At 60.3% G+C, this 92,780-nt stretch carries 96 protein-coding genes, 2 tRNA genes, 4 rRNA genes, 1 pseudogene and 1 riboswitch (2 of these 104 only partly in view); of the genes and pseudogenes, 77 read left to right on the forward strand and 26 right to left on the reverse strand.

What is annotated here, in order from left to right:
* From rpoC to O5O48_RS07020, 34 genes are all read left to right on the forward strand, one after another.
* Positions 1-2,079: the final stretch of a DNA-directed RNA polymerase subunit beta' gene (rpoC, locus tag O5O48_RS06855; RefSeq protein WP_088278032.1), read on the forward strand. Its footprint begins 2,121 nt before the window's first position; 2,079 of the gene's 4,200 nt are visible here — the last part of the coding sequence; its start codon lies off the left edge, out of view; its stop codon occupies positions 2,077-2,079.
* A 144-nt stretch (positions 2,080-2,223) separates the two neighbouring features.
* The gene (gene rpsL / locus O5O48_RS06860) at positions 2,224-2,595 is read left to right on the forward strand and encodes a 30S ribosomal protein S12 (RefSeq protein WP_080048726.1); all 372 of its coding nucleotides are present in this window, start codon (positions 2,224-2,226) and stop codon (positions 2,593-2,595) included.
* Positions 2,596-2,690: 95 nt separating this feature from the next.
* A complete protein-coding gene (rpsG, locus tag O5O48_RS06865) occupies positions 2,691-3,164 on the forward strand; it encodes a 30S ribosomal protein S7 (RefSeq protein WP_088278034.1) in 474 nt (157 codons plus the stop codon).
* Positions 3,165-3,182: 18 nt separating this feature from the next.
* Positions 3,183-5,285, forward strand: a complete 2,103-nt coding sequence (fusA, locus tag O5O48_RS06870; protein WP_088278036.1) for an elongation factor G — start codon at positions 3,183-3,185, stop codon at positions 5,283-5,285.
* A gap of 34 nt (positions 5,286-5,319) precedes the next feature.
* Positions 5,320-6,513, forward strand: a complete 1,194-nt coding sequence (tuf, locus tag O5O48_RS06875; RefSeq protein ID WP_228247484.1) for an elongation factor Tu — start codon at positions 5,320-5,322, stop codon at positions 6,511-6,513.
* 153 nt (positions 6,514-6,666) lie between these two features.
* The gene (gene rpsJ / locus O5O48_RS06880; protein ID WP_044501102.1) at positions 6,667-6,978 is read left to right on the forward strand and encodes a 30S ribosomal protein S10; all 312 of its coding nucleotides are present in this window, start codon (positions 6,667-6,669) and stop codon (positions 6,976-6,978) included.
* Between the two features lie 91 nt (positions 6,979-7,069).
* Positions 7,070-7,708, forward strand: coding sequence for a 50S ribosomal protein L3 (gene rplC / locus O5O48_RS06885; protein WP_228247488.1), 639 nt, complete (start codon positions 7,070-7,072; stop codon positions 7,706-7,708).
* A gap of 12 nt (positions 7,709-7,720) precedes the next feature.
* Complete coding sequence (rplD, locus tag O5O48_RS06890) at positions 7,721-8,323, forward strand: 50S ribosomal protein L4 (RefSeq protein WP_088277337.1); 603 nt, start codon at positions 7,721-7,723, stop codon at positions 8,321-8,323.
* Positions 8,320-8,616 carry a 50S ribosomal protein L23 gene (gene rplW / locus O5O48_RS06895; protein WP_088277339.1) on the forward strand — a complete coding sequence of 99 codons (297 nt, stop codon included), beginning with the start codon at positions 8,320-8,322 and terminating at the stop codon, positions 8,614-8,616. The genes rplD and rplW overlap by 4 nt, the downstream gene beginning before the upstream one ends.
* A gap of 14 nt (positions 8,617-8,630) precedes the next feature.
* Positions 8,631-9,455, forward strand: a complete 825-nt coding sequence (gene rplB, locus O5O48_RS06900) for a 50S ribosomal protein L2 (RefSeq protein ID WP_088277341.1) — start codon at positions 8,631-8,633, stop codon at positions 9,453-9,455.
* A gap of 17 nt (positions 9,456-9,472) precedes the next feature.
* Positions 9,473-9,748, forward strand: coding sequence for a 30S ribosomal protein S19 (gene rpsS, locus O5O48_RS06905; protein ID WP_088277343.1), 276 nt, complete (start codon positions 9,473-9,475; stop codon positions 9,746-9,748).
* Positions 9,749-9,759: 11 nt separating this feature from the next.
* Complete coding sequence (gene rplV / locus O5O48_RS06910; RefSeq protein WP_088277345.1) at positions 9,760-10,092, forward strand: 50S ribosomal protein L22; 333 nt, start codon at positions 9,760-9,762, stop codon at positions 10,090-10,092.
* 11 nt (positions 10,093-10,103) lie between these two features.
* Positions 10,104-10,784: a 30S ribosomal protein S3 gene (gene rpsC / locus O5O48_RS06915; RefSeq protein WP_088277347.1), complete on the forward strand. Its 681-nt coding sequence runs from the start codon at positions 10,104-10,106 to the stop codon at positions 10,782-10,784.
* An 11-nt stretch (positions 10,785-10,795) separates the two neighbouring features.
* Positions 10,796-11,209: a 50S ribosomal protein L16 gene (gene rplP / locus O5O48_RS06920; RefSeq protein ID WP_088277349.1), complete on the forward strand. Its 414-nt coding sequence runs from the start codon at positions 10,796-10,798 to the stop codon at positions 11,207-11,209.
* On the forward strand, positions 11,209-11,400 hold the full coding sequence (gene rpmC, locus O5O48_RS06925) for a 50S ribosomal protein L29 (protein ID WP_083728635.1): 192 nt from the start codon (positions 11,209-11,211) through the stop codon (positions 11,398-11,400). The genes rplP and rpmC overlap by 1 nt, the downstream gene beginning before the upstream one ends.
* Positions 11,401-11,402: 2 nt before the next feature.
* Complete coding sequence (gene rpsQ / locus O5O48_RS06930; RefSeq protein ID WP_104739447.1) at positions 11,403-11,666, forward strand: 30S ribosomal protein S17; 264 nt, start codon at positions 11,403-11,405, stop codon at positions 11,664-11,666.
* Between the two features lie 42 nt (positions 11,667-11,708).
* Positions 11,709-12,077, forward strand: a complete 369-nt coding sequence (gene rplN, locus O5O48_RS06935) for a 50S ribosomal protein L14 (protein WP_088277353.1) — start codon at positions 11,709-11,711, stop codon at positions 12,075-12,077.
* 11 nt (positions 12,078-12,088) lie between these two features.
* The gene (gene rplX / locus O5O48_RS06940) at positions 12,089-12,403 is read left to right on the forward strand and encodes a 50S ribosomal protein L24 (RefSeq protein ID WP_088277355.1); all 315 of its coding nucleotides are present in this window, start codon (positions 12,089-12,091) and stop codon (positions 12,401-12,403) included.
* Between the two features lie 17 nt (positions 12,404-12,420).
* Positions 12,421-12,957 carry a 50S ribosomal protein L5 gene (rplE, locus tag O5O48_RS06945; RefSeq protein ID WP_088277357.1) on the forward strand — a complete coding sequence of 179 codons (537 nt, stop codon included), beginning with the start codon at positions 12,421-12,423 and terminating at the stop codon, positions 12,955-12,957.
* Between the two features lie 11 nt (positions 12,958-12,968).
* The gene (rpsN, locus tag O5O48_RS06950) at positions 12,969-13,274 is read left to right on the forward strand and encodes a 30S ribosomal protein S14 (protein WP_088277359.1); all 306 of its coding nucleotides are present in this window, start codon (positions 12,969-12,971) and stop codon (positions 13,272-13,274) included.
* Between the two features lie 39 nt (positions 13,275-13,313).
* On the forward strand, positions 13,314-13,706 hold the full coding sequence (gene rpsH / locus O5O48_RS06955; RefSeq protein ID WP_228247489.1) for a 30S ribosomal protein S8: 393 nt from the start codon (positions 13,314-13,316) through the stop codon (positions 13,704-13,706).
* Between the two features lie 12 nt (positions 13,707-13,718).
* The gene (gene rplF / locus O5O48_RS06960) at positions 13,719-14,249 is read left to right on the forward strand and encodes a 50S ribosomal protein L6 (RefSeq protein ID WP_088277363.1); all 531 of its coding nucleotides are present in this window, start codon (positions 13,719-13,721) and stop codon (positions 14,247-14,249) included.
* A 10-nt stretch (positions 14,250-14,259) separates the two neighbouring features.
* Positions 14,260-14,610, forward strand: a complete 351-nt coding sequence (gene rplR, locus O5O48_RS06965) for a 50S ribosomal protein L18 (protein WP_088277365.1) — start codon at positions 14,260-14,262, stop codon at positions 14,608-14,610.
* A 10-nt stretch (positions 14,611-14,620) separates the two neighbouring features.
* Positions 14,621-15,124 carry a 30S ribosomal protein S5 gene (rpsE, locus tag O5O48_RS06970; protein WP_083728626.1) on the forward strand — a complete coding sequence of 168 codons (504 nt, stop codon included), beginning with the start codon at positions 14,621-14,623 and terminating at the stop codon, positions 15,122-15,124.
* 6 nt (positions 15,125-15,130) lie between these two features.
* The gene (rpmD, locus tag O5O48_RS06975) at positions 15,131-15,313 is read left to right on the forward strand and encodes a 50S ribosomal protein L30 (protein WP_088277367.1); all 183 of its coding nucleotides are present in this window, start codon (positions 15,131-15,133) and stop codon (positions 15,311-15,313) included.
* Between the two features lie 3 nt (positions 15,314-15,316).
* Entirely contained in the window at positions 15,317-15,751 is a 435-nt protein-coding gene (rplO, locus tag O5O48_RS06980; RefSeq protein ID WP_088277369.1) for a 50S ribosomal protein L15, read from the forward strand.
* On the forward strand, positions 15,752-17,080 hold the full coding sequence (secY, locus tag O5O48_RS06985; protein ID WP_088277371.1) for a preprotein translocase subunit SecY: 1,329 nt from the start codon (positions 15,752-15,754) through the stop codon (positions 17,078-17,080).
* 24 nt (positions 17,081-17,104) lie between these two features.
* A complete protein-coding gene (rpmJ, locus tag O5O48_RS06990; protein WP_088277373.1) occupies positions 17,105-17,221 on the forward strand; it encodes a 50S ribosomal protein L36 in 117 nt (38 codons plus the stop codon).
* Positions 17,222-17,381: 160 nt separating this feature from the next.
* Positions 17,382-17,738, forward strand: coding sequence for a 30S ribosomal protein S13 (gene rpsM, locus O5O48_RS06995; RefSeq protein ID WP_088277375.1), 357 nt, complete (start codon positions 17,382-17,384; stop codon positions 17,736-17,738).
* Positions 17,739-17,758: 20 nt separating this feature from the next.
* A complete protein-coding gene (rpsK, locus tag O5O48_RS07000; RefSeq protein WP_083728622.1) occupies positions 17,759-18,148 on the forward strand; it encodes a 30S ribosomal protein S11 in 390 nt (129 codons plus the stop codon).
* Between the two features lie 15 nt (positions 18,149-18,163).
* The gene (gene rpsD, locus O5O48_RS07005; RefSeq protein WP_088277377.1) at positions 18,164-18,784 is read left to right on the forward strand and encodes a 30S ribosomal protein S4; all 621 of its coding nucleotides are present in this window, start codon (positions 18,164-18,166) and stop codon (positions 18,782-18,784) included.
* Positions 18,785-18,811: 27 nt separating this feature from the next.
* Entirely contained in the window at positions 18,812-19,813 is a 1,002-nt protein-coding gene (locus tag O5O48_RS07010) for a DNA-directed RNA polymerase subunit alpha (RefSeq protein WP_269688492.1), read from the forward strand.
* Positions 19,814-19,839: 26 nt separating this feature from the next.
* Positions 19,840-20,220, forward strand: a complete 381-nt coding sequence (rplQ, locus tag O5O48_RS07015) for a 50S ribosomal protein L17 (RefSeq protein WP_088277381.1) — start codon at positions 19,840-19,842, stop codon at positions 20,218-20,220.
* 229 nt (positions 20,221-20,449) lie between these two features.
* Positions 20,450-22,396, forward strand: a complete 1,947-nt coding sequence (locus O5O48_RS07020) for a methyl-accepting chemotaxis protein (protein ID WP_269688493.1) — start codon at positions 20,450-20,452, stop codon at positions 22,394-22,396.
* Between the two features lie 2 nt (positions 22,397-22,398).
* Here O5O48_RS07020 and uvrA read toward each other — a convergent pair whose 3' ends face one another.
* A complete protein-coding gene (gene uvrA / locus O5O48_RS07025; protein WP_228246401.1) occupies positions 22,399-25,230 on the reverse strand; it encodes an excinuclease ABC subunit UvrA in 2,832 nt (943 codons plus the stop codon).
* 151 nt (positions 25,231-25,381) lie between these two features.
* Between uvrA and O5O48_RS07030 the strand changes: the two genes are divergently transcribed.
* From O5O48_RS07030 to O5O48_RS07045, 4 genes are all read left to right on the forward strand, one after another.
* Entirely contained in the window at positions 25,382-26,752 is a 1,371-nt protein-coding gene (locus O5O48_RS07030) for an MFS transporter (protein ID WP_269688494.1), read from the forward strand.
* A 26-nt stretch (positions 26,753-26,778) separates the two neighbouring features.
* Positions 26,779-27,264, forward strand: a complete 486-nt coding sequence (gene ssb / locus O5O48_RS07035; RefSeq protein WP_269688495.1) for a single-stranded DNA-binding protein — start codon at positions 26,779-26,781, stop codon at positions 27,262-27,264.
* A 144-nt stretch (positions 27,265-27,408) separates the two neighbouring features.
* Positions 27,409-28,086: a histidine phosphatase family protein gene (locus O5O48_RS07040; RefSeq protein WP_228246404.1), complete on the forward strand. Its 678-nt coding sequence runs from the start codon at positions 27,409-27,411 to the stop codon at positions 28,084-28,086.
* A gap of 80 nt (positions 28,087-28,166) precedes the next feature.
* Positions 28,167-29,048, forward strand: coding sequence for a sugar nucleotide-binding protein (locus tag O5O48_RS07045; protein ID WP_228246405.1), 882 nt, complete (start codon positions 28,167-28,169; stop codon positions 29,046-29,048).
* Between the two features lie 50 nt (positions 29,049-29,098).
* On the opposite strand, the gene O5O48_RS07050 is transcribed toward O5O48_RS07045, so the two are convergent.
* Positions 29,099-29,767, reverse strand: a complete 669-nt coding sequence (locus O5O48_RS07050; RefSeq protein ID WP_088277395.1) for an OmpW/AlkL family protein — start codon at positions 29,765-29,767, stop codon at positions 29,099-29,101.
* Positions 29,768-29,973: 206 nt separating this feature from the next.
* Between O5O48_RS07050 and O5O48_RS07055 the strand changes: the two genes are divergently transcribed.
* The 6 genes from O5O48_RS07055 to O5O48_RS07080 are packed head-to-tail and all read left to right on the forward strand — an operon-like array spanning position 29,974 to position 34,758.
* Complete coding sequence (locus O5O48_RS07055) at positions 29,974-30,738, forward strand: DUF3450 domain-containing protein (protein WP_269688496.1); 765 nt, start codon at positions 29,974-29,976, stop codon at positions 30,736-30,738.
* Positions 30,735-32,075: a MotA/TolQ/ExbB proton channel family protein gene (locus O5O48_RS07060; protein WP_269688497.1), complete on the forward strand. Its 1,341-nt coding sequence runs from the start codon at positions 30,735-30,737 to the stop codon at positions 32,073-32,075. Before O5O48_RS07055 ends, O5O48_RS07060 begins: the two co-directional genes overlap by 4 nt.
* Positions 32,068-32,583 (forward strand): MotA/TolQ/ExbB proton channel family protein, encoded by a 516-nt coding sequence (locus O5O48_RS07065; protein ID WP_269688498.1) that lies wholly within the window; start codon positions 32,068-32,070, stop codon positions 32,581-32,583. The genes O5O48_RS07060 and O5O48_RS07065 overlap by 8 nt, the downstream gene beginning before the upstream one ends.
* A gap of 11 nt (positions 32,584-32,594) precedes the next feature.
* Positions 32,595-33,005 carry an ExbD/TolR family protein gene (locus O5O48_RS07070; protein ID WP_088277401.1) on the forward strand — a complete coding sequence of 137 codons (411 nt, stop codon included), beginning with the start codon at positions 32,595-32,597 and terminating at the stop codon, positions 33,003-33,005.
* The gene (locus tag O5O48_RS07075) at positions 33,005-33,691 is read left to right on the forward strand and encodes an energy transducer TonB (RefSeq protein WP_269688499.1); all 687 of its coding nucleotides are present in this window, start codon (positions 33,005-33,007) and stop codon (positions 33,689-33,691) included. Before O5O48_RS07070 ends, O5O48_RS07075 begins: the two co-directional genes overlap by 1 nt.
* Positions 33,691-34,758: a hypothetical protein gene (locus O5O48_RS07080; protein WP_228246410.1), complete on the forward strand. Its 1,068-nt coding sequence runs from the start codon at positions 33,691-33,693 to the stop codon at positions 34,756-34,758. Before O5O48_RS07075 ends, O5O48_RS07080 begins: the two co-directional genes overlap by 1 nt.
* On the opposite strand, the gene O5O48_RS07085 is transcribed toward O5O48_RS07080, so the two are convergent.
* The 7 genes from O5O48_RS07085 to O5O48_RS07115 all read right to left on the reverse strand — a co-directional run bounded on the left by O5O48_RS07085 (position 34,752) and on the right by O5O48_RS07115 (position 40,522).
* On the reverse strand, positions 34,752-35,255 hold the full coding sequence (locus O5O48_RS07085; protein WP_269688500.1) for a DUF3299 domain-containing protein: 504 nt from the start codon (positions 35,253-35,255) through the stop codon (positions 34,752-34,754). The two genes, O5O48_RS07080 and O5O48_RS07085, sit on opposite strands and share 7 nt — an antisense overlap.
* 17 nt (positions 35,256-35,272) lie before the next feature.
* A complete protein-coding gene (locus O5O48_RS07090; RefSeq protein ID WP_269688501.1) occupies positions 35,273-36,535 on the reverse strand; it encodes an ABC transporter permease in 1,263 nt (420 codons plus the stop codon).
* Positions 36,535-37,245: an ABC transporter ATP-binding protein gene (locus O5O48_RS07095; protein WP_269688502.1), complete on the reverse strand. Its 711-nt coding sequence runs from the start codon at positions 37,243-37,245 to the stop codon at positions 36,535-36,537. The genes O5O48_RS07090 and O5O48_RS07095 overlap by 1 nt, the downstream gene beginning before the upstream one ends.
* Positions 37,246-37,252: 7 nt before the next feature.
* Positions 37,253-37,855, reverse strand: a complete 603-nt coding sequence (locus O5O48_RS07100; protein ID WP_269688503.1) for a DUF2796 domain-containing protein — start codon at positions 37,853-37,855, stop codon at positions 37,253-37,255.
* A 112-nt stretch (positions 37,856-37,967) separates the two neighbouring features.
* The gene (trxA, locus tag O5O48_RS07105) at positions 37,968-38,846 is read right to left on the reverse strand and encodes a thioredoxin (protein ID WP_228246415.1); all 879 of its coding nucleotides are present in this window, start codon (positions 38,844-38,846) and stop codon (positions 37,968-37,970) included.
* 58 nt (positions 38,847-38,904) lie between these two features.
* Positions 38,905-39,558 (reverse strand): class I SAM-dependent methyltransferase, encoded by a 654-nt coding sequence (locus O5O48_RS07110; protein WP_269688504.1) that lies wholly within the window; start codon positions 39,556-39,558, stop codon positions 38,905-38,907.
* A 16-nt stretch (positions 39,559-39,574) separates the two neighbouring features.
* Complete coding sequence (locus O5O48_RS07115; RefSeq protein ID WP_228246417.1) at positions 39,575-40,522, reverse strand: LysR family transcriptional regulator; 948 nt, start codon at positions 40,520-40,522, stop codon at positions 39,575-39,577.
* Between the two features lie 103 nt (positions 40,523-40,625).
* On the opposite strand from O5O48_RS07115, the gene O5O48_RS07120 reads away from it, so the two are divergent.
* The 16 genes from O5O48_RS07120 (at position 40,626) to O5O48_RS07195 (ending at position 53,889) form a co-directional block, all read left to right on the forward strand.
* Positions 40,626-41,615 carry an NAD(P)H-dependent flavin oxidoreductase gene (locus O5O48_RS07120; RefSeq protein WP_228246418.1) on the forward strand — a complete coding sequence of 330 codons (990 nt, stop codon included), beginning with the start codon at positions 40,626-40,628 and terminating at the stop codon, positions 41,613-41,615.
* Positions 41,612-43,096: an AMP-binding protein gene (locus O5O48_RS07125; protein ID WP_269688505.1), complete on the forward strand. Its 1,485-nt coding sequence runs from the start codon at positions 41,612-41,614 to the stop codon at positions 43,094-43,096. The genes O5O48_RS07120 and O5O48_RS07125 overlap by 4 nt, the downstream gene beginning before the upstream one ends.
* A gap of 102 nt (positions 43,097-43,198) precedes the next feature.
* Positions 43,199-43,672 (forward strand): transcriptional regulator NrdR, encoded by a 474-nt coding sequence (gene nrdR, locus O5O48_RS07130; RefSeq protein WP_088277424.1) that lies wholly within the window; start codon positions 43,199-43,201, stop codon positions 43,670-43,672.
* The gene (gene ribD / locus O5O48_RS07135) at positions 43,665-44,795 is read left to right on the forward strand and encodes a bifunctional diaminohydroxyphosphoribosylaminopyrimidine deaminase/5-amino-6-(5-phosphoribosylamino)uracil reductase RibD (protein ID WP_269688506.1); all 1,131 of its coding nucleotides are present in this window, start codon (positions 43,665-43,667) and stop codon (positions 44,793-44,795) included. Before nrdR ends, ribD begins: the two co-directional genes overlap by 8 nt.
* A gap of 12 nt (positions 44,796-44,807) precedes the next feature.
* Positions 44,808-46,064 (forward strand): sodium:proton antiporter NhaD, encoded by a 1,257-nt coding sequence (nhaD, locus tag O5O48_RS07140; protein WP_228246421.1) that lies wholly within the window; start codon positions 44,808-44,810, stop codon positions 46,062-46,064.
* A 27-nt stretch (positions 46,065-46,091) separates the two neighbouring features.
* Complete coding sequence (locus tag O5O48_RS07145; protein ID WP_088277429.1) at positions 46,092-46,754, forward strand: riboflavin synthase; 663 nt, start codon at positions 46,092-46,094, stop codon at positions 46,752-46,754.
* A 24-nt stretch (positions 46,755-46,778) separates the two neighbouring features.
* Positions 46,779-47,873 carry a bifunctional 3,4-dihydroxy-2-butanone-4-phosphate synthase/GTP cyclohydrolase II gene (ribBA, locus tag O5O48_RS07150; protein ID WP_228246423.1) on the forward strand — a complete coding sequence of 365 codons (1,095 nt, stop codon included), beginning with the start codon at positions 46,779-46,781 and terminating at the stop codon, positions 47,871-47,873.
* A gap of 94 nt (positions 47,874-47,967) precedes the next feature.
* On the forward strand, positions 47,968-48,444 hold the full coding sequence (ribH, locus tag O5O48_RS07155) for a 6,7-dimethyl-8-ribityllumazine synthase (RefSeq protein WP_104739478.1): 477 nt from the start codon (positions 47,968-47,970) through the stop codon (positions 48,442-48,444).
* Positions 48,444-48,920, forward strand: coding sequence for a transcription antitermination factor NusB (gene nusB / locus O5O48_RS07160; RefSeq protein ID WP_088277435.1), 477 nt, complete (start codon positions 48,444-48,446; stop codon positions 48,918-48,920). Before ribH ends, nusB begins: the two co-directional genes overlap by 1 nt.
* Before the next feature lie 16 nt (positions 48,921-48,936).
* The gene (gene thiL / locus O5O48_RS07165) at positions 48,937-49,926 is read left to right on the forward strand and encodes a thiamine-phosphate kinase (protein ID WP_434006961.1); all 990 of its coding nucleotides are present in this window, start codon (positions 48,937-48,939) and stop codon (positions 49,924-49,926) included.
* On the forward strand, positions 49,919-50,413 hold the full coding sequence (locus O5O48_RS07170; protein ID WP_228246426.1) for a phosphatidylglycerophosphatase A family protein: 495 nt from the start codon (positions 49,919-49,921) through the stop codon (positions 50,411-50,413). The genes thiL and O5O48_RS07170 overlap by 8 nt, the downstream gene beginning before the upstream one ends.
* A gap of 33 nt (positions 50,414-50,446) precedes the next feature.
* The gene (locus O5O48_RS07175; protein ID WP_228246427.1) at positions 50,447-51,103 is read left to right on the forward strand and encodes a retropepsin-like aspartic protease family protein; all 657 of its coding nucleotides are present in this window, start codon (positions 50,447-50,449) and stop codon (positions 51,101-51,103) included.
* Between the two features lie 122 nt (positions 51,104-51,225).
* Positions 51,226-51,855 (forward strand): GTP cyclohydrolase II, encoded by a 630-nt coding sequence (gene ribA, locus O5O48_RS07180; RefSeq protein ID WP_269688508.1) that lies wholly within the window; start codon positions 51,226-51,228, stop codon positions 51,853-51,855.
* Entirely contained in the window at positions 51,845-52,273 is a 429-nt protein-coding gene (locus O5O48_RS07185; RefSeq protein WP_269688509.1) for an MFS transporter, read from the forward strand. Before ribA ends, O5O48_RS07185 begins: the two co-directional genes overlap by 11 nt.
* Positions 52,274-53,086: a cobalamin-binding protein gene (locus tag O5O48_RS07190; RefSeq protein ID WP_269688510.1), complete on the forward strand. Its 813-nt coding sequence runs from the start codon at positions 52,274-52,276 to the stop codon at positions 53,084-53,086. It begins immediately after the preceding gene.
* 65 nt (positions 53,087-53,151) lie between these two features.
* Positions 53,152-53,889: an NYN domain-containing protein gene (locus O5O48_RS07195; protein ID WP_269688511.1), complete on the forward strand. Its 738-nt coding sequence runs from the start codon at positions 53,152-53,154 to the stop codon at positions 53,887-53,889.
* A 9-nt stretch (positions 53,890-53,898) separates the two neighbouring features.
* On the opposite strand, the gene O5O48_RS07200 is transcribed toward O5O48_RS07195, so the two are convergent.
* The 9 genes from O5O48_RS07200 to O5O48_RS07240 form a co-directional block, all read right to left on the reverse strand.
* A complete protein-coding gene (locus O5O48_RS07200) occupies positions 53,899-54,573 on the reverse strand; it encodes a DUF2931 family protein (RefSeq protein ID WP_269688512.1) in 675 nt (224 codons plus the stop codon).
* Positions 54,570-56,456, reverse strand: coding sequence for a PAAR domain-containing protein (locus O5O48_RS07205; protein ID WP_269688513.1), 1,887 nt, complete (start codon positions 56,454-56,456; stop codon positions 54,570-54,572). The genes O5O48_RS07200 and O5O48_RS07205 overlap by 4 nt, the downstream gene beginning before the upstream one ends.
* A 145-nt stretch (positions 56,457-56,601) precedes the next feature.
* Positions 56,602-60,237 (reverse strand): ATP-binding protein, encoded by a 3,636-nt coding sequence (locus O5O48_RS07210; protein WP_269688514.1) that lies wholly within the window; start codon positions 60,235-60,237, stop codon positions 56,602-56,604.
* Positions 60,237-60,911, reverse strand: coding sequence for a DUF4194 domain-containing protein (locus tag O5O48_RS07215; RefSeq protein WP_217350125.1), 675 nt, complete (start codon positions 60,909-60,911; stop codon positions 60,237-60,239). The genes O5O48_RS07210 and O5O48_RS07215 overlap by 1 nt, the downstream gene beginning before the upstream one ends.
* Positions 60,895-62,334 carry a Wadjet anti-phage system protein JetA family protein gene (locus tag O5O48_RS07220; RefSeq protein WP_269688515.1) on the reverse strand — a complete coding sequence of 480 codons (1,440 nt, stop codon included), beginning with the start codon at positions 62,332-62,334 and terminating at the stop codon, positions 60,895-60,897. The genes O5O48_RS07215 and O5O48_RS07220 overlap by 17 nt, the downstream gene beginning before the upstream one ends.
* A gap of 176 nt (positions 62,335-62,510) precedes the next feature.
* Positions 62,511-64,364, reverse strand: coding sequence for a TonB-dependent receptor domain-containing protein (locus O5O48_RS07225; protein ID WP_269688516.1), 1,854 nt, complete (start codon positions 64,362-64,364; stop codon positions 62,511-62,513).
* A 126-nt stretch (positions 64,365-64,490) separates the two neighbouring features.
* Positions 64,491-64,694: riboswitch (cobalamin riboswitch) on the reverse strand.
* Between the two features lie 53 nt (positions 64,695-64,747).
* Positions 64,748-66,628 carry a 1-deoxy-D-xylulose-5-phosphate synthase gene (gene dxs / locus O5O48_RS07230; RefSeq protein WP_269688517.1) on the reverse strand — a complete coding sequence of 627 codons (1,881 nt, stop codon included), beginning with the start codon at positions 66,626-66,628 and terminating at the stop codon, positions 64,748-64,750.
* A 94-nt stretch (positions 66,629-66,722) separates the two neighbouring features.
* Positions 66,723-67,610, reverse strand: coding sequence for a polyprenyl synthetase family protein (locus O5O48_RS07235; RefSeq protein ID WP_228246436.1), 888 nt, complete (start codon positions 67,608-67,610; stop codon positions 66,723-66,725).
* Positions 67,607-67,846, reverse strand: a complete 240-nt coding sequence (locus O5O48_RS07240) for an exodeoxyribonuclease VII small subunit (RefSeq protein ID WP_088277467.1) — start codon at positions 67,844-67,846, stop codon at positions 67,607-67,609. The genes O5O48_RS07235 and O5O48_RS07240 overlap by 4 nt, the downstream gene beginning before the upstream one ends.
* Before the next feature lie 201 nt (positions 67,847-68,047).
* On the opposite strand from O5O48_RS07240, the gene O5O48_RS07245 reads away from it, so the two are divergent.
* From O5O48_RS07245 to O5O48_RS07255, 3 genes and pseudogenes are all read left to right on the forward strand, one after another.
* Positions 68,048-68,353, forward strand: coding sequence for a hypothetical protein (locus O5O48_RS07245; protein ID WP_233048464.1), 306 nt, complete (start codon positions 68,048-68,050; stop codon positions 68,351-68,353).
* Between the two features lie 192 nt (positions 68,354-68,545).
* Complete coding sequence (locus O5O48_RS07250) at positions 68,546-70,732, forward strand: EAL domain-containing protein (protein ID WP_233048463.1); 2,187 nt, start codon at positions 68,546-68,548, stop codon at positions 70,730-70,732.
* Between the two features lie 27 nt (positions 70,733-70,759).
* Positions 70,760-72,157: pseudogene (locus O5O48_RS07255) on the forward strand (methyl-accepting chemotaxis protein); the annotation flags it as partial.
* A 186-nt stretch (positions 72,158-72,343) separates the two neighbouring features.
* Here O5O48_RS07255 and O5O48_RS07260 read toward each other — a convergent pair.
* From O5O48_RS07260 to crp, 3 genes are all read right to left on the reverse strand, one after another.
* The gene (locus O5O48_RS07260) at positions 72,344-73,066 is read right to left on the reverse strand and encodes a 16S rRNA (uracil(1498)-N(3))-methyltransferase (protein WP_228246440.1); all 723 of its coding nucleotides are present in this window, start codon (positions 73,064-73,066) and stop codon (positions 72,344-72,346) included.
* A 4-nt stretch (positions 73,067-73,070) separates the two neighbouring features.
* Positions 73,071-74,423 carry an adenosylmethionine--8-amino-7-oxononanoate transaminase gene (locus O5O48_RS07265; RefSeq protein ID WP_269688518.1) on the reverse strand — a complete coding sequence of 451 codons (1,353 nt, stop codon included), beginning with the start codon at positions 74,421-74,423 and terminating at the stop codon, positions 73,071-73,073.
* Positions 74,424-74,547: 124 nt separating this feature from the next.
* Entirely contained in the window at positions 74,548-75,192 is a 645-nt protein-coding gene (gene crp, locus O5O48_RS07270; RefSeq protein ID WP_088277477.1) for a cAMP-activated global transcriptional regulator CRP, read from the reverse strand.
* A 180-nt stretch (positions 75,193-75,372) separates the two neighbouring features.
* On the opposite strand from crp, the gene O5O48_RS07275 reads away from it, so the two are divergent.
* Both O5O48_RS07275 and O5O48_RS07280 read left to right on the forward strand, forming a co-directional pair.
* Positions 75,373-75,795: an OsmC family protein gene (locus O5O48_RS07275; RefSeq protein ID WP_083728081.1), complete on the forward strand. Its 423-nt coding sequence runs from the start codon at positions 75,373-75,375 to the stop codon at positions 75,793-75,795.
* 146 nt (positions 75,796-75,941) lie between these two features.
* The gene (locus tag O5O48_RS07280) at positions 75,942-76,217 is read left to right on the forward strand and encodes a DUF1145 domain-containing protein (protein ID WP_233048461.1); all 276 of its coding nucleotides are present in this window, start codon (positions 75,942-75,944) and stop codon (positions 76,215-76,217) included.
* On the opposite strand, the gene coq7 is transcribed toward O5O48_RS07280, so the two are convergent.
* Together coq7 and O5O48_RS07290 are read right to left on the reverse strand one after the other, a co-directional pair.
* Positions 76,205-76,852: a 2-polyprenyl-3-methyl-6-methoxy-1,4-benzoquinone monooxygenase gene (gene coq7 / locus O5O48_RS07285; RefSeq protein ID WP_088277481.1), complete on the reverse strand. Its 648-nt coding sequence runs from the start codon at positions 76,850-76,852 to the stop codon at positions 76,205-76,207. The two genes, O5O48_RS07280 and coq7, sit on opposite strands and share 13 nt — an antisense overlap.
* Positions 76,853-76,874: 22 nt before the next feature.
* Positions 76,875-77,213 carry a histidine triad nucleotide-binding protein gene (locus tag O5O48_RS07290; protein ID WP_233048460.1) on the reverse strand — a complete coding sequence of 113 codons (339 nt, stop codon included), beginning with the start codon at positions 77,211-77,213 and terminating at the stop codon, positions 76,875-76,877.
* 126 nt (positions 77,214-77,339) lie between these two features.
* Here O5O48_RS07290 and O5O48_RS07295 point away from each other — a divergent pair, with 126 nt between their 5' ends.
* Positions 77,340-78,821, forward strand: a complete 1,482-nt coding sequence (locus tag O5O48_RS07295) for an AAA family ATPase (protein ID WP_269688519.1) — start codon at positions 77,340-77,342, stop codon at positions 78,819-78,821.
* On the opposite strand, the gene hemJ is transcribed toward O5O48_RS07295, so the two are convergent.
* Positions 78,818-79,210 (reverse strand): protoporphyrinogen oxidase HemJ, encoded by a 393-nt coding sequence (gene hemJ, locus O5O48_RS07300; protein WP_269688678.1) that lies wholly within the window; start codon positions 79,208-79,210, stop codon positions 78,818-78,820. The genes O5O48_RS07295 and hemJ overlap by 4 nt on opposite strands.
* Before the next feature lie 174 nt (positions 79,211-79,384).
* Between hemJ and argC the strand changes: the two genes are divergently transcribed.
* The 4 genes from argC to erpA all read left to right on the forward strand — a co-directional run bounded on the left by argC (position 79,385) and on the right by erpA (position 82,029).
* A complete protein-coding gene (gene argC, locus O5O48_RS07305; RefSeq protein WP_269688520.1) occupies positions 79,385-80,419 on the forward strand; it encodes an N-acetyl-gamma-glutamyl-phosphate reductase in 1,035 nt (344 codons plus the stop codon).
* A gap of 47 nt (positions 80,420-80,466) precedes the next feature.
* Positions 80,467-81,189: a DUF6776 family protein gene (locus O5O48_RS07310; protein WP_269688521.1), complete on the forward strand. Its 723-nt coding sequence runs from the start codon at positions 80,467-80,469 to the stop codon at positions 81,187-81,189.
* Complete coding sequence (locus O5O48_RS07315; protein WP_228246448.1) at positions 81,189-81,611, forward strand: bactofilin family protein; 423 nt, start codon at positions 81,189-81,191, stop codon at positions 81,609-81,611. The genes O5O48_RS07310 and O5O48_RS07315 overlap by 1 nt, the downstream gene beginning before the upstream one ends.
* 67 nt (positions 81,612-81,678) lie before the next feature.
* Positions 81,679-82,029, forward strand: a complete 351-nt coding sequence (gene erpA, locus O5O48_RS07320) for an iron-sulfur cluster insertion protein ErpA (protein ID WP_228246449.1) — start codon at positions 81,679-81,681, stop codon at positions 82,027-82,029.
* A gap of 1 nt (position 82,030) precedes the next feature.
* Here the strand turns inward: erpA and O5O48_RS07325 are convergent, their stop codons facing one another.
* Positions 82,031-83,131: an anhydro-N-acetylmuramic acid kinase gene (locus O5O48_RS07325; RefSeq protein ID WP_269688522.1), complete on the reverse strand. Its 1,101-nt coding sequence runs from the start codon at positions 83,129-83,131 to the stop codon at positions 82,031-82,033.
* Positions 83,131-84,555 (reverse strand): peptidoglycan DD-metalloendopeptidase family protein, encoded by a 1,425-nt coding sequence (locus O5O48_RS07330; RefSeq protein WP_228246451.1) that lies wholly within the window; start codon positions 84,553-84,555, stop codon positions 83,131-83,133. The genes O5O48_RS07325 and O5O48_RS07330 overlap by 1 nt, the downstream gene beginning before the upstream one ends.
* Positions 84,556-84,797: 242 nt before the next feature.
* On the opposite strand from O5O48_RS07330, the gene tyrS reads away from it, so the two are divergent.
* From tyrS to O5O48_RS07365, 7 genes are all read left to right on the forward strand, one after another.
* Positions 84,798-85,997 (forward strand): tyrosine--tRNA ligase, encoded by a 1,200-nt coding sequence (gene tyrS / locus O5O48_RS07335; RefSeq protein ID WP_228246452.1) that lies wholly within the window; start codon positions 84,798-84,800, stop codon positions 85,995-85,997.
* 532 nt (positions 85,998-86,529) lie between these two features.
* Positions 86,530-88,066 (forward strand): 16S ribosomal RNA (locus O5O48_RS07340).
* A 66-nt stretch (positions 88,067-88,132) separates the two neighbouring features.
* Positions 88,133-88,209, forward strand: a tRNA-Ile gene (locus O5O48_RS07345).
* A 24-nt stretch (positions 88,210-88,233) separates the two neighbouring features.
* Positions 88,234-88,309 (forward strand) — tRNA-Ala (locus tag O5O48_RS07350).
* 278 nt (positions 88,310-88,587) lie between these two features.
* A 23S ribosomal RNA gene (locus O5O48_RS07355) occupies positions 88,588-91,476 on the forward strand.
* Between the two features lie 138 nt (positions 91,477-91,614).
* Positions 91,615-91,730, forward strand: a 5S ribosomal RNA gene (gene rrf / locus O5O48_RS07360).
* Positions 91,731-92,102: 372 nt separating this feature from the next.
* Positions 92,103-92,780, forward strand: a 16S ribosomal RNA gene (locus O5O48_RS07365) (it continues 859 nt past the right edge of the window).
* Together the 16S, 23S and 5S rRNA genes with 2 tRNA genes alongside form the textbook arrangement of a ribosomal RNA operon.

Consider the following 92,780-nt stretch of genomic DNA (forward strand, 5'->3'; position numbering starts at 1 on the left):
GATCGCGAGGGCAAAGAGGTTGATCAGGAGTCCTTCAACTCCATGTACATGATGGCTGACTCCGGTGCGCGGGGTTCTGCTGCCCAGATTCGTCAGCTGGCCGGTATGCGTGGTCTGATGGCCAAGCCGGACGGCTCCATCATCGAAACGCCAATCACCGCGAACTTCCGTGAAGGTCTGAACGTACTGCAGTACTTCATCTCGACCCACGGTGCTCGTAAGGGTCTGGCCGATACCGCACTGAAAACGGCGAACTCCGGTTACCTGACCCGTCGTCTGGTCGACGTGGCGCAGGATCTGGTTATCACCGAGACCGACTGCGGCACCGACAAGGGTCTGCTGATGTCGCCGCACATTGAAGGTGGCGATATCGTAGAGCCGCTGGGTGAGCGCGTGCTGGGTCGAGTTGTTGCCCGTGACGTCCTCAAGCCGGGCAGTGACGAGACCATCGTGGCCGCTGGCACGCTGATCGATGAGCAGTGGGTTGAGTTCCTCGAGAAGAACAGTGTCGACGAGGTCATCGTTCGTTCGCCGATCACCTGCGACACCCACTACGGTGTGTGCGCGACCTGTTACGGTCGTGATCTGGCGCGTGGCCACCTGATCAACATCGGTGAGGCCGTAGGTGTTATCGCAGCCCAGTCGATCGGTGAGCCGGGTACTCAGCTGACCATGCGTACGTTCCACATCGGTGGTGCGGCAAGCCGGACCTCGGCTGCTGACAGCGTTCAGGTCAAGAACGGTGGTACCGTCCGCCTGCACAACCTGAAGCATGTTGAACGTGCCGACGGTGCCCTGGTTGCGGTTTCCCGTTCCGGCGAGCTGGCTATCGCAGACGAATACGGCCGTGAGCGTGAGCGTTACAAGCTGCCTTACGGTGCGGTTATCTCGGTCAAGGAAGGTGACAAGGTCGACGCTGGCGCAATCGTTGCCAAGTGGGACCCGCACACCCACCCGATCGTTACCGAGATCAGCGGTACCGTTGCGTTCTTCGGTATGGATGAAGGCATCACCATCAAGCGTACCGCTGACGAGCTGACCGGTCTGACCAACATTGAGGTCATGGACCCGAAAGATCGCCCGGCTGCCGGCAAGGACATCCGTCCTGCGGTGAAGCTGGTAGACGAGAACGGCAAAGAGTTGCTGCTGCCAGGTACCGATGTGCCGGCTCAGTACTTCCTGCCGGCCAACGCGCTGGTCAACCTGTCCGATGGCGCCAAGGTGAACGTGGGTGACGTTGTTGCACGTATCCCGCAGGAAACCTCGAAGACCCGCGACATCACCGGTGGTCTGCCGCGTGTTGCCGACCTGTTCGAAGCGCGTCGTCCGAAGGAGCCGTCCATTCTGGCGGAGATCAGCGGCACCATTTCGTTCGGTAAGGAAACCAAGGGCAAGCGTCGCCTGGTGATTACGCCGAACGACGGCAGCGACCCGTACGAGGAGCTGATTCCGAAGTGGCGTCACCTGAACGTGTTCGAGGGTGAGCAGGTTACCAAGGGTGAAGTTATCTCCGACGGTCCGAGCAACCCGCACGATATCCTGCGTCTGCTGGGTGTCAGTGCGCTGGCCAAGTACATCGTCAACGAGATTCAGGACGTTTACCGTCTGCAGGGCGTAAAGATCAACGACAAGCACATCGAAGTGACCATTCGTCAGATGCTGCGCAAGGTCGAGATCACCGAGTCCGGCGACTCCAGCTTCATCAAGGGCGATCAGGTCGAGCTGACCCAGGTGCTGGAAGAGAACGCAGAACTGGTGGCGCAGGACAAGTTCCCGGCCAAGTACGACCGCGTGCTGCTGGGTATCACCAAGGCCTCGCTGTCGACCGAATCGTTCATCTCGGCGGCTTCTTTCCAGGAAACCACGCGGGTTCTGACCGAGGCTGCCGTTACCGGCAAGCGCGATCACCTGCGCGGCCTGAAAGAGAACGTCGTTGTAGGTCGTCTGATTCCGGCCGGTACCGGTCTGGCCTATCACGCCGAGCGCAAGCGTCAGCGTATGGCCGACAAGCCGGTCAAGGTCAGCGCGAGCGAAGTCGAGCAGGCGCTGTCTGACGCACTGAACTCGAGCGAAGGTTAAAGGAAGGCCCGCTCCCTCCGGGAGTGGGCGCCTTGACGACAGGGGGCGGGGTCTATAGAATTCCGTACCCCTAAAATTGGCGGGGCACTATGTCCTGCCATTTTTTATTAACTATGTCTTACCGACATCAGTGGAGTTTGCTAGATGGCAACAATCAACCAGCTGGTTCGCAAGCCGCGTAAGCGCGTTGCTGAAAAGAGCGACGTACCGGCCCTGCAGAACTGCCCGCAGCGTCGTGGTGTGTGCACTCGCGTGTATACCACTACGCCGAAGAAGCCGAACTCGGCTCTGCGTAAAGTCTGCCGTGTTCGTCTGACCAACGGCTACGAAGTTTCTTCCTACATCGGTGGTGAAGGTCACAACCTGCAAGAGCACAGCGTCGTTCTGATTCGCGGCGGCCGTGTAAAAGACTTGCCGGGTGTGCGTTACCACACTGTTCGCGGTTCTCTCGACACCTCTGGTGTTAAAGACCGTAAGCAGGGTCGTTCGAAGTACGGCGCCAAGCGTCCCAAGTAATTCTATTTCATTTATCAGAGTCGATAAGAGTAAGGTCGGACGTAACCAGGTCGTTACAGTTCCGGGCTAACCTGAAGACCGTTTGAGGGCTTATCATGCCAAGACGTCGTGTAGCGGCAAAACGTGAGATCCTGCCAGAACCTAAGTACGGCAGCCAGATTCTCGCGAAATTCATGAACCACGTAATGGAAAGCGGCAAGAAGTCCACTGCCGAGCGTATCGTTTACGGTGCACTGGACAAGCTGAAAGAGCGTACCAAGACCGAAGATCCGGTCGAGCTGTTCGAGAAAGCTCTCGACGCTATCGCTCCGCTCGTGGAAGTTAAATCTCGCCGTGTAGGTGGTGCCACCTATCAGGTTCCGGTTGAAGTGCGTCCCTCCCGTCGCAACGCTCTGGCGATGCGCTGGCTGGTTGATGCTGCCCGTAAGCGTGGCGAGAAGTCCATGGCCCTGCGTCTGGCTGGTGAGCTGGGTGATGCCGCTGAAGGCAAGGGTGCTGCTGTCAAGAAGCGTGAAGACGTCCATCGTATGGCTGAAGCCAACAAGGCGTTCTCTCACTACCGCTTCTAAACGGCCAAGGAGACTGTTGTGGCTCGTACAACCCCGATCAATCTGTATCGCAATATTGGTATCTGTGCGCACGTCGATGCGGGCAAGACCACGACTACAGAGCGGATTCTGTTCTATACCGGCGTAAACCACAAAATGGGCGAGGTGCATGATGGCGCCGCGACCATGGACTGGATGGCGCAGGAGCAGGAGCGGGGTATCACCATTACTTCGGCGGCTACCACTGCCTTCTGGCAGGGTTCCGAGAAGCAGTACGACAAGCATCGCGTCAACATCATCGACACCCCCGGCCACGTCGACTTCACGATTGAAGTCGAGCGGTCGCTGCGGGTGCTTGATGGTGCTGTCGTTGTGTTTTGTGGTACGTCTGGTGTCGAGCCTCAATCCGAGACCGTGTGGCGTCAAGCCAACAAGTACGGTGTTCCGCGAATCGTCTATGTAAACAAGATGGATCGCCAGGGCGCCGACTTCCTTCGTGTCGTTGAGCAGATCAAGAAGCGGCTGGGTCATACGCCCGTGCCTATTCAGTTGGCTATCGGTTCGGAGGAGAACTTCGCCGGTCAGGTTGACCTGATGCGGATGAAGGCGATTCGCTGGGATGAGTCGGATCAGGGTATGAGTTTCGTGGAGGAGGAAATCCCCGCGGAGCTGCGTGATCTGGCAGAAGAGTATCGCGAAAAGATGGTCGAGGCGGCCGCGGAGGCCAACGAAGACCTGATGAACAAGTATCTCGAGGAAGGCGAGCTTTCCGTCGAGGAAATCAAGGCGGGGTTGCGTCAGCGTACGCTGGCCTGCGAGATCGTTCCGGCAGTGTGTGGTTCCTCGTTCAAGAACAAGGGCGTACCGCTGGTGCTGGATGCGGTTATCGACTATCTGCCTGCGCCTGATCAGGTTGCTGCCATCAAGGGCGTGCACCCGGATGATGAGGAGCGCACTGACGAGCGTCATGCCGACGACGCCGAGCCTTTCTCGGCGCTGGCGTTCAAGATTGCGACCGATCCCTTTGTGGGGACGCTTACCTTTGCTCGGGTTTACTCCGGCGTGCTGTCTTCGGGCGACGCGGTGCTCAACTCGGTGAAGGGTAAGAAGGAGCGCGTCGGGCGCATGGTGCAGATGCATGCCAATGCCCGCGAAGAGATCAAGGAAGTGCGCGCCGGTGATATTGCGGCCTTGATCGGTATGAAGGATGTGACCACTGGCGATACGCTTTGCGCTATCGACAAGCCGATTGTCCTGGAGCGCATGGACTTTCCTGAGCCGGTTATTTCGGTTGCGGTTGAGCCACGCACCAAGGCCGATCAGGAGAAGATGGGTGTCGCTCTGGGCAAGCTGGCCCAGGAGGATCCTTCGTTCCGCGTGCGTACCGATGAAGAGTCTGGTCAGACGATCATCTCGGGTATGGGTGAGTTGCACCTCGACATTATCGTCGATCGGATGAAGCGTGAGTTCAGTGTTGAGGCCAATATCGGCAAGCCTCAAGTTGCCTATCGCGAGGCGATTCGCAACAAGTGTGAAGTCGAAGGCAAGTTTGTGCGTCAGTCCGGCGGTCGTGGTCAGTATGGTCATGTGTGGGTTCGCTTCGAGCCTGCCGAGGGCAATGACGAGAAGCTTGAATTCGTCAATGAAATTGTCGGTGGTGTGGTTCCGCGTGAATACATCCCGGCCATCCAGAAGGGTATCGAGGAGCAGATGCAGAACGGCGTTCTCGCCGGCTATCCGCTGCTTGGCCTGAAGGCAACCGTGTTTGACGGTTCCTACCATGATGTCGACTCAAACGAGATGGCGTTCAAGATCGCAGCTTCGATGGCCACCAAGCAGTTGGCCCAGAAGGGCGGTGCTGTCCTGCTTGAGCCGATGATGAAAGTCGAAGTAGTCACCCCTGAGGATTATATGGGTGACGTAATGGGCGACTTGAACCGTCGTCGCGGTCTGGTACAGGGTATGGAAGATACTCCTTCCGGTAAGGTGATCCGCGCTGAGGTTCCGCTTGGTGAAATGTTCGGTTACGCCACGGATGTTCGCTCCATGTCCCAGGGACGTGCGAGCTACTCCATGGAGTTTTCGAAGTACGCCGAGGCACCCATGAACATCGCCGAAGCGATCATCAAGAAGCAAGGCTAACTTGAACCTAGGCTAATTAAAGAGGTTATCAACCGTGGCAAAAGAAAAATTTGAACGTAGCAAACCGCACCTGAACGTAGGCACCATCGGTCACGTTGACCATGGCAAGACTACCCTGACTGCAGCTCTGACCCGCGTTTGTGCAGAGTCCTACGGCGGCGCTGCCCGTGCGTTCGACCAGATCGACAACGCGCCGGAAGAGAAGGCTCGCGGTATCACCATCAACACCTCGCACGTAGAGTACGATTCTCCGACTCGTCACTACGCGCACGTTGACTGCCCTGGCCACGCCGACTATGTGAAGAACATGATCACCGGTGCTGCTCAGATGGATGGCGCGATCCTGGTTTGTTCCGCAGCTGACGGCCCGATGCCGCAGACTCGCGAGCACATCCTGCTGTCCCGTCAGGTAGGCGTTCCCTACATTGTCGTGTTCCTGAACAAGGCCGACATGGTTGACGACGAAGAGCTGCTGGAGCTGGTCGAGATGGAAGTTCGCGACCTGCTGAGCGCGTACGACTTCCCGGGCGACGACACTCCGATCATCATCGGTTCTGCTCTGATGGCGCTGGAAGGCAAAGACGACAACGAAATCGGTACTACTGCCGTTCGCAAGCTGGTTGAGACTCTGGATGCCTACATTCCTGAGCCTGAGCGTGCGATCGACAAGCCGTTCCTGATGCCGATCGAAGATGTGTTCTCCATTTCCGGTCGCGGTACCGTAGTAACCGGTCGTGTTGAGCGCGGTATCGTCAAGGTTGGTGAAGAAGTCGAAATCGTTGGTATCAAGGCGACTACCAAGACCACCTGTACCGGCGTTGAAATGTTCCGCAAGCTGCTGGACGAAGGCCGTGCTGGTGAGAACGTTGGTGTTCTGCTGCGTGGTACCAAGCGTGAAGACGTTGAGCGTGGTCAGGTTCTGGCCAAGCCGGGCACCATCACTCCGCACACTCGCTTCGAAGCTGAAGTGTACGTGCTGGGTAAAGATGAAGGCGGTCGTCACACTCCGTTCTTCAAGGGCTACCGTCCGCAGTTCTACTTCCGTACTACTGACGTGACCGGTTCCTGCGAACTGCCGGAAGGCGTTGAAATGGTAATGCCGGGCGACAACGTCAAGCTGGACGTTACCCTGATCGCTCCGATCGCAATGGAAGACGGTCTGCGCTTCGCGATTCGCGAAGGTGGCCGTACCGTTGGCGCCGGTGTAGTAGCCAAGATCATCGAATAATGATCTGAGGTGAAAGGCAAAGCCCCCGCCTAGCGGGGGCTTTTGTCTTTTGGTTGACAGTGGGGGTGCGCATCAGTAGAATTGCGCCTCCCTTGGACAGGCGTACCTGCAGTTGGGTGTGCCTGAAAACAGTTACTTGGAGTTTCTGGTCAAATGCAGAACCAACAGATTCGTATTCGGTTGAAGGCTTTTGACCATCGCCTGATCGATCAGTCTACCCAGGAAATCGTGGATACCGCGAAACGTACTGGGGCTCAGGTGCGTGGTCCGATCCCTTTGCCGACGCGCAAAGAGCGTTTTACCGTACTGATTTCTCCGCACGTCAATAAAGACGCGCGCGATCAGTATGAAATCCGTACCCATAAACGGGTTCTGGATATCGTTCAGCCCACCGACAAGACTGTCGATGCGCTGATGAAGCTGGACCTTGCCGCTGGCGTTGAGGTTCAGATCAGCCTCGGCTGATAGCCCCAAAACGGGGGCTAAAGGTCGTGTAACGCCCTGTGTTGGGCGGCCATAGCGGGTAATAGCCCCGTGCACTCATGAGGTTTACAAAATGACTATTGGTTTAGTCGGCCGGAAATGCGGTATGACCCGCATTTTCACTGAAGATGGTGTTTCCATTCCGGTTACGGTTGTAGAAGTTGAACCGAACCGCGTCACTCAGGTTAAAACCCTGGAAACTGATGGCTATCAAGCTATTCAGGTCACTGTGGGTGAGCGTCGCGCCAGTCGCGTTACCAAGCCGATGGCTGGGCACTTTGCCAAAGCCAGCACTGCGGCTGGTCGTCAGGTCTGCGAATTCCGCATTGAAGACGGCTCCCAGTATGAAACTGGGGCAGAGCTCACTGTAGCCCTGTTCGAAGCCGGTCAGAAGGTGGATGTAACTGGTCAATCCAAGGGTAAAGGCTTCGCCGGTACCATCAAGCGCTGGAATTTCCGCGGCCAGGACGCTACTCACGGTAACTCGGTATCCCACCGTGTACCCGGTTCCATCGGTCAGTGTCAGACCCCGGGCCGTGTATTCAAGGGCAAGAAGATGTCTGGTCACATGGGTGCCGAACAGGTAACCGTCCAGACTCTCGAGGTCGTTCGCGTAGACGCTGAGCGCAATCTGCTGCTCATCAAGGGCTCCGTGCCTGGCGCTACCGGCAGCGACGTCGTTGTTCGCCCGGCGGTCAAGGCCAAGGGTTAAGGGGGAGTTACCATGAATCTGAATGTAGCTGGTGCAAATGCGATCGAAGTTTCCGATCTGACCTTTGCTACCGAGTTTAACGAGACCCTCGTTCACCAGGCCGTTGTTGCTTACATGGCTGGTGCTCGTCAGGGTACCAAGCAGCAGAAGAACCGTTCCGACGTTTCCGGTGGCGGCAAGAAGCCCTGGCGTCAGAAAGGCACCGGTCGCGCCCGTGCCGGTACTATCCGTAGCCCGATCTGGCGCTCCGGTGGTACTACCTTTGCTGCCCGTCCGCAAAATCACGAGCAGAAGCTGAACCGCAAGATGTATCGCGGTGCAATGCGCTCCATCCTGTCCGAGCTGGTACGCCTGGATCGTCTGGTTGTCGTCGAGAGCTTCTCTGTTGATGCACCGAAGACCAAGGCTCTGGCCGGCAAGCTGAAGGATCTCGATCTGCAGAATGTGCTGATCGTTACCGACGGCGTTGATGAGAACCTGTACCTGGCAGCGCGCAATCTGCCGCACGTCGACGTTCGCGACGTTCAGGGTTCTGACCCGGTTAGCCTGATCGCTTACGACAAGGTGCTGATTACCGTACCTGCTGTTAAGAAGTTCGAGGAGATGCTGGGATGAACCAAGAGCGCATTTTCAAAGTACTGCTTGGCCCGCATGTTTCCGAGAAGGCAACTGTGCTGGCTGACAGCCGCAACCAGTTCGTGTTCAAGGTAGACACTACTGCGACCAAGCTGGAAATCAAGAAAGCCGTTGAGCAACTGTTCAACGTCAAGGTCAAGGCTGTATCGACCTTGAATGTAAAAGGCAAGACCAAGCGAACCGTTCGCGGCCTGGGCAAGCGTAATGACTGGAAAAAGGCGTATGTCAGCCTGCAGCCCGGTCAAGACATCGACTTCGCCAGCGCTGAATAAGACAGGGGTACATCATGGCTATTGTTAAATGTAAACCTACTTCCGCTGGCCGCCGCTTCGTCGTCAAGGTCGTTAACGCTGACCTGCACAAAGGTGCTCCTTACGCGCCTCTGGTAGAGAAGCAAGGCAAGTCTGGTGGTCGTAACAACAACGGCCGCATCACCACGCGTCATCGTGGGGGCGGTCACAAGCAGCACTACCGCATCGTGGACTTCCGTCGTAACAAGGACGGTATCCCCGCTGTAGTAGAGCGCGTCGAGTACGATCCGAATCGTACCGCTCATATTGCTCTGCTGAAGTATGCCGACGGTGAGCGTCGCTACATCATCGCCCCGAAAGGCGTTGTTGCTGGCGATCAACTGGTCTCCGGTGCCGATGCACCGATCAAGGCCGGTAACACTCTGCCGCTGCGCAATATCCCGGTAGGTAGCACTATCCACGCGATCGAACTGAAGCCGGGTAAAGGCGCTCAGGTAGCTCGCAGTGCCGGTGCCGCTGTCCAGCTGGTTGCTCGCGAAGGTGCCTATGTCACCGTTCGTCTGCGCTCTGGCGAAATGCGCAAAGTCCTTGGCGAATGCCGTGCGACTCTGGGTGAAGTGTCCAACGGTGAGCACAGTCTGCGCTCGCTGGGTAAGGCTGGTGCCAAGCGCTGGCGCGGTGTTCGTCCGACCGTTCGTGGTGTTGCCATGAACCCGGTAGATCACCCGCATGGTGGTGGTGAAGGTCGTACCTCCGGTGGTCGTCATCCGGTTTCCCCGTGGGGCTTCCCGACCAAGGGTGCCAAGACTCGGTCCAACAAGCGCACTGACAAGATGATTGTCCGTCGCCGCAGCAAGTAATTAGAGGGGATACGACAGTGCCGCGTTCTCTGAAGAAAGGTCCTTTTATCGATCTTCACCTGTTGAAGAAGGTCGAAGTGGCAGTTGAAAAGAACGACCGTAAGCCGATCAAGACCTGGTCGCGCCGTTCGATGATTCTGCCGCAGATGGTCGGTCTGACCATCGCTGTACACAACGGTCGTCAGCATGTGCCGGTTATCGTTACCGAAGACATGGTCGGTCACAAGTTGGGCGAATTCTCTGCTACGCGTACCTACCGTGGTCACGCAGCAGACAAGAAAGCCAAGCGCTAAGGGGTTAGAAGATGGAAGTAGCCGCTACTCATAAGGGCGCCCGACTCTCTGCCCAGAAAGCGCGTTTGGTCGCCGACCAGATCCGCGGTAAGAAGGTGGATGAGGCCCTGAACCTGCTGGCATTCAGCAACAAGAAGGCCGCTGCCGTCATCAAGAAAGTGCTCGAGTCGGCGATCGCCAACGCAGAGCATAACGATGGCGCAGACGTGGATGACCTGAAGGTCTCCACCGTGTTTGTTAACGAAGGTCGCTCTCTGAAGCGCATCATGCCGCGTGCCAAAGGCCGCGCTGATCGCATCGTCAAGCGGTCTTGCCACATCACGGTCAAGGTTGCTGACAAGTAGGAGTCGATCAAATGGGTCAGAAAGTACATCCGGTAGGCATTCGCCTCGGTATCGTTAAAGAACACACTTCGGTGTGGTACGCAGACGGTCGCAACTACGCAGACTATCTGAACACTGACCTGAAGGTACGTGCGTACATTCAGGACAAACTGAAAAGTGCCTCTGTCAGCCGCGTTGATATTCAGCGTCCGGCTCAGACTGCCCGCATCACCATTCACACTGCTCGTCCGGGCATCGTGATTGGCAAGAAGGGTGAGGACGTTGAGAAGCTGCGTCAGGAACTGACCAGCCAGATGGGCGTGCCGGTGCACATCAACATCGAAGAGATCCGCAAGCCGGAACTCGACGGTGCTCTGGTTGCACAAAGCGTTGCTCAGCAGCTCGAGCGTCGTGTGATGTTCCGTCGCGCCATGAAGCGCGCCGTACAGAATGCCATGCGCATCGGTGCCAAGGGTATCAAGATCCAGGTTAGCGGCCGTCTTGGCGGCGCCGAGATCGCCCGTACCGAATGGTATCGCGAAGGTCGTGTGCCGCTGCACACCCTGCGTGCCGACATTGACTACGCGACGGCTGAAGCCCACACCACCTACGGTGTGATCGGTGTGAAGGTTTGGATCTTCAAAGGCGAGATCATTGGTGGTCTCCAGGAAGAAACCAAAGCCGTCGCGGCCAAGAAAAAAGCTGCTAAGTAAGGGGTACGCACATGTTACAACCTAAGCGTACGAAGTTCCGCAAGCAGATGACCGGCCACAACCGTGGTCTGGCGCATCGTGGTAGCAAGGTGAGCTTCGGTGAGTTCGCTCTCAAAGCCGTAAGTCGTGGTCGTCTGACTGCACGTCAGATCGAAGCGGCTCGTCGCGCCCTGACTCGTCACGTTAAGCGTGGCGGTAAAATCTGGATCCGGGTCTTCCCGGACAAGCCTATCTCCAAGAAGCCTCTTGAGGTGCGGATGGGTAAAGGTAAGGGTAACGTCGAGTACTGGGTAGCCCAGATTCGTCCGGGTAAGGTCCTTTACGAGATTGAAGGTGTTTCCGAAGAGCTGGCCCGCGAAGCATTCGCACTGGCCGCAGCCAAGCTGCCTCTCGCTACCACCTTTGTTAAGCGGACGGTGATGTAATGAAAGCGACAGAACTTCGTGAAAAATCTGCTGAGCAGCTGAATGAACAGCTGCTCACCCTGCTGCGCGATCAGTTCAACCTGCGCATGCAGAAAGCAACCGGTCAGCTCGGTCAAACGCATCTGCTGAACCAGGTAAAGCGCGACATCGCTCGCGTCAAGACCGTGCTCAATCAGAAAGGTGGTAACTGATCATGGCCGAGAACAAAACAGTTCGTACCGTTACTGGCCGTGTTGTCAGTGACAAGATGGATAAAACCATCACTGTGCTCATCGAGCGTCAGGAAAAGCACCCACTGTACGGCAAGTACGTGAAGCGCTCTACCAAGCTCAAGGCGCATGACGAGAACAACGAATGCCGCATCGGCGATCTGGTGACCATTCGTGAGACCCGCCCCTTGGCCAAAACCAAGAGCTGGGCCCTGGTTCAGATCGACGAGCGCGCGGCGCAAGTTTAAGCCCGCGCAACTTAGCGGATTATTTAAGGGTCGGAGAAAGTTATGATTCAGACTCAATCCATGCTGGATGTGGCTGACAACAGTGGTGCACGTCGCGTTATGTGTATCAAGGTTCTGGGCGGTTCTCACCGTCGCTACGCCGGCATTGGCGATATCATCAAAGTGACCGTGAAGGAAGCGATTCCGCGCGGCAAAGTAAAGAAAGGCCAGGTGCTCAACGCGGTCATCGTGCGTACCCGTCACGGCGTACGCCGTACAGACGGTTCGCTGATCCGTTTCGATGGCAACGCTGCCGTTCTGCTCAACAACAAGAATGAGCCGATCGGTACCCGCATCTTTGGGCCGGTGACTCGTGAGCTGCGTAACGAGCAGTTCATGAAGATCGTTTCCCTCGCGCCCGAAGTGCTGTAAGGAGCCCGGTCATGCAAAAGATCAAACGCGACGACGACGTAATCGTCATTGCCGGTAAAGACAAGGGCAAGCGCGGCAAAGTCCTGAAAGTTGGTGACGATGCCCGCCTGCTGGTTTCCGGTGTCAACATTATCAAGCGCCACACCAAGCCGAACCCGATGGCTGGTGCACAGGGCGGTATTGTTGAGAAGGAGGCGCCGATCCACGTCTCCAACGTGGCAATCTTCAACCCCGAGACCAACAAGGCCGATCGCGTCGGCTTCAAGGTCGAAGACGGTAAGAAGGTTCGTATTTTCAAGTCGACCCAAAAAGCTGTCGACGCTTGAGAATCTAGGTGCTTACCATGGCGAGATTGAAAGAAACCTATCGCACTACCATCGCTCCGAAACTCCAGGCTGAACTGGGTCTGAATGCGATGGAAGTGCCGAAAATCACCAAGATCACCCTGAACATGGGTCTTGGCGAAGCTGTTGGTGACAAGAAAGTCATCGAAAACGCACTGGCTGACCTCGAGAAGATCACCGGCCGTAAAGGCATCGTGACCTATGCTCGCAAATCCATTGCAGGCTTCAAGATTCGTGACGGCTGGCCGATCGGCGTAAAGGTTACCCTGCGCCGCGAGCAGATGTACGAATTCCTGGATCGTCTGCTGTCGATTTCCCTGCCGCGCGTTCGTGACTTCCGTGGCCTGAATGCCAAGTCCTTTGACGGTCGTGGCAACTACAGCATGGGCGTCAAGGAACAGATCATTTTCCCGGAAATCGATTACGACAAGATCGATGCCCTGCGTGGTCTGGACATCACCTTGACTACTACTGCGCGAACCGACGACGAAGGTCGTGCGCTGCTGCGCGCGTTCAACTTCCCGTTCCGTAACTAGGAGTCAGGACAATGGCAAAAGTCAGTATGAAGAACCGTGAAGCCAAGCGCGCCCGCCTGGTTGCCAAGTTTGCTGCAAAACGTGCAGCTCTCAAGGACACCATCGGTAACGTAAACGCTTCCGTTGAAGATCGCTGGGCAGCTCAAGTTGCCCTGCAGAAGCTGCCGCGCGACTCCAGCCCGGTCCGTCAGCGTAACCGCTGCCGCGTTACCGGTCGTCCGCACGGCGTATACCGCAAGTTTGGACTGAGCCGCATCAAGCTGCGTGAAGCAGCAATGCGCGGCGATGTGCCCGGCCTGGTCAAGGCCAGCTGGTAAACCAGACTTTTATTACTCAGTTTCAGGAGCACATAGCCCATGAGTATGCAGGACCCGTTGGCAGATATGCTGACCCGTATCCGTAATGCCCAGATGGCTGAGAAGTCCAGCGTCAGCATGCCCTCGGCAAAGCTGAAGGTGGCTGTCGCCAAGGTACTTAAGGAAGAAGGCTACGTTGCAGGCTACGAAGTAGTTGGCGACGTCAAGCCCACTCTGTCTATCGAACTCAAGTACTTCGAAGGCAAGCCGGTAATTGAAGAGCTCAAGCGCGTAAGCCGTCCTGGCCTGCGCCAGTACAAAGCCGTTGACCAGCTTCCGAAGGTCAAGGGTGGTCTGGGCGTTTCCATCGTCTCCACCAATAAAGGTGTGATGACTGATCGCGCTGCTCGCGCTGCCGGTATCGGCGGCGAAGTTCTCTGCACCGTATTCTGATAGGGGGTCACGATGTCTCGCGTCGCTAAGAACCCTGTCAAACTGCCGCAGGGTGTAGAAGCAAAACTGAACGGTCAGGAACTGTCGATCAAGGGTGCCAAGGGCGCTCTTAGTCTGAACCTGCACCCGACTGTTGAAGTTGTTCAGGAAGACGGTGAGCTGCGTTTCGCAGCGCGCGCCGGTAGCCTGAACATGGCCATGGCCGGTACCACCCGCGCCCTGGTCAACAATATGGTCATTGGCGTCAGCCAGGGCTTTGAGCGCAAGCTCCAGCTGGTTGGTGTTGGTTACAAGGCGCAGGCCAAGGGTCAGGTTCTGAACCTGGCACTGGGTTACTCGCACCCGATCGACTACCAGCTGCCTGAGGGTGTTTCTGTTGAAACCCCCAGCCAGACTGACATTATCATCAAAGGCATCGACAAGCAGCTGGTTGGTCAAGTAGCAGCGGAAATTCGTGATTTCCGTCGTCCGGAGCCCTATAAGGGCAAGGGTGTACGCTACTCCGATGAGGTAGTGCGTCGTAAAGAAGCCAAGAAGAAGTAGGGCATAGCAAATGAGCGATAAAAAAGTTATTCGTCTCCGTCGCGCTCGCCGTACGCGCCTGAAGTTGCGCGAACTGGAAGCCGTTCGTCTCTGCGTGTACCGCTCTTCGCAGCACATGTACGCACAGGTTATCTCGGCAGATGGCAGCCAAGTGCTGGCCAGCGCCTCCACTCTGGATGCTGAATTGCGTGCCGGTTCTACCGGTAACATTGAAGCGGCCAAGAAGGTAGGTCTGCTGGTTGCTGAGCGAGCCAAGGCCGCCGGTGTAACTCAGGTCGCCTTCGACCGTTCCGGCTTCAAGTACCATGGTCGCGTAAAAGCGCTGGCCGACGCCGCTCGTGAAGGCGGGCTGGAATTCTAAGGGTAGAGTTATGGCTAATTTCGATCAAAAGCGCGACGAAGGTTACATCGAGAAGCTGGTTCAGGTGAACCGCGTCGCCAAAGTAGTAAAAGGCGGCCGTATCTTCGCTTTCACAGCGCTGACTGTTGTCGGTGACGGCAAGGGTCGCGTTGGTTTCGGTCGCGGCAAGGCACGTGAAGTGCCTGCCGCCATCCAGAAGGCGATGGAAGCGGCACGTCGTAACATGATCCAGGTTGATCTGGACGGTACCACCCTGCAGTACCCCGTTCGTGCAGCTCACGGCGCCTCCAAGGTGTTCATGCAGCCGGCGTCCGAAGGTACCGGTGTTATCGCCGGTGGTGCAATGCGCGCCGTCTTGGAAGCGGCTGGTGTACACAACGTACTGGCCAAGTGTTACGGTTCCACCAACCCGGTTAACGTCGTTCAGGCTACCTACAAGGGTCTGAAGTCGATGCAGTCTCCCGAGTCTGTAGCGGCCAAGCGCGGCAAGACCGTCGAAGACATCACGGGGTAAGCGGACATGGCAAACGCAAAAATCAAGGTGACTCTGTTCAAGAGCGTCGCTGGTCGTCTGCCGAAGCACCAGGCCTGCGTTAAGGGTCTGGGTCTGCGCCGCATCGGCCACACCGTCGAAGTCGAAGACACTCCGTCGGTTCGTGGGATGATCAACAAGGTCTCCTACATGGTTCGGGTAGAGGAATAAGACATGAAACTGAATGATCTGCGTTCCGCGCCGGGTGCACGCCGTGAAAAGCTGCGCGTCGGTCGTGGTATCGGTAGCGGTCTGGGTAAGACCGCTGGCCGCGGTCACAAGGGTCTGACCTCGCGTTCCGGTGGCACCGTTGCCCCCGGTTTCGAGGGTGGTCAGCAGCCGCTGCACCGTCGTCTGCCGAAGTTTGGTTTTACTTCCAAACTGGCTATGGTCACTGCTGAAATTCGCACCAGCGAACTGAACGCAGTTGACGCTGAGGTCATTGACCTGCAGGCGCTGAAAGATGCCAACGTAATTGGCAACAAGTTTGTACGAGCCAAGATCGTCCTGTCCGGCGACGTAACCAAAGCGGTTACCGTCAAAGGTCTGGCCGTCACCAAAGGTGCTCGTGCAGCGATCGAAGCAGCTGGTGGCAAGATCGAGGACTAAATGGCTAAGCAAGGCGCTCTTTCTGGAATGAATCAAGGTGGCTTGAGTGAACTCTGGGGGCGCCTGCGCTTCCTGTTCCTCGCGATCATCGTTTACCGTATCGGGGCGCATATTCCGGTTCCCGGGATAAACCCTGATCGTCTGGCCGATCTGTTCAATCAGAATTCAGAGACGATCCTTAGCCTGTTCAACATGTTCTCCGGCGGTGCCCTGGAGCGAATGAGTATCTTCGCTCTGGGCATCATGCCGTACATCTCTGCATCCATCATCATGCAGCTGATGACGGCGGTTACCCCGTCGCTTGAGCAGTTGAAGAAGGAAGGGGAGTCCGGACGCCGGAAGATCAGTCAGTACACGCGTTATCTGACGCTGGTGCTGGCTTTTATACAAGCCATCGGTATGTCCGTTGGTCTGGCCAGTCAGGGTGTTGCGTTTGACACAGGGTTCAGCTTCTATTTTGTGGCTGTTACTACCTTTGTTGCTGGCGCAATGTTCATGATGTGGCTCGGTGAGCAGATCACCGAGCGAGGTATCGGTAACGGTATCTCGATGCTGATTTTCGCCGGCATTGTTGCCGGTTTGCCGGCAGCCATTGGACAGTCCTTCGAAGGTGCCCGTCTGGGTACCATCAACATATTTGCGCTGATTGGTGTTGGCCTGGTGGCTATTGCCATGATTGCGTTCGTCGTCTTCGTCGAGCGTGGCCAGCGCAGAATTACGGTCAACTACGCCAAGCGTCAGCAAGGTCGCAAGGTATTCGCCGCGCAGACCAGCCATTTGCCTCTCAAGGTCAACATGGCAGGTGTGATCCCGGCGATCTTTGCCAGCAGTATCCTGTTGTTCCCGGCCTCGCTGGGTACCTGGTTCGCCCAGGGTGACAACATGGAATGGCTGCAAACCCTGGCTCAGGCCATTGGACCGGGTAAGCCGCTGAATATCATTCTGTTTAGTGCAGGGATTATTTTCTTCTGCTTCTTCTACACAGCCTTGATGTTCAATCCGAAGGATGTTGCGGAAAACCTCAAGAAGTCCGGCGCGTTCATTCCGGGTATTCGTCCCGGTGAGCAGTCCGCTCGCTACATTGATAGCGTTCTGACTCGCCTCACCCTGTTCGGGGCCCTGTATATGACCGCTGTCTGCTTGTTGCCGCAGTTCCTGGTGGTGTCGGCGAATGTGCCCTTCTATCTGGGTGGGACATCGCTGCTGATCGTTGTTGTGGTTGTTATGGACTTCATGTCCCAAGTACAATCGCACCTCGTTTCTCAGCAGTACGAGTCTCTTTTGAAGAAATCTAACCTGAAAGGTTACGGCAGCGGCATGCTCCGCTGAGTCTTCGGGTTATAGGAGTCGGCTATGAAAGTTGCAGCATCAGTCAAGAAGCTTTGCCGTAACTGCAAGGTTATCCGTCGCAACGGTTGCGTACGTGTAATCTGCAGTGCTGAGCCCCGTCATAAGCAGCGCCAGGGTTAATTCCCGGTTCTGAATTAAGACTACGTCTCAGGATAACCGCCACCTGGCCAAATTTTGGTCAGGTGGTTGAATTTTATTTTTGTTAGCGCTACCCTACTGCACCCTTTTTCGAGCAACCTCTTTGGGTTGAGTCAGGTAGCTGTCAGACGGAGTAAATTGGATGGCCCGTATTGCAGGCGTCAACATCCCGGATAACAAGCACACTGTTATCTCTCTGACCTATATCTTTGGTATTGGTCAGACCAAGGCACAACAGATCTGTGCCGCCACTGGCATTGAGCCCAGTGTCAAAATCAAGGATCTGAGCGAAGAGCAGATTGATACCCTGCGCAATGAAGTCGCCAAGAGCAACACCGAAGGCGATCTGCGCCGCGCGATCAACATGAACGTCAAGCGCCTCATGGATCTCGGCTGCTATCGTGGCCTGCGTCACCGTCGTGGCCTGCCGGTCCGCGGTCAGCGCACCAAGACCAATGCCCGTACCCGTAAGGGTCCGCGCAAGCCGATCCGTAAGTAATTGCGAGGGAATCTACAGATATGGCTAAGCCAGCTGCTCGTGTACGTAAAAAAGTAAAAAAGACGGTCGTTGATGGGGTCGCCCACATCCACGCGTCTTTCAATAACACCATCATCACCATCACTGACCGTCAGGGTAACGCCCTGAGCTGGGCAACTTCCGGTGGCTCCGGCTTCCGTGGTTCCCGTAAGAGCACTCCGTTTGCTGCCCAGGTAGCTGCCGAGCGCGCCGGTCAGGCTGCTCTTGAGTATGGCCTGAAGAACCTCGACGTTTGCGTTAAAGGCCCCGGCCCGGGTCGTGAGTCGGCAGTTCGTGCACTGAATTCTTGTGGTTACAAGATCAGCAGCATCACCGATGTCACCCCTATTCCCCACAACGGCTGCCGCCCGCCCAAGAAGCGTCGCGTTTAATCAGGAGACGGTAAAATGGCTCGTTATATTGGTCCCAAGTGCAAGCTGTCTCGTCGCGAAGGTACTGACCTGTTCCTGAAAAGCGGCGTGCGCGCTCTCGACTCCAAGTGCAAACTGGAAACCCCTCCGGGTGTTCACGGTCAGCGCCGCGGTCGTCTTTCGGAATACGGTACTCAGCTGCGCGAGAAGCAGAAAGTCCGTCGTATGTATGGCGTTCTGGAGCGTCAGTTCCGCAACTATTACAAGGAAGCAGCCCGTCTGAAGGGCGCTACCGGTGAGAACCTGCTGCAACTGCTCGAGCGTCGTCTGGACAACGTCGTTTACCGCATGGGTTTCGGTGCCACTCGCGCTGAAGCACGTCAGCTGGTATCCCACAAGTCCATCAGTGTCAATGGCAAGACCGTCAATATCGCGTCTTACCTGGTTTCCCCGGGTGACGTAGTTGCTGTCCGTGAAAAGGCCAAGAACCAGCTGCGCATCAACAGCGCTCTGGAGCAGGCTGCTCAGCGCGGTGGTGCGGAGTGGGTTGAAGTAGACGCTGGCAAGAAAGAAGGCGTTTTCAAAGCCCTGCCTGCACGCAGCGACCTGTACGCCGACATCAACGAAAACCTGATCGTCGAGCTGTACTCCAAGTAAGCGACAGACAGCATAAAGGTGCCCCACATGCAGAGTTCGGTTACCGAGTTTCTAACACCGCGTCACATTGACGTTCAGGAAACTTCGCCCACGCGTGCCAAGATTACTCTTGAGCCGCTGGAGCGTGGTTTCGGTCACACCCTGGGCAATGCGCTTCGTCGCATTCTGCTCTCGTCCATGCCCGGCTGCGCCGTGGTAGAGGCCGAAATCGACGGCGTGTTGCACGAGTACAGCGCCATCGAAGGCGTTCAGGAAGACGTCATCGAGATCCTGCTCAACCTGAAAGGGTTGGCGATCACCATGCACGGTCGCGACCAGGTAACCCTGAACCTTTCCAAGAAAGGCCCGGGCGTTGTTACTGCCGCCGACATTCAGCTGGACCACGAAGTCGAGATCGTCAACCCGGATCACGTGATTGCCACGCTGTCCGACAACGGCGAACTGAACATGAAGCTCACTGTAGCTCGTGGTCGTGGTTACGAACCGGCCGATGCGCGTCAGTCCGATGAGGACGAGACCCGCTCTATCGGTCGTCTGCAGCTGGACGCCACCTACACTCCCGTACGCCGCGTTGCGTATGTGGTGGAGAGTGCGCGTGTCGAGCAGCGTACCAACCTGGACAAGCTGGTCATCGATCTCGAGACCAACGGCACTCTGGACCCGGAAGAGGCGATTCGTCGCGCTGCAACCATCCTCCAGCAGCAACTGGCTGCCTTCGTTGACCTGAAGGGTGACCAGGAGCCGGTGGTGGAGCAGCAGGAAGACGAGATTGACCCGATCCTGCTGCGCCCGGTGGACGATCTTGAGCTGACTGTCCGTTCGGCCAACTGCCTGAAGGCCGAAAATATCTATTACATTGGCGATCTGATCCAGCGTACCGAAGTAGAGCTGCTGAAGACCCCGAACCTGGGCAAGAAGTCTCTGACCGAGATCAAAGACGTTCTGGCCTCTCGTGGTCTGTCTCTGGGTATGCGTCTGGACAACTGGCCGCCTGCAAGCTTGAAGAAGGACGATAAGGTTTCGGCCTGATCGTCTCGACACCGAGGAATTGAGAGATGCGTCATCGTAAAAGTGGTCGTCACCTGAGTCGGACCAGCGCACACCGCAAGGCTATGTTCCAGAACATGGCTGTGTCGCTGTTCGAGAATGAACTGATCAAAACTACTCTGCCGAAAGCCAAGGAGCTGCGTCGCGTTGCCGAGCCGCTAATCACCCTGGCCAAGGAAGACACCGTTGCCAACCGTCGTCTGGCGTTTGACCGTACTCGCAGCAAGTCTGCAGTCGGCAAGCTGTTCAACGACCTGGGCAAGCGCTATGCAACCCGTCCGGGTGGCTACGTTCGTATCCTCAAGTGCGGTTTCCGCGCTGGTGATGCTGCCCCGATGGCTTACGTTGAGCTGGTTGACCGCCCAGAAGCGGTTGCAGCTGAAGAGTAAGTATCAGCGCTACAAAAAAACCGGCTCAGGCCGGTTTTTTTGTGCCTGCAGATCAGCCTGCTGCGCTATGAGCGGCCTCGAATGCACAGCGCTGGTGCTCTGCACAGGGCGGGGTCAACCATAGGCGCTTTCTCAGGCTGATGGTCGGCTATGTTTTACGCTGTGTAAATTAAGTTGCACGATTCTTGCTTGCCGTTCCGTGGAATTCATCTATGCGGAGCGGTGCCCCATGTCCTTGCGTTTCAAGTTGGCAATAACCTACCTGCTCGTTGGTCTGGTACCGGTGGCCGTAATGGCCGCTACCGTGTATTCGCAGGCGAGTAACGCGCTGCGAGACCAAACCCTCAACACGCTTCAGGCGGTTGCCAGCATCAAGCAGCGTCAGCTGCAGGATGGATGGGCGCAGCGGCGAAATCAGCTCGATACCCTGAGTCGTACGCTGAGCAACAGCTACCTTGGTCTGGATGCAGTCGCGCTGGTCAGCGCCAGCAGCTATGACAAGCCTACCTTTGAACATTTCATCGAAGCCTACGGGTATCGGGATCTGAAGATGGTCAGCCCCGATGGGCTGGTGTTCTTCAGTGTTAACCGCGGTCCTGCCTATCAGGCTTTACTGACTGATTCCGAGTGGGCAGATACACCGCTGGGTGGCGCCGTCGCGCAGGGGTTGTCAGATCCACGAATTCACATTGGCGACCTGGTTTCCGACCCCTTGAGTGCAGACTCGGTACAGTACCTGGTCGCGCCAATTGGAGCTGATGGGCTGTTACAGGCGCTGTTGGTACTTGAGTTGCCGATAGGTCCGCTCAATGAACTGATGCACGAACGCCAGGGTCTGGGTGACAAGGGTGAGACCTATCTGGTGGGCAATGATCGACGTTTGCGTTCCGATTCGGTGCGCTTTCCGGACCGGCGCGCCGGGGAGGGGCAGGCGCTTGGTGGCCTTGCGATCGAACAGGCCATGGCCGGGCAGAGCGGACGCCTGAGCGAATCCGGCCTTGATGGGGCTACGGCGTTAAAAGCCTTTGCGCCTGTCGAGTTCGACGGTCAGCGCTGGGCGCTGATCGCCGAAGTGGATTCCGAGCAGGCTTTCGCGCCGGTGCGTGCGCTGATGTGGCAGGTATTGTTGCTTGGGGTTTTTACCGTCGTTGCAGTATTGCTGGCGACGTTGCTGGTCAGTCGTAGTGTGATGCGCCCGCTCGGCGATGAGCCGCTGAACATGGTCAGCTTCGCAGAGAGCCTGGCGAGAGGTGAACTTCGCTCTGCGGGTAGGCAGGCGCACTCCGGAGGGCTGCTGCAGGCGTTACAGGAGATGGCGGCGGCCTGGCGCGGTGTGGTTCAGCAGTTGCGCGCTTCCAGCGAGGCGGTTGGTGGTGCCAGTGATGACATTCTTGATGCGGCGGGGCGTACCAGTGCCAGACTGGAGCAGCAGCAAGACGCCGTAGAAATGGTCGTCTCTGCTGTGGACGAGATGGCGGCAACCGTACAGGAAATCGCGAGCTCTGCATCCGCTAGTGCCGAGCGGACTGCCGGAGCGCGCAAGGCGTTTGGGGCGATGCAGAACACGCTGGAAGAGATGATCAGTCGTCAGGATCAGCTACTCGGCGGTCTGCGTAGCGCGGACACGGTGGTACAAACCCTTGCCGATGATAGTCGGCAGATTGGCGTTGTGCTGCAGGTGATCAACGGTATTGCGGAGCAGACCAACCTGCTCGCACTCAACGCAGCAATTGAGGCTGCCCGCGCCGGGGAGCAGGGGAGGGGATTTGCGGTGGTTGCCGATGAAGTGCGTCAGCTCGCGCTGCGTACCCGGACGGCTACTGAGGAGGTGGTCACTATAGTCGGCGCCCTGGATCAGTCCTCGTTGCAAGCGCTTGATCGCATGCAGGCCGCGTCATCGCAGGCACAGTCGCTCGAGCAGGAAACCCAGCTGGTGCTGGGCCGTCTCGGAGATCTGGACGGTGCGCTGCATGCGGTTCAGAGTCTGGCGTTTCAGATTGCCACCGCCGCGGAGCAGCAGGCCGCAACGACCGCGGACGTAAACCAGCATATGCACCGGTTGCAGGATATGACCGCTGAAAGTCGGGACACCGCAGTGCATACCCGCGATTGCGGCGAGCGGCTGCAGCGGCTGGCGGGCAGTCAGCTGCAGCTGGTCGCGCACTTTCAGCTGTAGGCTCAGGCGCGATCCCGTTCCAGTAGCGGGCCGAGGAAGCGGCCGGTATGGGATGCCGGTTCTGCTGCCACCTGTTCCGGGGTGCCGGTGGCAATGATCTGGCCTCCGCGTGAGCCGCCTTCCGGACCAAGGTCGACGATCCAGTCGGCGGTCTTGATCACATCCAGGTTGTGCTCGATAACCACCACGGTATTGCCGTGGTCACGCAGTCGGTGCAGCACGTCGAGCAATTGCTGGATATCGGCGAAGTGCAGGCCCGTGGTCGGCTCGTCGAGGATGTAGAGCGTCTTGCCGGTGTCGCGCTTGGACAGTTCGCGGGCCAGTTTGACCCGTTGCGCTTCACCACCTGACAGCGTGGTAGCGGACTGGCCAAGGCGGATATAGGACAGGCCTACATCAATCAGCGTTTGCAGCTTGCGGGCAATCGCCGGTACGGCATCGAAGAACTCGCGGGCTTCCTCGATGGTCATTTCCAGTACCTCGTGGATGCTTTTGCCCTTGTACTTGATCTCCAGGGTTTCGCGGTTATAGCGCTTGCTCTTGCACACGTCGCAGGGAACGTAGATGTCCGGCAGAAAGTGCATTTCGACCTTGATCAGGCCGTCGCCCTGGCAGGCCTCACAGCGTCCGCCCTTGACGTTGAAGGAGAACCGCCCTGCCTTGTAGCCGCGCGAGCGGGCTTCCTGGGTGCCGGCAAACAGGTCGCGAATCGGCGTAAACAGTCCGGTATAGGTTGCCGGGTTGGAGCGTGGCGTGCGGCCGATCGGGCTCTGGTCGATATCCACTACCTTGTCCAGGTGCTGCAGGCCGTCGAAGCTGTCGTAGGGTGCAGTCTCCAGCGTGGTCGCGCCGTTCAGTGCGGTCGCGGTAATCGGGAACAGGGTATTGTTGATCAGTGTCGATTTGCCCGAGCCGGATACCCCGGTCACGCAGGTCAGCAGGCCGACCGGGATCTCCAGGTTGACCTTCTGCAGGTTATTGCCGCACGCGCCCTTGAGGCGCAGCCAGTCCTTGCGCAGCGGGGTGCGTTCAGCCGGCACGGCAATCTTGACCTTGCCGGACAGGTATTTGCCGGTCAGCGAGGCGGGGTCGTCCATCACTTGCTGCGGCGTGCCTTTTGATACGACCTGACCTCCGTGTACACCGGCGCCGGGGCCGATGTCGACGACGTAGTCGGCCAGCCGAATGGCGTCTTCATCGTGCTCGACCACAATCACCGTGTTGCCCAGATCGCGCAGGTGCACCAGGGTGGCGAGCAGGCGCTCGTTGTCGCGCTGGTGCAGCCCGATCGAGGGCTCGTCGAGGATGTACATCACGCCGACCAGGCCGGCGCCAATCTGGCTGGCCAGACGGATACGCTGGGCCTCGCCGCCGGACAGGGTGTCGGCGCTGCGGTCGAGGGTCAGATAGTCGAGGCCGACGTTGACCAGAAACATCAGACGGGCACGGATTTCCTTGAGAATCTTTTCGGCAATTTCGCCGCGGCTGCCCTCCAGCGTCAGTTGCTCGAAGTATTCTGCGGCGCTGCCAACCGGCAGGGTGGTGACGCCCGGCAGGTTGCGGCCGTCGATCATCACGTGGCGGGCCTCGCGGCGCAGACGGGTGCCGTGGCAATCGGGGCAAGGCTGGGTGCTCAGGTACTTGGCCAGTTCCTCGCGCACGCTCTGGGACTCGGTCTCCCGGTAGCGGCGTTCCAGGTTCGGCAGGATGCCCTCGAACGGATGCTCGCGGCGCACCACGTCGCCACGATCGTTGAGGTAGCGGAACGGTACGTTGTCCTTGCCGGTGCCGCTGAGGATCAGCTTGCGGTGTGGCTCCTGCAGCTTTTCAAACGGCTGGTCGAGATCGATGCCGTAGTGCTCCGCCAGTGAGCTGAGCATCTGGAAGTAATAGACGTTGCGGCGGTCCCAGCCGCGGATGGCGCCCTCGGCCAGCGTCAGCTCGCCATTGACCAGGCGACGGGCGTCGAAGAACTGTTTCACGCCCAGACCGTCACAGCCAGGGCAGGCGCCGGCCGGGTTGTTGAAGGAGAACAGGCGCGGTTCGAGTTCGCTGATCGAGTGGCCGCATTCCGGGCAGGCAAAGCGTGCGCTGAAGGTAACTTCCTCGCCGTCCTCGCCCTCCATCGGGGCGATGATGGCAATGCCGTCGGCCAGGCTGATTGCCGTCTCGAATGACTCGGCCAGACGCTGCTGCAGGTCTGCGCGGACCTTGAAGCGGTCAACCACGACCTCAATGGTGTGCTTGCGCTTCTTGTCCAGCGCCGGCGCCTCATCCAGTTCGTGGATGCGGCCATCGATGCGGGCGCGGACGAAGCCCTGCGCACGCAGCTCTTCAATCAGGGCCAGGTGTTCGCCCTTGCGTTCACGCATGACTGGTGCCAGCAGCATCAATTTGCTGCCTTCCGGCATGGCCAGCACCTGATCGACCATCTGGCTGATGGTCTGGGCGGCCAGCGGCAGGTTGTGGTCCGGGCACATCGGGGTGCCGACGCGGGCAAACAGCAGGCGCAGGTAGTCGTAGATCTCGGTGATGGTGCCGACGGTGGAGCGCGGGTTGTGCGAGGTGGACTTCTGCTCGATCGAGATGGCTGGCGATAGGCCTTCGATGTGGTCGACGTCCGGCTTCTCCATCATCGACAGGAACTGCCGGGCATAGGCCGATAGAGACTCGACGTAACGGCGCTGGCCCTCGGCGTAGAGCGTATCAAAGGCCAGCGACGACTTGCCCGAGCCTGACAGGCCGGTAATCACGATCAGCTTGTCGCGTGGCAGATCAAGGTCGACGTTCTTCAGGTTGTGTGTGCGTGCACCCCGTATCTGGATCGTATCCACAGTACTCTCACCTCGCAGCCGACAAAGCGGAGAAGTATACGGCCTGCGCCGGTGTGGCGGCAAAGTTCGGCCGTCTTCATGCGTCCACTTGCATGGCCGTCCCGGTCACCGGAAAGGCATGATAAAATCCGCGCTTTTACCCGGAGCTGTCATGCATCAGGTTGACTCGATGAGTCCGCAGGAACGCCGCGCCTCGATCTCGCTGGCGCTGGTTTTTGCCTTTCGCATGCTGGGTCTGTTTATGGTGTTGCCGGTGCTGGCGACCTATGGCCAGCAACTTCAGGGGGCCACGCCGCTGCTGATTGGCATGGCTATCGGTGCCTACGGGCTGACCCAGGCTGTGCTGCAAATTCCCTTCGGCATGCTGTCCGATCGGATCGGGCGCAAACCGGTCATTATCTTCGGTCTCGTGCTGTTTGCGGCTGGGGGCCTGCTGGCGGCAGGGGCGGACAGCATTCAACAGGTTATAGCCGGGCGGATTCTGCAAGGGGCGGGTGCCATCGCAGCCGCCGTCATGGCGCTGGTTGCCGACTCGACCCGTGAACAGCACCGTACCAAGGCCATGGCGATGATCGGCATGAGTATCGGCCTGGCCTTTGCCGTCGCGATGGTGGCCGGGCCGGTCGTTGCCGGCATCGCCGGGCTGGGCGGCGTCTTTCTGTCGACCTCGATGTTGGCGATCGTTGGTATTGGCCTGGTGCTGCTGGTCGTGCCGACGCCGCAGCAGGTGCTTCACCACCGCGATGCCGGGATTGTGCGCGGTGCCCTGCGACCGGCGCTCGCCAATTCTGAACTGTTGCGGCTGAATTACGGCATCGCCTGCCTTCACGCCATTCTGATGGCGACCTTTCTGGCGATTCCGCTGGCGCTTCAGCAGCAGGCCGGCTTGCCAAAGGAAGAGCACTGGTGGGTCTATCTGGCGGCCTTGCTGCTGTCGTTCTTCGGTATGGTGCCGTTTATTATTTACGCCGAAAGGCAGCGTCAGATGAAGAGAGTGCTGCTGGGTGCGGTGGCCTTGCTGGTGTTGGTCCAGCCGCTGTTCTGGCTGACCCAGGCTTCGCTGCCCTGGCTGGTCGCCTGCATCATCCTGTTCTTTGTCGGTTTCAACCTGCTGGAGGCGACCTTGCCGTCGTTGCTCAGCAAGATTGCCCCGGCAGGCGGCAAGGGCACTGCTATGGGCGTGTATTCCACCAGTCAGTTTGCCGGGGCGGCACTGGGTGGCATGTTTGGCGGCTGGCTGTTCGCCCATTTTGGTCTGGGCGGGGTATTCGTCGGATGCGCGCTGCTGGCGCTGTCGTGGCTGGCTATTGGTGTTACCATGCGCGAACCGCCTTACGTAACCAGTTATCGGTTGGCCGTGTCCTCTGATCGCATCAGAGACGCAGGCCTGGCCGCCAGCCTGCTTGCTGTCGCAGGTGTGACCGACGTCGTGATTGTTGCCGACGAATCGGCTGCCTACTTGAAAGTCGATAGCAAACTGCTGGATCGTGAAGCGTTGGACCGGGTCGCAGCACCCGTTTGATCACCCAGGCATATCAGGAGAGTAGAATGGCCAGAGGCGTCAACAAGGTAATTTTGATCGGTAATGTCGGTGGTGATCCGGAAGTGCGCTACCTGCCCAATGGCAACGCAGTCGCCAACGTCACCCTGGCAACCACTGACAGCTGGAAGGACAAGCAGACTGGCCAGATGCAGGAACGTACCGAGTGGCACCGTGTGGTGTTCTTTGGCCGTATCGCCGAGGTGGTTGGCGAGTACGCGCGCAAGGGCTCCAAGCTCTACGTCGAAGGTCGTCTGCAGACCCGCGAGTGGGAGAAGGACGGCGTCAAGCGCTACACCACCGAGGTTGTGGTCGACATGGGCGGTCAGATGCAGCTGCTCGACAGCCGTCAGGGCGGTGGCGAACAGGGCATGGGCCAGTCCCGCCCGCAGCGTCCCGCGGCCCAGCCGCAGGCCGCCGCGCAGCCGCAGCAGGCCGCGCCGCAGCAGTCGGCACCGGATTACGACAGCTTTGATGATGACATTCCGTTCTAGAATGTAGCTGTCGCCGCAACCCGGCATGACCTAGGATCCTGTATCCCCGGTCTGCCGGGTTTTTTTATGGCTCGTGAAAGCTCCTGTGTCGCAGATGATGCCGGGCAGCGGGTTGCCCAATCACTCCAGCACAGAGAGAGCAACATGTCAGAGGTGTATTTCGTTCGTCACGGTCAGGCGTCGTTCGGCAGCGACAACTACGATCAGCTGTCACCAAAGGGGCATCAGCAGGCGCGGATGCTGGGCGAATACTTCGCGACCCAGCAGCTGCAGTTTGATCACATCCTGACGGGTGACATGGTGCGCCACCGCGAAACGGCCGAGGGCATCTGCGCCGGCATGGGGATTGAGGCCAGCGGCTTTCAGGTCTTTCCGGAGTTGAACGAGTTCGACTTTCACTCGATTCTGCACGCCTTTCTCGCTCAGCACCCCGAGCAGGCCTTGCCGGAAAAGCCGACCGTAGCCGATTTTTTCAAACGCCTGAAGCAGGGCATCGTGCTCTGGTCCGAAGGCGAATTGCAGGGGGAACTGCCGGAAACCTGGGCGAGCTTCGAGGATCGTATCCTTTCGGTGCGTGAGCACATCATGGCCAACTACAAGGGCAGCAAGGTGCTGGCTGTGAGCTCTGGCGGCGCTATTGCCATGCTGGTGCGACAACTGCTCGAGGCGCCCAGCCGGACCATGGTCGAGCTGAATCTGCAGACCCGCAACACCGCGATCATTCAGTGCGTATTCAATCAGCACAACATGCGCTTGAGCAGTTTCAACAGCGTTCCGCACCTGGATAACCTTCAGCACCGTGACCTGATTACCTATACCTGAGTTTCCACAGGTGACGTCGTTGGCCTGAGACTGCACAATACAGGCTGTCTCGGGTTATCAGGATCAAGGGTCAACAAAGCATGCGGATGCGGGTGTTGCTGCTGGGCAAGTCGTCACTCCTCGGGCGCGCACTGACGGTGCAGGCGGCAGCGGAAGACATTGAGTTTCTTACGCTGGACGAGGAGCCCGCCGATTGGCAACCGTCTGCTATCGCCGGGTGGCTGGATGCTTTGCAGCCGGATGCGGTTGTTGATCTGGCGTTCTACCACCAGCAGTTTCAGGTGCTGGCACCCACTGCCGAAGCGCTGGATCAGCATACGGCATTCGCCCGGCAACTGATTGCGGAATGCCGGCAGCGTGATCTGCTGTTGTGCATGCTCTCCAATACGCGTGTGTTTGACGGCAGCAAGGGGCAGCCCTACACCGAGAAGGATCCGTTGCAGCCAATTGGTCTGCACGGGGCACAGCAGGCTGCGCTGGACAGCTTGCTGGAGCAGTGCTGCTCCCGTCATCTGCTGCTGCGTTTCAGCTGGGTTCTGGATTCGTCCGAAGGCGGCCTGCTGCAGCGCCTTATCAGTCAGTTGTGCAGCGGTGAGACCGTCGTACTGGCCGAGGAGTGGCGGGGGAACCCGACTCCCGTGGCGGATATGGCGCGGGTAGTGTTGAGTGCGCTCAAGCAATTGGACTGCAACGCCCAGCTGTACGGGTGTTATCACTATGCAAGTGGAGAAATGGCCAGCTGGATCAGCTTCGCCCGGACATTGGCTCAGGAACTGGTTTCCTGCGGGCGAATCGAGCGCGAGCCGGGCATTGAGCCGGTTGCCTTCGAGACCCAGCCCGCCGCGGCAGTCGAACCGCGCAACGCGGTGCTCAGCGGTCGTCGCCTGCTGCATGTCTTTGGTATCAAGCCGCGCACCTGGCGCATCGGCCTGCCCGAATTGCTGGATAAAAAAATCCCCTGAGATCACAAGGATCCCAGGGGAAAGTGCAGCCGTGAGTGCGGGAGGAGGGCTTAGAACTTGTAGCCCAGGCTCACCATGTAGACCATCGGATCGATTTCGACGTCAACCTTGCCTTTATTGCCGTTCAGCTCGAAAGAGGCTTCGGTATCGATGTCGGCGTACCAGATGGCGCCGTTCAGAATCAGGCGTTCGCCAATCTGATAGTCAACGCCGGCTTCCAGGGCAAGACCGATAGAGTCATCCAGGTCCAGGTTGCTGAAACCGGCGGCCTTGTTGGCGCTGGTAAACTCTTCACTGAAGAAGGTGGTGTAGTTCAGACCGGCACCGACGTAAGGCTGCAGCTTGGAAGCACTGTGCATCGGGAAGTACTGCAAGGTGACGGTCGGTGGCAGGTGCTTGATGTCAGCCAGTTTGCCCACGCCGTTCAGGTTGATGCTGTGTTCGAACGGCGTAGCGCCCAGGATGCCGATGCCCACATGCTCGGTCAGCATGTATGTGCCGGTGATACCCAGCTGGACGTTACTGTCGACGCCGACATCGGTGCCGATATCAGCGCCATTGAGAGTCACGTTGCTGCTGTCTTCCTGCGGGTCAACGGCAACCGCGCCAACGCGAACGATGGCGTCGCCTGCCTGGTAGGCCTGAGCGGTTACCGAAACGGCCAGCAGTGCAGGGGCGAAAAGGGCTGCAAGGCCGAGGCGGGATGCGAAAGCTGACATGTTCTGTCTCCTAGTGTGTTGGACAGGTGCAACTGTACGAGCAAGCGCAGTAACGACTATTGATCTGGAGCAAGTTGCTGGCAGAGTTGAGTGCGGCAGGCTGCCGCAGGCTGTGACTGAGGTCACGGTTGCCCGCACTGCCAACAAAACTGACAATGGCTGTCTTTGGCCGTCTTCAGGTGGCCGGTGAGTTCGAGGAACGCTGGATGAAACCATTATGGCTGACGGTGGTGCTGCTGACATTGCCGTTGACGCTGCAGGCTCAGCAGTCTCTTGAGCAGGCGCAGCAGCAGAGTCAGGCGCTTGTTGATGATGCGGTCGCGGCGCAGCAGCGTATCAATGAGCTGGATCAGGCAACCCGCGCCGCGCTGGAGGCTTATCGCCACGCCGTGACCCAGGCCGATGCCCTGATCGATTACAGCGAGCGAATGCAACAGTTGGTCGCGAGCCAGGCAGACGAGATCGCCAGCCTGCAACAGCAGATCGACAGCGTCGCCGACACCCAGCGGGAAATGCTGCCGCTGATCCGGCGCATGATCGAATCGCTGGATGCCTTTATTGCTCTGGATCTGCCCTTCCTGCTGGACGAACGGGAGGAGCGGGTCGCCCGTTTGCAGGCCCTGCTGGTTGACCCCGATGTCAGCATCGCGGAGTTGTACCGTCGGGTGCTGGAGGCCTATCAGATCGAGAGTGAATACGGCCGCACGCTGGAGGCCTGGCGTGGCCCGCTCAATGATGGGGATCAGCAGCGGGTTGTCGCGTTTTTGCGGGTTGGTCGGCTGATGCTGTTCTTCCAGAGCCTGGATGGTCGGCAGCAGGGCTACTGGGACGCCGCCCATGGGCAATGGCAGGCGCTGCCGTCCAGCTATCGGCGTGCGCTGGACCAGGGGATGGCGATTGCCCGCAACGAGCAGACGCCGCAGATGTTGCGTCTGCCGATGCCGCAGGTCAGTGTGGAGGTGGCGCCATGAAGTGGCTTGCTTTCCTGTTTGTCTGTTTACTCGCGCCGCTGGTGCAGGCACAAACACTGGACAAGGACGCCCTGCTGCAAAGCATCCGTGATACCCGCAGCGCCGAGCAGGCAGCGATGCAGGCGCGGGAGCAGCAGTTTCTGCGCGAGCGTGATCAGCAGCAACAGCGGCTGGCGCAGGCGCGTGCGCGGCTGGCTCAGGCCCAGGCCCGGGCCGATCAGCTGGATGCGCAGTTCAAGGCCCAGGGTGAGCAGCTGGCTGCACTGAGAGAAGAGCTGACCCAGCGCAGCGGCAATCTCGGCGAGCTGTTCGGGGTTGTTCGCCAGAGCGCCGGGGATACCCTCGGGCAGTGGCAGGGCTCGCAGCTCAACAGCCGTTTTCCCGAACGGCGCGACGAGCTGGAGGCGCTGGCGCAAAGCAGCAGAATCCCCAGTGTCGAGGCGCTCGAGCAGTTCTGGTATCGGTTGCAGCAGGATATGACCGCCAGTGGCGAGGTCGCCCGGATCAGCGCATCGGTGGTTGATCGCCAGGGCCGCAGCGCGGCGACTCCGGTGGTGCTGGTCGGCCCGTTTGTTGCCCTCTCCGAACCGGGTTATCTGCTGTATCAGCCCGAGTCCAACAGCCTGCAGCTGGCCGCCCGTCAGCCGGGTGGCAGCGGGCTGGTTGCCGACTTTCTCGCGCCCCGTGAGGTGCCTGGCGATATTCTGATCGATCCTGCCCGAGGCCAGGTCATCGCCCAGCTGCAACGCACGCCGGACCTGCTGACGCGCGTGTCGCAGGGTGGCATCGTGGGGTATGTGATTGTGGCGCTGGGGGTGCTGGGCGTGCTGCTGGCGCTGGCGCGGCTGATCTGGCTGCAGCGGGTGCAGCGCGGCGTGGATCGGCAGATTGATGACCTGGACGCGCTGCGCAGTGACAATCCGCTGGGGCGGGTGTTGAGCGTGATCGGCAGCAAGCCGCGACTGGAGGAGCTGGACACCCTTGAGCTCAAGCTGGATGAGGCCATTCTGCGCGAGACGCCGGCGCTGGAACGCTGGCAGGGTCTGATCAAACTGCTCGCTGCGGTGGCACCGTTGCTGGGTCTGCTGGGTACCGTGACCGGTATGATCGCCACCTTCCAGGCTATTACCCAGTACGGCAGTGGCGACCCGAAACTCATGGCAGACGGCATTTCCCAGGCGCTGGTAACCACCGTTCTGGGCTTGCTGGCGGCCATTCCGCTGCTGTTTCTGCATACCCTGGTGGTGGCGCGCAGCAAAGCGCTGGTGCAGCTGCTGGAGCAGCAGAGTGCCGGTCTGATCGCGCTGCATCTGGGTGGTGGAGAGTCGCGTGACTGATCTGCTCTGGCGCCTGCTGGCGTTCCTCGACAGCGGTGGCTGGGTGCTGTGGACCATTTTGGTCGCCACCCTAATGCTGTGGACGCTGATGCTGGAGCGGCTGTGGTATCTGGCGCGGGTGTTTCCGCAGCAGGCGCGGGCGTTGCAGCAACGCTGGCTGGCGCGCGGTGAGCGGCGCAGCGCGGCGGCGCAGCATATTCGCACCGCCTGGCTGGCGCAGGCGCAGGCACAACTGACCCGGTTTCTGCCGCTGGTGCGGGTGCTGATCGCGTTGTGTCCGCTGCTCGGGCTGCTGGGCACGGTCAGCGGCATGATTCAGGTATTTGACGTGATGGCGCTCAGTGGCAATGGCAACCCCCGGGCGATGGCCGCCGGTGTGTCGCGTGCGACGGTGCCGACCATGGCCGGAATGGTGATCGCGATCAGCGGTCTGTTTTGTCTGGCACGGCTGGACCAGCAGTCGCGGCGTGCGCTGCAGCGTCTGTCCGACCGCCTGCAGCAGGATTAGGAGAGCAGCTGATGCGCATGCGCAGACATCACGCCGGTAGCGAAGACGAAGCGGGTATCGACCTGACGCCGATGCTCGATATTGTTTTTATCATGCTGATTTTTTTTATTGTCACCAGCTCCTTTGTGCGCGAAGCGGGCATTGACGTGTTGCGCCCGAGTGCAGACAGCGCGGTGAGCAAACCGCGCGCCAGCATCCTGGTCGCGGTGAGCGCCGATGGCGAGATCTGGATGGACGGCAAGCCGGTCGATATTCGTGCGGTGCGTGCCGGGGTTGAGCGCATGCGCGTCGATCAGCCGGACAGCACGGTGGTCGTTCAGGCTGATCGCGATGCCCGTACCGGCCTCGTGGTGCGGGTGATGGATCAGATCAGGCTGGCAGGCGTCAGTGACGTGGCGCTCGCCGCTACGGCAGGACAGTGATGCGGCTGATCGGCAGCTTTTTGCTGGCGCTGCTGGTCGCCCTGGCGCTGTTTGGCCTGATGCTGGCGCTGGTGACGCCACCTGAACGGGCGCAGATGCCGGAGCGCGAACTGGTGCGCATCGGCGTCACCCGCAGCGTTGCCGACAGCCGCAATGAGCATCACCCGCAGCAAGCGGTGCCGGAGCGCCCAACGCCACCCCAGCGTCCACCATTGCAGCCGCCTGCCGTTGAGGCGCTGCCATTGCCAGCCCCTGAACTGAAAATTGAAATTCCACAGTTGCAGGCGGACCTGCGCCTCAGCGCTGCCCCGGTGTTACCTCCGCTGGAGGCGGCTGCCGTCGGGCCCTCGGCTGCGGTCAGTGCACCAGCAGCGGCGGCGCCTGCCCATGGCGCTGTGGCGGGCAGTGCCGAGGAACTGGTGCCCCTCAGTGAAGTGCCTCCGGACTACCCGATGCGGGCGGCGGCGGCCGGAATCGAGGGTTCTGTGACCTTGCGGTTCACGGTCAATGCCGAAGGCCGGGTGGAGGATATCGAGGTGATCGCCTCGGAGCCGCCCGGTGTGTTTGATCGTGCGGCTCGGCGAGCAATCAGTCGCAGTCGCTTTGTACCCCGGCAGGAGAACGGCGTACCGGTCGCACGGGAGGCTACCAAGGTGTTCAACTTTGTCCTTGAGGGCAAGCACTGATGCGTGGCTGGCTGTTTGGCTGGTTGCTGCTGGCAACGCCACTGTCGGCTGCGCAGATTGATCCTGCCGTCTACAAGGCGCTGGACGACGCTCGGGCCGCTGAACAGCGCGGCGATACGACCGGCGCCCGGCTGCAGTTGCAGGCCGCTCTGCCGGCGAGCGCGGAGGGAAGTCTTGAGCGGGCGTTGCTGCAGCAGCGGCTGGCTTACCTGGCGATTGACGCTAACGACCCCGAGCACGCGATTCATTGGCTGAGCGAGACTCTCAAGCAGGATGCGCTGGGTGCCGAAGCGCAGGCGCAGGATCGTGCCAATCTGGCGCGGCTGTTGCTGCAGCAGGAGCGCTATCAGCAGGCGGCGGTTGAGCTGGCGCTGTTGCCACCGAGTGATGCTATCCGTCAGTTGCAGGTGCAGGCGTATCGCCAGCTTGGGCAGTTCGACAAGGCACTGCCGCTGGCAGAGCAGGTGGTACGCGAGCGCCCGGCGGCGGACGACAGCTGGTATCAGTTGCTGGTTGGCATGAATTACGAACTCAAGCGCTACGCAGCGGCGGCGCGCTGGCAACAGGTGCTCCTGCAGCGTGCCCCCGGAAACGCCGCCAGCTGGCGCCAACTGGCGAGTCTGCAGAGTCTGGCCGGTGAACAGGGCAAGGCGGCGGCGACCATGCGGCTCGCGCAGCTGGCCGGCGTCGGTCTGCAGGCGTCTGACATGGAGAGCCTGATTGCCCTGCACGCCCGTGCGGGCGCGCCATGGCAGGCAGCGCGATTACTCGAACAGCTACTCCGTGAGCGCCTGCTGCAAACGACGCTGGAGCGACAGCGCCAGTTGGCGCAGTTGTGGCAGGCAGCGCGGGATTACCCGCAGGCGCTGAAGGTCTGGCAACAGGTAGCTGGCGCCTCCGGGCAAACAGCGGATCGGCTGCAGGTGGCCTGGTTGCACTACCAGCAGGCGCAGTGGCAGGACGTGCTTGCTATGGTTCAGGGGATTCAGCCCGCCAGTGCCGCCCAGCGTCGTCAGCTTGCCAGCCTGAGGGCAGCGGCGCAGCAGGCGCTGGGTATGGATCAGTAGACAAACTCTTCGATCGCACTGGCCTCCAGCCGGTAACCGGCGCTGGCCAGTTCGCTTTCGCTCTGCTCAACCCGCAGCTTGCCGGTAATCCAGTACGGTACCCAGGTGGCGTCCAGCGCAATACCGATTTCGCTGTGGACCAGCACGATCTGGTTCGACGGCGGAGGCGGTACGTGGATGCAGGCACCGAAGTAAGGTACCAGCAGAAACTCGGTAACGCGCTGGCTGGGGTCTACATTCAATGGCACAACATAGCCCGGCAGCTTGACCTCCTGGCCGTCCAGCTCGGCGACGGTCGGTGCGTTCGCCATGCTTTGAGTCAGCGGATTGGCTGGAGCCTGATCTTCCGACTGCAAACCGTTGTGCTGTGCCGGCGGCATGCCGTACAGGTGGCCGGTACCGGCGGGTACCAGGTCATCCCAGCTGAGCTCTCGGGCGGCTTCGGCCGGCAGGATCAGCAGACTGAGGGTCAGGGCAAACAAGTGTGTCAGGCGCATCAGGCTTCCTGCAGAAATCAAAGACGAATGGACAGGCCATCGAGCAGTGCCTGACGGTAGGCGCGCCAGGCCGGAATGCAGCCCATCAGCACGCTGGCAGCGACGATGCAGGCCAGTAACGTCAGTTCGCTGCGGGTCGGCCAGCTCAGGGGCATAAACAGGCCGTATTGTTGTTCCAGCCAGGGGGCGGTAACGGCGATGCCAGCGTACAGCAGTCCCAGCCCGAGGGCGATGCCGGCAAGGGTAAGGCTCACCGCTTCCAGTAACAGTAGGCTGAAAATGTGCAGCGGTCTGGCACCGACCGAGCGCAGCACGGCCATCTCGCGTCGGCGCTCGTTCAGGCCGCTGAGGATGGCGGTGAGCATACCGACCAGCCCGGTCAGCACGACGAACACCGAGACCAGCAGCAGCGCCTTTTCGGCCACGCTGAGCAGGCTCCAGAGCTCCTGCAGGGCAACGCCCGGCAGAATAGCCAGCAGCGGTTCGCCGCTGAACTCGTTGATCTGGCGTTGCAGCGCAAAGGTGTCGATGCGGCGGTTGAGCCCGAGCATGAAGGCGGTGATGGCGTGTGGTGTCAGGTCCAGTTCACGCGCCTGCTCGGCACTGATCTGACCGGCTCCGCGGGCCGGCATGCCCTGCTGCCAGTCGACGTGCAGCGCCTCGATACCCTGCAGACTGACGTGGATGGTGCGGTCGACCGGTGTACCGGTTTTGGCCAGGATGCCGACGACCTTGAAGGGCTTGTCGGCATGGTTGACGAAGCTGACCGCACCGGCGCCGTGGGCCAGCACCATCTCGGTATCCAGCTGGTATCCCAGTTCGCGTGCCACATCCGCGCCGAGCACGGCGTCGTAGAGATCGGCAAATGGCTGCCCCTGACTGAAACTCAGGCTGCGGTCGCGACCAAACTGGTAGTGGTCGAAGTAAGCCTGGCTGGTGCCCAGCACGCGAAAGCCGCGGTGCGAGTCACCGAGCGACAGTGGGATCGCCCATTTGACCTGCGGCTGCTGGCTGATCTGCTGAAAGCTGTCCCAGCGGATATTGTTGGTGGCGTTGCCGATGCGAAATACCGAGTACAGCAGCAACTGCACCGAGCCCGAGCGGGCTCCAACGATCAGGTCTGTGCCGCTGACGGTGCTGGCAAAACTGCTGCGAGCCTCGGTGCGAACCCGCTCAACGGCCAGCAGCAGGGTGACGCTCAGGGCGATGGCAATGACGGTGAGCAGTGCAGAAAACCGGCGGTTGGCCAGACTCTGGATGGCAAGGCGCAGCAGATACATCAGAACGTCTCCGGCTGGCTGGCGCGGTTCAACTCGGCCAGTGACAGGGCGCGATCAAAGCGCGTGGCGAGGCTGGTGTCATGACTGACAAACAGCAGGCTGCTGCCCATCTGCGCGCATTCGTCGAACAGCAGCTTGAGAAAGGCGTCGCGGCTGTCGGCGTCCAGCGCCGAGGTCGGCTCGTCGGCGATCACCAGCTCGGGGCTGCCGATCAGGGCGCGGGCGGCGGCCACGCGCTGCTGCTGGCCGATCGACAGGGCATTGGCACTGCGTTGCTGCAGCGTGATGTCACTCAAGCCGAGCTCGCGTAACAGGTGCCCGGCAGCGGTATTCAAATCGGGTTGCTGACGCAGCGCGCGTTCACGGCGCAGGCTGGAGAAGCGACAGGGCAGGGTGACGTTGTCGAGTACCGAGAGATACGGCAGCAGGTTGAATTGCTGGAACAGGTAACCGGTGTGGTCCGCGCGAAAGCGGTCTCTGCGCAGGGCGGAGAGTTGACCCAGTGACTGGCCCAGCAGGTTGATCTCGCCCCTCTGCGGCTGGTGCACTCCGCCGAGCAGTCCGAGCAGCGTGGTCTTGCCGCTGCCGGACGGGCCCTTGAGAAACAGCCGCTCGCCGGCTTGCAGGCTGAACGCCGGGATATCCAGCAAGGTTGGCTGGCCCGGCCAGGCGAACTGCAGGTCAGTGACTTGCAGCAGAGGTTTGCTCATGGCGGCTTCAGTCCAGTGACAGCGTGGGTTGGTCGGCGGTCAGCACGGCGCCACGCTGGCCGCTGGTGGTGATGGCCTGCACCTGAATGCGCTGCATCGCCGGGAAGCTATTGAACAACGGCAGGGTCAGCGCTTCAAGTCGCTCGGGGGACGAGCAGTTGAAGTCAAAGCGGCCCTCGATATCGGCATGTGCGCTGTGTTCGTGGTCGTGATGATCGTCGTGGTCATCATGGTGCTCATGTTCGCCATGTGCGTGCTCGTCATGATGCTCGTGCTCGTCGGCGGCAAACAGCGGACTTTCCAGCTCGACCTGCTGCAGTGTGCAGCCGGCAGCCGGGGAGAAGCTGAACAGTGTGTCGGCCTGCTCGAGAGTCGCTTTGACGCGGGCGACGGTGGCGCGATCCTCGTCAGTGCCTGGCGCGTGCTCGAAGCCAACCAGATTGGCCGCGGGGCTGTCGAGCTCCAGACTCACCAGATTGCCATCCACCACCAGATTGAGACTGGCAACGCCGTGCTCGTGGGCGCCGAGGCTGGCGTGCTGGTGGTCTTCGGCAAAGGCGCCTTGGCTGGAAAACAGGGCGATGCTGAGGGCAAGCAGGGTGCGGCGCATGGTTGGACTCCGGCTTTAAATAAAACGTTATCTTATTTCATTTTTTCGCTAAGGCAACCCTGAATTGAGGCTCCCGGTCGCGCGGCTGCGCGGCGCGGGAGCCTGCGGTCGATCAGTACAGGGCCTGATAGAGCTTGCGGCGGTACTGCACGGTGAGCGGATGCTCGCCACCGAGCAGATCAAACACCTGCAACAGAGTCTTCTGCGCGGCGCCGTCGTTCCAGCTGCGGTCACGCTGCAGCAGCTCAAGCAGGGCCGACAGCGCGTTGTCGCTGTGGCCTGCGGTGAGATCGAGCAGGGCCAGCTGGTAGCGGGCTTCGCTGTCGGCGGCATCGGCGTCGAGGCGGGCCTGCAGCTCGGCGCGGGGCGCGAAGCCGGCGCTTTGACGGGCGAAGCTGAGCTGGGCCTTGAGCGCGCTCAGGGCTTGTTTGTGGCTGTCCTTGTTCTGGACGGCGTTGATCACCTTGTCGGCGTCATCCAGTTGGCCATCGGCCAGCAGCGCGCGGGCCAGGACCAGCAGCAGCGCATCGTCGGCTTCGGCCTGCAGCGCGGCTTGCAGCAGGGCAATGGCCTGTTGCGGCTGACCGGCGTCGATCAGCGCCTGTGCCTGAGCGGCCAGATCCTCTTCCGGCGCTTCGGCTGCGGCAGCGGGCTCGTTGACGTGCGGCGCGAGCAAGTCGCGAATCGCACCCTCGGGCTGCACACCGGCGAAGCCTTCGACCGGCTGACCGTCCTTGAACAGCACCACGGTCGGCAGGCTGCGAATGCCGAAGCGTTCGGTCAGGCCGGGCTCGGCATCGCAGTTGACCTTGGCCAGCAGCAGTTCCCCCTCGTAGCTGTCGACAATTTTCTCCAACACCGGAAACAGCGCCTTGCAGGGCGCACACCAGTCGGCCCAGAAGTCGACCAGCACGGGTTTATGGAAGGAGTTTTCGAGTACATAGCGATCGAAGGTATCGGTGGTGGCGTCGAACAGGTAAGGCGATGACATGGGCTATTCCGCTGCGGTGATGTCGAGTCTGGCTTATATGGTGGCGCTGGCGCCAAGGTCAAGGGTTGAGCTGATACAGGCTGACGTCGCGAAACTCCAGCGGCTCACCCAGGTCGGGACAGGTGCGGCCCGGCAGGATGGCGCTGCGCCGGTAACGCGGGTGGCTCAGGTTGCGTACCCGGGAGTCGGCGATCAGCACCTTGTCGGCACGCTCGGCGAAGTGGTCGAGCAGTGGCCGGTTGTCGACGTCGTAGAGCACGTCGGCGGCGATCAGCAGATCGATCTCGCCTTCGACGGCGAAGTAGTCATCGGACAGCACGATCTGCATGTCGTTGAGTCGGGCGTTGAGGGCGCAGGCCAGCAGTGCGGGCCGGTCCAGGTCACAGGCGATGGCCTGTTCGGCACCAGCCATGCGGCAGGCCAGCGCAACCACGCCGGAGCCGGCGCCGAAGTCCAGTATCCGCTTGCCGCGTACCTGTTCGGGGTTGTCCAGCACCCAGCGCGCCAGGGCCAGCCCGCTGCCCCAGCAGAAGCCCCAGTAGGGCGGATGCTCCAGCAGCCGGCGGGTTTCGTCAGTGGCGAAGGCGCGGTCCAGATTACTCGGATCGAGCAGCCACAACTCCAGTTCCGGCAGGCCGGGCAGGCGGCTCGGCACAAGCGCGGCGTCGGGCAGAACCTTGTGCAGTTCGGCGGTAAGGGCTTCGAGGGTCATGGTCGGCTTCCTGAAATCAGACGGGTATTGTAGCGACTTCACCCGCTGCCGGATGCTGCGGCGTCAGCGGAATGTCGGCCAGCCGGGTGCGCAGGAACTCGATCAGCGCCCGGGTGGCCAGGGTCGGATAGAGGTTGGGCGCGGTCAGCAGATACAGGTGATCGCCCCAGGCATCGACCCGGGCGCGGTAGTCGGGCAGCACGGCTGTCAGGCTACCGGCATTCAGCTCCTCGCGCACTGCGTAGTAGGGCAGCAGCGCGCAACCCAGCCCCTGCAGCGCGGCGCGGCGCAGGAACAGCATGTCTTCGGTCTGCAGGCGTGGACGCAGGGTCAGCTGCTGGCTGTGCCTGCCATCGGACAGCTCCAGCGGCAGGCGCAGATCCGGCACCTTGACGCTCACCACGTCACAGCGCAGCAGGTCTTCCGGGTTCTGTGGCCTGCCGACACGTTGCAGGTAGCCGGGGCTGGCGCACAGCACCCAGTCGATGGGACCCAGATCACGAGCCACCAGCGTATCCGGCGGGGTGTTGGTGACGCGAATGGCAACGTCAATTTCCTCGGCGACCAGATCGAAGATGCGGTTGCTGAAGGTCAGTTGCAGGGTTACATCCGGATAGGTGTCGGCGAATTCCAGCAGCAGCGGGCCGATGATCTGCTGGCCCAGCGCGGAGGGCACGCTCAGACGCAGGTGACCGCGCAGGTTGCGGCCGAGGTTGTCGACCGTTGATTGCAGGGCGCTCAGTTCCTGGCTGATGCGGGCGGCGTGCTCGTACAGTGCCCAGCCAATCTGGGTCGGCTCGACCCGCCGGGTGGTGCGGCGCAGCAACTGCACCTGCAGATCCTGCTCCAGTGCCTTCAGACGTCGGCTGATATGCGAGCGCGAGGTACCAAGCCGGCGGGCGGCACCGCTCATGCCGCCGGCTTCGACGATGGCACTGAAGTACTGCAGGGTTTTGATATCCATGATTGTTGCCGATTGGTAAACAGTTTGGGCATTGTGTGTGCGCATTGTAGATCAAAGTAGAGGCTTCTATAGTCGTCCAATCACAACTACAAGGAATCGAACCATGAGTCTGCCCACCGTGCTGCAAGGTAATCTGAGCCTGCCGGTCATCTGCTCGCCGCTGTTTATCATCTCCAACCCCGACCTGGTCATTGCCCAGTGCAAGGCCGGTGTTGTCGGCTCGTTTCCGGCCCTCAACGCGCGCCCGGCCGAAGTGCTGGACGAGTGGCTGCAGCGCATTACCAGCGAGCTGGCGGACTACAAGGCGGCGAACCCGGATGCGGTGGTAGCGCCCTTTGCGGTCAACCAGATCGTGCACGGCAGCAACGACCGCCTGCAGCACGACGTCGAGCTGTGCGTGAAGTACAAGGTGCCGATCATCATCACCAGCCTGCGCGCACCCAATGAAGTGGTTGGCCCGATTCACAGCTACGGCGGTCTGGTGTTCCACGATGTCATCAACGTCAAGCACGCCAAAAAGGCGATTGAAGCGGGTGTGGATGGTCTGATTCTGGTGTGTGCCGGCGCCGGTGGCCATGCCGGTCAGCTCAGCCCGTTCGCGCTGGTGTCGGAAATCCGAGCCTTCTACGATGGCCCGATCATTCTGTCCGGCTCGATTACCAAGGGTGAGCAGATTCTCGCGGCGCAGGCGATGGGCGCGGACCTGGCCTATATGGGCACCCGCTTTATCGCCACCCATGAAGCCAATGCCGATGCGGCCTACAAGCAGATGCTGGTCGATACCACGGCTGACGATATCGTTTACAGCAACCTGTTTACCGGCGTGCACGGCAACTATCTGAAGCCCAGTATCGTCAATGCCGGCATGGACCCGGACAATCTGCCTGAAGGTGACAAGAGCAGCATGAAGTTCGGTTCCGGTGGCAGCAGCAAGAGCAAGGCCTGGCGCGATATCTGGGGCGCAGGGCAGGGTGTTGGCAGCATTGCTGCAGTCACTTCGACAGCCGAGGCGGTCAGCCAGCTGGAGCGCGAGTATCACGATGCGCAGGCGCGCCTGGCGCGTATTACCCAGCCGTTTGGCAGCAAGGCATGACTGCTGCACTGGTTTGCGGCGAGCTGCGCCGCGACGGGGAGCAGGTTGCGCAGCGGGGGCTGCGGCTGGCCGGTGGGCTGGCCCGAATGGGTATCGAGGATGGCGATGTCATCGCCGTGATGCTGCGTAACGGCCCGGCGTTTATTGATGCGATCCTGAGCTGTCAGACCGCGGGCTGCTTCTACTGCCCGATCAACTGGCACTTCAAGGGCGATGAGGTGGCCTACCTGCTGAACGACTCGGCGGCCAAGGTGCTGATTGTCGAGGCTGATCTGCTGGCCACGCTGGATGGCGCGATTCCGGCGGGCGTGCAGGTGCTGGTGGTCGGTGCCGGCGCTGAGGATGCGCGTGACTACGAAGGCTGGCTGGCGCAGCAAGCGCCTTACGACGGTCCCGAGCGCACGCCGCGGGCGCACATGGCCTACACCTCGGGTACCACCGGGCGCCCAAAGGGGGTAGTACGGCTGGCGCCACCGCCGGAGGCGCGCGCTCAGATGGCCGAGCATATGCGTGAGCTGTGCCGGATTGCCTGGGGCATTACCCCCGGCACCCGCGCGCTGGTGACCGCGCCGCTGTATCACAGCGCGCCCACGTCCTATGCCCAGCAGGCGATCCAGCAGGCCGAAACACTGGTGGTCATGCCGCGCTTCGACGCCGAGCAGACGCTGGCGCTGATCGAGCAGTACCGGATCGAGACCGTCTATCTGGTGCCGATCATGTACGTCCGCCTGTTGCGTCTGCCGGCCGAGGTGCGCGCCAAGTACGATATTTCGTCCGTGCGCTTTGTTGCCTCGACCGGCGCGCCCTGCGCTCCGGACGTTAAACAGGCCATGCTTGACTGGTGGGGCGACGTGATTTTTGAAACCTACGCCTCCAGTGAGACCGGCATGATCACCCTGCAAGACCCGCAGTCGGCGCGGCGCAAGCCGGGCAGCGTCGGTCTGCCCATCGGTGACACGCGGATTCGCATCGTCAGCGAAGACGGTCGCGAGTGCGGCGTGGGTGAGCCCGGTGTGATCTATGTACGTCAGCCGATGGTGCCGGACTTCACCTATCTGAACAACGAAGCGGCTCGCGCCAAGGCCGGATTGGACGATCTGGCAACCGTGGGTGATATCGGCTACCTCGATGCCGACGGGTACCTGTATGTCTGCGACCGCCAGTCCGACATGGTGATCTCCGGTGGCGTGAACATCTATCCGGCGGAAATCGAGCATGTGCTGATCACCCTGCCCGGTGTGCGCGACTGTGCGGTATTCGGTATCCCGGACGCGGAGTACGGTGAGTCTCTGATGGCCGTGGTGGCTGTTTCTGACCCGGCGCTGAATGAAGCTGCCATTCAGGCGTTTATCCGCAGCAACATGGCCGGGTACAAGGTGCCCGGGCGGGTCGAGCTGGTCGATGTGCTGCCTCGGGATGACAACGGCAAGGTGGCCAAGCGCAGGCTGCGTGACAGTTACCTGACGGCTCCCGTGCCCTGACGGGTGCGACAATCTGGTAGTTGAAATGTAATGACACATTTCATCCGCGGCCTACAACGAGGTAAGATGTAGGCCGTTTTTTATCCACCTGGGAAAACCTGCATGCATTGTCCATTCTGTGGCGCCCATGACACCAAGGTGATCGACTCCCGCCTTGTGGCCGAGGGTGATCAGGTGCGCCGGCGACGCGAATGTCTGGCCTGTCAGGAGCGTTTTACCACCTTCGAGACCGCCGAGCTGGTGTTGCCGCGGGTCATCAAGCAGGACGGCCGGCGTCAGCCCTTCGACGAGGACAAGTTGCGCGCCGGTCTTCAGCGTGCGCTGGAGAAACGCCCGGTCAGCGTCGAGCAGATCGAAGCGGCCATTGGTCATATCAAGCACCGTTTGCGGGCGACCGGTGAGCGCGAGGTCAAGGCGCTGGCTGTCGGCGAGATGGTCATGCGCGAGCTGAAACAGCTCGACGAAGTCGCCTATATCCGCTTCGCGTCCGTTTATCGCCGTTTCCAGGACCTCAATCAGTTCCGTGAAGAGATCGAGCGTCTGGCTCGGCGCGATCAGGACGAATCCGATGCCTGAGTGGAGCGCGGCTGACCGGGAGTGGATGAGCCGGGCATTGATGCTCGCCGAGCGGGGTCTCTACACCACCGAACCCAACCCGCGGGTCGGCTGCGTGCTGGTTGCTGACGGCCGGATCGTCGGCGAAGGCTGGCATGTTCGGGCCGGTGAAGGCCATGCCGAAGTAAGCGCGCTGGCCCAGGCCGGCGACTTGGCGCGCGGCGCAACCGCCTACGTTACCCTTGAACCCTGCAGCCATTTCGGTCGCACGCCGCCGTGCGCCGATGCGCTGGTCAAGGCAGGCGTCAGCCGCGTGGTGGCTGCCATGCAGGACCCCAATCCGCAGGTTGCCGGCAATGGCCTGAACCGGCTGCGCGAAGCCGGTATCGAGGTCGATTGCGGGCTGCTGGAAGCGCAGGCGCAGGCGCTCAATCCCGGTTTTATCAAACGCATGCAGCAGGGGCTGCCCTGGGTGCGGGTCAAGCTGGCGATGAGCCTCGATGGCCGTACCGCGATGGCCAGCGGTGAAAGCAAATGGATTACCGGCCCGGCGGCGCGCGCCGATGTGCAGCGCCTGCGGGCGCGCAGCGGAGCAGTGGTCAGCGGTGCAGACAGCGTGTTGCTGGATGATTCTGCGCTGACCGTGCGGGCCGCTGAACTCGGCTTGCCGGCCGACGAGGCGGCGGCCGCCGCCGAGCGCCAGCCACTGCGCGTGCTGATCGACAGCCTGCGCCGGGTGCCGCTCGATCAGCGCTTTTTCCGTGAAACGGGGCCAACGCTGGTTATCAGTACCAGTGCCGAACAGGCTGCCGACGATTATCGAGCTGCTGGCAGCGAACTGCTGGCGGTCCCTGGTGCAGATGGCAAGGTCGATCTGCACGCAGTGCTGCAGACCCTCGCCGGGCGAGGCTGCAATGAGGTGCTGGTGGAAGCTGGCGCCGGCCTGTCCGGGGCCTTCTGGCGCGCCGGACTGGTGGATGAACTGATTGTGTACATGGCGCCGCGTCTGCTTGGAAGCCAGGCGCGGCCGTTGATGCAGTTGCCCTTCGAAAGCATGAGCGAGGCGATGGATGTCGCCATCGTCGACATGCGCGCAATTGGCCAGGATTGGCGCATCACGGCACGACCGATTTTCCCTTCCTGAGAGTGTAAGACAATGCAAAGTAGTGTGCAGATACTGCTGTGGATCATGGCGGTAGTGGCCTTTTTGGGGGTCGTGCTGGAAGAAGTTATCCACGTCAACAAGGCCAAGGTGGTGCTGCTGTTCGGGGCTCTGTCCTGGCTGGTGCTGTTTATCGCGGCGCCGAGCGATGCGGTTCGGGAGCATGTGCAGGAGGCACTCAACGAGAACATCACCGATATCGCCAGCCTCTGGCTGTTCCTGCTGGCCACCATGACCTTCGTCGCCTATCTCAACAAGAAGGGGCTGATCGAAAACGTCATCTATCGCATCCTCCCCGGACGCATTACCGAGCGCAAGCTGCTGTTTCTGACCGGCGCATTCTGTTTTGTCTTTTCCTCCATCGCCGACAATATCACTGCCACCCTGGTGTCGGTGGCGCTGGTGCTGAGTCTCAATCTGGAGCTGCGCAAGATGCTGCGCTTCGCCACGCTGGTGGTGTTCGCGGTGAACTCCGGCGGTGTCGCGATGATCACCGGCGACGTCACCACGCTGATGATCTTTATGGCCGACAAGGTCGAGATCACCAACCTGCTGCTGCTCAGTGCCCCGGCGCTGCTGGCCGTGCTGCTGCTGGCCGCTTTGCTGTCGATCGGCATGGGCAACGAGGTCGTTATCGAAAAGAGCCAGCTGCACGAACTGCGTGGCGTTGATCAGGTAATCGGTGCGCTGTTCCTGCTGACTATCCTCGCAACCATCCTGCTCAGCCTGTTCTTTGCGATCCCGCCAGTGCTGACGTTTCTGACCGGTCTGGCGCTGATGTTTTTGATTGCACGGTTTTTCAATGAAGACATTGATGCAGATCCGATTCTGGAGTACATCCGCGTTATCGAGTTCGAGACGCTGCTGTTCTTCCTCGGCGTGCTGCTGCTGGTTGGCATGCTCCAGTACATCGGTACGCTGCAGAACCTGACCGCCCTGTACGACGTTATGCCGACCCTGCTGGCCAACTTCCTGATGGGCATGCTCTCTGCTCTGATCGATAACGTGCCGCTGACCGCTGCACTGCTCAAAGCCGACCTGCAGATGAGCGTCGCCGAGTGGATGGGCCTGACCTACGCTGTCGGTGTAGGCGGTTCCCTGCTTATAATTGGCTCCGCTGCCGGCATCGTTGCCATGAGCAAGATGCCCGGCCTGACATTCATTACCTACCTGCGCAGCTTTGGATTGTTGCTGATGGCCTTTGCCTTCGGTTTCATTGCTGTCTACGGTCTGGGTCTGCTGGTCTCCTGACCGGCAACGGCGAAAGCGAGGCAATTCATGTTTACCGGCATTATCGAAGCGGTTGGTCAGATCCAGAGCATGCAGCCCAAGGGCGGCGATGTGCGTCTGTATGTGCGCACCGGCAAGCTGGATCTCGGGGACGTCAAATTGGGCGACAGCATCGCGGTCAACGGCGTTTGCCTGACTGCCGTTGAGTTGCCCGGTGATGGTTTCTGGGCTGATGTCAGCCAGGAAACCATCCGCCGTACCGCGCTCTCTACCCTGAAGCCGGGCAGCCGCGTCAACCTGGAAAAGGCGCTGACGCCGACCACACGTCTGGGCGGTCATCTGGTCAGTGGCCATGTTGACGGGGTGGGCAAGGTATTGTCCCTGCATCAAGACGCCCGCTCCTGGCATTTCCGGGTTGAGGCGCCGGCCGAGCTGGCCAAATATATTGCCCATAAAGGCTCTATTACCGTCGACGGCACCAGCCTGACCGTCAACGCGGTGGAAGGTGCGGTCTTCCACCTGAACATCGTTCCGCACACCCTGCAGGAAACCGTCATGGGCGATTACCAGCCCGGCACCATCGTCAACCTGGAAGTGGATCTGATCGCCCGTTATCTGGAACGTCTGCTACTGGGCGAAAAAGCCGCCGAGCCGACCTCCACCGGCATCAGCATGGCGTTTCTGGCCGAAAACGGTTTCCTCAAGTCCTGATATAACCTGCCCCCGGAGGGCCGGATGAAACTGAACAGCATCGAAGAACTGATCGAAGATATTCGCGCCGGCAAGATGGTCATCCTGATGGATGACGAAGACCGCGAGAACGAAGGCGACCTGATCATGGCCGCCGAGGCCTGCCAGGCCGAGCACATCAACTTCATGGCTCGCTACGGCCGTGGCCTGATCTGCATGCCGATGAGTCTGGAGCGCTGCGAGCGGTTGAAGCTACCGCTGATGGTGCAGCGCAACGGCTCCGGTTTTGGCACCAAGTTTACCGTCTCCATCGAGGCCGCCGTCGGCGTCAGCACCGGTATTTCCGCCGCTGACCGCGCGCGCACCGTGCAGGCTGCTGCCGCGCCGGATGCGACCGCCGATGACATCGTCAGCCCCGGCCACATCTTTCCACTGATGGCGCAGCCTGGCGGCGTGCTGGCGCGTGCCGGGCATACCGAGGCGTCCTGCGATCTGGCCCGCATGGCCGGATTTGGCGAGTCGGCGGTGATCTGCGAGATCATGAACGACGACGGCAGCATGTCGCGTCGCCCGGAGCTCGAAGAGTTTGCCAAGCAGCATGACATCAAGATCGGCACCATCGCCGACCTGATTCACTACCGTCTGCTCAACGAGCGCACGGTTGAACGTGTCGACGAGCAGGTGCTGAGCAGCGAGCTGGGCCAGTTCAACCTGGTCGCCTATCGTGATCGTACCGAAGACCTGGTGCACCTTGCGCTGACGCTCGGCACCATTGAGCCGGAAGAGCCGACGCTGGTTCGCGTGCACAACGTGGATCCGCTGCGCGATCTGTTCCTGGTACCCGAGGCCGGGCGCTGGAGCCTGCAGGAAGCGATGCGCCGGGTGGCGGCTGAAGGCCGTGGTGTGGTGCTGATGCTTGGCAATCAGGTCGATTCGGCTGCGCTGCTGGAGCACGTCAGCAACCTGGGGACCGGCAACGCGGCGGCACGCCGCCCCTCGACCTATAATACCGTTGGGGCCGGTTCGCAGATCCTGCGCGATCTGGGTGTGCGCAAGATGCGCCTGCTTTCCAGCCCGATGAAGTTCAACGCCATATCCGGCTTTGACCTGGAAGTAGTAGAATACCTGCCCTGCGACTGACCCATTGGCGAGAAGACGCAGGTAGGTTTCGTCACCCATTTGATTCACGGCAGCGCCTGGCGCCCTGCCGGTTCTTTATACAGAGAGATTGTTCATGACTGCTATCCGTACCATCGAAGGTGATTTTGTAACTGGCCAAGGCCGCTATGCACTGGTCGTTGGCCGGTTCAACAGCTTTGTGGTGGAAAGCCTGGTAGAGGGCGCGGTAGACGCGCTCAAACGCCACGGTGTCAAGGAGTCAGACATCACCATCGTGCGTGTTCCCGGCGCCTTTGAAATTCCGCTGATGGTCAAGAAAGTCGCTGACCTCAAGCAGTACGACGCCATTGTCACCCTGGGCGCCGTTATTCGTGGTGGTACCCCGCACTTCGAATACGTTGCCGGCGAGTGCGTCAAGGGCGTGGGTGCGGTATCTCTGGAGTACGGCATTCCGGTTGCCTTCGGCGTGCTGACAGTCGACAGCATCGAGCAGGCCATCGAGCGTTCCGGCACCAAGGCTGGTAACAAAGGCGCTGAAGCGGCCATGTCTGCGTATGAAATGGTCAGCGTCATCAAGCAGCTGGAGGCCTGATGGACGATCAGCAGAGTTCCCCCGCAGCAGGCCGACCCAAGGCGTCGGCCCGTCGCAAGGCGCGCAGTCTGGCGATGCAGGCGCTGTACTCCTGGCACATGGCTGATTTGCCGGTGTTTGATATCGAGGCGCAGTTTCGCACCGACAACGACTTCAGCAAGGTGGATAGTGCGTATTTCCACGAGCTGCTGACCGGTGTGCCGCGCAATCTCGGTGACATCGACGATGAGCTGAGTCGCGTGCTGGATCGGGACATCAAGGATGTTGATCCGGTTGAGCTGAGCGTACTGCGCATCGGCGTCTACGAGCTGCTCAAGCGCATCGATGTGCCGTATCGCGTGGTCATTAACGAAGCCATCGAGATGGCCAAGTCGTTCGGTGCTACCGACGGTCACAAGTACGTCAACGGCATCCTCGACAAGCTGGCTCCGCGCCTGCGCAAGGCCGAAGTCGGTGCCGCCCGCAAGGGACGCTGATCCACCGGCCATGGCGCTGGACGAGTTTGATCTGATCGCCCGTTACTTTCGCACTGAGCGTCTGGAACGGGCTGTCGATGCCAGCGCCACTGTCCTCGGCATCGGCGACGATGCCGCAGTGCTGCAGCCCGCTGCCGGGCAGCAACTGGTCATTTCTACCGACACCCTGGTTGAGGGTGTGCATTTCCCCAAAGACTGTCCCGCCGCCGAACTGGGCTATCGCGCCCTGGCGGTAGCGGTCAGTGACCTGGCGGCGATGGCCGCATCCCCCCTTGGGTTTACCCTCGCGCTGAGCCTGCCGCAGGCAACGCCCGGCTGGCTGCAGGCGTTTTCCAGTGGTCTGGCCGACGCCGCACGTGATGCGGGGATCAACCTGATCGGTGGTGATACCACCCGCGGCCCGCTCAATATTGGCGTCACCGTGCTCGGTCAGGTGCCTGCCGGGCAGGCGCTGACCCGCTCCGGCGCTCGTCCCGGTGACTTGCTCTGCGTCGGCGGCAGTCTGGGTGATGGCGCTGCCGGGCTGGAGGTTGTGCTTGGCAAGCCGCTGCCCGCGGGCTTGCCGATGGCAGCCCAGGATTACTTGCATCGCCGGTTCTGGCGGCCTCTGCCGCAGCTTGCGTTGGGGCAGTTGCTGCGCGGGGTCGCTTCTGCCGGTCTGGATATCTCCGATGGCCTGCTGGCCGATGCCGGGCATATCGCCAGTGCCAGTGGTGTGCGTTTGCTGATCAACGGTCCGCAACTGCCGATGTCCGACGCCCTGCGCAGCTGGTCCGAGCATCAGCAGCTCGACTGGATGCTGCGTGGTGGCGACGACTACGTGCTGCTGTTTACCCTGCCGCGTGCCGCCCGGTCGCAGCTGGAGCGCTGGCGTGCGGCGGGTCATGCGGTCTGCGTTATTGGCGAGGTACAGGGCGGGCAGGGAGTTCAGCTGGACCTCGGGCTGGGGCCGAAACCCATCGATGGCCCGGCCGGCTATCAACATTTCAGGAGCACGGATGACTGACGCGCACGAAACGACGCCAGCCTCGGTATGGCGCAACCCGATCCACTTTCTGGCCTTTGGCTTTGGCAGCGGTGCGATCCGCCCGGCGCCGGGGACCTGGGGCACGCTGGCGGCGCTGCCGTTTGTGCTGGTCTGGCAGCATCTGCCGGTTGCCGGCTACGGTCTGGTGATCGTGCTGTCGACCCTGCTCGGCATCTGGCTGTGTCACCGCACCGCTGCGGATCTGGGCGTGCACGATCACGGTGGCATCGTCTGGGACGAATTCGTCGGACTGTGGATTGCGCTCTGGCTGGCACCGACCGGCTGGCCCTGGTTGCTGGCCGGCTTCGCCCTGTTCCGGCTGTTCGATATCTGGAAGCCCTGGCCAATCCGCTGGGTTGATCGTCAGGTTGGCGGCGGCTTCGGCATCATGCTGGATGACATTATCGCCGGGTTCATGGCGCTGCTGGTGCTGTTGCTGGCCGAGACCCTGTTGGCTATGGTGTAAGCCTCGTCCGTCATCGCGCAAGGGAAACACCGCATGGCTCGTATCGCTTCTCTCTCTGCTCTGCTGCTCGGCGCCGGGCTGGCCGTGGCCTCGCTGGCTTCGGCAGCGACCGAGGTGCGTGTGGTTGGGCTGTTCGCCAATGCGGCGGTAGTCAATATCGACGGCCAGCGCCACATGCTGCGGGTTGGCAAGCCGCCAGTGAACGGAGTCGAGCTGATCGCCGCCGACAGCCAGACGGCAACCCTGAGAGTGGACGGCCAGACTCGGCAGTTTGGTCTGCAGCGTGAATACACCGAAGGCTTTGCCCAGTCTGAGCGCCAGCAGGTCAGTATTCCGCGGGGCGAAGGCGGTCATTTCCGGGTTGCCGGTTCAATCAATGGTCAGACCGTCAGTTTTATGGTCGATACCGGCGCAACCAGTGTCTCGATGAGTTCGGTGCAGGCGCGTCGTCTCGGTATCGATTACGCGCTCAGCGGCACACCGGTTCGCGCCGCCACAGCTTCCAGTGCCGTGGATGGTTACCAGGTGACGCTGGCGCGGGTAAAGGTTGGCGACATCGAGCTGTCCAACGTGCAGGCGCTGGTGCTGGAAGGCCGTTTTCCGCTCGAAGTGCTGCTCGGCATGAGCTGGCTTAGCCGGGTGCGGATGGACGAACAGGACAACCTGCTGCTGCTCGAGCGCAAGTACTGACCCTCTGCACCACAGGCCTGCGCATTCAGCAGACCTATCCAGGCGTCTTGCAGATCGCCCGAGCGTCCGTCACCTGCTAATATAAGCGCCCCTTTTTTGCAAAGGTCGTACAGGAGACCGGCGTGACAGTCACCTTTATTGCGTCATCCCAGCTGCCCACCAAGTGGGGCACATTCACTATGCACGGCTTCCTGGAAGAAGCGACCGGCAAGGAGCATGTGGTGCTGACGATGGGCGATGTGTCCGATGGCGCGCCCGTGCTCGGCCGCCTGCACTCCGAATGTCTGACCGGCGATGCCCTGTTCAGCCTGCGTTGCGACTGCGGCTTTCAGCTCGAAGCCGCGCTCAAGGCCATCGCTGAGGAAGGCCGCGGCGCACTGCTGTACCTGCGTCAGGAAGGTCGCGGCATTGGCCTCATGAACAAGATCCGCGCCTATCACCTGCAGGACGGCGGTGCCGATACCGTAGAAGCCAACGAACTGCTCGGCTTTGGCGCCGACCAGCGCGATTACGGCATCTGCAAGCCGATGCTCGATCATCTGGGCATCAAGAGCCTCAAGCTGCTGACCAACAACCCGCGCAAGGTAAAGGCCCTGCAAGGCTTCGGCGTGCTGGTAGCCGAGCGTCTGCCCCTGCAATTCGGTAAGAACCCGCACAACACCAAGTATCTGGAAACCAAGGCCGGCAAGCTGGGCCACATGCTGGGCCAGCTGCACCAGGCCGAAGCCGAGGCTGAGTCCGATGACCTTTGATCCCAAACCCCACTGGCGTGTATTGCGCAGCGTCTGGCGCATGCTCAGCCTGACTGTCCTGCTGTTGCCGATCCTGCTGGTGGTGGTGCTGGGTGACTGGACCGGCCTGTTCGATCAGGCCGCAGTGCCGCTGTTCACCGTCGGTATGGCCAGCCTGATGCTGACCCTCTGGCGCTTCCGGCTGTACAAGCGCGCGCTGATTCGCGCCGAAGGCCTGGGTGACAGCGCAGAAGCGGCCAGCGCCTGGGCCGTATTGCACCGTAATCAGAGTCTGGGGCTGGCCGCCGCCGCGCTGCCGGCGCTGATCGCACTGGTGCATTATTTCTGCGTGGGTGAAGCCATCCCGCTGGTGCTGCTGGTAATTGTCAGCCTCGGCGCCATGCTGCTCTACCGTCCGCCGGCCGCCTGGGTCAACTGAGTGCGTCAGCTGCTGGCGCTGCTGCTGGCGCTGTCACTTAACCTGCTTCCTGTTCAGGCTGCCGAGCGCATCGTCAGCCTGGCTCCCTTTCTGACCGACATGACCCTGCAACTGGGCGCGGGTGCCCGGCTGGTCGGCGTGCTGGACGACGGTCAACTGCCCGCCGAACTGAGCGATCGGCAAACCGTAGGCAGCTATCAGACCCTCTCTGCCGAACGGATCGTGTCCGTCCAGCCTGACCTGATCCTCGCCTGGACCTCCGGCAATCCCCGCGAACTGCTTGAGCGCCTGCGCGGCTGGGGTATTCGCGTCGAACAGTTTGACCCGCAACGGCTGGATGACATCGCCAGCATGACCCTGCAGCTCGGTGATCTGCTCGACCAGCCAGCCGAAGCGCAGGCGCTGGAGGCCGACTTCCGCGCCCAGCTCGAGCAACTCCGTGCGCCGCCGTCGTCAACCCGGCCCAAGGTCTTCCTGCAGCTCTGGGATAACCCGCTCTACACGGCCGCTGGCGATCAGTTGCTGTCCGATGCACTCAGTCTGTGCGGCGCTGACAACGTCTTCGCCGATCTTGCCGGCCTCGCTCCGCAAGTGGGCCGCGAGGGCGTGCTGGCCGCCAACCCCGAGATCATCATCGCGCTGGCCGATCAGGGTGTTACTGCAGAAGCTTGGCTGGACGACTGGCGCCGCTTCCCCAAACTGGCCGCCGTGCAGCACAACCGCCTCCATGTACTCGATAGTGACCTGCTGGTCCGCCCGACGCCCGCGATTATTGGTGGAGTAGAGCAGTTGTGCGGGTTGGTGCGTTTCTAGACGGGGTTGTTAGCCAGCCCCATTGCCTGCCAAGATGATCGCTATCTGCACAGGAGAGTGAGGCTATGGCAGCACAGATGGAGCCGACACGGTTGGCCGTTTTGATTGATGCCGACAACGCCAATCCGGCGATTGTTGAAGGGCTGCTGGCCGAGGTCGCCAAGTTGGGTGTGGCGAGCGTCAAGCGTATTTATGGCGACTGGACTACGCCGAGTCTGGGCAAGTGGAAAGCGTCGCTGCTGGAGCACTCGATTCAGCCGATTCAGCAGTTTGCCTACACCTCCGGCAAGAACGCGACCGACAGCGCGATGATTATCGACGCCATGGACTTGCTGTATTCGGCAGACCTTGGCGGTTTCTGCATAGTTTCCAGCGACAGTGATTTCACCCGTCTGGCCGCGCGGCTGCGTGAGTCGGGCAAGGTGGTGTATGGCTTTGGTGAGCAGAAAACGCCCAAGCCTTTTGTTGCTGCCTGCGACCGCTTTATCTACACCGAAATCTTTACCCAGCATCCGGAAAATGCCGAAACGGTCATTCAGCGCCGCTCTGCTCAGGAGCTGCGACAGGACACCAAGCTGTGCAGCCTGCTGCGTCAGGCCATCGAAGCCGCGTCGGACGATGACGGCTGGGCCAATCTCGGCCCGGTGGGCAGTCAGCTGGCCAAGCAGATGCCGGAGTTTGACCCGCGCAATTATGGCTACAGCAAGTTCAGTGGGCTGGTAGAAGGTATTGGCCTGTTCACCCTGCGACGGGAAAACAACCTGCTGCTGGTCAAGGATCAGCGTCCGGGCAAGAAGGGCTGACCCCAGCGGTTACCAACTGCCGAACGGGATGCCGTGGGTGTCGATATAGTGCTGGGCGTTGGGGCTGGGTGGGCGGTAGAACTCGCCGTTGGATGTGCCGTTGTAGGGGCCGACAGGGTTTACTTCGCCTTGGACTCGCCCGATTTCCATTGGATCGAGGCAAGAACCCATAAGCCAGAGTTTTGCGACGCCGCCCGGAGCGACGCCGATGGCGATGTACTTCCGGTATTGGTAGACATAGTCGTTATCGAACAGGCAAAAAACGCGCCTCTCAGTCCGCATCTCATCCCTAACCCACTGAGGTATGTCGATGGATGCCCGATAGGCTTCTGGCTCGGCGAGTGATTGCCAGCGTACGGTTATTTTTTCGGGCAGGTCGATCCCTAACATGGGAAAGCTGGAGCCGGCGCCGGGGCGTTCAGGCCAGCCGCGCGCCTCGCCTTTGTTATCTGCAGGCGTTCGTGTTGAAGCCACACCACCAAATACACGTTCGTACATTAAGTCGTTCACGTCTGTCAGGTCGACCCCGTCAACCCAAGACTCCATGTAGTCCGGTGCTTGCAGGCCAATGTACCAAGCGTGGTAGGGAAGGTTCGGCTTCGGTGGGAAGGGTTCAATTGGCTTGCTATTCTGGCAGCCGCTGAGGATTAGCGCTGTGAGTAGGGTCAGAGTGCGCGCAATCATGCGGGGTACCCGTTCTGAGGCTTATCTGGATAGATGGCGCGGATAAAATCATGGCGCGGTTTGTTGGCCATAAAGCCTTTTACCGGCACCCAGTTGGCGGAACTGTGGATATAGCGGCTGTGCAGAAAGCGTTTCTCCTGTTCACTTAGGATTGGGCTGCATCCCATCATGCAGGCGGAGTACACTTTTTCCGCAATGGGCGCGAGGTCTGGCGGGATAGTGAAGCGTTTGTCGGCCTCATTTATTGCGTCGAACGGCACCCCCGCAATCGCTGCTTTCGCATGCATGACCTTGAGGGGTATGCGGGACAGCTCACCCCGGACGCTGCGGATAACGGAAAGGGTCAGCAACACCCGCGCGTTGGGACTCTGATCGATCACTTCCTCATGTCGTTCGAAGCGGCCGTCTCCGGGTAGCCCTCGTGCTCGAAAGCGCTCTTCCTCCTGTTGCCTGACTAGCCAGGCACGTGAGCGGCTCAGCTGTTGGCGGGCAGGGCCGTCCAACGGATAGTGGTTGTTCAAGACGAACACTGGGCGGCCAATTACCAGACGCTCATAGGTTAGCGTTGGGTAGCCGCCGCCGAGGTTGGAATGGACGCCTGGTAGCACCAGTTCCTCATGTGCTTCGTCTACTCGGTTCAGGCTGAAGTTATGGCGGTGTTCATCGGCTGCGGTTAGATGTACGACCTTGCGAGCGCAGCCGGGTGGTAGGTACAGATTAACGCCGGGGTTATAGTCGTCTCCGACGCTCAGGTGGCCCTGAGCTGGGTCGCCAATTGCTGCCACGGTATCGAATACGCCAATAAAGTTAATGCTCAGGCTGTTCTCGTGAGAGAAGCTTGGAGAGAAGATCGGGTCTTTGGGGTCGAGTTTCGTGGCGACAACTCCAGCCTCCGCCTGTAATACTTCGTTGGCAAAGTGGCGGGCGGCGGCTGCCCCTCGACTAAACCCGAAGATATCGAACTCGACCTTCTCAACTACTATGCTCGGGTTGGCACTAACCAACATTTGGAGTCTCTCAGCTATTTCGGCCGGACTCTGCTTAACCCGCTCAACAACCCCGGTCTCGCCCTGCCCAAATGCCATGCCCATGGTGGCGTCGTCTTCGCCTGCTTTGCTACCAGCGCCTTCGATATACACCTTAATGCTGGCTTGCGTGGCCACCGGTTCTATACGCCGCTGCGAGTCATCCTTATAAAGCTCATACAACAACGCCACATTGCTCAACTCATTCCCGTAACTGTTGTCCGGTCTTTCGTCGAAGAAGCCGTCACTGTTGCTGTCGTTATAGCCGTGGGCTTCGCAGAAGCGGGTGACGGCTTCTAGGCCGTCGGGGCCGAGTTGGGCTAGGTCTTCGCGGCGGCATTGGGCGGTGAGGGTGGCGTTGGGCAGGTTGTTGAGGGTGCCGTCGAAGAACATGCCGACGCGCAGGGTAATGCGCTGTTTCTGCGGCAGGTCGGTTTCTTCTTCCTCCTCTTCTTCCTCGCGCTCCAGCGGTACGGCGTTGCTGGCGCCGGGTTTTACCGGAACGTCGAACAGGGCCTGCAGGGCGCGCACCAGGCCGGTGAGGATCATGGCCTGAGCCGCGTGGCTTTCAGCGCTGCCGGGCTGGTTGCCAATAAGAACGTTCGGCGAGCCGGCGGTGATGGAGTCGCCGTGGGCACCAACGCTGCCGAGCACCGCGGCGGGTCTGCTGTTGATCAGGACGTTGCTGACGAGCTGACTGCTGAGTGGGCTGCCGCAGCTGCTGGTATCGCCCAAGCGGGCAGCGGGCTTGCCGTTGATCAGTACGTCAGTGGCGCCGCTGACGAGGCGCTGGCTGCCGTGGCCGGTCTGCGGGCATTGTGTGGGGTCGCCGAGTCGGGCGGCGGGTTTGCCGGACATGCCAATTCCCTCTGGCTGCAGGTGTGCCTGCGTTGATCCTGCGGGGCGTTGGCGGGTCGGACAATCGACTATGCGGGTGAATGTGCGGTGCTTGGCATCTGCTGGTGTAATGCGTTGCCGGTGTGGCCGGCAACGCACTCACAGGTCAGATCACGTCTTCCATAAACTCCAGCGCGCCCTGCTGACGGATCACCCGGCGGTGCTGGGCCCACAGCTCGGCCACGCGTTCGCGGTTGAGCTGCTGGCGGTCGAGCAGTACGCGGGTGTTGAGCTCGCCGACCGGCTGGCTGCTGGGCACCTTGCTGAACACGAACTGGTTGCTGACCAGCTCCAGGAAGGGGCCGGCCTTGCTGGTCGGCATGATGAAGATCAGCTGCAGGCCGAGGGTTTCGGTCAGGTAGGCGATGACTTCACGCGAGCGGATTTCATCCATGTGCATAAAGGCTTCATCGACGATCACCATGCGCAGGTGGCTGTCGCCCTCGTTGAAGCGGAAGGCGCTGGTTACCGCCGCGGCGCGGATGATGTAGGCCGGGGTTTCCAGCTGGCCGCCGGAGCCGGTGCCGTATTCGCTCAGGCGGATCGGCGACTTGCCTTCCGGGTGCTTGAGGATGTCGTAGCGGCGGTAGCGGCGGTAGTCGCTGATGCGCTCCAGCTCGCGCAGGGCCTGCTGTTCGTCACCGTCGAGCAGCAACGCCAGCAGTTGATCGCGCACCGTGGCCGAGCGCTCGGACAGGGTGTCGTCGAACAGACTGGTGCCATCGCCCAGGTTCGGCATCTGTATCAGTTCGCGGAAGAACTCCCAGTAGGCCTTGTACTCGGGTAGCCAGTCCCAGTCGAACTGGAAGCGTTCGCGGTCGGCGCCGAAGCGGTGGTGCTCCAGCTCCTTGTTCAGTTGCTCCAGCGTGCGACGGCCGTCGTTGATGGCCTGATGAATCTCGTGACACAGGTCGCTGACAAAGGTGGTGTTGAAGCTGTCGCGCAGGCTGGCGAGCTGTTCCTGCTTGGCCAGCAGCACGTTGTTGCGCAGGCGGTTGTGCAGGTTGTCGAGCTGTTGATGCAGCGCGCCGACATGGCGGAAGAAGGCCAGACTGTGCAGTTCGGCCGGGGTGTCGGCGAGTACCTGATCGGCGGGCTGGGCCTGTTCGTTGTAGTGTTCGATGGCGCGCTGCAGGTCGGCCACCTGACGGTGCAGGCTGCTGGTCAGCGCCTGGGCGTCGGCGATAAAGTCGAACTGGCCGCCGCGCTGCTCCAGCATGGTGTCGAGCTGCTCCAGCCGTGCCTGCGGGTCGAGCCCCGGCACTTGGGCGGCAGCATCCAGCAGGTACTGCTCGGCCTTGTCGCGGGCGTCGAGCAGGGCATCACTCTGGTCGGCGAAGTGGGTAATGCGCTGGCCGATGCTGACCTGCTTCTCCTGCAGACGGCCGAGTTGGACGTCCAGTTCCTTGCCGTGCAGTTCCAGCTCGCGGTGGCGCAGGGTCACGCGCTGTTGTTCGGATTCCAGATTGTGGTGCGCGCCCAGATCAAGCGCTTCCAGTTGCTGTTCGACTTCGCGTAGCTGGCGCTGGCTGTCGAGCAGCTCGCTGGCGCGGGCGGCGTAGTCGAGCGGCGCGATCTGACCTAGCTGACGGGCCAGTTCGCGCAGGGCTTCCAGTTCGCGGCGCAGTTGATGCTGCTGCAGATCCAGATCGTGCAGGCGCTGCTCCTGCGCGCGCAGGTTGCGTTCGCGGGCGGCGGCGCCGAAGACCAGCTGGCTGTCGTCGATATCGCAGCGGAACAGCGCGTAGTTGCCGGAACCCATGCCGTCGCGGGTGATGCCGCGGCGGGTCTGACGCAGGGCGCCGGCGTCTTCCACCCGGGCGACCGTGGCGTAGGACGCCTGCAGGTAGTACTCGGCAACGCGGTGGCTGAAGCGCATGACCTGCAGGATCGAATCGTTCGGCAGGCTGATGCGTTCGGCGTCCTGCCTGGCCTTGCTGCCCTGAATCACCCGCGCGCGGTTGCGTTCGCGGCTGTTCATCTGGCGCACGATGCGGATCGCGTCGGCTTCATAGTCGGGCTCGACCAAAATGGCGTAGCGGCTGCCGCCGATGTAGCCCTCAATGGCCATCTGCCAATCCGGATCCAGCACCTCAACATGGTCGCAAAGTACGCGCGGGTCAGCCTGCGGGCATTGCTTGCGGATCGCCAGCAGCGCTTCCTCGACATACGCGGGGTAGGTCACGCGGCTGCTTTGCAGGGTACTGATCTGGTGGCGAATCTGGCTGACCTGACGATCCAGCGTGTTCAGCGCGCTGGTGCGTTCCTGCACCAGCCGGTCGACCCGCTGCAGCAGGCTGGCGCCTTCGCTGTCCTGCTCGCGCAGGCGCTCGGCCAGCTGGTTGTGCGCACGCTGCTGGCTGCGAATGGCATCCAGGCCGGCGTCCAGCGGGGTCAGGTCGATCCAGTCGCGGGCCAGCAGTTGATTGAGGTCGGCAACCGGTTCGCGCTCGGCGGCCAGCACTGCCGCGCTGGCCTCGCGCCAGCCGCGGCTGGCCAGCTGCGGAAGCGCCTGACTCAGGCTGTGCTGGGCCAGCAGCGCACCGGCCGATTGCAGCGCCACCAGGTTGCGGTCGCGCTGATGGGCCTGGGTCAGCAGGTCGGGTACGGCGCTGCGCAGCTGCTCGCTCAGCTGGCGCTGGCGCTGCTCCAGTTGGTCCTTGTTCTGCAGCGCCGGAATGCCCTGACGGCGGGCTTCCAGTTGCACCAGTTCGTGGTGGGCCTGGGCCAGGCGCTCGGTGGTCAGGCGCTGGTCTTCCTGCAGCGCTTCGAGCTGACTGGCGAGCTGCTGCTGTTCCTGTTTGGCGGCCAGATAGCCCTGCTGGTTGTTCTGCCAGGCTTGCGCGGCGGCAGCGTACTCCAGCCCGGTGCGCTCCAGCCAGCTGTCCAGATACTGCGTGGTCTGGCTGGTGGTCAGCGACAGCAGTTCCACCGCCTGACGTACCCGCGCCGCTTCCTGTTCCATGCCGTGCACGGTGCGCAGCAGGTCGCGGATGCGTTTGATGGTGTCGCCAAACTCGCGCGGCTCCAGCACTTCCTCGGCGACAAACTGGTCGATGGATTTGACCGGTTTGTAGGCCATGAAATTGGCAAAGGTGCGCGCGGCGTTCTTGGCTTCGCGGGTCGAGAGTGCGTCGCGGCGGCCGCGCAGCGCGGCGTACAGACGGGCGAGATAGGCGCTCTTGCGGTCGTAGACTTCGATCTGCTGGGCGCTGAACTGCTTGCGCAGCAGGCCCGGCAGCTCGGTCACGGCGATCACGTGGCGGCCGTCATCCTGCTCGCGCAGAAAGTGCGACAGCGAGAGCATCTCGCCGGGAATGATCATCAGCAGCAGTTCGTCCTGCCGCGCCTGGCGGCTGCTGCCGGCGGCGTCGAGATGGGCGCGTACGCCGATCACCGCGGTAAAGGGTTCGGCGGTCTCGCCACGGGTCGGGTGGAACACGCCGGCGATGTAGCCGTCGGTATCCCAGGGGCGGGCGTAGGCGCCGTCGTCACAGCCGAGCACGTAGGAGGCGAGGGTACGCACCTGCTTGCCGCCGCGGCCGCGCTGGGTGGTTTCGTCCTGCCCCGGGTTGTAGTTGAACAGGTTGTCGTGGGCGGCGGTCATCAGCGTCTGCAGGGCATCCGCTGCGGTGGTCTTGCCGGAGCCGTTGCCGCCGGAGAACAGGTTGACCGGGCCGTATTCCAGTTCTTCGACCGGCAGGTTGCCCCAGTTGACGGTAATCGAACGCTTCAGATACATCAGTTGCTCTCCTCGGCGGACGGCTGGTCTTCGCTATTTTCAATCTCGGGGCTGGCGAGCTGGGCCAGCGCGCTGTCGGTCACCAGGCTGATGATGCCCGGGCGAATCGTCAGCCAGGCTTCGCCGCTGTCCAGTTCGGCATCGCTGGGGCTGCGGATCAGCCGCAGCTGGCGCAGGCGGCGCAGCAGGTTGCGGCGTTCGCTCTGCTGTTCCGGCAGTGAACGGCCGAGCAGGTTGCGACTGCTCAGGTTGAGCGCTTCGAGCGACAGCATGACCTGACCAAACTCGTCGACCTGACCTTCGCGCAGGGCCTTGTCGTACTCGGCGCGCAGCACCAGAATCAGCGCCACTTCCTGCTGGTTCAGGCGCTCGCGCAGGCCGCTGCCGAAGCTGTCGTCGGCGTCGACCAGACCGGGCACTTCCGCGCCCGGCGGGAACACCCGGACCAGATTGAAGCGCGGCTCGTGCAACACTCGGATGCGCAGCACCGAGAGATAGTCTTCGACCAGCTCGGCGGCCTGCAGGTAGCGGTCGTAGAGCTCGGCCTCGCGGTTGCTTTCGTCGCGGCAGAGGACGCCGCGGTCGAGCAGGCGGATCATCAGCTCGGAAAAGTCCTCGGCACTCAGGCCGCGTTCGTTGAGGTGGTGGTCCAGCGCGTCACGCATGTTCGTCATGTTCCAGATCGATGATGAAGCCGTCACGGCGATCAAAATAGGTTTCGTTGCTGATGGTCTCGCCGCTCGGCTCGATGCGCACGCGCAGGCCGCTGGCAGCGTGTTCGGCGCTGGCCAGCGCGATCACGTGGCTGAGCGCGAGCAGGTCGCTGGCGCTGTTGACCGGCAGGTCGCGGGTGTTGAGCTGATTGCCGCTGCCGAGGGCGGCGCGCAGGTAGCTGCGCAGTCCACTGGCGTTGACGTTGAATGCCTTGTCGAGCAGCTGATTCACCGCTAGCGTGCGCAAGGTGTCGTCTTCCGGCGCGTCGAGGGTTTCCATCAGGCTGTGTACCGGCGGGCGCTCGCGGCGCTCGCGCAGCTTCACCTGGCCCGGGTCGACCAGCGCCAGATTGACCACTGCCATTTCCTCGCCTGCGGCGCTCAGGCGCTTGGCCTGCTCTTCGGCGGGCAGGGCGGACAGCTCGCGGCACAGGCCGACGATATCGCTGTGCTTCTGGCTGTGCAGGTAGCTGAGCTGACGGATGATGATATCGGCGCGTTGGGTGAAGCTCTGCAGCGTGCGGCGCAGCGCCGGCAGCATGATGTCGGCGGCGTTGCGCAGGCAGCCTTCGATGCCGTCCAGCAACTGCCAGAGAATCGAGCTGCGTTCGTCCACCAGCAAATCCGGCGCCAGGCGGCGCAGCTCGCGCTCGGCCTCGGCTTTCCACTCGCGTGGCTTGCGGCGAATGCGGGCGATCACATCCTGAATGCGCTCGCGGTGTTTCTCGACGCTGTCGGCCGACAGGCGCACTGCCAGATCGGGCAGGAAGCGGCGCTCCATAAAGTCGAAGAACTGGTCGCTGGCCTGCTGCACCAGCTGCTGCGCCTCGACCTCGCGTACCAGCTGGCGCTTGCGCTCTTCCAGCTCGGCGATGATATCGGTGAAGTCGGCGATGATGCGTTCGGCATATTCGTGGGCGTCGAGCAGGTCATACACCTCGCCGTGCTCGGCAAAGGCCGACAGCGCGTTTAGGGTGTTGCGCGTATTGCGGTGGCGAGTACGGGTGTTGTGCCCGTCGGCCTCGGCCAGCGACTGGGCAAACAAACGCCCCATGCGGCTGAACGGGTAGGTCGACTGGAAGGTCGCCTGATCCACCTGACGTTCCAGCCAGCCGTTTTCGATCAGGCTGGTGAGAATCCAGCTGGCCTGCTCGCGGTTGCTCTTGAAGCGGCTGGCGTCTTCATCGTCGCCTTCCAGCAGCGGCGCGCGTTCCAGCGCTTCGCTGAAGATATCCAGCACCTGCTCGCGTTTGAGTGATTCGCCGTAGTCGGCGCGGGCGCTGTACAGCCGCTCGTGCAGCAGGCGCAGGCACTCGACAATCTGTTCGCGGTATTTGCTGGTGAGCGGGCGGAAGAACTGCAGTCGCTCGTTGGTAAAAAACATAGGGCGTCGAATTCCGGTTCGGACAAGGACGCATTATGCCTGATCAGCGGGGCGGGGCGGCAAGTTGGGGCGACGGGCTGTGCTGGAGTTCATGTGGGGGAGGGGCGGATGCCGGAACCAAAACAACCCCCGCACGGGGCGGGGGTTATTGGCACGGCGCTGACTGTGGGTGGTGCTTACAGCTGTGGGGTCCAGGTCACGCTCAGCAATGCCGCGCGGCCTTGTTCTTTGTAGCTGTAGTCGATAGACGGAGCGGGCCAAGGGCCGGTGGCCCGCTGATAGGTGCCAAGATGGTAGTCGCGGTCGAGCACGTTGCTGACTTTCAAGTCCAGACGGGTTGAGGCGGTCGCCTGCCAGTTGGCGCGCAGGTCGAGAGTGCCGTATCCAGCCAAGGTGCTGCTGTTGGCGGCATTGGCAAAGCGCTCGCTGAACAGCGCCCAGGTTGCGCCCACGCCGAAGTCACCAAACTGACGATCCAGGTCGCTGGTCAGAGTACGTTTTGCACGCAATTGCAGGGTTTTGCCGGTCTGACGGTCACGCGGGTCGATAAAGCTGACGCTGGTGCGCGAGGCCCAACCCATGACGTCGGTGCTCATGGCCAGTTCCAGACCGTTGATGCGCGCTTCGTCTACGTTGTTCATCTGGAACGTGCTGGAGTCCCAGACAATCAGGTCCTTGACGTCGGTGCGATACAGAGAGGCTTCCCACTGGCTGTCCAGCAGGTCTGCACGCCATTGCAGCTCGAAGGTTCGGGAACGTTCGGGGTCCAGATCTGGGTTAGCACCCCAGCCCGGCGGTGCGTAGAGGTTGTTGAACGTGGGAGCGCGGAATGCGGTGGCATAGCTGACAATCCATTGTTGGCTATCTCCGCTGGGGATGGCCAGTGCGGCGTTCCAGGTATCGTGCTCACCAAAATGCTGGTTGTCGTCGTGGCGTACGCCCAGCTCGGTGCTGATGCGCTCGCCGGTCCAGCTGTGCTGAGCGAACAGACCTGTATTCTCACGACGGTCCTTGGTGTAGCCACTGGTGGCGTCCAGTTTGTCGCGTTGCCAGTCTGCCCCAACGTTGAGCTGCTGGTCTGCAGACAGTTCGATGTAGTTCAACCAACTGGCGGAGTGGCGCTCGGTGGTGATCTGGCCGTCATTAAAGCGAGAGCCGACGGTTTTATTGCGGTCTTCGCTGCTGCCCAACTCCAGGCGACTGCGCCAGTTGCTGCTCAACTGGCCTTGCAGGTAGCCAGCATAGCCGCGTACGCGGAACTGGTTTTCCGGGTTGGCCGGGTTGAACTCATAAGCATCGTCAAATTCGCTTTTGCCACTCTGGTCGTTGACGCTGAGACCGGCACTCCAATCTTCGTTGAAGGTGTGGTCAAAGCGAGCGAAGTAGCTCTTGGTACGTTGGCCGTCGTTGTCACGGTCGTTGCCAAGGTTATCTTCTGTGAGGTCAAAGCCTTCTGTTTCATTCAGGGTTGCGCCCAGGATGAAACGGCTGTTGTCGTTACCACCGCTGATATCAACGCTGCGCTCGAAGGTGTGGTTGCTGCCGACGCCCAGTCGAATGGTAGGCTGCAGGCCTGCTTGGCCCTGCCGGGTGAAAATCTGGATTACGCCGCCGATGGCGTCGGCACCATAGACAGCTGAGCGTGGGCCACGTACGACTTCGACGCGTTCAATATTGTCGATATTCAGATAGTCCAGACGTGCGCCGCCGTAGGTCGCCGATGCGATGCGCTGGCCGTCTACCAGCACCAGGGTTTGCGCGGTGTTGCTGCCACGGACGAAGTACGAGAGTACGCCACCGTTGCTGTTCAGCTGAACGCCCGGGACGCGGCGTAGCAACTCCGGCACGCTGCGCGCCTGCAGACGTTCGATGTCGTCACGGTCGAAGACGGTGTTGGCTGCCAGGGCGGCGTCACGCGGTTGCTCCACGCGCGACGCGGTGATGATGGTTGCAGGCAGGTTGAATGCATCGTTGGCCTGGGCGACAGCGCAGGCCAGCAGGCCGGGGATGATCAGCAGTGACTTGTACATAGATTCCTCAAAAGTTCGGCTTTTGAGGAGGGCGGGAAGTCAGGAGGCAGGCCACCGCGCGGCGGCTGCACGCTGACCGGTGACGCCCTCCGCGACACCTCAGCAGACAGTCGCACGGCATTGCCGTGGCTGTACTCGCGCTGGGCCGGTCTCCGGACTTGGAATCAACACATCATCGCCTTCCCATGCAGAGCACAGTGGCATTTTCGATGATGCTGGCAGGGCTGGCCTGCGATTCCTTACCGTTGCGGGGGCAGTGTCGGATTCTCACCGACTTCCCGTTTCACCCGGACTGCACTGCAGGCCGGACACCCAGGCGACTGGAAGTGGGGCGGACTCTAGGCTTTTCGGCGGGGTGGGTCAAGCCTGCCAGAGGCAGGCTCTTACAAACGGTCGAGGCGGGCGCGAATGGCCGCTTCGATACCGGCAGCGTCCAGACCGCACTCAGCCAGCATTTCAGCGGGCTTGGCGTGTTCGACGTAGATATCGGGCAGGCCGAGGTTGAGCACCGGCAGGCTGATACCCTGGGCCAGCAGCCATTCGTTGACCGCGCTGCCGGCGCCGCCCATGACGGCGTTCTCCTCGACGGTCACCAGCAGCTCATGGCTGTCGCTCAGCTCCGCAATCAACTGGGTGTCCAGTGGCTTGACGAAGCGCATGTTGGCAACGGTCGCATTCAGTGCCTCGGCAGCCTTGCTGGCCTGCTGGTGCAGGGTGCCGAAGCAGAGGATGGCAACCTTTTCGCCCCGGCGGGTAAGTAGGCCCTTGCCGATCGGCAGCGGCTCCAGCGCCGGATCGATGGGCACGCCCGGGCCGGTACCACGCGGATAGCGCACAGCCGCCGGGCCTTCGTGCAGGTAGCCGGTGGTCAGCATCTGGCGGGTCTCGTTCTCGTCGGCCGGCGCCATGATCAGCATGTTCGGCAGGCAGCGCAGGTACGACAGGTCGAAGCTGCCGGCGTGGGTCGGGCCGTCCTCGCCAACCAGACCGGCGCGGTCGATGGCAAACAGCACGTCCAGATTCTGCACCGCAACGTCGTGGATCAACTGATCGTAGCCGCGCTGCAGGAAGGTCGAGTAGATGGCAACCACCGGCTTGGCGCCTTCACAGGCCATGCCCGCAGCGAGGGTGACGGCATGCTGCTCTGCGATGGCGACGTCGAAGTAGCGCTTGGGGAAGCGCTCGGAGAAGGCAATCAGGTCCGAGCCTTCCTTCATTGCCGGAGTAATGCCGATCAGGCGCTCGTCCTGCTCGGCCATGTCGCACAGCCACTGGCCAAAGATGTTCGAGAATTTCGGTTTGCTGGCGCCGTTGCTCGGGGCCTTGGGCTCCAGCTTGGTGATGGCGTGGTAGCCGATCGGGTCGGCCTCGGCGGGGGAAAACCCCTTGCCCTTCTGGGTGATCACGTGGAGGAACTGCGGGCCCTTGAGCTCGCGCATGTTCTTCAGGGTGCGTACCAGCGTAGGCAGGTCGTGCCCGTCGATCGGGCCGATGTAGTTCCAGCCCAGCTCCTCGAACAGGGTGCCCGGCACCAGCATGCCCTTGGCGTGTTCTTCGGTCTTGCGTGCCAGCTCCCAGGCCGGCGGAATCTTGGACAGGACCTTCTTGCTGCCCTCGCGCATGTGCGAGTAGGTGCGACTGGACAGGATCTTGGCCAGGTAGTTGGACAGGCCACCGACATTGCGCGAGATCGACATGTCGTTGTCGTTCAGCACAACCAGCATGTTGGCTTCGACTTCCGAGGCGTGGTTGAGCGCTTCAAAGGCCATGCCCGCGGTCAGCGCGCCGTCGCCGATCACGGCAACGGTGCGGCGATCCAGGCCCTGCAGGCCGGCAGCGATGGCCATGCCCAGGCCGGCGCTGATCGAGGTGCTGGAATGGCCGACGCCAAAGGTGTCGTAGGGGCTTTCGCTGCGCCGCGGGAAGGCGGCCAGGCCGTTCTTCTGGCGCAGGCTGGCCATCTGTTCGCGGCGGCCGGTGAGAATCTTGTGCGGGTAGGCCTGATGGCCAACGTCCCACAGCAGGCGGTCGTCCGGCGTGTGATAGACGTAGTGCAGGGCGATGGTCAGTTCGATGACGCCCAGCCCCGCGCCGAAATGCCCGCCGGTCTGGCCGACACTCCAGAGCAGAAATGCCCGCAGCTCATCGGCCAGCTCGGGTAGTTGGCTTTCGTCAAGCGCACGCAGCGACTCGGTATCGTCGATACGGTCCAGCAGCGGCGTGCTGGGGCGATGGAGCGGGATTTCGTGGAAAGTGCTGGGCATCAAACAAGGCTCTGGGTGCCAACGTCGGTGGCGGGAAAACAAGGGCGCAGTTTAACCGATGCAGGCCGATAGCCCAACTGCACGCAGGGCTATCTCAGAAGCGGCGCTGAACGGTGTAGTCAGCCAGCTGGCGCAAGCGCTCTGCTGCGGGGCCGAAGCCTGCGACTGCGCTGAGCGCCTGGTCGCGCAGCTCGGCAGCCAGACGGTGGGCACCGTCCAGCCCGAGCAGTGCCGGGTAGGTCGGCTTGTCGCGGGCCAGGTCGGCGCCCTGCTGTTTGCCGAGCACGCTGGTATCGCTTTCGATATCGAGAATGTCGTCCTGCACCTGGAACGCCAGGCCGACGTGATCGGCGTAGCTGCCAAGGGCTGCCAACTGCTCGTTATCTAGACGCTCGCTGGCCAGTGCGCCCAGTTGCACGCTGGCGCGAATCAGGGCGCCGGTCTTGTGCCGATGCATGGTTTCCAGGGTGGTCTGGTCGAGTTTCTCGCCGACCGCACCAAGATCAATCGCCTGTCCGCCGACCATGCCCTGCGGTCCGGCGGCGTGGCCCAGCAGGCTGACCATCTGCAGACGGGTATCCGGGCGGCAGTCCGGCGCGCTGGCGAGCAGTTCGAAGGCCAGCGCCTGCAAGCCGTCACCGGCGAGGATCGCGGTCGCCTCGTCGAAGGCGCGGTGGCAGGTAGGCTGGCCGCGGCGCAGGTCATCGTTGTCCATGGCCGGCAGGTCGTCGTGAATCAGCGAGTAGGCATGGATCAGCTCCACCGCTGCTGCCGCGTGATCTGCCCGGGCCAACTCGCCACCGGCAGCCTCGCAGCTGGCATAGGCCAGTAGCGGGCGCATGCGCTTGCCACCGATGACCACGCTGTAGCGCATGGCACTGTAGAGTCGATCAAGACGGGGTTGCGGGGTATGCAGCTGATTGCTCAGGAAGGCGTTGATGCGTTGCTGACACTGCTCAAGATACTGACCGAATGGGCTCATTCGCTGGCGCCGTCAAAGGGTTCTGTCTTCAGCTCTCCATTGCTTTCGATCAGTTGCTGGACCTTCTGTTCCGCCTGGGCGAGCGCCTGCTGGCATTCGCGGGTCAGGGCGACGCCTTGCTCGAAGGCACTCAATGACTCTTCCAGACTGAGGTCAGCGCTTTCCAGCCGCTCGACCAGTGCCTGCAGCGAGCCCAGTGACTGCTCGAAGTCTGCGGCGGTTTTCTTCCGGGCCATGCGTTACCTCATCCGGGATGGTTCAAACGGCTGAACATTACCCAAGGGGGCGGGGGCGGTCAATCGGCGTGTGAGTAATGGCGGAAGCGTGACGGCATTGATTCAGATCAGCAAAGGCGGCGATTTTTTGACTCTTGTGGTGTCTTTGGTGCAGCGCTTGATTACAATTTGACATCAAACTCATCATTTATCTGATCTGCCATGACCGACGAATCGAAGGTGGTTGTTGCTGCATCTTCGGCGCAGCGTGACCCGATTATCAAGGCGCTTAAGCAGGCCGGGCTTGACTGTGAGCTGATCTGTCAGCCACAGGATTGCAGTGACGCGCCATTGTGCCGCTGGCTCGCTCCCGAGCAGCTGAACGAGCGCAGCCGCGTGCGTTTTGCCCTGGAGGATGCCATCGACACCCTGGAGCAGACGCGCCATGCCTTCCGTTCGCGGCAGCTGGCGGGGTTGCGTCATCGCCTGGAAGGGCTATTGCAAAGCTTGTCAGAGGATGATCTCTAGGGTAGCGTGTTTCCTGACCAACGAGACGGCTTTGCCGGTCAGGACGCAAGGGCCTGAAAGACAAGGCGCTGTACTCCCGAGCTTTTACAGCTCGGGAGTACAGCGCCTTTTTTGTTGCCCGCGCAAAACCGAATAACAACAGTCGGCAGCCCTATGGAGCGCTGCCTTTTTACCGCCATGGACGTGATAACCGTGCTTAAACCGGTATTCGACAAACTGGGGCTTGATGCCAGCGGCCTGCAACAGCGTTTGCATTTTCTCGACTGGAGCAACGCGGATGGGGAGCGTTTACGCCGTATCGCCAGTTTCGGTGAGCAGGCCAGCCACGAATTTGTTGAGGCGCTGTACGAGCGTTTGAAGCAGTATCCTGAAACACAGGGGATTCTGCGTGGCGAGGGGCTGGTCGATCGCCTCAAGCATAGTCAGCGGGGCTATTACAGTCGCCTGTTCTGTGGCGAGATTGACCAGCGCTATCTGGAAGAGCGTGTGCGGATCGGGCACATACACGAACAGGTCGGCGTTGAACTGAAGTGGTATCTGGGTGCGTATCGGATGTACCTGAGTCGCATGCTCGGTAACTGGTTCGACGACCTCAGTGTCGAGCAGCGGTCAAGGCTGGCTGATTTCGACAGTCTGCTGAAGATTGTCTTTTTTGACATGAGCCTGGCCGCTGACGCCTACATCGATGCCGAGCATCGTGCCCTGGAAGCCAGCGAAGCCCGGTATGCCCATGCCTTGCGCGGCGCCAACGATGGCATCTGGGACTGGGATCTGCAGCAGGATCAGCTCTATGTCTCCGAGCGCTGGGCCAGCATGCTTGGCTTGACCCAGGCCCAGGTCGGACAGCGCTCCATGCACTGGTTCGAGCGCGTTCACCCGGACGATCAGGCCGGCTTGCAGGCTGCTATCCAGCAGCATTTGCAGGGCGGCTCGCCGTGGATTCGACATGAATACCGCCTGCGTCGCAGTGACGGCAGCTACCTGTGGGTGCTGACCCGGGGCGTGGTTGAGGTCGACTTGTCCGGGCGCCGGCGGCTGGCCGGTTCGCAGACCGATATCAGCGAGCGCCAGCGCTTTCAGCGCGAACTGGAGCATGCCGCCCGGCATGACCCGTTGACCGGACTGATCAATCGCCACCAACTCAATATCCAGTTGCAGCGCACGGCCTCACAACTGAGCCGGCCCGGCGCGCGCCATGCGGCCTTGCTGTTCATCGATCTGGATCGTTTCAAACTGATCAATGACAGCCTCGGGCATGCCGCCGGTGATCGGGTTCTGCTGCTGGTTGCCGAGCGGCTGCGCAGCTGCCTGCGGCCCGGGGACCAACTGGCCCGTTTCGGCGGCGATGAGTTTGTCATGTTGCTGGATGATCTGGCCTGCGCCGAGGATGCAGAAACGGTCGCAACCCGGGCACTTGCCGCGTTGCGCGAACCGCTGTGTTTCGGCGAGCGTTGCCTGGTGGTCAGCGCCAGTATTGGTGTTGCGCCGCTGCTGCCCGGGCAGGGGCTGGAGGATGCCCTGCAGGCCGCCGACCTGGCGCTTTACAGCGCCAAGGAGTCGGGTAAGGCGCGCTTCGAGCGATTCGATCAGTCGATGCAGCAGCGGGCACGTCAGCGCCTCAAGCTGGAAAGCAACGTGCTGCAGGCGCTGCAGCGTGACGAGTTTACTCTGCATTACCAGCCGATTTTCGATCTGAACGCCCCAAACCAGCCGCCGGTGGCGGTCGAAGTGTTGTTGCGCTGGTCCCATGACGGTGAATCGGTCTCACCTGCCGCCTTTATTCCGGTGCTCGAGGAGTCGGGGGAGATTGTCTCGGTCGGCTACTGGGTGTTGGAGCAGGCGTGCAGACAGGCTCAACGCTGGCAGCAAGAAGGAGCGGGGCCATTGCATTGCTCGGTCAACCTGTCGGGTCGGCAGCTGCAGGAAGCGGACTTCGTCCAGCGCCTGCGTGAGATCCTCCAGGTCACGGGTTATGCGGCCGACAGTCTGGTACTGGAGATTACCGAAAGCCTGCTGATCGATCACGATCCACGGGTGCTGGCCAGCCTGCGCGAGCTTGCCGATATGGGCGTGCGTATTGCCCTGGATGACTTCGGGACCGGCTACTGCTCGCTTGGTTACCTCAATCGTTTTCCGCTTCACATCATCAAGCTGGACCGCAGCTTTCTGCACGAGACCCACGAAAACACCCGGCAATTCACTATCTGCAGGGCGATCATCGCGCTCAGCCGCAGTCTTGGATTGGCGGTGGTTGCCGAGGGTATTGAGCACCTCAGCCAGGTTGATCTGATGCTGCAGGAAGGGTGCACCCTGGGGCAGGGTTTCAAGCTGGGCTTTCCCATGTGTGCCGATGACCTGAGAGGTCTGCTTTTTCCCTGATGTTCACCACTGCGCCGCGAGGGGTATATGAAGGTAAATTTACCGATCACCGACAGCGAGGTCTGTTTGCAGGATGGCGATAACCTGCTGACAACGACAGACCTCAAGGGTGCCGTCACCTACGCCAACGCAACATTCGAGCGCATTAGCGGCTATTCGCAAGCCGAGCTCGTGGGGCGAAACCACAACATCATCCGTCATCCGCATATGCCGCCCGAGGCATTCAAACAGCTGTGGGACTGCCTGAAGGCAGGTAAAAGCTGGATGGGGCTGGTAAAAAATCGCTGTAAAAATGGTGATTACTACTGGGTCAGTGCCTATGTGACACCGGTGCGTGAGAACGGCCGGGTGGTGGAGTATCAATCGGTTCGCACGCGTGCGTCGGATGAGCGAGTAGCCGCTGCCGAGCGCTGTTATGCCGCTTTACTGCAGGGCACGGTGCCGCGTGCGTTGCGGCGTCCGGCGCTTTCACTGTTTGCCCGATTGGCATTGGGCAGTGCCGCAATGCTCTGTGCGGCGGGTGTCATCCTGGCCTCATCTGGCGCGTCTCTGCCGGAACTGGCGCTGACCCTGTCCGGCGGCTATGCGCTGTTGTTGACCGGCCTCTGGCACCAGTTGGGGCCGCTGCGTGCGCTGACACGTCGGGCACGGGCGATCGCTGACAACCCCCTGGGTCAGCTGCTTTATACCGGGCGCCGGGACGAGCTGGGTCAGATTGCCTTTGCCTTTGACATGCAGGAGGCAGAGGCCTCTGCGCTGGTTGGGCGCATGAGCGATGCGGCGCAGCGACTGGCCCAGCAAAGCCGGGATATGGTCGGCGCGGTGAAACGCAGCAGTCAGGCCAGCAGCGAGTTGCAGGCGGAGACTGAGCAGGTTGCTGCCGCGGTCGAGCAGATGGCGGTCAGTGTTCAGGAGGTGGCACGTAACGCCCAGCAGGCGGCCGAGGATGCCAGAGGGGTAGAGCGCAGTGCCAGCGATGGTCATCGGGTAGCCAGCTCCACCAGTGAACGAATGGCCATGCTGACCGCCTCGATTACCGAATCCGGCGATCGGCTGAAGGCGCTGGCCAGCCAGAGCGAACAGATCTCGGCCGTGCTGGAGGTCATCAACGGTATTGCCGAGCAAACCAACCTGCTGGCGCTGAACGCGGCAATCGAGGCGGCGCGGGCCGGTGAGCAGGGGCGCGGGTTTGCAGTGGTCGCCGATGAGGTGCGTGCGCTGGCGGCGCGTACCCAGCAATCGACCGCCACCATTAGGCAGTCGATTGAGGGGTTGCAGCAGGGTAGTCAGGCCGCGGTCAGTGCAATGCAGGAGAGTCTGCAGCAGGTTGATCTGTGCGCCGCGGGTGTCAGTGATGCCACCGAGGCGCTGGATGGCATCGACGGGCTGGTCAGCGGTATCAGTCAGGCCAGCGCTCAGATTGCCGCGGCGGTGGAGCAGCAAAGCAGTGTCAGTGACGAAATCAGCCGCAGTTTGCAGCGTATCCGGCTAGGCAGCGTGACCAACCTGGAGGCAATGGCCGAAAACGACGAGCATGCTGCCGAGCTGATGACGCTGGTGCAGCGACTGGAAGGGCTGGCCGGCGAGTTCTGGCAGGCGCACCGCGCCCGCTCAGACATCTCCCCAGAGGTGCTGAAGCATGGTCAGCGCAACCACCGGCGCGGTCTCGGTGCGCAGCACCCGCGGGCCGAAACGGGCAGCGTGGAACCCCGCCTGCTCAGCCTGCGCGATCTCGCCAGCGCTGAGACCGCCCTCCGGGCCGATCAGCAGGGCGGCTGACTCTGGCGCCGGCAGGCTTTGCAGGTCCTGCTCGGTGCGGTGGTGCAGGACCAGCCTGACGTCGACCTGCAGCGCGGACAGCCAGTCATGCAATGCCATTGGCGGATGGATCACTGGAACGCTGCTGCGGCCGCACTGCTCGCAGGCACTGACGGCGATCTGCTGCCAATGAGCCTGGCGCTTGTCGGCGCGCTCGCCCTGCAGCTTGACTTCGCAGCGCTCGGTAAACAGCGGAGTGATTTCGCTGACGCCCAGCTCGACCGCCTTCTGAATGGCCCAGTCCATGCGCTCGCCACGGGACAACGCTTGCCCGAGGTGGGTGTGCAGCGGCGACTCGGGTGTACCGGCCACCGGTTGCTGCAGGGTTATGGTCACGTCGCGCTTGCTCACCGCGCTGACTTCGCCCGGCCATTCCTGACCGCTGCCGTTGAAGATCTGCACGGGCGCGCCGGGCGCCAGACGCAGCACCCGGCCGATATAGTGGGCAACGTCGCCGTCGAGAATGACCTCGCCTGCGGCCAGCGGGCGATCCAGATAAAAGCGGGATACGCGCATGGGATCAGTCCCGGGTGGCCAGCTGGATACCTTCCCAGGCGACACTGGCAAGGTGGTCGATCTGGTCCGGCGTGATCACATAGGGCGGCATGAAGTACACCACGCTGCCGAGCGGGCGCAGCATCGCCTGGTTCTTCAGCGCATGCTGATAGACGCGGATGCCGCGGCGCTCCTGCCAGGGGTAGGCTTCGCGGGTTGCCTTGTCCTTGACCATCTCGATGGCCAGCACCATGCCGGTCTGGCGGACTTCGGCTACGTGCGGATGGTCGACGAAGTGGGCGGTGGCCTTGGCCATGTGCGCCGACAGCGCCTTGTTGGTCTCGATCACGTTACCCTGTTCGAGCAGGTCCAGCGTCGCCAGCGCCGCAGCGCAGGCCAGCGGGTTGCCGGTATAACTGTGCGAGTGCAGGAAGGCGCGCATGCTCTCGTAGTCGTCGTAGAACGCCTGATAGATGGTGTCGTTGGTCATGCACACGGCCATTGGCAGATAGCCGCCGGTCAGCGCCTTGGACAGGCAGAGAAAGTCCGGGGCGATATCGGCCTGTTCACAGGCGAACAGGCTTCCGGTGCGGCCGAAGCCGACTGCGATTTCGTCGTGGATCAGGTGCACGCCGTAGCGGTCGCAGGCCTCGCGCAGCAGCTTGAGGTAGACCGGGTGATACATGCGCATGCCGCCGGCGCACTGGATCAGCGGCTCGACAATGACCGCGGCAATCTCTTCGTGCTGCTCGGCCAGGGTCTGTTCCATGTGCGTGAACATCTGCCGGCTGTGCTCTTCCCAGCTGACGCCTTCGGCGCGGTAGTAGCAGTCGGGTGAGGGCACGGTAATCACGTCCATCAGCAGCGGCTGATAGGTTTCCTTGTACAGCGCAACATCACCCACCGCCAACGCCGCCAGGGTTTCGCCATGGTAGCTGTTGGTGAGGGTGACGAAGCGCTTCTTCTGCGGTTTGCCGATGTTGAGCCAGTAGTGAAAGCTCATTTTCAGCGCCACTTCGATGCAGGAGGAACCGTTGTCGGCATAGAAACAGCGGGTCAGCGGATCTGGCGTCATTTTTACCAGCCGCTCGGACAGTTCGATCACCGGGGTGTGGCTGAACCCGGCGAGAATCACGTGCTCAAGCGAGTCGAGCTGATCCTTTACGCGCTGGTTGATATAAGGGTTGGCGTGACCAAAGATGTTGACCCACCACGAGCTGACGGCATCCATGTAGCGGTTGCCTTCGAAATCATGCAGCCAGATGCTTTCGCCCCGTTGAATCGGGATGACCGGCATGTGCTCGTGGTCTTTCATCTGGGTGCAGGGATGCCAGAGCACCGAAATGTCGCGTTGCATCCACTCGTTGTTCAAGCCCATGTTCACCTCGTGTTGGAATAGCCTGGTGAGCGATTGTACATGAGCAAGGGGCGAGGTGCAGGAGCGGCCGGGAGCAGACTGCCCGGCCCATCGCGGGGTGTTTGAGGTTGGCTGCAGGCGCTGCTCAGCGGGTGCCGAACACCACCATCGTCTTGCCTTTGACGTCGATCAGCCCTTGCTCTTCAAGGCTTTTGAGAACGCGCCCGACCATTTCCCGGGAGCAGCCGACGATACGGCCGATTTCCTGGCGGGTAATCTTGATCTGCATGCCGTCGGGATGAGTCATGGCATCGGGCTGCTTGCACAGCTCAAGCAGGGTGCCGGCGACCCGTCCGGTGACGTCGAGAAACGCCAGGTCACCAACCTTGCGCGTGGTTTTGCGCAGGCGCTCGGCCATCTGTCGGCCGACGGCGTAGAGCAGCTCGGGGTCGCGCTGGGTCAGTTCACGGAACTTGCTGTAGCTGATTTCCGCTACTTCACATTCGGTCTTGGCGCGAACCCAGGCACTGCGGTCATGCTGGGCCGGTGACAGGTCGAACAGGCCCATTTCACCGAAGAAATCACCCTGGTTCAGGTAGGCAATAATCATTTCACGGCCATGTTCGTCTTCGATCAGGATCGTGACCGACCCTTTGACGATATAGAACAGACTGTCCGACTGGTCGCCCGCATGAATCAGCGTGCTGCGGGCGGCGAACCTCCTGCGATGGCAGTGGGCGAGAAAAGCATCCAGATTTTTTATTTTAGTAGTCAGGTTGATTGAAACCATTAAAAGCGTGTCCTGGCCGTAGTCGCGCGTACCGAAGATGCGTGGCATCCGTGTCAGCCTCAGCGTGAGACTGAAACGGATTATGTCCAGTTTTTATCCGTATGACCAGTGCGGACATATGCCGCAGGTTGCTGTGGTATTCTCCCGGCCCTGTGAGCGATTTTCCTGCGGGAGTCTGTGATGAAAGCAACGATCAAGTGGGTTGACGGGGTCATGTTTCTGGGTGAGTCCGGCAGCGGCCACACGGTGGTAATGGACGGTCCGCCGGAGGCGGGTGGGCGCAATATGGGTATCCGCCCGATGGAGACCGTGCTGGTAGGGCTGGGCGGTTGCGCCAGCTTCGATGTGGTCAGCATTCTCAAAAAGGCCCGTCAGGATATTCGGGATGTGCACACCGAACTGGCGGCCGAACGCGCTGATGTCGAGCCCAAGGTATTTACCAAGATTCACCTGCACTTCGTTGTGACCGGCAAGAACCTGAAGGAAGCGCACGTCAAACGCGCGGTTGAGCTGTCTGCCGAGAAGTACTGTTCGGCGTCGATCCTGATGGGCCGCGCCGGTGTGGAAGTGACCCATGATTACGAGATCGTCGAAATCGACTGATTTTTCTGCAGCGGGCGCAGCATTCTGCGCGCCCGCACTTGCGGTTCGTGGCGCCTGCGGTCACTCCGTTGGCTAGCCCGGCCCTTTCATGCAAGCGTCCGTGAGTTACCATCGGGCTCCCCAATAACAACAATCAGGGAGTAGTCATGCGTACATTCATGTTGGCAGGCAAGCTGCTGATGCTGGTCTTCTGGCTGACCGTTATCCTCAGTCTGTTCAATCTGGTTCCGGTACCCAACCCACAGCGCCTGCAGATGATCGCGTTGATCGTGCTGGGTGTGCACGTGCTGGAGTGCCTGTTGATGTTCGGCAAGCTGAAGAAAGTTGGCTCTTTGGGCCGGCAGTTGTTGCAGGTCATGCTGTTCGGGGTGCTGCATTTGCGTCACCCCGACACCGTCCGGTCGATCAATCAGGCCTTGTAAGTCGCCTTGGTCATGACCTTGGAGAGCAGCACCATGGCTTGCTTGATCGGCTCCGGGAATACCGCGCCGCCGGCTTCCAGCGCCTGCTGGCCATGTTCGATCTCGTCTTCGCGCATCTGCTCCAGGATGGCCCGTGACTTGATGTCTTCCTCCGGCAGCTGGGTCAGGTGATCGTCAAGGTGACGCTCGACCAGCTGTTCGGTGGCGGCAACAAAGCCCAGGCTGATGCGGTCACTGATCAGCCCGGCGGTTGCACCAATCCCGAATGACATCCCGTAAAACAGCGGATTGAAGATGCTGGTGCGGCTGCCCAGCTCCTTCAGGCGTTGTTCGCACCAGGCCAGGTGGTCTATCTCCTCCGCCGCGGCGTGCTCCATCTTCGAGCGCACTTCGGGTAGCTTGGCGGTCAGCGCCTGGCCCTGATACAGCGCCTGCGCGCATACCTCTCCGGTGTGGTTGATGCGCATCAGGCCGGCGATATGCTGGCGCTCGTGATCGTCCATTGGCACGTTAGCCAGATGCTGCGCCGGCGACGGACGCTGGGCCTGTGCTGCGCCAGGAATCAGCGTACGCAGTGACTGGTCTGCCTGATTCAGCAGGCGGTCGAGAAAACTGTAGTGTCGCGTGCTCATGATGGCGTCTCCTGCCCTGCAGCGCCTAGCCCGGAGGCCAGGTCATCTGGCGCTTGCCAAGGACATGCAGGTGAATGTGGTAAACGGTCTGGCCGCCCTGTTCGTTGCAGTTGAACACGGTACGGTAACCTGCCTCGCAACCCAGCTCCTTTGCCAGTTTCTGCGCGGTGTAGACCATATGGCCAACGACGGCGCGATCCTCTTCGGTGACGTCGTCCAGCGTGGCGATATGCTTCTTCGGGATCACCAGAAAGTGCACTGGGGCTTGCGGGTTGATATCGTGAAAGGCGAAGACCTGATCATCTTCGTATATCTTCTTGGACGGAATCTTGCCGTCGATGATCTTGCAGAACAGACAATCCACGCTGTGCTCCTTGGTTGGCTGAGGGTGCGGTCGGTGACCGCTTTACCGGCAGTGTAACGCAGGCAAACGGATTGGCACTATCGGCAAGTGCGTGGCAGGGCTGCGGCGCAGCAGAGGAGGCGTTGATTGAAAAACGATATTCATGACCTGGGGTTGGTGCTGGACTCGCGCGTTCGCCTGATCGTCATCGAGTCCTGGCAGGAGCCGCGGGTACTCGAGACCATCGGCTCGCTGGCTGTTCAACGCGCGCAGACCTGGTACACCTGGAATCATCTGGACGGTTTGAGTCGGCTTGGCTTCGGGGCAGAACCTGATCCCGAGCGCGACACTCGCGATGCCGGGGTTGCCCTGGATGTGGTCAGGGAGGCTGGCGAGAATGCGCTTTATGTCTTCTGCGACCTGCATCCCTTTATGGACTCGCCACGTATTGTGCGTCAGCTGAAGACGCTGGCTATGAACAAGGCGGCGACCGGCCCGACTCTGATTCTTGTCAGCCATGCGGTCAATCTGCCACCCGAGCTCAGGCGTCTTGCCGCGCGTCTGCAGTTGAGCATGCCATCGGAAGAGGAGCTGACCGCCATTGTGCGCGAGGAGGCGATGCGCTGGAGCGAGGCTAACCGGGGGCAGCGGGTGCGAACCGACAATCGCACGCTGCAGCAGGTGGTGCGTAACCTGCGCGGCACCACCCATGAGGAGGCGCGGCGGCTGGCCCGTAACCTGATCATCGACGATGGAGCGATCGACCAGAGCGACCTGCCGAACCTGAACAAGGCCAAGTTCGAGTTGCTGGGCATGGATGGCGTGCTGAGTTACGAGCAGGAAACCGCGCGTTTTGGTGAAGTGGGTGGTTTGCAGAAGCTCAAGGCCTGGCTGGCCGACCGTCACGCAGCCTTCAGCAAGGCGGGGCCGGTTCAGGATATGCCCCGCGGTGTATTGCTGGTGGGGGTGCAGGGGGCGGGCAAGAGCCTCGCGGCCAAGGCGATCGCTGGGCTGTGGGGGCTGCCGCTGCTGCGTCTGGACATGGCGGGGCTGTACAACAAGTACATTGGCGAGACCGAAAAGAACCTGCGAGAAGCCCTGCAACTGGCCGACGCGCTGGAGCCCTGTGTGCTCTGGATTGACGAAATCGAAAAGGGCGTTGCGGCGGATCAGAGCGACAGCGGCGTCTCGCGTCGGATGCTGGGCAGCCTGCTGACCTGGATGGCCGAGCGGCAGTCTAGGGTATTTCTGGTCGCGACAGCGAATGATGTCGCGCAATTGCCCCCTGAGTTGATCCGCAAGGGGCGCGTGGATGAGCTGTTCTTTGTCGACTTGCCGGGTGAGTCGGTACGGGCGGAGATCTTCGGCATTCATCTGGCAAAGCGCGAGTTTGATCCGGGGCAGTTCGACCTGCAGCAGTTGGCTCAGGCCAGTGACGGATTCTCCGGTGCGGAGATTGAACAGGCGGTGGTCTCGGCGGTCTATGCCTGCGCAGCCAGCGGCGAGCCGCTTGGCGGGCGCGACATCCTTGCCGCGATTGCCCGCACCTCACCGCTGTCTGTCGTGATGGCCGAGAAGCTGCAGGCCCTGCGCGCCTGGGCGCAAGGCCGAGCGGTGAAGGCGGACTAGAAGGGTTTGACTACCACCAGAATGACGATGCCTACCAGTGCCAGTACCGGTGCTTCGTTGAACCAGCGGTAGTAGACATGCGAGCGGATATTGGCGTTGTTCGCAAAGCGGGTGCGAATGCGTCCGCATAGGTGATGGTAGATCACTAGCAGTGCGACCAGCGCCAGTTTGGCATGCATCCAGCCTTGGCTGAGCCAGCCGGGGTTGAGATAGAGCATCCAGCCGCCGAGCAGCAGGGTGACGATCATTGAGGGGTTCATGATCCCGCGCAGCAGCTTGCGCTCCATGGTCTTGAAGCGCTCGCGGCTGATCTCGTCTTCGGCCTGGGCGTGATAGACGAACAGGCGAGGCAGGTAAAAGAGGCCGGCGAACCAGGTAATCACGGCCATGATGTGGAAGGCTTTTATCCAGAGGTACACACGAGTCTCCTGTGTCTGGCTGCTGCGCGGGGGCGGCGCTGGTAATTTCTGCCAGCGCTTTTATCATAGGGGACCGCTTTGCGGCCTCTGAGCGCAGGCTTGCCGCAGAGTATCAACAATTCACATGCAATTCAGGACGGAATGATGATCAAAGTAGGCATTGTAGGCGGAACCGGCTACACCGGTGTTGAGTTGCTGCGGCTGCTGGCCCAGCACCCCGAAGCGCATGTCGAGGTCATCACGTCCCGATCAGAGGAAGGCCTCTGTGTTGCCGATATGTATCCCAATTTGCGCGGTCACTATGACTACCTGCGCTTTTCCGTGCCGGATGTCGCCACACTGGGCGCCTGCGATGTAGTGTTCTTTGCTACTCCGCACGGCGTCGCGCACGCGCTGGCCGGCGAGCTGCTGGCTACCGGCGTCAAGGTGATCGACCTGTCGGCAGACTTCCGCCTGCGCGACGCCGACGAGTGGGCGCAGTGGTATCACCAGCCGCACGGCGCTCCCGATTTGTTGCCTGAGGCCGTCTACGGCCTGCCCGAGGTCAATCGTGAGGCGATTCGCGGTGCGCGGCTCATCGCCGTGCCCGGGTGTTATCCGACCGCCACGCAGCTTGGTCTGATTCCCCTGCTGGAGACGGGGCTGGCCGATCCGGCAACGTTGATCGCAGACTGCAAGTCGGGTGTCAGCGGCGCGGGACGTGGCGCGAGCGTCGGCTCCCTGTTATGCGAAGCGGGCGAGAGCATGAAGGCCTACGCGGTTGCGGGTCATCGCCACCTGCCGGAAATTCGCCAGGGGCTGCAACAGGCTGCCGGCGGGCCTGTCGGTCTGACCTTTGTGCCGCACCTGACGCCGATGATTCGCGGCATTCATGCCACCCTGTATGCACGAGTCGCAGATACCAGGGTGGATCTGCAGGCGTTGTTCGAGCAGCGTTATGCCGACGAGCCCTTTGTTGACGTCATGCCTGCAGGCAGTCACCCGGAGACGCGCAGCGTGCGTGGTGCCAACGTTTGTCGCATCGCGGTGCACCGTCCGCAGGGCGGGGATCTGGTCGTGGTGTTGTCCGTGATTGATAACCTGACCAAGGGTGCTTCCGGTCAGGCCGTGCAGAACATGAACATTCTGTTTGGTCTGGACGAGCGCGCCGGGCTGCAGCAGCCCGCGCTGCTGCCCTGATGTTCGGTTCACGGCGCCCCGGCTCTCACTCTTTTCGGGAGCATCATGTGACGCTGCAGCCGCGCGAAAGCCGGATGCAGCGGCGCTGGCGGCGCGCAGTGGTCATCTTGTTGCTGATCTCTGTTCCGGTCAGTGCATGGCAGGGCTGGGAGGCCGCGATGCGGCACCAGCAGCCGCTCGAACTGGAGCGCCTTGCCCTGGTTGAGAGTCAGGCGCAACTCACCAGGGAACTGGAGGAGGCCCGTCAACGTTATCATCAGCTGGAAGTCGATTTGCTGGTGGCGCGTGACGCTGTTGCTGAGGGGCAGCAGATTATTCACGAGCTTGAGGCTCAGCTGTTCAAACAGCAGCAAAGTCTGGCCCAGTACCAGGGCGTGCTGGCGCCAAGTGCGATGGCGCCGGGGCTGCGAATCCAGGCTTTTGAGTTGCAGGCCACAGACTCTCCGGCGGCTTTCCGCTATAAAGTCATGGTCAGCAGGGTGGGGGACGAGAGCGATACGCTGGAGGCCAGTCTGGCAGTCAGTGTCAAAGGGCTGCTCAATGGCAAGACCGATGAGCTGTCTCTGGCAGACCTGTCCCCGTCATTGGGAGATGATCAACTGGCACTGAATTTCCGCTACTTTCAGGTCGTGCCCGCTCGCAGTGAGCAGGCCCTGCTTACCCTTCCGGACGGCTTTGAGCCCCAGCAGGTCAAGCTCGTCGCAACCCGTAACGGAGACACCCTGGTTGAGCAGGTTTTCGATTGGACGGTTACAGGAGCAGAGCACTGATGTGGGGATCCGACAAGCGCAAAAAGGCTGATATCGGCCAGTTTAGTGGCAAGACGACCATCATTGCCCAGCAGGCCCAGATACGTGGCGATATGCGATTTGATGGCGCCTTGCAGATTGATGGTCGGGTTGTCGGCAGTATCGAGGCTGAAGAGGGGCTGGTGCGCATCAGTGAGCACGGCTACGTCGAAGGTGTTATCAAGGCGCCTCATGTGGTCATCAACGGCCAGGTCGTTGGCGATGTGCACGCACTCGAGCACCTGGAGCTGGATGCCAAGGCGCGGATTAGTGGTGATCTTTATTACCGCTATATGGAGATGGTTATGGGGGCGCAGATCAGCGGTCAGCTTAATTATCTCGATGACAGTGCCCAGTCAGCCCAGCTCGACGCGGTCCTGCAGCTCGAATCGGAGAATAGTTGACCAAAAACCTCGGGAAAAAGGATAATGCTCGCCCTGTTGTGCTGCGGCCAAGGTCGCTGGAGGTTGTATGTCTGCTGAAGTCTTTGTCCCTTCACCGCTTATTTTCAGTGATAACGCGGTCAGTAAGGTGCGTTCGCTGATTGAGGAGGAGGGGAACGACAGTTTGAGTCTGCGCGTCTTCGTGACAGGCGGCGGTTGTTCTGGGTTTCAGTACGGCTTTACCTTTGATGACGAATTGGCCGAGGACGATACCGTTGTCGAGCGCGACGGTGTGCGTCTTGTTGTTGATCCGATGAGCTTCCAGTATCTGGTCGGGTCCGAGGTGGATTACCAGGAAGGCCTTGAGGGCTCGCGCTTCGTGATCAACAACCCTAACGCCAGCACGACCTGCGGCTGCGGCTCTTCCTTCTCGATCTGATTCAGGCGGGGTACAGCGCACCTAAAATGCGCTCACCGCCTGCTCCTGTCACGCTCGGCAGATTGCCGCTGAGGCGCTGATCAAAACGCCACGCCAGCCAGGCGAATGCGATCGCTTCCATCCAGTCCGGGCTGACTCCCAGCTCCTCTGTAGACTGAACCGCCTGTGTCGGCAACAAATGCTGCAGCAGTGCCATCAGGTGGCGATTGCGCGCTCCACCGCCACACACAAACAGCTCTTTGGTGTCACTTGCCGCGAGCTCGACGCTGTGAGCGATGGTTGTGGCCGTGAGCATCGCAAGGGTGGCCTGTACGTCTGCGGCCGGTATATCGGGGCTGTGCTTGAGGTGTGCTGCCAGCCAGGCCTCGTGGAAGTACTCGCGCCCCGTGCTTTTCGGGCCGCTGCGCGCGAAGTAGGGGTCTGCGAGCATGCGATTCAGCAAGGCCTGATGGGGGTGCCCCTGTCGCGCCCAGTCGCCGTTGGCGTCGTAAGGCAGCCCAGTATGGCGCTGAGTCCAGTTGTCCATAAGGGCATTTCCCGGGCCGGAGTCAAAGCCTGCAACAGGCTGCCCCGGCCGGAGGACTGTCAGGTTGGCAAACCCGCCGATATTCACCAGGGTGCGGGTTTGTGTTGGACAGCTCAGCAGCCATTGGTGAAATGCCGGTACCAGTGGCGCCCCCTGGCCACCGGCGGCGAGGTCGCGACTGCGAAAGTCGGCTATGACGTCGATACCGGTTAGCTCCGCGAGCAACGACGGTGAGCCGATCTGCAAGCTGAAACCCTGTTCCGGATGATGGCGGACTGTCTGGCCGTGGCTGCCGATAGCGCGCACCTGCTCGGGGGCTGTCTGGCTTTGAGTCAGTAATTGCTGTACACCCTGGGCTGCCAGTCTGGCCCAGGCGTTACCCGCGACGCCGGCCAAATAGAGTTCGTCCCCTCCCGGGCTGCACAGATCCAGCAATTGCTGGCGCAGATCGGCAGGCATCGGTACGCAAAGGGCGTCCAGGCACTCGGCCCGGCGTTCATCGTTGAATCGGCAGAGGGTGATGTCGATACCATCCAGGCTGGTGCCTGACATGATACCGACATACAAGGGGGACATTACTGATCCAGCGCGGCGAGCTGGGTAGCGCGTGACTGGTCCATCGACGCCATCAGTTGCTGGCTGGTGGCGAGGAAGGCGGTGCGCTCACTGCTGGGGATTGGGTCGGAGGCCGGAAGCTGCACGCTAAGCGGGTCAACGTGACGGCCATCAACGCGGAATTCGTAGTGCAGGTGCGGCCCGGTGGCCAGGCCAGTCATGCCTACGTAGCCGATGATCTGCCCCTGGGTGACGTGCGTGCCCGCAGTAACACCCCGTGCGAAGCGGCTCATGTGTCCATACAGTGTCTGGTACTTGCGCCCGTGCTGGATAACGACGGCGTTGCCGTAACCGCCCTTGCGGCCGGCGGAAACAACCCGGCCGTCGCCTGTCGCCTTGATGGGTGTGCCGGTGGCAGCAGCATAATCGACGCCTTTGTGGGCGCGAATGCGATTGAGCACCGGGTGCAGGCGGCCGGGATTGAAGCGGGAGCTGATTCGGGCAAAGTCAACCGGGGTCCGGATGAAAGCCTTGCGCATGCTGGTGCCGTCAGCCCGGTAGTAGCTCGCATAGCCATTGCGATCCGTGTAGCGCACCGCGGTGTAGGTCTTGCCGCGGTTGGTAAAGCGGGCGGCCAGAATGTTTCCCGAACCTACGGTTTTGTCATCGACGTGCTTTTCCTCAAACAGTACTTCGAAGCGATCGCCTTGGCGGATGTCGCGTGCGAAGTCGACGTCATAGCCGAAGATGTTGGCCATCTGCATTGTCAGGTTGTGATTGAGTCCGGCGTGCTGAGCGGCAAGAAACAGAGAGCTGTCGATGGTGGCTTGAACGTAGCGTTCGCGGATTTCAGGCTCGATAACCTGCTTGCTGAACTGGTAGCCGTCTGCCGTTCGATCAATGCGGATGGTTTCCAGGTCGTTCAGTTTGGAGCGCATCGCGGTCAACTGACCTTCCGCGTCGGTCTGATACTCCAGCACCTGGCCCACATTCAGGCGAGTGAAGCGGCGTGCGTCCTGACTGCTGTTGATGACAGCATGCAGAGTGCTGACACCCAAGTTTGCCTGATCAAACAAGGTGGACAGGGTGTCGCCGTTGGCAACGGTAATTTGTTGCCAGGTAGGGCCGACCTCTGCAGCTGCAGTGTCAACCGCAACAAGGGGCTCGTCGTTCGCTGTGGCGGTTGCCTGCCGTGCGATATCCATCGGCTTGGGGATTGTGACTGCTTCGCTGACCAGTGCGTCCAGTTGTTCAGGAGACTGGGAAAGCGACTGGTCGGCATTGGATTCGGGGGCCGGCAACTCGAGCTGGACTAATGTCTTCTTGGCTTCGACGTCGGCGGTAGGGACTACGAGCAGGATGATGCTCAGCGCTGCTGCGATACCGCTGGCTGCCACGAGGTGGCTTTTGGGGTATCGCGGTGACTTTTTATCTTGAGATCCCATAAGCGCTCTTGTGTAGAAGTATTCTAGATAAAGTGGACTAACTTGCTAAATTATAATTGAAAAGCTGCTGTGGCAAGCTTTTGCCTTTCCCGCCTGTCAGATTTATACCGCCAAATTATGTCCGTTTCGTAATGCCTGCTGTCCGCAAGGTGCGCCTGCGCTGCTTGTAATTGATAGGCAATGTTGTATGGTTTGTCCCCCTGAAAACACCACCCACTGACACTCACAGGAAAACTGCAGCTATGAAGCCGGTTGACGAGCAGTTGGCGCTGATCAAGCGCGGCGCCGATGAAATTCTGGTTGAGGGCGAGTTGCGCGCCAAGCTGGAGCGCGGTAAGCCACTGCGAATCAAGGCGGGTTTTGATCCGACCGCACCTGACCTTCACCTCGGTCACACCGTGCTTATCAACAAGCTTCGACAGTTTCAGGATCTCGGTCATCAGGTTTTGTTTCTCATTGGTGACTTCACCGGCATGATCGGCGATCCGACCGGCAAGAACGTCACGCGCCAACCGCTGACTCGTGAACAGGTGGCTGCCAACGCCGAGACCTATAAAGAGCAGGTTTTCAAGATTCTGGATCCTGCCAAGACGGTGGTCATGTTCAATTCGACCTGGATGGACAAGATGACCTCCGCTGACATGATTCAGTTGGCGGGCAAGTACACCGTCGCTCGGATGCTGGAGCGCGATGACTTCGACAAGCGTTACAAGGGTGGTCAGTCGATCGCAATCCATGAGTTCCTGTATCCATTGGTGCAGGGCTACGACTCTGTTGCAATGGAGGCGGATGTCGAGCTGGGTGGTACCGACCAGAAGTTTAATCTGCTGATGGGGCGTGAGCTGCAACGGCAGTATGGGCAGGAGCCTCAGGTCATTCTCACCATGCCGATTCTGGAGGGCTTGGATGGCGTGAAGAAGATGTCCAAGTCGCTGAATAACTATATAGGCATCAGCGACGCGCCTGGTGAGATGTACAACAAGCTGGTTTCAATGCCGGACAGTATTATGTGGCGCTACTTTGAGCTGCTCAGCTTCCGCAGTATGGCGGAGATTGATCAGTTCAAATCGGACGTCGCTGCTGGTGCCAATCCGCGCGACATCAAGATCAAGCTTGCCGAAGAGTTGGTTGCTCGATTTCATGGGGAAGAGGCCGCGGCCAATGCTCACCGCTCAGCAGGCAATCGTCTGAAGGATGGCGAGCTGCCGGCAGATATTCCAGAAGTGGTTATTGAGGCGGAGGCTGACCTGCCGATTTCCGCAGTTATCAATCGGGCCGGTATGGCGAAGAATGCTGCTGCTGCGCGTGATTTGCTTTCTGCCGGCTCGGTGAAGGTTAACGGCGAAGTGGTCGACCACTCCTGTGTGCTTGCGCTGGGTGAAGAGTACGTGTGTCAGGCCGGTAAAAAACGGTTTGCCAAAATTCTTCTGAAAAAGCCTTGACGCCAAATCTGACGGGCCTATAATTCGCCTCCTCGTCGGGCAGGATGCTTCGCTTAAAGCGCTTATTAATCAATAAGTTAGCTTTAAAATGAAGCTTGACAGTCCAGCGAGATGGCGTAGAATGCGCCGCCTCGAAAGGGTTGTTCGAAAGACGCCAGTTCGAGTGAGATGAGAAGTTCTCATCAGGTTGTTTGGAAGGTGTTGACAGCAGGGTTTGATCCTGTAGAATGCGCCTCCCTGACCTGGAAAGCGAAGGCTTTTCCAGGTTGCTCAAGCGGGTTTTGAAGCGGTTAAAAACTTCAAATAAAAGCTTGACAGAACATAAGGTTAGCGTAGAATTCGCGGCCTTGGTTGAGCGGAAACGCTGACCGAATCGCTCTTTAACAATTTGAATCAAGTAATTCGTGTGGGTGCTTGCTGAATGTGCTCGATGATCAGAAAGATTATCAGCCTAGCAAGTAACTCTGTGAATTCATGAGTTTTTTGTAAAGCTGAGCCAAGTTTAGGGTTTTCTCAAAACCCAATCAGTATTTAACTGAAGAGTTTGATCATGGCTCAGATTGAACGCTGGCGGCAGGCCTAACACATGCAAGTCGAGCGGATGAAGGGAGCTTGCTCCCGGATTTAGCGGCGGACGGGTGAGTAATGCCTAGGAATCTGCCTGGTAGTGGGGGACAACGACTCGAAAGGGTCGCTAATACCGCATACGTCCTACGGGAGAAAGTGGGGGATCTTCGGACCTCACGCTATCAGATGAGCCTAGGTCGGATTAGCTAGTAGGTGAGGTAATGGCTCACCTAGGCAACGATCCGTAACTGGTCTGAGAGGATGATCAGTCACACTGGAACTGAGACACGGTCCAGACTCCTACGGGAGGCAGCAGTGGGGAATATTGGACAATGGGCGAAAGCCTGATCCAGCCATGCCGCGTGTGTGAAGAAGGTCTTCGGATTGTAAAGCACTTTAAGTTGGGAGGAAGGGTTGTAGTTTAATACGCTGCAATCTTGACGTTACCAACAGAATAAGCACCGGCTAACTCTGTGCCAGCAGCCGCGGTAATACAGAGGGTGCAAGCGTTAATCGGAATTACTGGGCGTAAAGCGCGCGTAGGCGGCTTGATAAGATGGGTGTGAAATCCCCGGGCTTAACCTGGGAACTGCATCCATAACTGTCTGGCTAGAGTACAGTAGAGGGTGGTGGAATTTCCTGTGTAGCGGTGAAATGCGTAGATATAGGAAGGAACACCAGTGGCGAAGGCGACCACCTGGACTGATACTGACGCTGAGGTGCGAAAGCGTGGGGAGCAAACAGGATTAGATACCCTGGTAGTCCACGCCGTAAACGATGTCTACTAGCCGTTGGAATCCTTGAGATTTTAGTGGCGCAGCTAACGCACTAAGTAGACCGCCTGGGGAGTACGGTCGCAAGATTAAAACTCAAATGAATTGACGGGGGCCCGCACAAGCGGTGGAGCATGTGGTTTAATTCGAAGCAACGCGAAGAACCTTACCTGGCCTTGACATGCAGAGAACTTTCCAGAGATGGATTGGTGCCTTCGGGAACTCTGACACAGGTGCTGCATGGCTGTCGTCAGCTCGTGTCGTGAGATGTTGGGTTAAGTCCCGTAACGAGCGCAACCCTTGTCCTTAGTTACCAGCACGTTATGGTGGGCACTCTAAGGAGACTGCCGGTGACAAACCGGAGGAAGGTGGGGATGACGTCAAGTCATCATGGCCCTTACGGCCAGGGCTACACACGTGCTACAATGGTCGGTACAGAGGGTTGCCAAGCCGCGAGGTGGAGCTAATCCCATAAAACCGATCGTAGTCCGGATTGGAGTCTGCAACTCGACTCCATGAAGTCGGAATCGCTAGTAATCGTGGATCAGAATGCCACGGTGAATACGTTCCCGGGCCTTGTACACACCGCCCGTCACACCATGGGAGTGGGTTGCACCAGAAGTAGCTAGTCTAACCTTCGGGAGGACGGTTACCACGGTGTGATTCATGACTGGGGTGAAGTCGTAACAAGGTAGCCGTAGGGGAACCTGCGGCTGGATCACCTCCTTAATCGAAAGATCTCGGCTGTTCCTCAAGCACTCACACGAATTACTTGATTCAGAAAGAAAGGCGATTGGGTCTGTAGCTCAGTTGGTTAGAGCGCACCCCTGATAAGGGTGAGGTCGGCAGTTCGAATCTGCCCAGACCCACCAATTGTCGAGGTGTAAGGTCTGAACGGGGCCATAGCTCAGCTGGGAGAGCGCCTGCCTTGCACGCAGGAGGTCAGCGGTTCGATCCCGCTTGGCTCCACCAGGACGACGCAGCACACGCCATAGAATGGAACTCAGAGTTCATATATGAACAATCAAGCCCTTGATTGTTGATATCTGGTCTCTGAACCAGACGCTCTTTAAAAATTTGGATATGTGATAGAAGTACAGACACATGGCATGTTTCACTGCATGCAATGTGGCTAAGGTAAACTTGTAATCTCAAGTGCAAGTTCCGGAATTGTCGTTAATTCTGTTTTAAACCGATATCACTGAATAATCTGAGTTAAGTAATTAACTTAAGATTGTTTGGGGTTATATGGTCAAGTGAATAAGCGCATACGGTGGATGCCTTGGCAGTCAGAGGCGATGAAAGACGTGATAGCCTGCGATAAGCTTCGGGGAGGTGGCAAATGACCTTTGATCCGGAGATCTCTGAATGGGGAAACCCACCCAGCATAAGCTGGGTATCACACACTGAATACATAGGTGTGTGAGGCGAACCAGGGGAACTGAAACATCTAAGTACCCTGAGGAAAAGAAATCAACCGAGATTCCCCAAGTAGTGGCGAGCGAACGGGGACCAGCCCTTAAGCAGTTTTGAGTTTAGTAGAACGCTCTGGAAAGTGCGGCCATAGTGGGTGATAGCCCCGTATACGAAAGACTCTTAGCTGTGAAATCGAGTAGGTCGGCGCACGTGAAACGTTGACTGAACATGGGGGGACCATCCTCCAAGGCTAAATACTCCTGACTGACCGATAGTGAACCAGTACCGTGAGGGAAAGGCGAAAAGAACCCCTGTGAGGGGAGTGAAATAGAACCTGAAACCGTATGCGTACAAGCAGTGGGAGCAGACTTGTTCTGTGACTGCGTACCTTTTGTATAATGGGTCAGCGACTTATATTCAGTGGCGAGCTTAACCGTCTAGGGGAGGCGTAGGGAAACCGAGTCTTAATAGGGCGTTTAGTCGCTGGGTATAGACCCGAAACCGGGCGATCTATCCATGGGCAGGTTGAAGGTGCCGTAACAGGCACTGGAGGACCGAACCGACTACCGTTGAAAAGTTAGCGGATGACTTGTGGATAGGAGTGAAAGGCTAATCAAGCTCGGAGATAGCTGGTTCTCCTCGAAAGCTATTTAGGTAGCGCCTCGTGTATCACCACTGGGGGTAGAGCACTGTTTCGGCTAGGGGGTCATCCCGACTTACCAAACCGATGCAAACTCCGAATACCAGTGAGTGTCAGCACGGGAGACACACGGCGGGTGCTAACGTCCGTCGTGAAAAGGGAAACAACCCAGACCGTCAGCTAAGGTCCCAAAGTTATGGTTAAGTGGGAAACGATGTGGGAAGGCTTAGACAGCTAGGAGGTTGGCTTAGAAGCAGCCATCCTTTAAAGAAAGCGTAATAGCTCACTAGTCGAGTCGGCCTGCGCGGAAGATGTAACGGGGCTCAAACCATACACCGAAGCTACGGGTTCATCGTAAGATGAGCGGTAGAGGAGCGTTCTGTAAGCCTGTGAAGGTCAATTGAGAAGTTGGCTGGAGGTATCAGAAGTGCGAATGCTGACATGAGTAACGACAAAGGGAGTGAAAAACTCCCTCGCCGGAAGACCAAGGGTTCCTGCGCAACGTTAATCGACGCAGGGTGAGTCGACCCCTAAGGCGAGGCCGAAAGGCGTAGTCGATGGGAAACGGGTTAATATTCCCGTACTTCTAGTTACTGCGATGGAGGGACGGAGAAGGCTAGGCCAGCACGGCGTTGGTTGTCCGTGTTTAAGGTTGTAGGCTGGTGACTTAGGTAAATCCGGGTCGCTAAGGCCGAGAGCTGATGACGAGTGTTCTTTAGAACGCGAAGTGGTTGATGCCATGCTTCCAGGAAAAGCTTCTAAGCTTCAGGTAACTAGAAATCGTACCCCAAACCGACACAGGTGGTCAGGTAGAGAATACCAAGGCGCTTGAGAGAACTCGGGTGAAGGAACTAGGCAAAATGGCACCGTAACTTCGGGAGAAGGTGCGCCGATGAGGGTGAAGCATTTACTGCGTAAGCCCATGTCGGTCGAAGATACCAGGCCGCTGCAACTGTTTATTAAAAACATAGCACTCTGCAAACACGAAAGTGGACGTATAGGGTGTGACGCCTGCCCGGTGCCGGAAGGTTAATTGATGGGGTTAGCTTCGGCGAAGCTCTTGATCGAAGCCCCGGTAAACGGCGGCCGTAACTATAACGGTCCTAAGGTAGCGAAATTCCTTGTCGGGTAAGTTCCGACCTGCACGAATGGCGTAATGATGGCGGCGCTGTCTCCACCCGAGACTCAGTGAAATTGAAATCGCTGTGAAGATGCAGTGTATCCGCGGCTAGACGGAAAGACCCCGTGAACCTTTACTATAGCTTTGCACTGGACTTTGAATTTGCTTGTGTAGGATAGGTGGGAGGCTTTGAAGCGTGGACGCCAGTCTGCGTGGAGCCAACCTTGAAATACCACCCTGGCAACTTTGAGGTTCTAACTCTGGTCCGTTATCCGGATCGAGGACAGTGTATGGTGGGTAGTTTGACTGGGGCGGTCTCCTCCCAAAGAGTAACGGAGGAGTACGAAGGTGCGCTCAGCACGGTCGGAAATCGTGCGTAGAGTATAAAGGCAAAAGCGCGCTTGACTGCGAGACCAACACGTCGAGCAGGTACGAAAGTAGGTCTTAGTGATCCGGTGGTTCTGTATGGAAGGGCCATCGCTCAACGGATAAAAGGTACTCCGGGGATAACAGGCTGATACCGCCCAAGAGTTCATATCGACGGCGGTGTTTGGCACCTCGATGTCGGCTCATCACATCCTGGGGCTGAAGCCGGTCCCAAGGGTATGGCTGTTCGCCATTTAAAGTGGTACGCGAGCTGGGTTTAGAACGTCGTGAGACAGTTCGGTCCCTATCTGCCGTGGACGTTTGAGATTTGAGAGGGGCTGACCTTAGTACGAGAGGACCGGGTTGGACGAACCCCTGGTGTTCCGGTTGTGTCGCCAGACGCATTGCCGGGTAGCTACGTTCGGAAAAGATAACCGCTGAAAGCATCTAAGCGGGAAACTTGCCTCAAGATGAGATCTCACCGGGAGCTTGACTCCCCTAAAGGGCCGTCGAAGACTACGACGTTGATAGGTTGGGTGTGTAAGCGCTGTGAGGCGTTGAGCTAACCAATACTAATTGCCCGTGTGGCTTGACCATATAACACCCAAGCAATCTGGTGTTATCGAGCCAAACAGAAACAAACAACTTCGCGAACTTGCGAGATTGCAAATACCTTAGCTTCTGTCACGCATCCAAGCTTTTTAAGCTGCACGCCTAGCGGGCAGCAACAAATTGCTTGACGACTATAGAGCATTGGAACCACCTGATCCCATCCCGAACTCAGAAGTGAAACGATGCATCGCCGATGGTAGTGTGGGGCTTCCCCATGTGAGAGTAGGTCATCGTCAAGCGCCTATACCGAACACCCTGATCAGAAATGATCAGGGTGTTTTTTTATATAAAGTAGACGCATATGAATTTGCTTCTACTGGCCCGGAAAGCGAAGGCTTTTCCAGGTTGTTCAAGCGGGTTTTGAAGCGGTTAAAAACTTCAAATAAAAGCTTGACAGAACATAAGGTTAGCGTAGAATTCGCGGCCTTGGTTGAGCGGAAACGCTGACCGAATCGCTCTTTAACAATTTGAATCAAGTAATTCGTGTGGGTGCTTGCTGAATGTGCTCGATGATCAGAAAGATTATCAGCCTAGCAAGTAACTCTGTGAATTCATGAGTTTTTTGTAAAGCTGAGCCAAGTTTAGGGTTTTCTCAAAACCCAATCAGTATTTAACTGAAGAGTTTGATCATGGCTCAGATTGAACGCTGGCGGCAGGCCTAACACATGCAAGTCGAGCGGATGAAGGGAGCTTGCTCCCGGATTTAGCGGCGGACGGGTGAGTAATGCCTAGGAATCTGCCTGGTAGTGGGGGACAACGACTCGAAAGGGTCGCTAATACCGCATACGTCCTACGGGAGAAAGTGGGGGATCTTCGGACCTCACGCTATCAGATGAGCCTAGGTCGGATTAGCTAGTAGGTGAGGTAATGGCTCACCTAGGCAACGATCCGTAACTGGTCTGAGAGGATGATCAGTCACACTGGAACTGAGACACGGTCCAGACTCCTACGGGAGGCAGCAGTGGGGAATATTGGACAATGGGCGAAAGCCTGATCCAGCCATGCCGCGTGTGTGAAGAAGGTCTTCGGATTGTAAAGCACTTTAAGTTGGGAGGAAGGGTTGTAGTTTAATACGCTGCAATCTTGACGTTACCAACAGAATAAGCACCGGCTAACTCTGTGCCAGCAGCCGCGGTAATACAGAGGGTGCAAGCGTTAATCGGAATTACTGGGCGTAAAGCGCGCGTAGGCGGCTTGATAAGATGGGTGTGAAATCCCCGGGCTTAACCTGGGAACTGCATCCATAACTGTCTGGCTAGAGTACAGTAGAGGGTGGTGGAATTTCCTGT

The organism is Halopseudomonas sp. MFKK-1 (genome assembly GCF_027474385.1).
GTDB classification, from domain to species: domain Bacteria; phylum Pseudomonadota; class Gammaproteobacteria; order Pseudomonadales; family Pseudomonadaceae; genus Halopseudomonas; species Halopseudomonas aestusnigri.

Excerpts from the sequence above, each read along its gene's own strand:
- rpsL (WP_080048726.1), top strand. The coding sequence starts at position 2,224 with ATGGCAACAATCAACCAGCTGGTTCGCAAGCCGCGTAAGCGCGTTGCT.
- rpsG (WP_088278034.1), top strand. The coding sequence starts at position 2,691 with ATGCCAAGACGTCGTGTAGCGGCAAAACGTGAGATCCTGCCAGAACCT.
- rpsJ (WP_044501102.1), top strand. The coding sequence starts at position 6,667 with ATGCAGAACCAACAGATTCGTATTCGGTTGAAGGCTTTTGACCATCGC.
- rplC (WP_228247488.1), top strand. The coding sequence starts at position 7,070 with ATGACTATTGGTTTAGTCGGCCGGAAATGCGGTATGACCCGCATTTTC.
- rplD (WP_088277337.1), top strand. The coding sequence starts at position 7,721 with ATGAATCTGAATGTAGCTGGTGCAAATGCGATCGAAGTTTCCGATCTG.
- rplW (WP_088277339.1), top strand. The coding sequence starts at position 8,320 with ATGAACCAAGAGCGCATTTTCAAAGTACTGCTTGGCCCGCATGTTTCC.
- rplB (WP_088277341.1), top strand. The coding sequence starts at position 8,631 with ATGGCTATTGTTAAATGTAAACCTACTTCCGCTGGCCGCCGCTTCGTC.
- rplV (WP_088277345.1), top strand. The coding sequence starts at position 9,760 with ATGGAAGTAGCCGCTACTCATAAGGGCGCCCGACTCTCTGCCCAGAAA.
- rpsC (WP_088277347.1), top strand. The coding sequence starts at position 10,104 with ATGGGTCAGAAAGTACATCCGGTAGGCATTCGCCTCGGTATCGTTAAA.
- rplP (WP_088277349.1), top strand. The coding sequence starts at position 10,796 with ATGTTACAACCTAAGCGTACGAAGTTCCGCAAGCAGATGACCGGCCAC.
- rpmC (WP_083728635.1), top strand. The coding sequence starts at position 11,209 with ATGAAAGCGACAGAACTTCGTGAAAAATCTGCTGAGCAGCTGAATGAA.
- rpsQ (WP_104739447.1), top strand. The coding sequence starts at position 11,403 with ATGGCCGAGAACAAAACAGTTCGTACCGTTACTGGCCGTGTTGTCAGT.
- rplN (WP_088277353.1), top strand. The coding sequence starts at position 11,709 with ATGATTCAGACTCAATCCATGCTGGATGTGGCTGACAACAGTGGTGCA.
- rplX (WP_088277355.1), top strand. The coding sequence starts at position 12,089 with ATGCAAAAGATCAAACGCGACGACGACGTAATCGTCATTGCCGGTAAA.
- rplE (WP_088277357.1), top strand. The coding sequence starts at position 12,421 with ATGGCGAGATTGAAAGAAACCTATCGCACTACCATCGCTCCGAAACTC.
- rpsN (WP_088277359.1), top strand. The coding sequence starts at position 12,969 with ATGGCAAAAGTCAGTATGAAGAACCGTGAAGCCAAGCGCGCCCGCCTG.
- rpsH (WP_228247489.1), top strand. The coding sequence starts at position 13,314 with ATGAGTATGCAGGACCCGTTGGCAGATATGCTGACCCGTATCCGTAAT.
- rplF (WP_088277363.1), top strand. The coding sequence starts at position 13,719 with ATGTCTCGCGTCGCTAAGAACCCTGTCAAACTGCCGCAGGGTGTAGAA.
- rplR (WP_088277365.1), top strand. The coding sequence starts at position 14,260 with ATGAGCGATAAAAAAGTTATTCGTCTCCGTCGCGCTCGCCGTACGCGC.
- rpsE (WP_083728626.1), top strand. The coding sequence starts at position 14,621 with ATGGCTAATTTCGATCAAAAGCGCGACGAAGGTTACATCGAGAAGCTG.
- rpmD (WP_088277367.1), top strand. The coding sequence starts at position 15,131 with ATGGCAAACGCAAAAATCAAGGTGACTCTGTTCAAGAGCGTCGCTGGT.
- rplO (WP_088277369.1), top strand. The coding sequence starts at position 15,317 with ATGAAACTGAATGATCTGCGTTCCGCGCCGGGTGCACGCCGTGAAAAG.
- secY (WP_088277371.1), top strand. The coding sequence starts at position 15,752 with ATGGCTAAGCAAGGCGCTCTTTCTGGAATGAATCAAGGTGGCTTGAGT.
- rpmJ (WP_088277373.1), top strand. The coding sequence starts at position 17,105 with ATGAAAGTTGCAGCATCAGTCAAGAAGCTTTGCCGTAACTGCAAGGTT.
- rpsM (WP_088277375.1), top strand. The coding sequence starts at position 17,382 with ATGGCCCGTATTGCAGGCGTCAACATCCCGGATAACAAGCACACTGTT.
- rpsK (WP_083728622.1), top strand. The coding sequence starts at position 17,759 with ATGGCTAAGCCAGCTGCTCGTGTACGTAAAAAAGTAAAAAAGACGGTC.
- rpsD (WP_088277377.1), top strand. The coding sequence starts at position 18,164 with ATGGCTCGTTATATTGGTCCCAAGTGCAAGCTGTCTCGTCGCGAAGGT.
- O5O48_RS07010 (WP_269688492.1), top strand. The coding sequence starts at position 18,812 with ATGCAGAGTTCGGTTACCGAGTTTCTAACACCGCGTCACATTGACGTT.
- rplQ (WP_088277381.1), top strand. The coding sequence starts at position 19,840 with ATGCGTCATCGTAAAAGTGGTCGTCACCTGAGTCGGACCAGCGCACAC.
- O5O48_RS07020 (WP_269688493.1), top strand. The coding sequence starts at position 20,450 with ATGTCCTTGCGTTTCAAGTTGGCAATAACCTACCTGCTCGTTGGTCTG.
- O5O48_RS07030 (WP_269688494.1), top strand. The coding sequence starts at position 25,382 with ATGCATCAGGTTGACTCGATGAGTCCGCAGGAACGCCGCGCCTCGATC.
- ssb (WP_269688495.1), top strand. The coding sequence starts at position 26,779 with ATGGCCAGAGGCGTCAACAAGGTAATTTTGATCGGTAATGTCGGTGGT.
- O5O48_RS07040 (WP_228246404.1), top strand. The coding sequence starts at position 27,409 with ATGTCAGAGGTGTATTTCGTTCGTCACGGTCAGGCGTCGTTCGGCAGC.
- O5O48_RS07045 (WP_228246405.1), top strand. The coding sequence starts at position 28,167 with ATGCGGATGCGGGTGTTGCTGCTGGGCAAGTCGTCACTCCTCGGGCGC.
- O5O48_RS07050 (WP_088277395.1), bottom strand. The coding sequence starts at position 29,767 with ATGTCAGCTTTCGCATCCCGCCTCGGCCTTGCAGCCCTTTTCGCCCCT.
- O5O48_RS07055 (WP_269688496.1), top strand. The coding sequence starts at position 29,974 with ATGAAACCATTATGGCTGACGGTGGTGCTGCTGACATTGCCGTTGACG.
- O5O48_RS07060 (WP_269688497.1), top strand. The coding sequence starts at position 30,735 with ATGAAGTGGCTTGCTTTCCTGTTTGTCTGTTTACTCGCGCCGCTGGTG.
- O5O48_RS07070 (WP_088277401.1), top strand. The coding sequence starts at position 32,595 with ATGCGCATGCGCAGACATCACGCCGGTAGCGAAGACGAAGCGGGTATC.
- O5O48_RS07075 (WP_269688499.1), top strand. The coding sequence starts at position 33,005 with ATGCGGCTGATCGGCAGCTTTTTGCTGGCGCTGCTGGTCGCCCTGGCG.
- O5O48_RS07080 (WP_228246410.1), top strand. The coding sequence starts at position 33,691 with ATGCGTGGCTGGCTGTTTGGCTGGTTGCTGCTGGCAACGCCACTGTCG.
- O5O48_RS07085 (WP_269688500.1), bottom strand. The coding sequence starts at position 35,255 with ATGCGCCTGACACACTTGTTTGCCCTGACCCTCAGTCTGCTGATCCTG.
- O5O48_RS07090 (WP_269688501.1), bottom strand. The coding sequence starts at position 36,535 with ATGTATCTGCTGCGCCTTGCCATCCAGAGTCTGGCCAACCGCCGGTTT.
- O5O48_RS07095 (WP_269688502.1), bottom strand. The coding sequence starts at position 37,245 with ATGAGCAAACCTCTGCTGCAAGTCACTGACCTGCAGTTCGCCTGGCCG.
- O5O48_RS07100 (WP_269688503.1), bottom strand. The coding sequence starts at position 37,855 with ATGCGCCGCACCCTGCTTGCCCTCAGCATCGCCCTGTTTTCCAGCCAA.
- trxA (WP_228246415.1), bottom strand. The coding sequence starts at position 38,846 with ATGTCATCGCCTTACCTGTTCGACGCCACCACCGATACCTTCGATCGC.
- O5O48_RS07110 (WP_269688504.1), bottom strand. The coding sequence starts at position 39,558 with ATGACCCTCGAAGCCCTTACCGCCGAACTGCACAAGGTTCTGCCCGAC.
- O5O48_RS07115 (WP_228246417.1), bottom strand. The coding sequence starts at position 40,522 with ATGGATATCAAAACCCTGCAGTACTTCAGTGCCATCGTCGAAGCCGGC.
- O5O48_RS07120 (WP_228246418.1), top strand. The coding sequence starts at position 40,626 with ATGAGTCTGCCCACCGTGCTGCAAGGTAATCTGAGCCTGCCGGTCATC.
- O5O48_RS07125 (WP_269688505.1), top strand. The coding sequence starts at position 41,612 with ATGACTGCTGCACTGGTTTGCGGCGAGCTGCGCCGCGACGGGGAGCAG.
- nrdR (WP_088277424.1), top strand. The coding sequence starts at position 43,199 with ATGCATTGTCCATTCTGTGGCGCCCATGACACCAAGGTGATCGACTCC.
- ribD (WP_269688506.1), top strand. The coding sequence starts at position 43,665 with ATGCCTGAGTGGAGCGCGGCTGACCGGGAGTGGATGAGCCGGGCATTG.
- nhaD (WP_228246421.1), top strand. The coding sequence starts at position 44,808 with ATGCAAAGTAGTGTGCAGATACTGCTGTGGATCATGGCGGTAGTGGCC.
- O5O48_RS07145 (WP_088277429.1), top strand. The coding sequence starts at position 46,092 with ATGTTTACCGGCATTATCGAAGCGGTTGGTCAGATCCAGAGCATGCAG.
- ribBA (WP_228246423.1), top strand. The coding sequence starts at position 46,779 with ATGAAACTGAACAGCATCGAAGAACTGATCGAAGATATTCGCGCCGGC.
- ribH (WP_104739478.1), top strand. The coding sequence starts at position 47,968 with ATGACTGCTATCCGTACCATCGAAGGTGATTTTGTAACTGGCCAAGGC.
- nusB (WP_088277435.1), top strand. The coding sequence starts at position 48,444 with ATGGACGATCAGCAGAGTTCCCCCGCAGCAGGCCGACCCAAGGCGTCG.
- O5O48_RS07170 (WP_228246426.1), top strand. The coding sequence starts at position 49,919 with ATGACTGACGCGCACGAAACGACGCCAGCCTCGGTATGGCGCAACCCG.
- O5O48_RS07175 (WP_228246427.1), top strand. The coding sequence starts at position 50,447 with ATGGCTCGTATCGCTTCTCTCTCTGCTCTGCTGCTCGGCGCCGGGCTG.
- O5O48_RS07185 (WP_269688509.1), top strand. The coding sequence starts at position 51,845 with ATGACCTTTGATCCCAAACCCCACTGGCGTGTATTGCGCAGCGTCTGG.
- O5O48_RS07195 (WP_269688511.1), top strand. The coding sequence starts at position 53,152 with ATGGCAGCACAGATGGAGCCGACACGGTTGGCCGTTTTGATTGATGCC.
- O5O48_RS07200 (WP_269688512.1), bottom strand. The coding sequence starts at position 54,573 with ATGATTGCGCGCACTCTGACCCTACTCACAGCGCTAATCCTCAGCGGC.
- O5O48_RS07205 (WP_269688513.1), bottom strand. The coding sequence starts at position 56,456 with ATGTCCGGCAAACCCGCCGCCCGACTCGGCGACCCCACACAATGCCCG.
- O5O48_RS07210 (WP_269688514.1), bottom strand. The coding sequence starts at position 60,237 with ATGTATCTGAAGCGTTCGATTACCGTCAACTGGGGCAACCTGCCGGTC.
- O5O48_RS07215 (WP_217350125.1), bottom strand. The coding sequence starts at position 60,911 with ATGACGAACATGCGTGACGCGCTGGACCACCACCTCAACGAACGCGGC.
- O5O48_RS07220 (WP_269688515.1), bottom strand. The coding sequence starts at position 62,334 with ATGTTTTTTACCAACGAGCGACTGCAGTTCTTCCGCCCGCTCACCAGC.
- O5O48_RS07225 (WP_269688516.1), bottom strand. The coding sequence starts at position 64,364 with ATGTACAAGTCACTGCTGATCATCCCCGGCCTGCTGGCCTGCGCTGTC.
- dxs (WP_269688517.1), bottom strand. The coding sequence starts at position 66,628 with ATGCCCAGCACTTTCCACGAAATCCCGCTCCATCGCCCCAGCACGCCG.
- O5O48_RS07235 (WP_228246436.1), bottom strand. The coding sequence starts at position 67,610 with ATGAGCCCATTCGGTCAGTATCTTGAGCAGTGTCAGCAACGCATCAAC.
- O5O48_RS07240 (WP_088277467.1), bottom strand. The coding sequence starts at position 67,846 with ATGGCCCGGAAGAAAACCGCCGCAGACTTCGAGCAGTCACTGGGCTCG.
- O5O48_RS07245 (WP_233048464.1), top strand. The coding sequence starts at position 68,048 with ATGACCGACGAATCGAAGGTGGTTGTTGCTGCATCTTCGGCGCAGCGT.
- O5O48_RS07260 (WP_228246440.1), bottom strand. The coding sequence starts at position 73,066 with ATGCGCGTATCCCGCTTTTATCTGGATCGCCCGCTGGCCGCAGGCGAG.
- O5O48_RS07265 (WP_269688518.1), bottom strand. The coding sequence starts at position 74,423 with ATGGGCTTGAACAACGAGTGGATGCAACGCGACATTTCGGTGCTCTGG.
- crp (WP_088277477.1), bottom strand. The coding sequence starts at position 75,192 with ATGGTTTCAATCAACCTGACTACTAAAATAAAAAATCTGGATGCTTTT.
- O5O48_RS07275 (WP_083728081.1), top strand. The coding sequence starts at position 75,373 with ATGAAAGCAACGATCAAGTGGGTTGACGGGGTCATGTTTCTGGGTGAG.
- O5O48_RS07280 (WP_233048461.1), top strand. The coding sequence starts at position 75,942 with ATGCGTACATTCATGTTGGCAGGCAAGCTGCTGATGCTGGTCTTCTGG.
- hemJ (WP_269688678.1), bottom strand. The coding sequence starts at position 79,210 with ATGGCCGTGATTACCTGGTTCGCCGGCCTCTTTTACCTGCCTCGCCTG.
- argC (WP_269688520.1), top strand. The coding sequence starts at position 79,385 with ATGATCAAAGTAGGCATTGTAGGCGGAACCGGCTACACCGGTGTTGAG.
- O5O48_RS07315 (WP_228246448.1), top strand. The coding sequence starts at position 81,189 with ATGTGGGGATCCGACAAGCGCAAAAAGGCTGATATCGGCCAGTTTAGT.
- erpA (WP_228246449.1), top strand. The coding sequence starts at position 81,679 with ATGTCTGCTGAAGTCTTTGTCCCTTCACCGCTTATTTTCAGTGATAAC.
- O5O48_RS07325 (WP_269688522.1), bottom strand. The coding sequence starts at position 83,131 with ATGTCCCCCTTGTATGTCGGTATCATGTCAGGCACCAGCCTGGATGGT.
- O5O48_RS07330 (WP_228246451.1), bottom strand. The coding sequence starts at position 84,555 with ATGGGATCTCAAGATAAAAAGTCACCGCGATACCCCAAAAGCCACCTC.
- tyrS (WP_228246452.1), top strand. The coding sequence starts at position 84,798 with ATGAAGCCGGTTGACGAGCAGTTGGCGCTGATCAAGCGCGGCGCCGAT.